Source organism: Pseudomonas sp. GW821-FHT01E05 (genome assembly GCF_059422425.1).
The window spans coordinates 317,997-431,080 of the sequence record NZ_JBWKWW010000006.1 but is presented as its reverse complement, the minus strand read 5'-3'; the positions used below and the strand labels follow the sequence as shown (position 1 = coordinate 431,080).

General features: G+C 57.2%; 104 protein-coding genes and 9 pseudogenes (2 of these 113 cut by a window edge). 44 read left to right on the top strand and 69 right to left on the bottom strand.

Features of this window, described 5'->3' with window-relative positions:
• Nucleotides 1-221: the 5' end (the start) of a LysE family translocator gene (locus AC07W5_RS16245; RefSeq protein WP_495023790.1), read on the bottom strand. Its footprint begins 409 nt before the window's first position; 221 of the gene's 630 nt are visible here — the first part of the coding sequence; its start codon is at nt 219-221; its stop codon lies off the left edge, out of view.
• Between the two features lie 158 nt (nt 222-379).
• On the opposite strand from AC07W5_RS16245, the pseudogene AC07W5_RS16240 reads away from it, so the two are divergent.
• Nucleotides 380-657 (top strand): annotated as a pseudogene (locus AC07W5_RS16240) (Lrp/AsnC family transcriptional regulator); the annotation flags it as partial.
• Between the two features lie 235 nt (nt 658-892).
• Here AC07W5_RS16240 and AC07W5_RS16235 read toward each other — a convergent pair.
• Nucleotides 893-1,816 (bottom strand): LysR family transcriptional regulator, encoded by a 924-nt coding sequence (locus AC07W5_RS16235; protein ID WP_495023838.1) that lies wholly within the window; start codon nt 1,814-1,816, stop codon nt 893-895.
• A gap of 105 nt (nt 1,817-1,921) precedes the next feature.
• On the opposite strand from AC07W5_RS16235, the gene AC07W5_RS16230 reads away from it, so the two are divergent.
• Entirely contained in the window at nt 1,922-2,674 is a 753-nt protein-coding gene (locus AC07W5_RS16230) for an SDR family NAD(P)-dependent oxidoreductase (protein WP_495012348.1), read from the top strand.
• 49 nt (nt 2,675-2,723) lie between these two features.
• Here AC07W5_RS16230 and AC07W5_RS16225 read toward each other — a convergent pair.
• From AC07W5_RS16225 to AC07W5_RS16205, 5 genes and pseudogenes are all read right to left on the bottom strand, one after another.
• Nucleotides 2,724-2,858, bottom strand: a pseudogene (locus AC07W5_RS16225) (site-specific integrase); the annotation flags it as partial.
• Nucleotides 2,859-4,483: 1,625 nt separating this feature from the next.
• Entirely contained in the window at nt 4,484-5,665 is a 1,182-nt protein-coding gene (locus AC07W5_RS16220; RefSeq protein WP_157221356.1) for an SAVED domain-containing protein, read from the bottom strand.
• Nucleotides 5,634-6,140, bottom strand: a complete 507-nt coding sequence (locus tag AC07W5_RS16215) for a Mov34/MPN/PAD-1 family protein (protein ID WP_494991616.1) — start codon at nt 6,138-6,140, stop codon at nt 5,634-5,636. Before AC07W5_RS16215 ends, AC07W5_RS16220 begins: the two co-directional genes overlap by 32 nt.
• Nucleotides 6,137-7,855 (bottom strand): ThiF family adenylyltransferase, encoded by a 1,719-nt coding sequence (locus tag AC07W5_RS16210; protein ID WP_007996115.1) that lies wholly within the window; start codon nt 7,853-7,855, stop codon nt 6,137-6,139. Before AC07W5_RS16210 ends, AC07W5_RS16215 begins: the two co-directional genes overlap by 4 nt.
• Complete coding sequence (locus AC07W5_RS16205) at nt 7,855-8,868, bottom strand: nucleotidyltransferase domain-containing protein (RefSeq protein WP_007996113.1); 1,014 nt, start codon at nt 8,866-8,868, stop codon at nt 7,855-7,857. Before AC07W5_RS16205 ends, AC07W5_RS16210 begins: the two co-directional genes overlap by 1 nt.
• 486 nt (nt 8,869-9,354) lie before the next feature.
• On the opposite strand from AC07W5_RS16205, the gene AC07W5_RS16200 reads away from it, so the two are divergent.
• The 7 genes from AC07W5_RS16200 (at nt 9,355) to AC07W5_RS16170 (ending at nt 17,476) form a co-directional block, all read left to right on the top strand.
• The gene (locus AC07W5_RS16200; protein WP_007996112.1) at nt 9,355-10,425 is read left to right on the top strand and encodes an alkene reductase; all 1,071 of its coding nucleotides are present in this window, start codon (nt 9,355-9,357) and stop codon (nt 10,423-10,425) included.
• Nucleotides 10,426-10,436: 11 nt separating this feature from the next.
• Entirely contained in the window at nt 10,437-11,273 is an 837-nt protein-coding gene (locus tag AC07W5_RS16195) for a pirin family protein (protein WP_495023789.1), read from the top strand.
• Between the two features lie 63 nt (nt 11,274-11,336).
• On the top strand, nt 11,337-11,921 hold the full coding sequence (locus AC07W5_RS16190) for an isochorismatase family protein (RefSeq protein WP_494991614.1): 585 nt from the start codon (nt 11,337-11,339) through the stop codon (nt 11,919-11,921).
• Nucleotides 11,922-12,090: 169 nt separating this feature from the next.
• Nucleotides 12,091-13,596, top strand: coding sequence for an efflux transporter outer membrane subunit (locus AC07W5_RS16185; protein WP_494991613.1), 1,506 nt, complete (start codon nt 12,091-12,093; stop codon nt 13,594-13,596).
• 4 nt (nt 13,597-13,600) lie between these two features.
• On the top strand, nt 13,601-14,788 hold the full coding sequence (locus AC07W5_RS16180; protein ID WP_494991612.1) for an HlyD family secretion protein: 1,188 nt from the start codon (nt 13,601-13,603) through the stop codon (nt 14,786-14,788).
• An 11-nt stretch (nt 14,789-14,799) separates the two neighbouring features.
• The gene (locus tag AC07W5_RS16175) at nt 14,800-16,320 is read left to right on the top strand and encodes an MFS transporter (protein ID WP_494991611.1); all 1,521 of its coding nucleotides are present in this window, start codon (nt 14,800-14,802) and stop codon (nt 16,318-16,320) included.
• Nucleotides 16,321-16,357: 37 nt separating this feature from the next.
• Nucleotides 16,358-17,476: an FAD-dependent monooxygenase gene (locus AC07W5_RS16170; RefSeq protein WP_494991610.1), complete on the top strand. Its 1,119-nt coding sequence runs from the start codon at nt 16,358-16,360 to the stop codon at nt 17,474-17,476.
• A 62-nt stretch (nt 17,477-17,538) separates the two neighbouring features.
• Here AC07W5_RS16170 and AC07W5_RS16165 read toward each other — a convergent pair whose 3' ends face one another.
• The 6 genes from AC07W5_RS16165 to AC07W5_RS16140 all read right to left on the bottom strand — a co-directional run bounded on the left by AC07W5_RS16165 (nt 17,539) and on the right by AC07W5_RS16140 (nt 23,144).
• Nucleotides 17,539-18,144 carry an isochorismatase family protein gene (locus tag AC07W5_RS16165; protein ID WP_007985637.1) on the bottom strand — a complete coding sequence of 202 codons (606 nt, stop codon included), beginning with the start codon at nt 18,142-18,144 and terminating at the stop codon, nt 17,539-17,541.
• A gap of 25 nt (nt 18,145-18,169) precedes the next feature.
• Nucleotides 18,170-18,904 (bottom strand): pirin family protein, encoded by a 735-nt coding sequence (locus AC07W5_RS16160; protein WP_007985638.1) that lies wholly within the window; start codon nt 18,902-18,904, stop codon nt 18,170-18,172.
• An 81-nt stretch (nt 18,905-18,985) separates the two neighbouring features.
• On the bottom strand, nt 18,986-19,930 hold the full coding sequence (locus tag AC07W5_RS16155; RefSeq protein ID WP_007985640.1) for an alpha/beta fold hydrolase: 945 nt from the start codon (nt 19,928-19,930) through the stop codon (nt 18,986-18,988).
• 168 nt (nt 19,931-20,098) lie between these two features.
• Nucleotides 20,099-21,046, bottom strand: a complete 948-nt coding sequence (locus AC07W5_RS16150) for a SphA family protein (RefSeq protein ID WP_494991734.1) — start codon at nt 21,044-21,046, stop codon at nt 20,099-20,101.
• Between the two features lie 186 nt (nt 21,047-21,232).
• On the bottom strand, nt 21,233-22,003 hold the full coding sequence (locus tag AC07W5_RS16145) for an SDR family NAD(P)-dependent oxidoreductase (RefSeq protein ID WP_008018079.1): 771 nt from the start codon (nt 22,001-22,003) through the stop codon (nt 21,233-21,235).
• A gap of 244 nt (nt 22,004-22,247) precedes the next feature.
• Nucleotides 22,248-23,144, bottom strand: coding sequence for a LysR family transcriptional regulator (locus tag AC07W5_RS16140; RefSeq protein WP_008018080.1), 897 nt, complete (start codon nt 23,142-23,144; stop codon nt 22,248-22,250).
• A gap of 103 nt (nt 23,145-23,247) precedes the next feature.
• Between AC07W5_RS16140 and AC07W5_RS16135 the strand changes: the two genes are divergently transcribed.
• On the top strand, nt 23,248-24,609 hold the full coding sequence (locus AC07W5_RS16135; protein WP_494991608.1) for an MFS transporter: 1,362 nt from the start codon (nt 23,248-23,250) through the stop codon (nt 24,607-24,609).
• Here AC07W5_RS16135 and AC07W5_RS16130 read toward each other — a convergent pair.
• Nucleotides 24,572-25,447 (bottom strand): LysR family transcriptional regulator, encoded by an 876-nt coding sequence (locus tag AC07W5_RS16130; RefSeq protein ID WP_494991607.1) that lies wholly within the window; start codon nt 25,445-25,447, stop codon nt 24,572-24,574. The two genes, AC07W5_RS16135 and AC07W5_RS16130, sit on opposite strands and share 38 nt — an antisense overlap.
• A 182-nt stretch (nt 25,448-25,629) precedes the next feature.
• Between AC07W5_RS16130 and AC07W5_RS16125 the strand changes: the two genes are divergently transcribed.
• Nucleotides 25,630-26,568 carry a LysR family transcriptional regulator gene (locus AC07W5_RS16125; protein WP_494991606.1) on the top strand — a complete coding sequence of 313 codons (939 nt, stop codon included), beginning with the start codon at nt 25,630-25,632 and terminating at the stop codon, nt 26,566-26,568.
• Nucleotides 26,569-26,580: 12 nt separating this feature from the next.
• On the opposite strand, the gene AC07W5_RS16120 is transcribed toward AC07W5_RS16125, so the two are convergent.
• The 3 genes from AC07W5_RS16120 to AC07W5_RS16110 are packed head-to-tail and all read right to left on the bottom strand — an operon-like array spanning nt 26,581 to nt 29,680.
• Nucleotides 26,581-28,023: an MFS transporter gene (locus AC07W5_RS16120; RefSeq protein ID WP_494991605.1), complete on the bottom strand. Its 1,443-nt coding sequence runs from the start codon at nt 28,021-28,023 to the stop codon at nt 26,581-26,583.
• Nucleotides 28,024-28,079: 56 nt separating this feature from the next.
• A complete protein-coding gene (gene aroE / locus AC07W5_RS16115) occupies nt 28,080-28,895 on the bottom strand; it encodes a shikimate dehydrogenase (RefSeq protein WP_494991604.1) in 816 nt (271 codons plus the stop codon).
• Between the two features lie 20 nt (nt 28,896-28,915).
• Nucleotides 28,916-29,680: an SDR family oxidoreductase gene (locus AC07W5_RS16110; RefSeq protein ID WP_494991603.1), complete on the bottom strand. Its 765-nt coding sequence runs from the start codon at nt 29,678-29,680 to the stop codon at nt 28,916-28,918.
• Nucleotides 29,681-29,822: 142 nt separating this feature from the next.
• On the opposite strand from AC07W5_RS16110, the gene AC07W5_RS16105 reads away from it, so the two are divergent.
• A complete protein-coding gene (locus AC07W5_RS16105; RefSeq protein ID WP_494991602.1) occupies nt 29,823-30,731 on the top strand; it encodes a LysR family transcriptional regulator in 909 nt (302 codons plus the stop codon).
• A 31-nt stretch (nt 30,732-30,762) separates the two neighbouring features.
• Here AC07W5_RS16105 and AC07W5_RS16100 read toward each other — a convergent pair whose 3' ends face one another.
• The 22 genes and pseudogenes from AC07W5_RS16100 to AC07W5_RS15995 form a co-directional block, all read right to left on the bottom strand.
• A complete protein-coding gene (locus AC07W5_RS16100) occupies nt 30,763-31,671 on the bottom strand; it encodes a LysR family transcriptional regulator (RefSeq protein ID WP_494991733.1) in 909 nt (302 codons plus the stop codon).
• Nucleotides 31,672-31,774: 103 nt separating this feature from the next.
• Nucleotides 31,775-32,167: a nuclear transport factor 2 family protein gene (locus tag AC07W5_RS16095; RefSeq protein ID WP_494991732.1), complete on the bottom strand. Its 393-nt coding sequence runs from the start codon at nt 32,165-32,167 to the stop codon at nt 31,775-31,777.
• Nucleotides 32,168-32,221: 54 nt separating this feature from the next.
• Complete coding sequence (locus AC07W5_RS16090; protein ID WP_310058270.1) at nt 32,222-32,686, bottom strand: SRPBCC family protein; 465 nt, start codon at nt 32,684-32,686, stop codon at nt 32,222-32,224.
• 74 nt (nt 32,687-32,760) lie between these two features.
• Nucleotides 32,761-33,525: an SDR family NAD(P)-dependent oxidoreductase gene (locus AC07W5_RS16085; RefSeq protein WP_216743076.1), complete on the bottom strand. Its 765-nt coding sequence runs from the start codon at nt 33,523-33,525 to the stop codon at nt 32,761-32,763.
• Between the two features lie 98 nt (nt 33,526-33,623).
• Nucleotides 33,624-34,065 (bottom strand): annotated as a pseudogene (locus tag AC07W5_RS16080) (hydroxymethylglutaryl-CoA lyase-like TIM-barrel protein); the annotation flags it as partial.
• Nucleotides 34,066-34,224: 159 nt separating this feature from the next.
• Entirely contained in the window at nt 34,225-35,667 is a 1,443-nt protein-coding gene (gene gabD, locus AC07W5_RS16075) for an NADP-dependent succinate-semialdehyde dehydrogenase (protein ID WP_494991601.1), read from the bottom strand.
• A gap of 40 nt (nt 35,668-35,707) precedes the next feature.
• Entirely contained in the window at nt 35,708-37,351 is a 1,644-nt protein-coding gene (locus AC07W5_RS16070; RefSeq protein ID WP_007938271.1) for an acetolactate synthase large subunit, read from the bottom strand.
• A 173-nt stretch (nt 37,352-37,524) separates the two neighbouring features.
• The gene (gene dmpG / locus AC07W5_RS16065; protein WP_008018097.1) at nt 37,525-38,544 is read right to left on the bottom strand and encodes a 4-hydroxy-2-oxovalerate aldolase; all 1,020 of its coding nucleotides are present in this window, start codon (nt 38,542-38,544) and stop codon (nt 37,525-37,527) included.
• 10 nt (nt 38,545-38,554) lie between these two features.
• Entirely contained in the window at nt 38,555-39,493 is a 939-nt protein-coding gene (locus AC07W5_RS16060; protein WP_494991600.1) for an acetaldehyde dehydrogenase (acetylating), read from the bottom strand.
• 35 nt (nt 39,494-39,528) lie between these two features.
• Entirely contained in the window at nt 39,529-39,729 is a 201-nt protein-coding gene (locus AC07W5_RS16055) for a 2-hydroxymuconate tautomerase family protein (RefSeq protein WP_008055305.1), read from the bottom strand.
• A 16-nt stretch (nt 39,730-39,745) separates the two neighbouring features.
• The gene (gene dmpH / locus AC07W5_RS16050) at nt 39,746-40,549 is read right to left on the bottom strand and encodes a 2-oxo-3-hexenedioate decarboxylase (RefSeq protein ID WP_495023788.1); all 804 of its coding nucleotides are present in this window, start codon (nt 40,547-40,549) and stop codon (nt 39,746-39,748) included.
• 11 nt (nt 40,550-40,560) lie between these two features.
• Nucleotides 40,561-41,343, bottom strand: coding sequence for a 2-oxopent-4-enoate hydratase (gene dmpE / locus AC07W5_RS16045; RefSeq protein WP_494991599.1), 783 nt, complete (start codon nt 41,341-41,343; stop codon nt 40,561-40,563).
• 10 nt (nt 41,344-41,353) lie between these two features.
• On the bottom strand, nt 41,354-42,814 hold the full coding sequence (locus AC07W5_RS16040; protein ID WP_494991598.1) for a 2-hydroxymuconic semialdehyde dehydrogenase: 1,461 nt from the start codon (nt 42,812-42,814) through the stop codon (nt 41,354-41,356).
• Nucleotides 42,815-42,831: 17 nt separating this feature from the next.
• Nucleotides 42,832-43,536 carry a class II aldolase/adducin family protein gene (locus tag AC07W5_RS16035; RefSeq protein WP_494991597.1) on the bottom strand — a complete coding sequence of 235 codons (705 nt, stop codon included), beginning with the start codon at nt 43,534-43,536 and terminating at the stop codon, nt 42,832-42,834.
• Nucleotides 43,533-44,396 (bottom strand): VOC family protein, encoded by an 864-nt coding sequence (locus tag AC07W5_RS16030; protein WP_008018101.1) that lies wholly within the window; start codon nt 44,394-44,396, stop codon nt 43,533-43,535. Before AC07W5_RS16030 ends, AC07W5_RS16035 begins: the two co-directional genes overlap by 4 nt.
• A 190-nt stretch (nt 44,397-44,586) precedes the next feature.
• Entirely contained in the window at nt 44,587-45,822 is a 1,236-nt protein-coding gene (locus AC07W5_RS16025) for an MFS transporter (RefSeq protein ID WP_494991596.1), read from the bottom strand.
• Between the two features lie 87 nt (nt 45,823-45,909).
• Nucleotides 45,910-46,857 (bottom strand): SphA family protein, encoded by a 948-nt coding sequence (locus AC07W5_RS16020; RefSeq protein WP_007987872.1) that lies wholly within the window; start codon nt 46,855-46,857, stop codon nt 45,910-45,912.
• A gap of 186 nt (nt 46,858-47,043) precedes the next feature.
• Nucleotides 47,044-47,997, bottom strand: coding sequence for a fumarylacetoacetate hydrolase family protein (locus AC07W5_RS16015; RefSeq protein ID WP_007987871.1), 954 nt, complete (start codon nt 47,995-47,997; stop codon nt 47,044-47,046).
• Nucleotides 47,998-48,007: 10 nt separating this feature from the next.
• Entirely contained in the window at nt 48,008-48,385 is a 378-nt protein-coding gene (locus tag AC07W5_RS16010; protein WP_008001969.1) for a YciI family protein, read from the bottom strand.
• Nucleotides 48,378-49,310: a VOC family protein gene (locus tag AC07W5_RS16005; protein WP_494991595.1), complete on the bottom strand. Its 933-nt coding sequence runs from the start codon at nt 49,308-49,310 to the stop codon at nt 48,378-48,380. The genes AC07W5_RS16010 and AC07W5_RS16005 overlap by 8 nt, the downstream gene beginning before the upstream one ends.
• A 15-nt stretch (nt 49,311-49,325) precedes the next feature.
• On the bottom strand, nt 49,326-49,640 hold the full coding sequence (locus tag AC07W5_RS16000; protein WP_494991594.1) for an NIPSNAP family protein: 315 nt from the start codon (nt 49,638-49,640) through the stop codon (nt 49,326-49,328).
• Nucleotides 49,634-50,551, bottom strand: a complete 918-nt coding sequence (locus AC07W5_RS15995) for an NAD(P)-dependent oxidoreductase (protein WP_494991593.1) — start codon at nt 50,549-50,551, stop codon at nt 49,634-49,636. Before AC07W5_RS15995 ends, AC07W5_RS16000 begins: the two co-directional genes overlap by 7 nt.
• Nucleotides 50,552-50,759: 208 nt before the next feature.
• Between AC07W5_RS15995 and AC07W5_RS15990 the strand changes: the two are divergent.
• Nucleotides 50,760-51,086 (top strand): annotated as a pseudogene (locus AC07W5_RS15990) (alanine racemase C-terminal domain-containing protein); the annotation flags it as partial.
• A 227-nt stretch (nt 51,087-51,313) separates the two neighbouring features.
• Here AC07W5_RS15990 and AC07W5_RS15985 read toward each other — a convergent pair.
• Nucleotides 51,314-52,285 carry a hypothetical protein gene (locus tag AC07W5_RS15985; protein ID WP_494991592.1) on the bottom strand — a complete coding sequence of 324 codons (972 nt, stop codon included), beginning with the start codon at nt 52,283-52,285 and terminating at the stop codon, nt 51,314-51,316.
• 605 nt (nt 52,286-52,890) lie between these two features.
• On the opposite strand from AC07W5_RS15985, the gene AC07W5_RS15980 reads away from it, so the two are divergent.
• Nucleotides 52,891-57,114 carry an NACHT domain-containing protein gene (locus AC07W5_RS15980; protein WP_494991591.1) on the top strand — a complete coding sequence of 1,408 codons (4,224 nt, stop codon included), beginning with the start codon at nt 52,891-52,893 and terminating at the stop codon, nt 57,112-57,114.
• Nucleotides 57,115-57,451: 337 nt separating this feature from the next.
• Nucleotides 57,452-57,640 (top strand): annotated as a pseudogene (locus tag AC07W5_RS15975) (transposase); the annotation flags it as partial.
• A 760-nt stretch (nt 57,641-58,400) separates the two neighbouring features.
• On the opposite strand, the gene AC07W5_RS15970 reads toward AC07W5_RS15975, so the two are convergent.
• On the bottom strand, nt 58,401-59,267 hold the full coding sequence (locus AC07W5_RS15970) for a DNA-binding protein (protein ID WP_495023787.1): 867 nt from the start codon (nt 59,265-59,267) through the stop codon (nt 58,401-58,403).
• Between the two features lie 78 nt (nt 59,268-59,345).
• On the opposite strand from AC07W5_RS15970, the gene AC07W5_RS15965 reads away from it, so the two are divergent.
• On the top strand, nt 59,346-60,494 hold the full coding sequence (locus AC07W5_RS15965; RefSeq protein ID WP_495023786.1) for a site-specific integrase: 1,149 nt from the start codon (nt 59,346-59,348) through the stop codon (nt 60,492-60,494).
• Between the two features lie 245 nt (nt 60,495-60,739).
• On the opposite strand, the gene AC07W5_RS15960 is transcribed toward AC07W5_RS15965, so the two are convergent.
• Nucleotides 60,740-61,015, bottom strand: a complete 276-nt coding sequence (locus tag AC07W5_RS15960) for a helix-turn-helix domain-containing protein (protein WP_495023785.1) — start codon at nt 61,013-61,015, stop codon at nt 60,740-60,742.
• Between the two features lie 86 nt (nt 61,016-61,101).
• Here AC07W5_RS15960 and AC07W5_RS15955 point away from each other — a divergent pair, with 86 nt between their 5' ends.
• Nucleotides 61,102-61,542 carry a hypothetical protein gene (locus AC07W5_RS15955; protein ID WP_495023784.1) on the top strand — a complete coding sequence of 147 codons (441 nt, stop codon included), beginning with the start codon at nt 61,102-61,104 and terminating at the stop codon, nt 61,540-61,542.
• A gap of 287 nt (nt 61,543-61,829) precedes the next feature.
• Here the strand turns inward: AC07W5_RS15955 and AC07W5_RS15950 are convergent, their stop codons facing one another.
• The 3 genes from AC07W5_RS15950 to AC07W5_RS15940 are packed head-to-tail and all read right to left on the bottom strand — an operon-like array spanning nt 61,830 to nt 65,607.
• Nucleotides 61,830-62,900 carry a TniQ family protein gene (locus tag AC07W5_RS15950; protein ID WP_495023783.1) on the bottom strand — a complete coding sequence of 357 codons (1,071 nt, stop codon included), beginning with the start codon at nt 62,898-62,900 and terminating at the stop codon, nt 61,830-61,832.
• Entirely contained in the window at nt 62,897-63,757 is an 861-nt protein-coding gene (locus AC07W5_RS15945) for a TniB family NTP-binding protein (RefSeq protein ID WP_495023782.1), read from the bottom strand. Before AC07W5_RS15945 ends, AC07W5_RS15950 begins: the two co-directional genes overlap by 4 nt.
• A 23-nt stretch (nt 63,758-63,780) precedes the next feature.
• On the bottom strand, nt 63,781-65,607 hold the full coding sequence (locus tag AC07W5_RS15940; protein WP_495023781.1) for a TnsB C-terminal domain-containing protein: 1,827 nt from the start codon (nt 65,605-65,607) through the stop codon (nt 63,781-63,783).
• Between the two features lie 415 nt (nt 65,608-66,022).
• On the opposite strand from AC07W5_RS15940, the gene AC07W5_RS15935 reads away from it, so the two are divergent.
• The gene (locus tag AC07W5_RS15935) at nt 66,023-67,003 is read left to right on the top strand and encodes a DNA-binding protein (RefSeq protein ID WP_495023780.1); all 981 of its coding nucleotides are present in this window, start codon (nt 66,023-66,025) and stop codon (nt 67,001-67,003) included.
• A gap of 113 nt (nt 67,004-67,116) precedes the next feature.
• Nucleotides 67,117-67,593 (top strand): hypothetical protein, encoded by a 477-nt coding sequence (locus AC07W5_RS15930; RefSeq protein ID WP_495023779.1) that lies wholly within the window; start codon nt 67,117-67,119, stop codon nt 67,591-67,593.
• 432 nt (nt 67,594-68,025) lie between these two features.
• Here the strand turns inward: AC07W5_RS15930 and AC07W5_RS15925 are convergent, their stop codons facing one another.
• Nucleotides 68,026-68,286, bottom strand: a complete 261-nt coding sequence (locus AC07W5_RS15925) for a hypothetical protein (RefSeq protein WP_495023778.1) — start codon at nt 68,284-68,286, stop codon at nt 68,026-68,028.
• Between the two features lie 716 nt (nt 68,287-69,002).
• Here AC07W5_RS15925 and AC07W5_RS15920 point away from each other — a divergent pair.
• Both AC07W5_RS15920 and AC07W5_RS15915 read left to right on the top strand, forming a co-directional pair.
• Nucleotides 69,003-69,188, top strand: a pseudogene (locus tag AC07W5_RS15920) (Rieske 2Fe-2S domain-containing protein); the annotation flags it as partial.
• A gap of 87 nt (nt 69,189-69,275) precedes the next feature.
• Nucleotides 69,276-69,752 carry a hypothetical protein gene (locus tag AC07W5_RS15915; RefSeq protein ID WP_495023837.1) on the top strand — a complete coding sequence of 159 codons (477 nt, stop codon included), beginning with the start codon at nt 69,276-69,278 and terminating at the stop codon, nt 69,750-69,752.
• Nucleotides 69,753-69,821: 69 nt separating this feature from the next.
• On the opposite strand, the gene AC07W5_RS15910 is transcribed toward AC07W5_RS15915, so the two are convergent.
• Nucleotides 69,822-70,136: a hypothetical protein gene (locus AC07W5_RS15910; protein WP_495023839.1), complete on the bottom strand. Its 315-nt coding sequence runs from the start codon at nt 70,134-70,136 to the stop codon at nt 69,822-69,824.
• Between AC07W5_RS15910 and AC07W5_RS15905 the strand changes: the two genes are divergently transcribed.
• Nucleotides 70,111-70,185, top strand: coding sequence for a hypothetical protein (locus tag AC07W5_RS15905; RefSeq protein WP_495023836.1), 75 nt, complete (start codon nt 70,111-70,113; stop codon nt 70,183-70,185). The two genes, AC07W5_RS15910 and AC07W5_RS15905, sit on opposite strands and share 26 nt — an antisense overlap.
• Before the next feature lie 366 nt (nt 70,186-70,551).
• On the opposite strand, the gene AC07W5_RS15900 is transcribed toward AC07W5_RS15905, so the two are convergent.
• A complete protein-coding gene (locus AC07W5_RS15900) occupies nt 70,552-71,478 on the bottom strand; it encodes a LysR family transcriptional regulator (RefSeq protein ID WP_494991730.1) in 927 nt (308 codons plus the stop codon).
• A 127-nt stretch (nt 71,479-71,605) separates the two neighbouring features.
• On the opposite strand from AC07W5_RS15900, the gene AC07W5_RS15895 reads away from it, so the two are divergent.
• Nucleotides 71,606-71,713, top strand: coding sequence for a tautomerase family protein (locus AC07W5_RS15895; RefSeq protein ID WP_494991582.1), 108 nt, complete (start codon nt 71,606-71,608; stop codon nt 71,711-71,713).
• 81 nt (nt 71,714-71,794) lie between these two features.
• Here AC07W5_RS15895 and AC07W5_RS15890 read toward each other — a convergent pair.
• The 3 genes and pseudogenes from AC07W5_RS15890 to AC07W5_RS15880 form a co-directional block, all read right to left on the bottom strand.
• A pseudogene (locus tag AC07W5_RS15890) lies at nt 71,795-72,211 on the bottom strand (enoyl-CoA hydratase-related protein); the annotation flags it as partial.
• A gap of 66 nt (nt 72,212-72,277) precedes the next feature.
• Nucleotides 72,278-72,700, bottom strand: a complete 423-nt coding sequence (locus AC07W5_RS15885) for a PA0061/PA0062 family lipoprotein (RefSeq protein ID WP_494991576.1) — start codon at nt 72,698-72,700, stop codon at nt 72,278-72,280.
• Between the two features lie 40 nt (nt 72,701-72,740).
• Nucleotides 72,741-72,854 (bottom strand): annotated as a pseudogene (locus tag AC07W5_RS15880) (PA0061/PA0062 family lipoprotein); the annotation flags it as partial.
• Between the two features lie 325 nt (nt 72,855-73,179).
• Between AC07W5_RS15880 and AC07W5_RS15875 the strand changes: the two are divergent.
• Together AC07W5_RS15875 and AC07W5_RS15870 are read left to right on the top strand one after the other, a co-directional pair.
• The gene (locus AC07W5_RS15875; protein ID WP_495023777.1) at nt 73,180-73,584 is read left to right on the top strand and encodes an antitoxin Xre-like helix-turn-helix domain-containing protein; all 405 of its coding nucleotides are present in this window, start codon (nt 73,180-73,182) and stop codon (nt 73,582-73,584) included.
• The gene (locus AC07W5_RS15870; protein ID WP_495023776.1) at nt 73,578-74,270 is read left to right on the top strand and encodes an RES family NAD+ phosphorylase; all 693 of its coding nucleotides are present in this window, start codon (nt 73,578-73,580) and stop codon (nt 74,268-74,270) included. The genes AC07W5_RS15875 and AC07W5_RS15870 overlap by 7 nt, the downstream gene beginning before the upstream one ends.
• Before the next feature lie 177 nt (nt 74,271-74,447).
• On the opposite strand, the gene AC07W5_RS15865 is transcribed toward AC07W5_RS15870, so the two are convergent.
• Together AC07W5_RS15865 and AC07W5_RS15860 are read right to left on the bottom strand one after the other, a co-directional pair.
• A complete protein-coding gene (locus tag AC07W5_RS15865; protein ID WP_427632182.1) occupies nt 74,448-74,648 on the bottom strand; it encodes a YbdD/YjiX family protein in 201 nt (66 codons plus the stop codon).
• A gap of 14 nt (nt 74,649-74,662) precedes the next feature.
• A complete protein-coding gene (locus AC07W5_RS15860) occupies nt 74,663-76,720 on the bottom strand; it encodes a carbon starvation CstA family protein (RefSeq protein WP_495023775.1) in 2,058 nt (685 codons plus the stop codon).
• A 300-nt stretch (nt 76,721-77,020) separates the two neighbouring features.
• Between AC07W5_RS15860 and AC07W5_RS15855 the strand changes: the two genes are divergently transcribed.
• Nucleotides 77,021-78,388 (top strand): cache domain-containing protein, encoded by a 1,368-nt coding sequence (locus AC07W5_RS15855; protein WP_494991572.1) that lies wholly within the window; start codon nt 77,021-77,023, stop codon nt 78,386-78,388.
• 33 nt (nt 78,389-78,421) lie between these two features.
• Complete coding sequence (locus AC07W5_RS15850; RefSeq protein WP_494991571.1) at nt 78,422-79,054, top strand: response regulator; 633 nt, start codon at nt 78,422-78,424, stop codon at nt 79,052-79,054.
• Between the two features lie 64 nt (nt 79,055-79,118).
• Here AC07W5_RS15850 and AC07W5_RS15845 read toward each other — a convergent pair whose 3' ends face one another.
• A complete protein-coding gene (locus tag AC07W5_RS15845) occupies nt 79,119-79,748 on the bottom strand; it encodes a Vgb family protein (protein ID WP_495023774.1) in 630 nt (209 codons plus the stop codon).
• 35 nt (nt 79,749-79,783) lie between these two features.
• Entirely contained in the window at nt 79,784-81,004 is a 1,221-nt protein-coding gene (locus AC07W5_RS15840; protein WP_495023773.1) for a helix-turn-helix domain-containing protein, read from the bottom strand.
• 119 nt (nt 81,005-81,123) lie between these two features.
• On the opposite strand from AC07W5_RS15840, the gene AC07W5_RS15835 reads away from it, so the two are divergent.
• On the top strand, nt 81,124-81,888 hold the full coding sequence (locus AC07W5_RS15835; RefSeq protein ID WP_494991729.1) for a DUF899 domain-containing protein: 765 nt from the start codon (nt 81,124-81,126) through the stop codon (nt 81,886-81,888).
• A gap of 168 nt (nt 81,889-82,056) precedes the next feature.
• On the opposite strand, the gene AC07W5_RS15830 is transcribed toward AC07W5_RS15835, so the two are convergent.
• A complete protein-coding gene (locus AC07W5_RS15830) occupies nt 82,057-82,974 on the bottom strand; it encodes a LysR substrate-binding domain-containing protein (protein WP_494991568.1) in 918 nt (305 codons plus the stop codon).
• A 210-nt stretch (nt 82,975-83,184) separates the two neighbouring features.
• Here AC07W5_RS15830 and AC07W5_RS15825 point away from each other — a divergent pair, with 210 nt between their 5' ends.
• The 4 genes from AC07W5_RS15825 to AC07W5_RS15810 all read left to right on the top strand — a co-directional run bounded on the left by AC07W5_RS15825 (nt 83,185) and on the right by AC07W5_RS15810 (nt 88,679).
• Nucleotides 83,185-84,480 (top strand): MFS transporter, encoded by a 1,296-nt coding sequence (locus AC07W5_RS15825; protein WP_495023772.1) that lies wholly within the window; start codon nt 83,185-83,187, stop codon nt 84,478-84,480.
• Between the two features lie 34 nt (nt 84,481-84,514).
• On the top strand, nt 84,515-85,771 hold the full coding sequence (locus AC07W5_RS15820; RefSeq protein ID WP_495023771.1) for a CaiB/BaiF CoA transferase family protein: 1,257 nt from the start codon (nt 84,515-84,517) through the stop codon (nt 85,769-85,771).
• Nucleotides 85,768-86,568 carry a methylmalonyl-CoA decarboxylase gene (gene scpB / locus AC07W5_RS15815; RefSeq protein WP_495023770.1) on the top strand — a complete coding sequence of 267 codons (801 nt, stop codon included), beginning with the start codon at nt 85,768-85,770 and terminating at the stop codon, nt 86,566-86,568. The genes AC07W5_RS15820 and scpB overlap by 4 nt, the downstream gene beginning before the upstream one ends.
• Nucleotides 86,569-86,915: 347 nt before the next feature.
• Complete coding sequence (locus AC07W5_RS15810) at nt 86,916-88,679, top strand: L-lactate permease (RefSeq protein WP_495011935.1); 1,764 nt, start codon at nt 86,916-86,918, stop codon at nt 88,677-88,679.
• A 50-nt stretch (nt 88,680-88,729) separates the two neighbouring features.
• Here AC07W5_RS15810 and AC07W5_RS15805 read toward each other — a convergent pair whose 3' ends face one another.
• From AC07W5_RS15805 to AC07W5_RS15790, 4 genes are all read right to left on the bottom strand, one after another.
• Nucleotides 88,730-89,254, bottom strand: a complete 525-nt coding sequence (locus AC07W5_RS15805; protein WP_495023769.1) for a cupin domain-containing protein — start codon at nt 89,252-89,254, stop codon at nt 88,730-88,732.
• 88 nt (nt 89,255-89,342) lie between these two features.
• Nucleotides 89,343-90,689 carry a glutamine synthetase family protein gene (locus AC07W5_RS15800; RefSeq protein ID WP_495023835.1) on the bottom strand — a complete coding sequence of 449 codons (1,347 nt, stop codon included), beginning with the start codon at nt 90,687-90,689 and terminating at the stop codon, nt 89,343-89,345.
• Nucleotides 90,690-90,712: 23 nt separating this feature from the next.
• Nucleotides 90,713-91,270: a helix-turn-helix domain-containing protein gene (locus AC07W5_RS15795; protein ID WP_494991562.1), complete on the bottom strand. Its 558-nt coding sequence runs from the start codon at nt 91,268-91,270 to the stop codon at nt 90,713-90,715.
• Nucleotides 91,271-91,294: 24 nt separating this feature from the next.
• Nucleotides 91,295-92,584, bottom strand: coding sequence for an NAD(P)/FAD-dependent oxidoreductase (locus tag AC07W5_RS15790; protein WP_495023768.1), 1,290 nt, complete (start codon nt 92,582-92,584; stop codon nt 91,295-91,297).
• Between the two features lie 305 nt (nt 92,585-92,889).
• On the opposite strand from AC07W5_RS15790, the gene AC07W5_RS15785 reads away from it, so the two are divergent.
• The 4 genes from AC07W5_RS15785 to AC07W5_RS15770 all read left to right on the top strand — a co-directional run bounded on the left by AC07W5_RS15785 (nt 92,890) and on the right by AC07W5_RS15770 (nt 95,589).
• Nucleotides 92,890-93,429, top strand: a complete 540-nt coding sequence (locus AC07W5_RS15785; RefSeq protein WP_494991560.1) for a cytochrome b — start codon at nt 92,890-92,892, stop codon at nt 93,427-93,429.
• 48 nt (nt 93,430-93,477) lie between these two features.
• On the top strand, nt 93,478-94,050 hold the full coding sequence (locus AC07W5_RS15780; protein ID WP_495011931.1) for a YceI family protein: 573 nt from the start codon (nt 93,478-93,480) through the stop codon (nt 94,048-94,050).
• 247 nt (nt 94,051-94,297) lie between these two features.
• Nucleotides 94,298-94,897, top strand: a complete 600-nt coding sequence (locus AC07W5_RS15775) for a phosphatase PAP2 family protein (protein WP_495023767.1) — start codon at nt 94,298-94,300, stop codon at nt 94,895-94,897.
• A 137-nt stretch (nt 94,898-95,034) separates the two neighbouring features.
• Nucleotides 95,035-95,589 (top strand): DedA family protein, encoded by a 555-nt coding sequence (locus tag AC07W5_RS15770; protein WP_495023766.1) that lies wholly within the window; start codon nt 95,035-95,037, stop codon nt 95,587-95,589.
• Between the two features lie 78 nt (nt 95,590-95,667).
• On the opposite strand, the gene AC07W5_RS15765 is transcribed toward AC07W5_RS15770, so the two are convergent.
• The 5 genes from AC07W5_RS15765 to AC07W5_RS15745 all read right to left on the bottom strand — a co-directional run bounded on the left by AC07W5_RS15765 (nt 95,668) and on the right by AC07W5_RS15745 (nt 101,157).
• Nucleotides 95,668-96,681, bottom strand: coding sequence for a M14 family metallopeptidase (locus AC07W5_RS15765; protein WP_495023765.1), 1,014 nt, complete (start codon nt 96,679-96,681; stop codon nt 95,668-95,670).
• Between the two features lie 53 nt (nt 96,682-96,734).
• Nucleotides 96,735-97,436 (bottom strand): ABC transporter permease, encoded by a 702-nt coding sequence (locus tag AC07W5_RS15760; protein WP_494991727.1) that lies wholly within the window; start codon nt 97,434-97,436, stop codon nt 96,735-96,737.
• 5 nt (nt 97,437-97,441) lie between these two features.
• Nucleotides 97,442-98,155, bottom strand: a complete 714-nt coding sequence (locus tag AC07W5_RS15755; protein ID WP_494991555.1) for an ABC transporter permease — start codon at nt 98,153-98,155, stop codon at nt 97,442-97,444.
• Between the two features lie 179 nt (nt 98,156-98,334).
• Complete coding sequence (locus AC07W5_RS15750; RefSeq protein ID WP_495011928.1) at nt 98,335-99,117, bottom strand: transporter substrate-binding domain-containing protein; 783 nt, start codon at nt 99,115-99,117, stop codon at nt 98,335-98,337.
• Nucleotides 99,118-99,150: 33 nt separating this feature from the next.
• On the bottom strand, nt 99,151-101,157 hold the full coding sequence (locus tag AC07W5_RS15745; protein ID WP_495023764.1) for an aminotransferase class I/II-fold pyridoxal phosphate-dependent enzyme: 2,007 nt from the start codon (nt 101,155-101,157) through the stop codon (nt 99,151-99,153).
• Nucleotides 101,158-101,316: 159 nt separating this feature from the next.
• On the opposite strand from AC07W5_RS15745, the pseudogene AC07W5_RS15740 reads away from it, so the two are divergent.
• Nucleotides 101,317-101,479, top strand: a pseudogene (locus AC07W5_RS15740) (Crp/Fnr family transcriptional regulator); the annotation flags it as partial.
• 89 nt (nt 101,480-101,568) lie between these two features.
• Here AC07W5_RS15740 and AC07W5_RS15735 read toward each other — a convergent pair.
• The 4 genes from AC07W5_RS15735 to AC07W5_RS15720 form a co-directional block, all read right to left on the bottom strand.
• Complete coding sequence (locus AC07W5_RS15735; RefSeq protein ID WP_495023763.1) at nt 101,569-102,432, bottom strand: hypothetical protein; 864 nt, start codon at nt 102,430-102,432, stop codon at nt 101,569-101,571.
• Between the two features lie 434 nt (nt 102,433-102,866).
• The gene (locus tag AC07W5_RS15730; RefSeq protein ID WP_495011925.1) at nt 102,867-103,640 is read right to left on the bottom strand and encodes a PAS domain-containing protein; all 774 of its coding nucleotides are present in this window, start codon (nt 103,638-103,640) and stop codon (nt 102,867-102,869) included.
• On the bottom strand, nt 103,640-104,299 hold the full coding sequence (locus tag AC07W5_RS15725) for a response regulator (protein WP_494991550.1): 660 nt from the start codon (nt 104,297-104,299) through the stop codon (nt 103,640-103,642). Before AC07W5_RS15725 ends, AC07W5_RS15730 begins: the two co-directional genes overlap by 1 nt.
• Nucleotides 104,268-105,425, bottom strand: a complete 1,158-nt coding sequence (locus AC07W5_RS15720) for a sensor histidine kinase (RefSeq protein WP_495023762.1) — start codon at nt 105,423-105,425, stop codon at nt 104,268-104,270. The genes AC07W5_RS15725 and AC07W5_RS15720 overlap by 32 nt, the downstream gene beginning before the upstream one ends.
• A 285-nt stretch (nt 105,426-105,710) precedes the next feature.
• On the opposite strand from AC07W5_RS15720, the gene AC07W5_RS15715 reads away from it, so the two are divergent.
• The 7 genes in view from AC07W5_RS15715 to AC07W5_RS15685 are tightly spaced (at most 50 nt apart) and all read left to right on the top strand, a layout consistent with a single transcriptional unit that may run on beyond the window.
• The gene (locus AC07W5_RS15715; protein WP_495023761.1) at nt 105,711-106,244 is read left to right on the top strand and encodes a dimethylamine monooxygenase subunit DmmA family protein; all 534 of its coding nucleotides are present in this window, start codon (nt 105,711-105,713) and stop codon (nt 106,242-106,244) included.
• Nucleotides 106,241-107,182: a PDR/VanB family oxidoreductase gene (locus AC07W5_RS15710; protein ID WP_495011921.1), complete on the top strand. Its 942-nt coding sequence runs from the start codon at nt 106,241-106,243 to the stop codon at nt 107,180-107,182. The genes AC07W5_RS15715 and AC07W5_RS15710 overlap by 4 nt, the downstream gene beginning before the upstream one ends.
• Before the next feature lie 9 nt (nt 107,183-107,191).
• Entirely contained in the window at nt 107,192-108,205 is a 1,014-nt protein-coding gene (locus AC07W5_RS15705; RefSeq protein ID WP_495023760.1) for a heme-dependent oxidative N-demethylase family protein, read from the top strand.
• 40 nt (nt 108,206-108,245) lie between these two features.
• Nucleotides 108,246-109,376, top strand: coding sequence for an aminomethyl transferase family protein (locus tag AC07W5_RS15700; RefSeq protein ID WP_495023759.1), 1,131 nt, complete (start codon nt 108,246-108,248; stop codon nt 109,374-109,376).
• Nucleotides 109,377-109,411: 35 nt separating this feature from the next.
• Nucleotides 109,412-110,278, top strand: a complete 867-nt coding sequence (purU, locus tag AC07W5_RS15695) for a formyltetrahydrofolate deformylase (RefSeq protein WP_494991544.1) — start codon at nt 109,412-109,414, stop codon at nt 110,276-110,278.
• Nucleotides 110,279-110,328: 50 nt separating this feature from the next.
• On the top strand, nt 110,329-111,696 hold the full coding sequence (locus AC07W5_RS15690; protein ID WP_495023758.1) for a trimethylamine monooxygenase: 1,368 nt from the start codon (nt 110,329-110,331) through the stop codon (nt 111,694-111,696).
• Nucleotides 111,697-111,741: 45 nt separating this feature from the next.
• A protein-coding gene (locus AC07W5_RS15685) for a trimethylamine N-oxide demethylase (protein ID WP_495023757.1) crosses the window boundary here: on the top strand, nt 111,742-113,084 show its 5' portion. 1,000 nt of this gene lie beyond the right edge of the window; 1,343 of the gene's 2,343 nt are visible here — the first part of the coding sequence; it begins with the start codon at nt 111,742-111,744; the stop codon falls past the right edge of the window.

Below are 113,084 nucleotides of genomic sequence, written 5' to 3'. Positions count from 1 at the left end.
TTAACGACATCAAATGTCCAAGGAAGAACTTTGAACATCGTTGCCAGCCCCAAGGCGGTCAATGTGACGTGGCAGGCACGCGCAAATGCCAAACCCAGTGCGGTTGCCAATGCGGCCGTTCTGCCTTGTTTTGCGCCGGTTTGCAGCAGCAGGATCATGTCCGGGCCGGGCATTAAAAAGATCATTGAAAGGGCTAAGAGATACAGCGCTTTATCTTCCATTCTGAAGCAGCTCAGCGAGTGGGGAGGGAGATAAATTCTAGGTCCAAGGGGGAGGGCAGGTGGTTGCGTTTTGAACTCAATACTCGGGTTGTTTTGGCAGTTTATGCCGATGAAGTTTTATAAAAGGTTTGTGTATGCCAAATTTTCGAAATCCTCAAATAAAGCTGGATAGCTACGACAGAGACATCCTAGCCGCCCTTCAACGAGACGGTCGACTGACTAACGTACAACTGGCAGAAGAGATCGGTCTCTCTCCCTCTCCTTGTTTGCGGCGCGTGCGCAATCTGGAGGAGGCAGGAGTCATCCGCGGTTATCAGGCAACGCTCGATGCAGAGTCGGTGGGGTGGGACTGACGGTGTTCGTTGGAGTAAAAGTCGAACGTCATCATGAGGTGGAGGCGGAAAAATTTCGAGTGACAGTTCTGGCGCTTCCAGAGGCTGAAGCTTCCTGGTGTCAGGGACAAAGCAGCCTTAGTAGCAGGTCATCGAAACTCCCGGCCCATAGGTGGCAAATTTTCCCAATCCAAATCGATACACTGCGCAGGCGTTTCAGCTAGGAGAGTGGTGAGGTCGAGCTTCACTCTTTCCGAATCTTGTTTGTGATTTTTGGGCGTAGAGGTATCAGGGTTGGGGCGGAAATTTCGCTACGCTCTGTAATTCGCTAGTATTCGCCTAGGATCGATTAGTCAAACGCCAAACCGGATCAGATAATTTGGCTATGAGAAAATCCGCTAGCACATCCACTTTGGCTGGCCGGGTGCGAGCGGTCGGCGTCACAAAATACAGTCCTCCCTCCTGCATGCTCCACTCTGGCAGTACCACTTGAAGTCTTCCATCGCGTAGATATTCACTTGCGACAAACTCTGGAAGCTCAGCTATCGCAATTCCTGCAAGTACGACAGGGATTAAGGCGTCCACATTTGTGACGCGCAGAGAGCCATTGGGGGAGACGCTGACCTCATCCCCTGATTTATTGAGTAAGCGCCAGACGTCACTCTGGGCTCGATAGGCGTATCCCAAGCAATTTCGACCTACCAGATCATGAGGGTGTTTTGGGTGACCATGCTGTTCAAGGTATCTAGGAGACGCCACAAGATACCGAGCAACCCGGCTAATTCGTCGTGCTACTAGAGATGAGTCGGGTAATATTGCGATCCGCATCGCAGCATCAAAGCCTTCCCCAATGAGGTCGACTGACGCGTCGGACAAATGAAGATCGACTGACACTTCGGGATAAGCGAGAAGAAATTCCGGTAGAATCGGGGCAACCCAGCGGACGCCGTAAGTCATCGGTATCGCCAATCGCACGAGCCCTCTAGGTTGTGACGAAAGTTCGCGTGCAATACCCTCCGTCTCTTCCGCCTCTCGGTACAGGCGACTAGCGCTTTCCGCTATGCTGCGGCCAAATTCTGTGAGTGCGAGCTGTCGGGAGGTCCGATTTAAAAGACGGGCACCTAGCCTTTCTTCCAAGCGACCAACTCCTCGTGAAACCGTTGCGACGGAGACACCCATCACCCTCGCAGCAGCCGCAAAGGATCGCTCCTCAGCTACCTTTGCAAACATCGCTAATCCTTCAAAATCTGGCATCTTTGACATCGACATTTCTGCAATGATGGTTTGCAATCAATTCTATTTCGAAAGGCAGGGTTCGTCGATATTCTTTGGTCATGCGCTTTCTTGCGCCAACCTGAGGAACGTCAAATGTCACGCAAACTTGAAGGTAAAATCGCCATCGTCACCGGCGGTACCAGCGGCCTTGGATTGGCAACTGCCATTCGTTTCGCTAAGGAAGGTGCTCACGTTTACATCACTGGTCGGCGCAAACCTGAGCTTGATGCTGCTGTTTTGGCTGTCGGTAATGCAACCGGTGTTCAAGTCGACTCCTCCAAGCTGGATCAATTGGACGCGTTGTACGCCCAGGTGAAAGAACAACACGGTCGTGTTGACGTTCTGTTCGTGAACGCTGGCGGCGGTGAAATGAGAAATCTGAAAGATGTCACTGAAGAGCATTTCGACGACACCTTCGGCCGAAATACCAAGGGCGTACTTTTTACGGTCCAAAAGGCGCTGCCACTGCTGTCCAAGGGAGCTTCCGTGATTCTCACGGGCTCTACCGCGGGTAGTGTTGGCACCCCAGATTTCAGTGTTTACGCCGCTTCGAAAGCAGCTGTAAGGTCCTTCGCCCGTAACTGGATCCTCGACTTGAAAGGTCAGGACATTCGCGTGAACACTCTCAGCCCTGGTCCGATCAAGACACCAGGCCTCGTAGAATTGGCAGGCCCAGACGCGGCACAGCAGCAAGGTCTGCTGGATCACTTTGCTTCATTGATTCCAATGGGCCGCGTTGGCGATCCAGATGAAGTCGCAAAGGTAGCAGTATTCCTGGCCTCTGATGATTCCAGCTTCGTGAACGGCAGCGAAGTATTTGTCGACGGCGGCATCGCCCAAATTTGATCCGGAACGTATTGGGAAAGTGTGAGCTTTCCCATTACTGATCAATCTATTGCCCACCGATGCGTTTGAACCGAGATTTGACCATGGGGCCGACCCAGTCCGCGGGCGGCTTAAGACAGAACTCCATGAATTGCTCAGCATCGGAGCGGCGCAGATCCAGGAGCGGTTTGCGAGCCACAGCTAGTGGCCAACTGCAGATATCTAGTACCTCGAATAGGTAGTTGACTGCTCTCGATGCCGAAGCGGACGGTACGCAGGTTGCAGAAAATAGGACTGCTGAAGAACAGTAATTATGGAAAACCAGGGAAGCGTTCCCGGTTTTCCATAATTACTAGCATGAATTTCTCAGAATTACTTCCGGGTCGTGCGGCTACAAAGCTGGAGGGAAGTTCCGCGCAGACACATAATTTAACATAATATACATTATGCGTACCTATGGATTCTCCTTGTGGGGCTCTGCTCGATGCTTTTCACCAGGTGATCAGGCTGGCCAGGCCGAATTTCTCGCATGCGAGAAAAACGCCGTTACGAACATGACGATGGCCGCTGTGCTTCTGCCGTTGCATCGATACGGATTTTGGCGCGTGCAACAACGGCCATCGCTTGGACAATATAAGCAGCGTCACCGGTGTTGTCGTCGTCACTTAAAAATCAGAAAAATCATCTTAAAAAAATACTCTCGAAAATTCATGGGCCTAGGAAGTCACGAAAATGATTCTTCGTAGTTTCAGCATATGAAGTAATCGGTGCTGTCCCACTCAGTACATTGGACTTAACCCATGCACTATATCGATGAGTCCCATCTGACATTTTAGCTCTTCGCGGCCTTACGTGAGCATGCCTGTCGTCGGAGCCCGCAGATCTCGGAAGAAATCGCGTGAAATTGCCCTAGATTCGCGTGATCGTACACCGTATGCGAGTTCGTCTGTTCGTCTGTTCGTCTGTTCGTTTGATATAAAGGGTCTTTTTGGTAACAGCTTGTTCGTTCACGGCATTGCTTACGCCACAGGTCCACGTGCATGCACGTCGCTGTGTGAAATCTGCGGCGTTCAGTGTGGAGTTGATGCGCAGATTTCAAGGGCTGTCATTCGTGGTAAAGACAAACGCCGGCTGATTTACATGCAGATGCTGCAGATTAGGCGGTGCCTCCTTGCGATTGAAGCCTGTGGAGCTTTCCTCCCACCAAATACCCTGGAAGCTCGCCAGAATTTGGCTGGATGAAAAGCTCAGTAAAATGCTCGTCCGGTACCGTTGTTAACTACATTTTTGACTTGTTAACTACGGTGGTTAACAAGTCAAAAAATAAGTTTACAGGGTAATACTGACCCTGCGAGTTAGCCCTTGATTCTCCTGGCGCGCCTGGGAATTCAAAGCTCCGTAATGCTGTTCGAGCTCTGGGGTTTGCCAGTCGAAATGTAAACCCCTATTATCACTTGCGGTTCACTGTCAACAGCGACCGTAATCATCGGATTCGGTAGGCGTTTTCCCGCCTTATCTACCAATATAACGTCGAGCTCAAACGTGCAAATTTCAACAGGTTTTTCCATTGCTTAGTACCCTGTTAGATTAGGTTGGAGCTCATCAGAACGTCATGTCTGACGAGTGATTTGTGCTCTTGATGATAGTCTATTCACTACCAACCGCCTGAGGTACCTTAACAGTCTTTATACGGAGAACATCAGCCAACTCAACTAAACATCTATTTAGTTGAGTTAAGTCGAGTACTTCGGGCCCTATCTCGTAATACCACTTCCTAGAGCTCTCCCCCTTCCCTCACCAACTCACTGAAATCACCGAATAGCAGTCATATCACTTTAACTGCAATGCTCGCTTCCATTCAGGCGCCTGCCATTCCCACACATGAATCTCCTCGAAAGTCTTAGGTAGCAACATACGACCAATCTCGATGCTCGCCGATAAAGGTGTCGCGGGGTAGATGTGCACTATACGAGCCCCCGCTCCTGTTAGTCGCTGAAGGAAGCCATCGAATTCGCGACGGAAGCTCAGTAGGTGCTCTTCCTTGCGGATGATGCCACGGTTTGGCAGTTCGGCACGGAACTCGACAACCTCACGATCGACAGGAAATGCGACCTTACCCGAAATGCTAACAACCACCGACACCTCGCGCGGTAGCACTTTGGGCACGTCATAGATGTAGCTGGGCTCAGGGCACGTGTCGCGCTTGTCCCATAGCCAACCGTCGTTGGGCAGGTCCATGACGTTAGCACGGGTCTTGTCGCCAATCAGCGCGCCGATTTTCATCAGCATCGGTATCGGCGCAAATCCGGCAATGGTTAAGTGCGCATTACCGTTACGGTCGACGAGGGCGGGCTGGATGAGTCGGTCATAGTGCGTGGTAAGCGCCTTCTCTGCACGAGGCCAGAAGTCCGGGTCGTTGTCTTGGAAGTCGAAGTCGCTGCGGTTGATGTGGATGTGGCTACCCTGGGGGAACAGCTTATAGTTGCTGTTCTCCAGCATCGCGAAGTGAATCTGGTCCACGTCGATGTTGGTCACATGCTGCCCAATTGGGAACGTCACCAGCAGCGGCAAACTCTCCATCACGCCCGTGGCGGAGTAAATGCGCTCGATACGGGCCTCATGCTCACGTTTCATGGCTTGGAGCTGCGGTGTGGTGAACTTGTTGTTCCTGCCATGCCGGTCGATACGCCCGTGGCAGTCAAAGCAGGCCAGCATCAGGTTGCTGACGTCTTTGGCTAAGCGCTCCGACTCGCCCTTCTCGCCCCGTGCGCCTCCAGGACTATCTGCAATGATGTGCGCATGCTCGCCTGTGAAGGCTCTTTCTTTGGTCAAAAAGTCGCGCCCCACGGGCTTGCAGCAGCCACGGAATTCGCAGCGACCCGCAGCCGCCACCCACAGGTCACGCCGTACATCGACGGGGATGCGAGCTCGGTCCTGGCTTCGAGTTTCTTTCGTCTGAGCAGGTATTTTTAACGTCGCCTTATCCTGTGGCATGGTTTTCTTCGTTGCCAATCTTCTTCTCCAGTTTCAACTCTCGAAACGTGCCCCGGCGGCTCAGTGTCCAAATGCGGATGCTTCGCGTGCCGATGATGGGAAAAAACAGGTGATCGCCTTCAAACGTGTCCCCGGACACAGCCTGCTCCCAGTCTCTTCGATCAATACTACTGGGTGTCGGGTCGAGTTCAGGGTGCGTGTGCCACAGCCCGAGGTAGGCCGAAGTGTGCCCCTGCTCTAGCCAGCGCTGGCGCGCGATGTGCTCGTGTGAGGACGATCGAAAGAAACTGAACCTGCTGCGGCGGTCGCTGCTCTGGGGAGTGGACACTTCGTCGACGACCACATCGTGTGAATCCAGTAGGTGGCGACCTAGTAGTACTCCTCCGGCCTCGCGGTGCCAGCAGCGTCGCTGCGCGAACGCTTGCATCTGCTGCCAAGCGTGTTCGACAATGATGAGCCGCTGGGTCGGCGTGACACGATAAACCAGCCTCATGCCATCTCCTCAGGCGCACGACAGTGGCGGCACGCGCGACCGAAAATCTTCCTCGTCGCATCTTCGGGGAGTGTTGTTCTTGCACTCTGGAACCAAGGCGTTGTGCGTAGACCATGCTGGGCAGCTGCCCGGCCTTCTCCTACCCAGAAGTGATAGGAGGGATCTCGCTCCTGCTTGCCAACTGCTACCGCCGTCATCGCCGAAAGAATATGCTCAGCTGCCAGCAAACCCGTGCGTCTGGCCTGTATTGGGCCAAACGGGACAAATGCACCAGCACAACCCGTGAGATTGCGGGTGACAGGCTGGTTTGGCTCCAGAAAGGACGTTCGCGACGCCAAGGATGGTTGGCCCTCATCGTCGCGATAGGCGCAGTCGAGGCAACCTTCACCTTTAGTCCACATCAGCACCGAGTGCCCACCCAAGTCCAGGGCCTCCAGCCAGGTAAAGACGATAGGCAAGTCAACCCGCTTGTCTTTGAGTACCCGCGAGAATGATCGCTCGATTGACGGTGCGCCAAACGCGAGAACGATACCGTCATATTTGCTGATGTTGGCAGTTTTGTGCCAGTTTTGGGCTGTAGTGCAGACTGGAGTTATCTTTAATCCCGGGTAACGCCGCTCCAGCGCTAGTTGTAGGCCCGCTGGCTTGCCAATGTCGATGTACAGGGGCTCCAGAAGGTGCCGAAAGACGTTGTCCTCCGAATACTCATCGTGGTCTACCACCGTGATTTTCCCCACTCCCGCTGCCGCCAAAGTATCGACTACAACACAGCCGATAGCACCTGCCCCTAGTACGACCACATGCTTCCCGAGTAAGTCCAGAGACGCGCCGCCACGCTCGCGCATATAGTTAGGAGTATGTCGGCGCATGGTTAGCGGCGAGACCGGTGACTTCTTGTCAACTACCCCGCGGTGCGCACCAAAGGCAATACCGACCAGCGACCGACCGCCGGCTTGTCGAGGTACCGACACCAGCAGGGCCAGCTGCTTGGGCGAGTTCTTAGATGGGCCGAACAATTCGCCCCAAAGCTTTAGCTGGTCAAATGACAGACGCTGGTGAACACCCTCGATGAACGCTGTTGTCAGCATGTCCGGCAGTGTGGGCGGCAACGCCAGCGCGTCTAAGTGAACGTACAAGACCCGTTGCCCCGCGAGCTTGTTACTACGGACCTCCCAAGGCAACTCGGCGTCTCGCTCCGTGAAATACCACTTCGACTTACCAAGTTTCGAGTTCACGAATCCCTTGACCATACGCGAGTTGCCGTCGACCTCGAAGTAGGCGCGAGAGCGCAGTGAGTCCGGTAGGTGCAGCCAGTACCCCTCAAGCTCGTTGAAGAACTCAGCGTGGCCAGTGGTTGCATCCTCTGCTGAGTTCTCGAGCAATTCATATGCTTTGAGGACTGTGTACGCCACGATGTCGGCGTGACGGCCAGGGTCGAGCGACAGTCCCTGTCCGTCGTCGATGCACACCACGCCGGTGTAGCTAACATGTGCGAGCGGCTCCTCCGGGGGTAGAGTCCAAACCTTTGGCAAGCGCAACTGTGCCTCGTCGCAATCGACGTACACAGGCCAAGTGCGCATTGCGCCTTTGAGCTCAACTCCCAGGTAATTCTGTGCTGGGTTGTCTAGGCGATCAACCTCGATGCCATGCAAACCACAAGCAGTCCTGACAGCCTCAAATGCGGCATCGACCTTTGTGGGGGCGGCCGACGACATCAGGCGGAGTTCCCGGTGCTGATGACGGCGGCCGAAACCGCCTTGGCAGTCTCAGACTTCGTGGGCACCTTGAAGTCGTCGCCGAACTGCTTCTTCAGGTATCCACAGGCGTCCTCGGGCAGGTCCTCGTCATACGCCTTCTGCAGGGCGTCGCGAAGCGACTCGAGTTTCTCTTTGAGTTTTTTCATCTGCGCGGCGGTTCGAGTGGCCATAAGATCGTAATACGGCTCCACCGGCATGGTGACCTTCAAACGCAGGTGCAGGCCATCGTCCTGACTGAGTTCGTAGGTGAATTGGTCCAGCATCGTATTAACCCAGTCCAGCATTGCCAGCAGGTCTACCGGCTTGCCGGACGTCCCGAAGTTTGGTTTGAACCAGTGAAGTGCAGCCACAGTGAGGGCAATGCTCAGCGGTGCGCCGGTGCCCTGGAACTGAACCTGCCGCCAGCGTTTAAGGTAGCGGATGCAGCGGCGGTACTGGGCCAACTTGTCGGAGTCCTCAAACGCACCGCAGACTCGTTTGGTCAGTTCCTTCGGGTCGGAGATCTCCCAAATGGAGTGCTCCTCGGCCGAATTCTCCTTGCCCTTGGCCAAGTAGAGCTTGCCGTCAACGCCCTTGGTGTAGATGGCCAAGTCGACGTGGTATGCAATATCACCACCGCTCATGTAGTTGACGGTCACGCACGGCCGACGGATGACCACTGTGCGAAAGTTTGAGTTCACCGCATCGCGCACCAACTTCTTAAGTACCACCGGGTCGGGGTATTCATCCTTTGTGCAGTCGAAGATGAGGCCAACGTCAATGTCGAAGTTGCCATCCAGCGGCACTACACCGGTGTGCATGGAGTAACTGCCCTGATTGAAGTTGACGAACGATGGCACGTCGTCGCCTAGCTTCTCCCTCAGTGTGGTAACGATAGTATCGCGCTTCTCGCGGAGGGTCGCCTTCTCATCGTCCTCGTCGAAACAGATGGCGCTGTGAAAATCTTCGAACTGTTTTTGCACTGATGGCATGCGTCCTCCTTGATCGACGGTTTGTGGCAGCCATTGGACAATGGCTTCTGTGGTTTACCTGTATGTGAAGGCTAGTTCAAGTATTTCAAGGGCTACTGCTTGAGCGTCTGCTTACAGGTTCCGAGTGCGTCAATGGCTATGTCCGCTTAGGGTTTTCAGCCCTTTGTGGCAGACCTCAATCGGCAAAGACATACGTTCGGAACCGGTTAATTTCGGCCAATGAATGTCTGGGTCATAAATGGATCTGTGAACATGGGCCTCCCTCCCCCCCTTCTCAAACTCCTTTTCGAGACATCGGAGACCAGCGCCAATCGGTCGATACCTGACGAGTTTGCCAGAATGCTCAAATTCATTTTTGTCTGAACGTAATCGCGGAGTCCTCTAAAGATATTGCTCCATCAGTGGATCAGTCATTTCAATTTTGCCCAGTTTATCCCGGGTCAGGATTGATCAATGATGGCTCCATCACTACTGAGGAGCCCCACAATGAATTCTCTCTTTTCTCAAGTCCAGGTCAGTCGCTACACCCTCTCCAATCGTATGGTCATGGCCCCTATGACGCGTTCGCGTGCCGACGATGCCGGTGTGCCGAGCGAACTGGTTGCGACTTACTATGCACAGCGTGCCAGTGCCGGCCTGATCATCAGTGAAGGCGTGTTCCCCACTGCAATGGGCAAGGGTTATGTCCGTACCCCTGGTATCGAAACCGCCGAGCAGGTCGCTGCATGGAAGCACGTCACTGAGGCCGTGCATGCTCGTGGCGGACGGATTTTCATGCAGTTGATGCACAGCGGGCGCATTTCGCACCCTTCGTTGCTGCCGAATGGCGCCCTGCCACAGGCACCTTCCGCGATCAACCCCGCTGGCCAGACCTGGACCGCGACGGGCCTTCAGGATTTTGTTACCCCCCATGCACTGAGCGTGGTTGAGATTGCCGCGGTCATTGAAGGCTATCGCCAAGCGGCGCGCCTGGCCATGGAAGCAGGCTTCGACGGTGTCGAGTTGCATGCCGCGTCGGGCTACCTGCCAGAACAGTTTCTCTCAACTGGCAGCAATCAGCGCACGGATGAGTACGGTGGATCGGTTGAAAACCGTGTGCGTTTTGTATTGGACGTGCTGTCCGCTATCGCGACGGAAATCGGTGGTGACCGGGTGGGTCTCAAGATCTCGCCTGAAATGAATTTCAACGACATCGTCGATGCCAACCCGCAAGAAACCTACACCTATCTGGTCGAGCACCTGCATGGGCTGAATCTCGCCTATCTACATGTCGCCCTGTTCGGCGCCAATGTCGACTACCACGCCTTGTTACGTCCACTGTTTGACGGCAGCTACTTGATCGGTGGCGGACTCGATCATCACTCCGCCGAATCCCTGATCGCTGACGGCCGCGCCGATGCTGCCGTATTTGGCAGCGCATTCCTCGCCAACCCGGATCTGCCTGAGCGTTTTCGCACAGGCGCTGAGCTCAATGTTCCGGATAAAAATTCGTTCTACGCACCGGGTGCGCAAGGGTACATCGACTACCCGACTTTGCCCGCAGCGCAAGGCGTCTGAGGAGCACAGTCATGTCACCCATTGCACGTCTGCAACGCATGAATCACGGCAGTCAGTTCCGGGCTTTCAGTCTGCGTGGAAATCAGTTCGCCAAGCCTATCGACCCCTTCCTTGCTGTCGATCATGCCTGGATCAGCGGGCCAACTTTTCCACCACACCCGCATGCCGGTTTCTCAGCTGTGTCCTATCTGTTTCTAGATTCCGAGACCGGAATTGAAAACCGGGACGCGCTGGGTAATCGCAACCTGATTAAACCCGGTGGGCTGCATTGGACGGCGGCGGGTAAAGGTGTGGTGCATGAGGAGGTACCGGCCGAACCGGGTAAGACGGTGCACATGCTGCAAATTTTTATCAACTTGCCGCAGGAGCGCCAAGCAGACGCGCCGTTTGCGCTCACTCTCGAAGCGCAGGAAGTGCCCGTGGTGCGATTGCCTGGGGTCAAGGTGCGCGTGCCACTGGGCAGTTTCGCTCAGGTGTCGTCGCCCTTGTCGGTACCCACCGAAGTCAGCGTGCTGGACATCTCTCTTGAAGGCGGCGCTGAAGTCAGCGTCCCGATCCCGGAAGGTCACGTGGCGTTCGTGATGCCGATTGACGGCGAAGTGCTGGTCGACGGGCTTCCCTTCAATCTCAGCGAACTCACGCTGCCGGTGAGTCTACCGCTGCGTGACGATCGCGTGGTTGGGTTGAGCGCTCCTAGGGGCAACGCCAAGGCCGTGTTGTTTTCTGGTGTCCCGTTGAACCAACCCGTGTTTTGGCAAGGACCACTGGCGCTCGCCTCTCAGCATGCGCTGGCTGAAGCCATTGACGGCTATCAGCGTGGTGCATTCGGAAAGCTACAACCTCGTTGATTGATTGAAACAACCCCAATCCGGGGCGTTAGGTGCCCCGACTTTACTGCCAGGAGAATCATCATGACGTACGAAAAATTCAGTGCTGAAAATGCCGCCTTGCTGTTGATCGACCACCAGGTGGGGACCATGGGCTGGGTAAAATCCATTCCCTTCGAAGAGCTCAAACGCAACGCGCTGATGCTCGCCAAAGCGGCGGCCATTCTGAAGCTTCCGGTGGTCCTGACCTCTAGCATGGAAGAGTACGCTCAGGGACCGCTGCTGAGTGAATTGGAGCAAATCCTCCCGGCCCAATTCGCTTCCCGCATTAAACGCTTGGGTATCGTCAACGCCATGGACGATGAACACTTCGCCGCCGCCGTCAAAGCCACAGGGCGTAAAAAACTCATCATTGCCGGTGTCACCAATGACGTGTGCACGGTCTATCCGGCGCTGAGTCTGGTGCGCGAAGGGTATGACGTTCAGGTGGTGGCCGACGGTGGTGGCTCACCAAGTGTGATGGCCGATGACATCGCGCTGCGGCGGATGGATAAGGGCGGCGTGACGCTCACAAGCACCAACCAACTGATTGCGGAACTCGCCGGAAGCTGGGCAACCCCAGAAGGCGGGCAATTGGTGCAGGTACTCATGGAAGCGCTGCAAGGTTAAGGACGTTTCTGGCTGGCAGAATCTCCAATTCCGGTTCTGCCACCCTGAAACGCCGCACAACCTTTGATCAAAGCAGCCCCGCCACACATCCCGGAGATGGGCCATCTGCGTTCCGTGTCATGGCACACATCGCACTGCCCCCACCTTGCTGAGTCGGAGAATATCGCTCATGAACAGCCCCAATGCACAGGGTCCAACGGATGTTCGATCCACTAATCGGCTCGCCCCACGAGCGTCGTTGGCGATGATGTTGCTCCTGCTCGCCGGATGCTCCTTCAGTGACCTGAAGCCGCAGTCACATCTGCTCGCGCCCACCGATGTCAGCCAGACACTTGCCGACAGTGCAATCACGCTGTCCCCGGCGGCATGGCCCTCTGAAAACTGGTGGATCAGTTTCAAGGATCCGCAACTCGATGCTTTGATCATGGAGGCTTTGGCGAACAGCCCTTCCCTGCGATCAGCGGCGGCGAAAGTGCGTCAGGCCAACGCTCTGGAAGCTATTGAAGGCGCCGGGTTACTGCCTCATGTCGATGCTGCGATGAGCTCGACACGCGAGCGTTTCAGCTCCAACGGCACCACACCTGTGCCGGTAAGGGGCACTTGGCAGAATGTCAATCAGGCCACCCTGAATGTGGGTTATGAGCTGGACTTTTGGGGCAAAAATCGTGCGGCCGTTGAAGCCGCCGTAGGCCGTCGACATGCACTTGAAGTCGATGAGCGTGCGGCGGTGCTTTTGCTATCGGCATCGATCGTGCAAACCTACATTGCGTTGCAGAACAGCTATGAACAAATGGATGTGGCTCAAACACTGTTGGCACAGCAGGAGCAAATCGAGAAACTGACTCGGCAGCGTTTCGCAGCTGAACTGGATACGCAGATCGACATCAAGCAGTCCCAGGCTTCCCTGCCTGCCAGTAAAGCCAATATTGCCGCACTGAAAGAATTGATCGAACTCAACCGGAACAAACTTGCTTCCTTACTGGGCAAGGGGCCTGACCGGGGACGGACAATCACGAGACCCCAGCTTCAGTCCAGCAATAGCGTGGTGCTGCCGACCAATCTACCCGCCGAGTTGATCGGTCATCGTCCTGATGTTGTTGCGCAGCGTTGGCGCGTCGAAGCCTCGGGCCATGAAATCGATGTGGCAAAAGCTCGTTTCTATCCTGACGTTAACCTGACGTCATTCATCGGTCTGCAAAGTCTTGGTTTTGATACTTTCAGCGAGCGCAGCAGCCGAATAGTCGGATTCGCCCCAGCGATCAGCCTTCCGATCTTCGAAGGCGGTCGATTGCGCGGGAACCTGGACGCCCAGGACGCTGCATACGATCTGGCGGTCGAGAACTACAACCAGACAGTCATCGATGCCCTCCGCGATATCGCCGACCAGTTGTCTTCACTGCGTTGGTTAAAAGAACGCCTGACTCAGCAAAATGACGCCGTAGCCACTGCACAGGCAGCTGCCGACCTGGTGAACAAACGGTACGCAGCAGGACTGGCAACCTATCTGCAGGTACTAGCAACTGAGAACTCAACGTTGACCGAAACACGTCAACTGGTTGATCTGAAATCCAGAGCACTTTCCCTTCAGGCCAATCTGAGCCGGGCGTTGGGGGGCGGCTATATGCCTGAAATCCCTGCCCCCGAAAACGCCTCTCCTTCCTTGGCAGGTAATTGATGTTATGACTACAGAATCGCCCTCCCCAGCCGCCACCCAACAGCGAACATTGTACCGCCCCACACTGCTGCTGATTGTGGCCATAGCCTTTCTGGTCGCCGCCTTGTGCGTTGCCTACCTGCTGAGACTGGATTCCGAATCCACGGACGATGCCTATGTCGACGGCAATGTTGTTCAGGTGACTTCACAAGTCAGCGGTACGGTGACGGCAATCAGCGCCGACAACACCGATCATGTCGACACCAACTCGCCACTGGTGACATTGAACGCCGTGGATGCCGAAATCCACTACGAGCGCGCCACGTCGAACCTGGCTCGTGCAGTTCGTCAGGCACGCACCCAGTACTATCAGGTCCAGCAACTTCAGGCTGAAGTCGACCAGCGTCAAACCGACGTACGCAAGGCCCAGGAGGATGTACGTCGACGCAGTCAACTCGCCGCTAGTGGTGCCGTATCTCGTGAAGAGATCAGTCACACCGCAGATGTACTCAAAAACGCTGTCGCGGGGCTTGAGGGCACCAAACACGCCCTCGCCGTTCGGCTCGCAATGGTCGATGGCACCACACTTCCTACTCACCCGGATGTGCTGGTGGCGGCAAGCAACCTGCGTGATGCTTACATCGCCTTGCATCGCACCCAAATCTATTCGCCGGTTACAGGTGTAATCACCAAACGCACTGTGCAGGTCGGACAAAAAATCACTCCGGGCGTAGCGCTGATGTCGGTGGTGCCTGTTGATCAAGTCTGGGTCAATGCCAACTTCAAGGAATCGCAGATTGAAGACTTGCGTATTGGTCAACCCGTTGAACTGCGCGCGGATGCCTACAGCCGCAGCGTCATATTCCACGGGACCATTATCGGCCTGGATGCCGGTACCGGCAGTGCTTTCTCCTTGCTGCCAGCTCAGAACGCTACTGGCAATTGGATCAAGGTGACTCAACGGGTGCCGGTACGGATCGCGTTACGGCCACAGGAAATCTCACAGAACCCCTTGCGTCTGGGGTTGTCCATGCGCGTCGTGGTCGACACCACCGATCGCAATGGCCCCGTCCTGAACAAGACAGCTTCACAGCAACCGATTTACAGCACCGAGATTTTCAAGAACGAACTTCAGGACGCCAATGAAGTTGTGGAACGCGTGATCAGTGCCAATGAGGGTAGTGACCATGACCCCAAAAATCTGAAGTTTTGACGGGGGGGATCATGTACAGAAAACACGCCGCCTTATTGTTCACTGTGGGCCTGCTCTGTGCGTTGGAATATTTGCAGGCAGGCATGATCGCTTTTGCCTCTGCACCGATTCGCGGCGAAATCGAGGCCAGCCCTGAAGAATTCAGCTTAGTGGCCGCCCTCTATGCCTGTATCGCGGTGGTGGTGATCTCGAAACAGCATTGGTTGACGGAGCGCCTGGGCTGGCGCAACTTCATGCTCGGCTCAATCAGCGTTTTCGTACTGGGCGCTTTCGTGTGCGGTGTAAGCGTTGATTTGACCAGTTTTACCGTAGGCCGAGTCGTCATGGCTCTGGGTGGAGCCTCGTTCATGACTTCAGCGCGCCTCATGATCAACCTGCTTCCCCCTGGTCCGGGCCGATTCACGGGTATCAAAGTGTTTGCCACCGGACTCGCCGGCGGGACGGCTGCGGCACCTTTTGTCTCGTCATTGGTGGTGGCCGAAAATACCTGGCACGCGATCTTCTGGATATTGATCGTCGGCGCCTTGGTTGCAGCAACCCTTTGCGTACGTTTTCTGCCTACCAGCCCTATCCCTAAGGAAGACCGAACCCCCACGAGTCTCGCAAGCATTCTCTTGTTGTCGGTCAGTAGTTTCTTTCTGCTCTACATTTTACAGCGGTCCTACTACGACTTTTATAACGACACCTTCATCCTCGTCGGTTGCGCATTTTTGGCAGCACTGGGCGTGTACACCTTTTTCCACGCCGAACACATCAAGGCAAAGCCCTTCCTGAAGATCAGAGACTTGATGCGGCCACGATACCTCCAGGGCGTGGCGCTGTTTTGCTACGCCTACGTTGTACTGGGCGCGAATAACTACATCTTGCCGTATTTCCTGCAAACGGGGCTTGGCTACTCCTGGGACACCATCGGTACATTCCAGGCCATCGGACTGACCGGCACCCTGGCCACCTGGGTCATCATGGCGACTCTCCTTCCAAAGTACCCTGCCCCTAAGAAGTTCTTCATTCTGGGATTCATTGCGCTGGGTGGCTTTGGCTGGCTGCTGTCCTCGCTGACGCCCAGCGCCAATCTGTGGTCGAACATTCTGCCAGCATTGATTCTCAATGGATGCTTTGTGATGTTGGTGATGTCGACCGCGGCCATGCAAACCTTTCGGGACGTGATGCAAGAGGAGAAGCTCTTCGCGCACGCCTATCAGGTCAAAAACATGATGGGACAGATCGCCATGGCGATTGGCACCACGGCCGCCACACTGTTCCTGCAATGGCGTACGACCCTGCAATACAACAACCTCAACGTGCATTTCAGCGCCAGCGACCCTCTCTATGTGGAGCAAACTCAACAACTGGCGCAAGTACTGTCATCCGAAGTGGGCGCAACGACAGCGAACCAAATCTCGGTGGCGATGCACGCACAAATGCTGCAGCAGCAATCGACCCTGGTCGCCAGTCTGGAATATTTCTGGGTCGTGATCGGCGTGGCGGTGATCGCGCTGATCATTTCAGTCACGCAGAAGACTTTCAGATGAACCAGAATACCTTCACGAATGCGGGTGCATACACGCGATGAACACTACACCCCCGGAAATCATTATTGTCGGCGGATCCCTTGCCGGCCTCACGCTGGCGCTTGCTTGTGCGACCAGGGGCGTGCCCGTTCGTGTCGTTGAGCGTTCTGTGGGGCGCGTGCACGGTGGAGACAGCCTGAGTATTGATCTGGAACTGCTCGCGACGACGGCTGGTCATGATCCGCGGGCTGCGCCCATTTTGCCCGTGGTCCCCGCCTATCGCGAATTGACGACCTGGCCCGCGCTTTACAGCTGGCTACGGGACCGGGCTGTCGCAACGCCAGGCATCGTCCTCGAAGAAGGCAACGCCGTCACCTTGGTCACAGACCTTGGCGATCGGGCACAACTCTCCTTAGCCGACGGAACCCGGAGGGTTGCCGCCGCGGTGATCGGTGCGGACGGATATCGCAGCATCGTTCGCCAGGCGGTCACGCCCGACGCACCGCTTGCCTGCTACGCCGGTTATCTCGTGTGGCGTGGACTGGTCGAGGAGCGAACGCTGACGCGTCCCGTCCCCTGGCCATCGGATGGCGGCCTATGGATTGAGTTTGTGGGTGGATACCGTCTGGTTGCTGCAGTCCTTCCTGGTCGCGACGGCTCGATGGAGCCAGGTCAGCGTCAAGTCACATTCGCATGGTTCGATGTGCATCAGGAAGCATTGCTCCGTCGCACCGGCTGCCTGACTGCCAATGGCCATATCATGGGCACACTTGGGCGCGGCACGATCGGCGAAGACGTGAGGTCTGAACTAGTCGCCCTGATCCCACAGGTCTGGCCTGAGATGTGGGCGGAGGCAGTGACTGTCGGTGTGCGCTCAGCGAATGTATTGAGCGGCGCTCCGATTGCGGAATACAAGCCGCAGCGGTTGGCTCGTGGCGCACTGGCAATCATCGGGGATGCTGCTCACGTCGTTTCTCCGATGACCGGGCGCGGCTTTTTGACCGGAGTGGAAGATGCGGCGTTGCTGGCCCGAATGCTCGCAGACCGAGGCGCAGACGAACCCTTTGCCGCGGTGTTGGCCCGCTATGAGCAAGCACGATTACCCTTCGTCCGCGGGCTGGTTACTCATTCAAACCGGATCAGCGCCGAATATGTTCGTTATGCGGCAGCCAACTGATCGGTGAACTCTCGCATTGCCCGAAGCGTCACGCGCTTCGGGCAATGCGACGGGCTCGTGCTTTATTGGATGCCAGCCCCCAAAGCCGGGAATACATCAGTGAACAACAAGCCAATCAGTTGCTGTCCGTTAGGTGTGGACCAATCCTGTCCGATCTCCGCCATGAGTGTATTGGTGGCGGTGAGCACGACGCCAGCATCGTGCATTCGTTGACGGGCGAACTCTTCGGAAAGATCGCTGGGCGAGCCCGAAGCATCCAGCACGGCCTGCACGGCGAAGCCTTCGAGCGCAGCATCGATTGCCGGAAAGATAAGACAAACGTCGGTGGTCACACCGGCCATGATCAGATGCTTGCGCCCAGTGGCAAGCACCGCATCGCGGAAGTCGGCGTATTCCCAGGCGTTGACCACACCTGGGCGCTTGATCCGTGCCGCGTGCGCTTCTGGAAGCACCTTGGCGATTTCCGGGAGAATCGGGCCCTGGGCATGATCTTCCTGGCTGGACGTAATCACGACCGGCATGTTGAGTATCTTCGCCATCTTGGCCAGCGCAATCGACTGTTTCGCGGCAAACTCACGGTCTATGTTTTTGATCAGTTGCATCGTGCCGACCTGATGGTCGATCAGCAACAACGCGGCGTTCTCTGCAGTGAATCGTACGTCGGCCATAGTACAAATCCTCGTTTCGTTGGGTTCAAACAAAGGGTAGCGGAGGTCCGCTGAACAGAACTACGTTGGCACTTCCCTGCGGGGCTCTTAACTTGACCTCGCGTGGAACATCTTGCGCCGGGAACACCGGAAGTTTCAGATCCTCACGATCGAAGCGCTGGGCCGCCACCTCCACCGTGCCCTCAATTGGCATGATGAACATGCTGTGGCCTGCGGCAATCGGCACACTCAGTTCAGCCCCCGCCTCCAGCGTGATGTCGAGCATCGTAACTTCGGTCGGTGGACTCAGCGGGGAGCTCATTTCACGATAGCTCCCCAACGGTACCCGCACCTTGGCACCTGGTACGTGCATGACCGGCACATCCTGCGCTTCGAGTATCAGCGGGAACGGCGCGATGTCCCTGCGTGAGGGGGCAAGAGCGACGAAGATCTGCAGTCCGTGCACCGTTTTTCCGGTTTCAGCCGGGACCTCCTCATGCGCCACGCCACGACCGGCGGTCGTCCAGTGCAAACCGCCTGGTTGAATCACATTCTGGGTTCCGATCGAGTCACGATTGGCCATCCCGGTCTCGGAATCGAGAAGCAGATAGGACAGCGCCGAAATTCCGGCGTGCCGGTGTGGCGCAAAGGTCGGTGCATTCATCCAGTAGTGGTCGACCCCGATGAAGGGGGAGATCAACTCTGGTTCGGTACGCAGACCGTAACCGTGGAAATGGCTGCCTAGATTGGCGCGATTAAGCTGGGCGATAACGACAGACATGACGGCAGTCTCTGGTACGAATGGTATCGTTCAGCGAGCCAATGAGTATGGACTCACCATTTCTCACCAAACGGCAGTGGATCATTGTGCATAGGGCGCGAAAAACGCCTCAAACGCGGCCAGCAATGCCTCCGGGTGCTCTTCCGCCGGATAGTGACCGCAATTTGCAATGACCACGGATTCGACATTTGAAGCGACTGTGCGCAACTCGGCTTCGACGCTGTCACCACAGGCCAGCGCCCCCGAAAACGCCAAAACCGGTAACGTCAAACGCGTGGCTTTACGCTGTTGATTCTGTGGAATCGACTGATCTATTGCACGGTAGTAGTCGAAGCTGGCCCGCAGCGCTTGTGGATCGCGCTTGAGTTGTTCGATGTAGAAATCAACCGCGTAACGAGGCACTGCCTCTGGCGAACCTGCTTTGGTTGCGAACTGGTGACCGAAGTAAAGTTCTTCGCGGCCACTGACCAGTTGTTCGTTGATGCCCAGCGCCCGATTGAAGTTGAAATGCCAGAGAAAATCACTGAGCCAGCGGTGCTCGGGCAGCAATGGCGGAGAGTCCGACACACCAGGAATAAGCGCTTCGCCCAGCGCAATGCGTTCGATTCGGGCGGGTTGATCGTGCGCCATGGCGTAACCGGTCCACATGCCGATGTCATGGCCGGCCATGGCGAATGACTCATGCCCCAAGGCGTCCATCAGCGCAAACATGTCCTGGGCCAGGGTCCGTGAGTCATAACCCTCCTGGGCTTTTTCCGAGAGCCCGACGCCCCTCGGATCGACGGCGATCACGGTGAACGTGCGAGCGAGCGGTAGCATCAGGTAGCGCCACGCAAACCAGTTTTGTGGCCATCCCCCAAGCAGTAACAATGGCTTGCCCTGCCCGCCAATGACAGCGTGCAGTTTCACACCGTTGGCAGCGATCTCGTAGCTATCAAAGACGTCAGCAAAACCCGTTGGCAGCTTTGGTACGCCATGCACGGAGCCAAAGCCGCTCAGAGTTTTGAAGTGTTCCTTTTGCAGCATCCCAAAGCCCACCTGATTGATCAATTAACCAGACCATAAATGAGGTGTCAGGTACTGACTAGGCAAGTAATCACCAAGGACTGTTGCGCTTGCGCACCAATTTCGACGCAGGTATGTAAGGGCCATGACTGGCGCCTCTGCTCAGCGGATGACGCCAGTGTGCCAGGCCTAAAATCGCATGACCGCCTGGAGCCAGAGACGTTCGCCGCGAGCCCTGTTTTCGACAAGCGTTTCATGTTGCCATTTTATCAGTACGCCAAACTCGGGGGTTTGATATTTCACAACAGGGCCATAAGCAACGATTTGACCTCGGTTCCCGTCCTCCCCCACCGACTCTCCGTGACTTTCATCATCGCTCACCTGCTTGTACAAATACCCACTGACTCCAACCTGCCAATTCTTGTTCAAGCTGTAACCAAGATGGTAGTCAGCATTCAGTTCGCGCCCAGACCGGTAATCAGTCGCACGATTATTGTCGTTTATCATGTAGAGAATCTTGGCGCTTATCTCCACCTCCTCTATCGGGTTCGCCGTGAAGGAGTACCACGGGGAATAGGACCACACATTGGTTCCCACGTTGAAGAGGCGATCCTTGTCATACGATGCCGTGGGCGCGTAAAAATCCACGCCCAACATCTGATGAAAACGTGGAGAGCTCCAACCGAGAAACAGTGGTGTAAACGCCAAATCGGCGAAACCTTCATCCTTACCACTGTTTCGGACACGTCCTTGGGGCGTTTCTGTATAAAAACTCACCTGCCCTTTGATATAGGGCAACGCTGCACGACTGGCCAATGTTGCGCCCAGTAAGGTGTAGTCGGAATAGACGTAGTCCAGGCATACTGCGAGCGATTGGTAACTGAGTTTGAAGTCTTCAATCCCGGCCATGCTGTGTCCATCCGCCCCCTTTAGTTCATTCGAGTCGTAAGCGGAGCTGTAAAAAAAAGTAGTCAGTCCTGGTGGTGGCATTCGCCCAGCCAATACGGTATCAAGACCGAGTGGGTAAGCGGTTCCGTTATTTTCGGTAGCGTGAGTTTGGGCACAGGTCAGCAGTATGGCTACCGTGCAAAGCAAGGGAGAACTTTTGCTGAGCAGCAAGGTTTTTACGCGCAACATAAGGATGATCTCGTATGGATTATTATTTTGATTACGAAGATTCATGCGGGCAAACAGAACAACATGTAACGCTTTACAAAAACAATAAGGCCGGCCTGTTAGAGGTGTTTATTATTTGTGAGGCAATAGAGCCCACCTTGTTTTAGGCAGGCCCAATTGAATAGTTAGGTTTCGTGTCAGGTAGAGTTACCAGGCAGTGGTACCACCATCGACCCGAATATCAGTACCCGTGATAAAAGAGCTTTCATCAGAAGCCAGGAACAAAGCGGTGGCTGCGACTTCTTCGGGCTTACCCAAACGCCCCAGCATCACCTTGCCCACCATCGTTTCAGCCCACTCGGGATCCTTCAGCAACGGGATTGTTTGCTTGGACTCAATCAATCCCGGGGAAATGCTATTGGCGCGCAAGCCATGGAGCCGGCCCTCCAGCGCCAGTTGGCGGGTCATGGAAAGCACTGCCCCTTTGGCCGCGCTATGCGCGATTCCGGGGAGCATGCGGTAGGTCGACCATGCGGAAACTGACGCGGTGTTAATAATTGAGGCGCCCGGGGACTTGATTAGCTCCGGCCAAGCGGCACGTACAAGATGGAACACCAGATTCAGTTCCTGATTGATTGTTCGATGCCAGTCATCGTCTGATATCTGATCGATCCAACCAAAGTAAGCCATCGCCGCATTATTGAATAACACGTCGACGCGTCCGAATTCCGAAACAGCCAATTCGACTAGGCGTGCGCAGTTGGCAGGGTCAGTCAAGTCGCAATTGCTCAGGGAAACCATATCCCCACCCATGGACTTCACTGCATCAACTGTCTCTTGAGCCGCCTCATGAGAGATATCACACCCCACTACTTTGGCGCCTTGTTGTGCGAACATTAACGCCGAAGCTCGCCCCATCGATCCGCCTGTGCCTGTAATAATGCAAACTTTACCCTGCAGACGATTACTTTTAAGCATCCCATTTCTCCTGCTTGTTTTTATAAGAACAGCTTGCAGTAACACACCCGATCAATCGTGGCGGTTAATGAGTTGGGCGAACTGTAGGTAGACCACTACTTATTGACTAGGCACGGAAATCACCAAGGACTGTTGCTCTCAAGCAACAATCACGGTGCAGGGGCTGTAAGGGCGATGACAGGCAAGGGTAAAAATTCAAGAGGCGGTTTATTCCGAATCTAACCACATCGGATATCCAGGTATGTCACCCATTGAAAACTGACATGATCAGACGCCGCAACCAAACACTTCTGGGGGCCTCGTGAAAACGAGCATGCCAGTACTGCTTGAGGTCGTAGCGTGGAATGTCCAAGGGAGGCTCAACCATTCGCACATTCAGATTATGCGTGCACATGTTCGCGACGGTACGTGGCAACACCACGATCAGATCAGAGCGTTCGATGATCGATGGCACACTCATGTAGTGAGACGTCTGCAGCACGATGTTCCGGTGGATACCTGCTTTGGTCAGGTGGGCTTCGAACATTTCCTGGCGACGACTGCCATCACGTACCTGCAGATGTTCCAGTGTGGTGAAATCCTCCAGGGACAGTTGTTCCCCTGCCAGCGGATGATCGAGGCGGATCAGGCAGACCAGGTCATGAGAGAACAATCGTTGCTGATATATGTTGGGGGTAGTGAGGTCGGGAAAATAGCCAAGCACCGCATCGACCCGGCCTTCATGCAGGTTCTCCACAAGCTCATCCGGTGCCAGGCTGACGGTTCGTATGCGCGTATTCGGTGCCGCGCTGCGCAGGCTTTGGAATAGCGCAGGTAGAAAGACCACTTCACCCACTTCGCTCAGACAAAAGACGAACTCCTGCTCGCTGGTGGCAGGGTCGAAAGTCGGGCCGCTGAGGATATCCCGGTCAATGATTTCGATCACCTCGCGGGTGCGTTCAATGATGCCTTGCGCACGTGGCGTCGCCTCCATCAGGTTGCCCGAGCGAATGAACAGCGGGTCGCCCAGTGAGTGACGCAGGCGGGCCAGTGCAGCACTGGTTGCGGGTTGGCTCATGCCTAGCCGCTTCGCCGCCGCGGTGACATTGCCGGTTTCATAAACGGCCAGCAGGACACGGAGCAAGTTGAGGTCGGTGCGCATAGATATAACAAAACCAGATAGTTTGAATAATTAGAATTGGCTTCCTTTATTTAATGCGCTTGGCGACGATCCCGTCCAGATAAAAAAAATAAAAGGTAGCCGCATGAATCCTGACAACGCCCGAATTGGCGAGATCATCGATAACGCGAAGATCTCGCCGTACCAGATCGTCATCCTTGCCTTGTGCTTCCTCATCGTCCTGGTGGATGGTTTCGATACCGCAGCCATTGGCTATATCGCTCCGTCACTGCGCGAAGAATGGGGTCTGTTGCCTGCCCAGTTGTCACCTGTTTTCGGGACTGGATTGTTCGGCCTGATGGTCGGCAGCCTGATACTGGGACCGGTTGCCGATGCCTTCGGGCGTAAACGCGTTTTACTGATTTCAGTGCTGGTGTTTGGTCTCGCCACCCTGGCCAGCGCCTTTACCCATTCGATCGAGTCACTTACGGTTTTGCGTTTCATCACTGGCATCGGCCTGGGTGGAGCGATGCCGGCGTGCATTGCCTTGAGCGCCGAATATTCACCTGCACGCCGACGCATGATCATGGTGACCTTGAGCTGGAGTGGCTTCACGGCTGGCCTTGCCTTGGGCGGCATGCTCGCCGCACAGATGATTCCGGCATTCGGCTGGCGTTCCGTTCTGGTGCTGGGTGGCGTCATGCCGCTAGCGTTACTGCCAGTGTTGGCCTGGCTAATGCCCGAGTCGGTTCGGTTCATGGCGTCCTCGACCAGGCACGCCGACGCCTTGCGGCGTGTGGTCGAACGCATCACCAGAAGGAACTGGTGCGGCGTAACTATCCTCGATGACGAGCGCCCGGCCCAGGTCAGGTCGCCGATCTCGCACCTGTTCATCGACGGTCGGTTGGTTCGAACACTGCTGCTGTGGATGACCTTCTTCTGCTCGCTCTTTGTGTTTTATCTGCTGACCAGTTGGCTGCCTACCCTGCTCAAAGAGGCCGGCTACGATATCGCTTACGCTTCGCGTATTGGCGCCATGGTGCCGCTGGGCGGTACCGTCGGCGCCATTCTCATGGCCCTGCTGATGGATCGCGTCGGTCCCTACCCTGTGCTGACGCTATCGTACTCGGTGACGGCTGTGGTAATTGCCGTCACGGGCTATCTGATGGGTGACCCCTATCAGTTGGCGGCAATTGTATTTCTCGTTGGTTTCGGTGTAGCCGGTGCTCAAAACGGACTCAACCTGGTCTCCGCCACCCTGTACCCCACGGCCGCTCGTGTGACCGGGGTGAGTTGGTCAATGGCCGTGGGCCGTTGCGGTTCGATAGTCGGCTCGACGCTAGGCGCCTGGTTTATTTCCGCCGCGGGCACATCACAGGTCTTCTTCCATTGGCTGGCACTCCCCGTACTGGTCGGCGCGACAGCCGTAGGTGGTCTTTATTGGCTCAGCCCCCATCGGAATCAGACAGTCAAGCCTGCACAAGATGCTCACGCAGAAACTCAATGAAACGTTGAGTTTTTGCGGGCAAAAGACGGGTTTCCGTGAGGGCATACACCTGGATCGAATTGGCGTGCCATTGGGGCAGTACCGGTTGCAGCAAGCCGTTGCGCAGATCCTCCGCTGCAATGCCTTCCGGCAGCACGGCGATCCCCAGATCCAGCGTTGCCAATCGACGAAGCATCCCGACGCTATTGAGTTGAAACCTTCCCCCCACTTCGATCTCCATCACTTCACCTGAATGAGAGAGCTGCCATTTACCGGCCTTTCGCAGTCGCAGGCATTCGTGATTTACCAGCTCAGACGGATCGCTGGGTGCTCCATTGAGTTCCAGATAACGAGGCGATGCGTACAAACGACGAGAGAGGCTAGCCAGCTTGCGTGCGATCAGATTCGAATCTGCCGGTTCGCCCATGCGGATGACCACATCGACGGGTTCGCTTACCAGATCGACCTGGCGTGGCGTGAGGTCGAATTCAAAGCTGATGCCGGGGTACCGTCGGGCGAACTCGGCGATGAGGGGGGCCAGGTAAATGTTGGCGAAATCCACAGGCAGTGACGCGCGCAAAAGGCCGCTTGGATGCGCGAGCATTTCACCCAACTGCTCGTGCGCCAGCCGCGCCTCGTCAACGATTCGCTTGCATCGGTCGAAGTACAACTGCCCTGCTTCGGTCAATTCGATCTTGCGCGTAGTGCGATTTAACAACCTCAAGCCAATGGCCTTTTCAAGCCCGCTGATGCGTCGCGACAAGGTTGAGTTCGGCATCGCCATCGCTTCTGCGGCCTTGCGAAAACTGTGGGCTTTGACGACCTCAACGAACAACGCCATGTCGTTCAGCAGTTCCATGTTGATTGCTCCAATGGTGGATCAGTCATTTCAATTATAGCTAGTTTATCCCGAATCAAGTTTGATCAATGATTGCTACATCAGCCTTCGAAGCCATTCCACACGCCTCGAACTCAATCAGTACAGCGCCAGGTTTCGTTGACGATTGCTCAACGGAGCACCCGTAGGAGAGCCTCAACTTCATGAAAGACCTTAATGACCTTTATTACTTCGTGCTGGTGGTCAAACATGGAGGGTTCTCGGCGGCGGCACGGGCAACGGGCATTGAAAAAACGTTGCTCAGTCGTCATGTCGCGGATCTGGAATTGCGAATGGGGGCCAGACTGTTACATCGCACAACGCGCCAGGTTTCACTGACCGAAGCCGGCCATCATTTCTTCACGCTCAGCCAACCCGTTGTAGAGGGGGCGCATACCGCCTATGAAAGTGTGGAGCATCTGCGACGAGAACCCGTCGGTTTGGTACGGTTGAGCTGCCCTCAGGTAATGGCGCAAAGTTATTTGGCCCCCCTGCTGCCTGGGTATATGGAAAAATATCCGAAGGTACGGCTCGAATTGAATGCGGTAGATCGAGAGGTCGACCTTTTTGAAGAGCGCTTCGATGTGGCCTTGCGATCGCGCGCCCGGATAGAAGAAACGGCCGGGTTGGTCGCAAAGGAATTAGGGGCAGCCAAACAGATTCTGGTAGCAAGCCCCCGCTTTCTCGATCGCGTCGGGCGGCCCGCCACCATCAAAGCCATTTCAGAAATCGAAACGCTTTCTCGTCCCGGTGACATCCATGATGGCGTCGGTCGCTGGTTCCTGCGCAATTCATCAGGTGAAGAGCTGCTGGTCAGCCATCAACCACGTCTCATCTGCGATGACTTGCGTATGCAGTTGGAGGCCGCTGTCAATGGTTTGGGTGTAGCTCTATTGCCGGAACCCATAGCCGCAGCCTCCGTGCGCGCAAAGGCTCTGGAAGTCGTCATTCCTTCCTGGACCGGTGCAACGCACATTATCCATCTGCTCTACCCCAAACCGAAAGGAATGTTGCCTTCCGTTCGCAGCCTGATCGACTATCTGAGCCTCCATTTACCCCAAAGCATCCAGCAACGAAGTATCACTGTTGAGCGGGTCGCTTGATGAGGGCAAAGGTCACGCTGGACGTGTGAGTGTGTTGGTTCTGGACTGGATAGGTATCGCCGTTCCGGCTCTGGCTAATTCCCAGGCATCACGAGGTTCGTCCAGGTCGCGGTTGAGGGTTTCCGGGGTCTTGAACGTGGTGTACAGGGTGATCAATGTGAGCAGGGTCAGGTAGCAGGCAATCGGCAGCCAGGATTTCACACCGGCGCTGGCGTCGCCATTGTGGCTCGCCACGACCAGGGCGATGATGCCGGCACCGATCATCGGCGCAATGCCACCCGCGATCACTGCCGACGCTTCCCGGGCGATCGACACACCCATGTAACGGTGACGCGAGCCGAACAGCTCAGGCATTAGCGCTGCCTGGGTGCCGAACATGCCCCAGGTACCGATGCCCAGCGCGATGGAAATGGCAATGATGCTCGCCACCACATTACCCTGACTCAGTATCCACCACACCGGGAAGGCCAGTGCCAGTTGCAACAGCGCGAAGGCGCGATAGACCACCACGCGACCAAAGCGATCACTGAGTTTGCCAGCCATCGGCACGGTCATCGCTCCAAGGCTGGCTGCACAGATCAGTGTCAGCACGCCCACTGGCCCCTTCAGACCTACCACGCCTACGATGTAGCTCACAGCCAGGGCCTGGTAAATCGATGAACCTCCGTTTTCCGCCAGGCGCAGTCCGATGCCGATCAGCAAGGTGGGTTTGGAGTGTTCCATGGCACTTTTCAGCGGGTTAACGCATACGCGTTTGAGCGCCTTGAGGCGGATAAAGGTCGGCGATTCCTTGAGTGACAGACGCATGTACAAGCCCAGTGCAACGATCACCACGCTGCTGAAAAACGGCATACGCCACAGCCCGCTGTCGATAACGTTGTCATTGCCGCTGACCACCAGGAAATACACCAGCGCCGCGAGGATGGTGCCCAATTGGATGCCGAGGAACGGCAAGGCGGCATAGAAGCCGCGCCGCCCCTCAGGGGCGTACTCGGTCATCATCACTGCAGCTCCAGCCTGCTCTGCACCAGCGCCCAGTCCCTGCAAAAGACGCAGGATCACCAGCAGTACCGGTGCCAGATAGCCGACCTGATGGAAGGTGGGCAGTGCACCAATCAAGGTGCTGGAAATGCCCATCAGTAACACCGTCGACGCCAGCACGAACTTACGTCCTACACGGTCACCGACCATGCCGAACAGTACCCCGCCCAACGGCCGTATCGCAAAGCCCAGGAAGTAGGTGCCGAAACTGGCGATCAGGCTCATGGCGCGGGTCTGTTCCGGAAAGAACAGCGGTCCGAAGATCAGCGCCGAGGCCAAGGTGTAAAGCGCGAAGTCGTAGTATTCCAGGGCACTGCCCAGAGAGCAGGACCAGGCTGCACGGTGCAAGTCTTTCTTGCGCTCGCACGCGTCGGGGATCAAAGCGATGTCGGATGGAGAATGATCGTGAGTCATCGTCGTGCCTCCAGGTGCCTTTATGGCATCTTGTTATTGACAGGTAGTTGGGATGCTTACAATTTCAACCGCTGTATTTCCTGGAGCATGGCCTGCTCCATGATGTCAATAGGCGCATCTTTCCCGGTGTACAACTCGATTTGCCGACAAGCCTGGTGCACCAACATGCGGGTGCCGGCCACGGTGCTGCAACCCAGCGCTTTGGCTTGCAGCAGCAGAGCGGTCTGCACCGGCATGAACGCCACATCCATGACAATCAGGTGGCTGGACAGGCGGCCGTCCAATGGGTTGCTGTCCGGCTGTTTGAAGCCCACCGAGGTAGCGTTGATGACGATATCGAAGGTCTTGGCCGTGAACGTCTCGACGCTGCCGCCCCACCGGGCACCCAGATCCTCCGCCAGGGCGGCACCGCGCTCGAGACTGCGGTTGAACACCGTGACCTCGGCCGCCTCTTGCAGGCAACCGTAGACAACCGCACGAGCAGCACCGCCAGCACCGATCACGGCGATACGCTTGTCGCTCAGCTCGGTGACTTCCTGCAGGGCGCGGACAGCGCCTAGGTAGTCGGTGTTGTAGCCGGTCAGTACACCGTCGACGTTGTTGATGGTGTTGACCGCGCCAATCACATGGGCCGATTCGTCGATCCTGTCCAGATGAGGCATCACTACAGTTTTGTAAGGCATGGAAACGTTCATGCCGCGCACGCCGAGCGCGCGAATCGCCGCCACGGCGGCAACCGGATCTTCGACGCCAAAACAGACAAAGGTGTAGTCCAGGCCCAGGGCCGCGTAGGCGGCGTTATGGATCTTTGCCGAGAGTGAAAAAGGCGAACCCATGATTGAGCCGCAGAGGATGGGCAGGGATTGAGGCATGTGGGTGTCCTTCACGAGAGTTAGACGACGCTGGTCAAGCCACCATCGACGAAAAGTGTCTGGCCATTAACGAAGTCGGAGGCTGACGACGCGAGGAAAACTGCCGCGCCGCACAGCTCCTCTGCCCTGCCCCAGCGCCCGGCGGGAGTACGCTGCACCAGCCAGTCGGAGAAAGCCGGGTCGTCGACCAGCGCCTGGTTAAGCTCAGTCCGAAAATATCCGGGGGCCAGGGCGTTGATATGCAGGCCATGACCGGCCCAGTCGGCACACATGCCACGGGTTAGCATGCGCACGGCGCCCTTGCTGGCGGCATAGGGGGCGATGGAGCGGCGGGCCAGTTCGCTTTGCACCGAGCCGATATTGATAATCTTGCCGCGCCGGCGAGCGATCATGTGGCGAGCCACCGCCTTGGACACATTAAATACGCCATCGAGGTTGGTGCTCATCAGTCGATGCCAGTCTTTCGCACTGACATCTTCAAGTGCCTGGCGATGCTGCAACCCGGCGTTGTTGATCAGAATGTCTATCGGACCCAGGCGGTTTTCCAGCACATCGATGGCGGTTGCGACGGCCTGGTGGTCGGTCACGTCGAACACCGAGTATTGGGCGTCCAGGCCTTCATCGCGTAACAGCGCGCAGGCGCTTTGCGCGCGTTCGGCATCGCGGCCATTGAGCACCACCTGAGCGCCCGCCTGTGCCAGTCCACGGGCCAAGGCCAAGCCGATGCCGCGCACTGAGCCGGTGATCAGCGCCCGACGCCGGTTCAGGCGAAAGTTATCGATCATGTGTGTCTCCCTGTCCTGGATTTACGAATGGGCCATAACGCCACTTTCAACCGCTACCGCTGCGGCATGCCAATCGTTTATGGTGATGCCGTGATCACGGTATGTGATCACCAAACAGGCTGTAGCGAATCGGGAGCGTCAAGTGGAACTCAAACATCTGCGCGCTTTTGCGGTCTTGGCCGAAGAGCTGCACTTTGGCCGCGCGGCGGCGCGCCTGCATATTGTCCAGCCGGCCTTGAGTGCGCAAATACGTGCTCTGGAAGAAGATGTCGGGGCGCAGTTGTTCGAGCGTGACCGGCACCGGGTCGAATTGACCGAAGAGGGGGCGCTGTTTCTGCCCGAGGCCCTGGCGACCCTACGCCAGGTCGGACGCGCGCGTGAGGTGTTGCAGCAGGCCGCGGCCGGAGAAGTCGGGGTGTTGCGTCTGGCATTTGTGTCTTCAACGTTATCGCACTTGTTGCCGGTGCTCGTGCGTACATTGGAGGAGCGCTACCCGCGTATCGAACTGGACCTCAAGGACATGCCTTCACTGCCGCAGGCCCGGGCCTTGCTGGACAATGCCCTGGATTTTGGCTTGGTACGCCTGCCCTTGAGTCTGCCTGGTGTGCACACGCGCCTGCTTTTCGAGGAATCGCTGGTGGTGGCGCTGCCGCAAGATCATCCGCTGTGCACCCTACGTCGTATCAAGCCTCAGGATCTGGTCGGATGTCCGACGCTGGTGCTGGCGCGCAAGTTCGCTCCCGGTTTGTATGACCAGATGCTGACGGGTTTCCACCGACGCAAGATCACCCTAACGATTGCCCGGGAGATGGGCGAGTTCACCACCCAGTTGGCCTTGGTGGCCGCCGGCTTGGGCGTCGGCATCCTGCCAAGCGGTGCCGCATCGGCACTACCAATCGGCGTCGTGACCCGGCCACTGACACTGGCTATGAGCGGTGCGGGCATCGGCGTGGCCTGGACCGGCCTGGAAAATCCACGCAAGCGCGCGCTGATGCAGGTGCTCGACGAACTCTATCCCGCGCCGAGCCCTGAACTTACTCAGGGGTTGTAGGGAAGATGGCCGAGGTTTCCTCTGAAAGCGACTATCGCCAGGCTGATTGTTGACTGCGCAGGACCTGGCCGACCATTTCCCTCAACCACTTGTTCTGAGGGTCTCGGTGAAATCGGTCATGCCAATACAGATCAATCTCGAACGAGGGTATTTGCAGTGGCAGAGGGTGTATGACTAGAGGATAAAAGCGCGCCAGGGTTTTACCCAAGGCAATAGGCAGCGTCCATATCATGTCGGTATCGAGCAGCAAGTGCGGACCAGACAAGAACTGAGGGGTGCGCATTTTAATGCAGTCTCTGCCGCCCGCATCGATCAAGGCACGCTCCAGTGCCTGGTGGCCGCTACCCCCGGATTCCACCAACAAATGCTCACTGGTGACAAACGCTTCAAGGCTCAAACCGCGATGGGCCAAGGGGTGGTCTTTGCGCATGGCACAGACGTAATGCTGAGAAATAACCGGGGTTCGGTGAATGTCAGTCTGAAGGGTCGGCATAAAGCCGAGCGCCAGGTCTATCCTGCCAGTGGACAGGCCATTAAGCGTCTCATCCATCCCACCCACAACGGTGTGTATCCGCGCTTTAGGTGCAACCCTGGACAATTCGCTCAAGATGGGTGGCAAACAAACGACCTCGCCAATGTCGCGCATTCTAAAAATGAATGATTTTTCACAAACTTTCGGATCAAACACCGGCATTTGGCATCCAGCCTCCCTGACCATCGCAAGGGATGCCAACAGTCGCGGCGCGATATGGACACAAAACGGTGTGGGCTCCATTCGGCGACCGACCAGCGTAAACAACCTGTCTCCATAGTCGTTTCGCAACCGTTTTAGCGAACCGCTGACGGCTGCCTGCGTAACCCCCAGATTCTGCGCCGCAATGGAAGCTGAGTGGTCTCGCCACAATGCCTCAAAGGTATAGAGCAGATTCAAATCCTTCATCGAAATGCCTTGACTGAAATTCGCAAACCAAAACACTGCACTCGCCAGCAAAGCGGCGTGGGCTTCGACTGGCAAGTGCAGCTCAACTGGCACTCATAAGTGGTTATGCAGAAGCTTGGATAACATTACCCGCAGATGCGCCGCTGTACAGGGGCGAAATATCAATGTGTATTCGATAATCATTGATCAATCGGGAAGCATTGAAGTGAACAACGACACAACAAGGAACATTGATAATCGTGCCGTCATGCTGGGTGTAATAGGTATCAAAACGCATGATTGTCGTGTTGGCTTCGCTCCACACGCCTTGAAGAATGTGTTCCAGCGAGGCTATTTGGGTAAAAAATGACTCAATCGCCGCCCTGACACCCTCTTTCCCCACTACTTCCGGGGAATTGCCAAACCGAAACACGACGTCATCGGTCAGATAACTCAAAAAGCCTTCGACCGACATCCGATCGACACTTTCAAACATACCTGTCAATTCATGGTTCATTGCACGCCTCATTTCTTGTTTTTGTTTTTTCATTTCTGGTCGCTGCGGTGAATCTTATGCCGCTTTGCTGACCTTGTTACGGATGGCTTGCAGGGTGGATCGCACGGCGCTCAGGTAGGACGTCTGCATACCGGTTGAGAACTCGACTTCTTTCTCGCTGCCTGCCGATACGCCCGGCAGGGAGAAATCGAAGGAGAAGCGCAGGTACAGTTCGCCATCCTCTTCCTCGATGACGTTCTTGATCACACCACGGGCATTACCGGAGAGGCGCACGAACTCGACTTGCTGCTCTTCAGTAAGAAGGACCATTTCCTGAAGGCGCTCACCGTAAAGCACCACTTCGCGGATAAAGGTATTGCCCTGGTCCTCAACGACATTACATTCGGTAATGGCATCAACGAACGGCACCGCATTGCGAGCCTTGCTCACCAACCCTTCCCATACCTGGCTGCGGTTCAGGTTCACACCGTCCGACTCCTCAGGGGCATTAACTTTCAAGCGACGACTTACATTGATCATGGGGTACTCCGGGGTTTCAGGTTCAAAAGTGACCGACTCCCTGTCGAGTGTCAGGGACAGTCTGTCAGGGGGTCTCAAACGGTGAGATAACCACCGTCTACGGCCATTGCCGTTCCGGTCACAAAACTGGCGTCATCGGACAGCAGCCATAGCGCAGCCTTGGCGATTTCTTCCGGTTTTCCGAAACGACCGATAGGGTGTCGTTCGCGCAATGCAGCGAACTGTTTGGCAAAATTCGGCTCTTCACTCGCACGCACGATCATCGGCGTTTCGATGATGCCTGGCATGATTGCGTTGACCCGGATATTGAGGGTGCCGTAGTCGACGGCGGCGGCCTTGGTCAAACCGACCACCCCATGCTTGGCAGCGATATAGTCCGACGCAGCGGCAATCGCTACCGAGCCCAGAGACGAAGCGGTATTCACGATGGCGCCACCGCCACTGTTCAACATGGCGCGGATCTGGTGCTTCATGCAGTAGAAAACACCGGTCAGGTCGATGCGGATAATGCGATCCCACGCCGCAGACGAGATTTCATGCAGAGGCAAATTGCTTTGCTCGACCCCTGCATTGTTGAACGCGCCATGCAGACGGCCAAATCGAGTGACGACATCATCGACTGCTGCGGCCACAGCATCTTCGTCGGTAACGTCGCAGGGGATTGAATAAACCTTGCCGCCGGCAGCCGTGACAGCACTGGCGGTTTCTTCGATGCCTGCGGTATCGCGATCAAGCAGCACAACCCTCGCGCCCGCTTTGGCAAAAGCCAGTGCCGAAGCACGGCCAATTCCGCCCGAGGCGCCAGTGATAATGATGTTCCGGTCGTCAAGGTTGCTCATATCCACACTCTCGTTTTGTAATGCCACTTACTGTATTTACCGGGGCAACGATCGAGAATCCCGTAAAACCACCAAAGACTGTTGCGCTGTTGCACCAATCAGCGGCGGGTCAAATCCAGCGCCACATCGACGATCATGTCCTCTTGCCCACAGACCATTTTTCGCCGACTCAATTCGACCAGGATGTCGACGGTACGCAACCCGTAGCGCTGGGCAGCCGCTTCGGCATGGCGAAGGAAGCTTGAGTAAACGCCGGCACAACCCATTGCCAGCGTTTCGCGATCAACGCGCACTGGACGGTCCTGCAGGGACGGATGATGTCATCGGCGGCATCCATCAGGGTGTACAGACCGGTGCTATGGTTCCAGCCCAGGCGCTCGGCTGCGGCGATGAACACCTCCAATGGTGTGTTGCCTGCACCGGCCCCCATTCCAGCCAGACTGGCGTCAACGCGATCACAACCCTGACCACCGCGACGATGGAGTTGGCAACGGCCAAGCTCAGGTTGTGGTGGGCATGGATACCCGTCTTCGCATGGGGGGCGTGGTTCAAGGATTAAGCGGCGCGGAAGCAACTGCGGCAGCATGCGATGATCGACTGCTACAGCGTTCCCGGCCACAAAGGATAGGTCCGTTTGAAGCGGCGCAAAGGGACAGCGCTCTCGTGCCCTTTGCGCTTGAAGCAATGCCTTTACCGAGCTTAGATGCCCAGGCAGAGGTATTTGATTTCCAAATAATCTTCGATGCCGTACTTGGAGCCTTCACGGCCCAGACCCGAGGCCTTGATGCCACCGAACGGCGCGACCTCGTTGGAGATCAACCCGGTGTTGACGCCGACCATGCCGTATTCCAGGGCTTCAGCTACACGGAACACACGGCCCAGGTCACGAGCGTAGAAGTACGAGGCCAGACCGAACTCGGTGTCGTTGGACATCGCGATCACGTCGGCTTCATCTTTGAAGCGGAACAGTGGCGCCAATGGACCGAAGGTTTCTTCCTTGGCCACGGCCGCGTTATTCGGCACGTTGGTCAGAATGGTCGGCTCGAAGAAGTTGCCTTCGATGGTGTTGCCACCGGCCAGTACCTGGGCGCCTTTGCTCAAGGCGTCGGCGATGTGTTCTTTGACCTTGGCCACGGCTTTTTCGTCGATCAGCGGACCAGTGGTGGTACCGGCTTCCAGACCGTTGCCGATCTTCAGTTTGGCCACAGCCACTTTCAGCTTCTCGGCGAATGCGTCGTAGACGCCGTCCTGAATGTACAGACGGTTGGCGCAGACGCAAGTCTGGCCGTTGTTGCGGTACTTGGAAATGATCGCGCCTTCGACGGCCTTATCCAGGTCTGCGTCGTCGAACACGATGAACGGCGCGTTGCCGCCCAGTTCCAGGGAAACTTTCTTGATGTCCTTGGCGCATTCGGCCATCAGTTGACGACCGATTTCGGTCGAACCGGTGAAGGACAGCTTGCGTACGATCGGGTTGCTGGTCAGTTCGCTGCCGATGTCGCCGGCGCTGCCGGATACAACGCTGAACACGCCAGCCGGGATACCGGCACGCTGGGCCAGTTCAGCCAGGGCGAAAGCGGAGAACGGAGTTTGCGAAGCAGGCTTGAGCACCATGGTGCAACCGGCAGCCAGAGCCGGGCCGGCTTTACGGGTGATCATTGCAGCCGGGAAGTTCCACGGGGTGATGGCAGCGGTCACGCCGATTGGCTGCTTGATCACGATCAGGCGCTTGTCTGGCTGGTGGCCCGGAATCACGTCACCGTAGATGCGCTTGGCTTCTTCGGCGAACCATTCGATGAAGGAAGCGGCGTAAACGATTTCGCCCTTGGCTTCGGCCAATGGCTTGCCTTGTTCCAGGGTCATCAGACGAGCCAGGTCATCCTGGTTCTCGATTATCAGTTCGAACCAGCGACGCAGTTTGGTCGCACGTTCTTTGGCGGTCAGTGCACGCCAGGCCGGCAGCGCTTTGTCAGCGGCTTCGATGGCTCGGCGGGTTTCGGCAGCGCCCATTTTCGGCACGGTGCCCAGAATTTCGCCCGTTGCCGGGTTGTTGACCTTGATCGTCTGACCATTGTCCGCATCGACCCAAGCGCCATCGATGAAGGCTTGCTGGCGGAACAACTGAGTGTCTTTAAGCTGCATGACGTTTCCTTTTCTGAATGAGGGGTTGGCGAGCGTTGGCTTAAACCAAAGCGCTACGTCTTTTCAGCTCATGGTTCAGAATGAAATCGTTCTCGGAGTAATCCACCGGGCAATCGATAACGTGCACACCTGGCTCACTGATGCAGCGCTGCAGTAGCGGCAAAAAGCCTTCGGCGCTTTCTACCCGGTGGCCCTTGGCACCATAGCTTCGCGCATACATGACGAAATCCGGGTTGCCGTAGTCCAGCCCAAAATCAGTGAACCCCATGTTGGACTGCTTCCAACGGATCATGCCGTAGCCATCATCGCGTAGGATAATGACCGTCAGGTTCATCTTCAAACGTACGGCGGTTTCCAGCTCCTGGCTGTTCATCATGAAGCCGCCGTCACCGCACACAGCTACCACAGGACGATCCGGATAGACCAAATGTGAAGCCATCGCCGAAGGCAGGCCCGCACCCATCGTTGCCAAGGCATTGTCTAACAGTACGGTGTTGGGTTTATGTGCCTTGTAGTTGCGCGCGAACCAGATTTTGTAGATGCCGTTATCCAGAGCCACGATGCCTTCGGAGGGCATGGCACGACGCACGTCGGCGACAAAGCGCTGCGGGTAGATCGGGAAACGGTTGTCGTCCGCGCCTTCGATCACTTGGGCCTCGTTGGATTCACGGATCGTCATAAGGCGGGTGAAGTCCCAGTGTGAAGTGTCATTCAAGGACTCGCCGATCTGCCAAACAGCATTGGCGATATCGCCGATCACTTCGACCTGTGGGAAGTACACCGGATCGACCTCGGCGGAGCGGAAGTTGATGTGGATGACTTCGGTGCCGCCACGGACCATGAAAAATGGCGGTTTCTCAATCACGTCGTGGCCAATGTTTACGATCAGATCAGCCGCCTCGACGGCACGGTGCACGAAGTCGCCGGAAGACAGTGCGGCATTGCCAAGGAAGCGTGGATGACGCTCATCTACCACGCCTTTGCCCATCTGAGTGGTGACAAAAGGGATGCCGGTCTTGTCGATCAGTTGCTTGAGTACCTTGGCAGTCATCTTGCGATTGGCGCCGGCACCAATCACCAGGATCGGGCTACGGGCTGTCTGCAATTTCTCGACTGCGGCCTCGATGGCCTTGTGTTCGGCCAGTGGGCGACGATGCAGGCTCGGAGGAATTGGCCGGCTTTCGGTCTGCTCCGCGGCGATGTCCTCGGGAAGTTCAAGATGAACCGCTCCGGGCTTTTCTTCCTCAGCAAGGCGAAAGGCTTCACGCACACGCGAGGGAATGTTGTCAGCGGACGCCAACTGGTGGGTGTACTTGGTCAGCGGTTGCATCATCCCAACAACATCAAGAATCTGGAAACGGCCCTGCTTGGACTTTTTGATTGGCTTCTGCCCGGTAATCATGAGCATTGGCATTCCACCCAAGTAGGCATAGGCGCCAGCAGTGACCAGGTTCGTAGCGCCAGGGCCAAGGGTCGATAAGCTGACTCCCGTTTTGCCGGTTAACCGGCCATAGGTTGCCGCCATGAAACCAGCCGATTGCTCATGTCGAGTGAGAACGAGCCGGATGTTGGAGCGCCTGAGTGATTCAAGTAAATCCAGGTTCTCTTCACCAGGAATCCCGAACACGAACTCTACGCCCTCATTCTCGAGGCACTGCACTACGACGTCTGAAGCCTTGAGCATTTCACTCTCCTCTAAAATCATGTATCCGCGCTTGAGATGCAACCTTGGACAATTCGCTTACGATGGATATTCAGAAACCAAAACACTGCACTTGCCAGCAAAGCGACGTGGGCTTCGACCGGCAGGTGCAGTAAAACTGGAATTCTTTAGTGTTATGCGGACGCGTGGATAACTCAACGTCTTGTCAGGTCCAGTGCCACATCGACGATCATGTCCTCTTGCCCACCGACCATTTTTCGCCGTCCCAATTCGACCAGGATGTCGACGGTACGCAACCCGTAGCGCTGGGCCGCCGCTTCGGCATGACGCAGGAAGCTGGAGTAAACGCCTGCATAACCCAGCGCCAGCGTCTCGCGATCTACCCGCACCGGACGGTCCTGCAGCGGACGGATGATGTCATCGGCGGCATCCATCAAGGTGTAGAGGTCGGTGCCATGATTCCAGCCCAGTCGCTCGGCGGCAGCGATGAACACCTCCAATGGCGCGTTGCCCGCCCCCGCCCCCATGCCAGCCAGGCTGGCGTCAATGCGGTCACAGCCCTCTTCCACCGCGACGATGGAGTTGGCCACGCCCAGGCTTAAGTTGTGGTGGGCGTGCATGCCGGTTTCGGTTTCCGGCTTGAGCACCGCCTTGAACGCACGGAAACGCTCGCGGATGTCCTGCATGTTCATCGCCCCACCGGAGTCGGCCATGTACACGCAGGTCGCGCCGTAGCTCTCCATCAACTTGGCTTGGGCAGCCAACTGCTCGGCCGGAATCATGTGGCTCATCATCAGGAAACCGACGGTGTCCATGCCCAGCTCGCGGGCATATTCGATGTGCTGTTTCGACACATCGGCCTCGGTGCAATGAGTGGCGATGCGCACCACCCGGGCACCGGCGTTGTAGGCTGCTTTCAAGTCATGCACGGTGCCGATGCCAGGCAACAACAAGGTAGTGATCTTGGCGTGGCTGATCACATCGGCGGCGGCTTCGATCCATTCCAGGTCGGTGTGCGCCGCGAAGCCGTAGTTGAAGCTCGACCCTTGCAGGCCATCACCATGCGCCACTTCGATCGAATCGACCTTGGCTTTGTCCAAGGCGCGGGCAATGTCCTGCACGTTTTGCAGCGAATACTGGTGACGAATCGCGTGGCTGCCGTCGCGCAGGGTTACGTCGGAGATATAAATTTTTTTGCCGGGATTGAAAGTCATGACGGTCTCCTCAGGCGTTGAGCATCGACTGCGCCATGCGCTCGGCGGTGGCCAAGGCAGCGGAAGTCATGATGTCGAGGTTGCCGGCATAGGCTGGCAGGTAGTGGGCGGCGCCTTCGACTTCAAGGAACACTGAGGTCTTGAGGCCGGAGAACTTACCAAGACCCGGTATGTTCAGTGGTGCGTCTTCAGGGATGACGTCGAACTGGACTTTTTGCTTGAGGCGATAGCCCGGCACATAGGCCTGTACGGCGGCCGCCATCTCTTCGATGGAGGCCTCGACCAGTGTCTGATCAGCGGCTTCGGACAGCACAAACACCGTGTCACGCATCATCAGCGGCGGTTCGGCCGGGTTCATCACGATGATCGCCTTGCCCTTGGATGCGCCGCCGATCGCTTCGATAGCCTTGGAGGTGGTTTCGGTGAATTCGTCGATGTTGGCACGAGTGCCAGGACCCGCGGACTTGCTGGCGATCGAGGCGACAATTTCGGCATAGTGCACCTTGGCCACACGTGATACCGCTGCGACCATGGGGATGGTCGCCTGGCCACCGCAGGTAACCATGTTGACGTTGAGTTGGCCGAGATTCTGTTCCAGATTGACCACCGGCACGCAATACGGGCCGATGGCTGCAGGTGTCAGGTCGATCAGACGGATGCCGGGTTTGATCGAGCGCAGGAAGGCATCGTTTTTCACGTGGGCGCCGGCCGAGGTGGCATCGAAGACGAAATCGATGTCCTTGAATACGTCCATGCGGGTCAGGCCTTCAACCCCTTCATGGGTCACCGCCACACCCATGCGTTGAGCGCGGGCCAAACCATCAGAGGTCGGGTCGATGCCGACCATGGCGGCCATTTTCAGGTGCTTGCCGTGACGCAAAATCTTGATCATCAGGTCAGTGCCGATGTTGCCCGAGCCGATGATGGCGACGCTTATTGGATTGCTCATTGTTATTGTGTCCTGTCGTTGCACACAGCCTGGGATCAGGCGTTACCACGCCGGCGTTCGGCAAGGGTCTTGCCACCCGCAGCCCACTGGGTTTCGGGAATCTCTTGAAGCAGCACACGGACGCTATCTACGGGCACATCGAGGCTTTGCGCGATGGCCTGGGTGACATTGACCAACAGCGCATGCTTCTTCTCTTCACTGCGTCCTTCGGCGAGGTGGATCATTGCGATAGGCATGGTCGATAGCTCCGGATCAACGCTGGCTGGACGAAGTGAAGCGCATGGAGACGCTGCCCAAATGCTGGTAGCGGACGGTGATGTTGTCCCCGGCAGCAACGGCAATGGCCTCGGTGATGCCGCCGGTCATGATGAAGCAGCCCGCCGGTAGTTCACGCCCCTTGGCACCGAGCATGTTGGCCAGCATGGCGACGCTCTGCGCCGGGTGCCCGAGCACCGCGGCGCCGGCACCGGTGGCGACTACTTCGCCGTTCTTCTCCAGCACCACACCCAGGCATTTAAGGTCAATGCCCTGCACGCCGCTCATTTGTCCGCCGGTGACAAAACGTGCCGAAGACGTGTTGTCGGCAATGACGCTCTTGAGATCGAAGCGGAAGTTCTCGTAGCGCGAGTCGATCACTTCGACTGCCGGCAAAATAAAATCGGTGGCCGCCAATACATCGCCAACATGCACGCCCGGTCCCTTGAGCGGATGCTTGAGGACAAAGGCGATTTCTGCTTCGACCTTGGGATGGATCAACCCGTCAACATCGATAGCCGCGCCGTCCAGGCAAGAGCCGTAGTCCGTAAGGAAGCCGTGGATCGGGTCAGTGACCCCCATTTGCTTCATTTTTGTGAAAGACGTCAGGCCCATTTTCAGGCCGGCGATACGTACACCGCGTGACTCTTTGCGTTGGCGAATGGTGTCCTGAATGGCGTAGGCGTCTTCCCAGTCCATGTCCGGGTGGGCGTCGGTAATCTTGGCCACCGCCTCACGGTTGAGCTCGGCGTTTTCCAGGTGTTCGGCCAGTTGGGCGATAGTGCTTGCAGAGAGATTCATAAAGGTTTCCTTCAAACGAAACGAACAGAAGCCGAGCCGATGCCGCCCAGGCTGATGCGCAATTGATCACCGGCCTTGACCAGTACCATGGCTGCCAGTGAACCAGAGAGAATGACTTCGCCCTTATTCAGGCCAATGCCAAGTTCACCGAGCTTGTTAGCCAGCCAGGCCACGGCATTCGCCGGATGGCCGAGGGCCGCAGCACCGGCGCCGGTGGCAACCACTTCACCGTTCTTTTCCAGGGTCATGCCGACACAGGCCAGGTCAACGTCACGCGGGGACACGCCCTGCCCGCCCAGGACGAAAGCCCCGGCGGAGGCGTTGTCGGCGACGGTGTCCTGGATGCGGATCTTCCAGTCACGGATGCGCGAATCGACGATCTCGAAGCACGGCATCACATAGTCAGTGGCCCGTAAAACATCAGCCACGGTGATACCGGGGCCATGCAGGTCTTCCTTGAGCACGAACGCGATTTCGCCTTCGGCCTTGGGTGCGATCAAACCGTCGATGGCGATGGCGGCGCCGTCGGCATAGAGCATGTCCGAGAGCAGATGACCGAAGTCCGGCTGATCGACGCCGAGCATGTCCATCACTACTTTGCTCGTGACGCCGATCTTTTTTCCGATGACCCGCTGGCCGTCATCAAGGCGTCGCTGGACCATCGCCAGCTGTACCTCATAGGCCTGCTCCAGGGTCATGTCCGGGTAGGTGTCGGTCAGCGGCGCCAAAGCCTGGCCGTTGCTGAGGGCCTGGTGTAGTTGCTGGCCGAGTACGTGGATCTCTTGTTTATTCATGAATGGCTCCTTACAGCCGCACGCAGACGTTGCGCAGTTCGGTGTAGAATTCAAGCGAATGCACGCCCCCCTCACGGCCGATACCCGACTGCTTGGCACCGCCGAAAGCGGTACGCAGGTCGCGCAGAAACCACGAGTTAATCCAGCAAACACCCACGTCCAGTGCACTGCCCAGACGATGGGCGACCTGCAGGTTGCTAGTCCACACACTGGCAGCCAGGCCATAGGGTGTGTCGTTAGCCAGGCGGACGACTTCTTCTTCGGTATCAAAGGGGGCGATGTGGCAAACCGGACCGAAAATTTCCTCGCGCACCACGGCCGAAGTTTCCGAGAGGTCGGTCCAGATCGTCGGCTCGAACCAAGCCCCTTCGGCCAAGTGCTCCGGTACCTGGGCGATGCCACCGCCGTGGACCACCGTGGCACCGTCGGCGACTGCCTGACGGCAATAAGAGAGAATTTTTTCGCGGTGACCGAGTGAGATCACCGGTCCCATGGTGCTGTCGTGTTGGTTCGGGTCACCAACTTTGATGCCTTCGGCGTGGGCCTTGAACGCTGCGACAAAACGCTCGAACAGCGGACGTTGCACGTAGATGCGCTCGGTCCCCAGGCAAACCTGACCACTGTTCTCGAACACGGCGCGTCCCAATCCTTTGACGGCTTTTTCCAGGTCCGCATCGGCGAAAACGATGCCGGCGTTCTTACCGCCCAGTTCCAGCGATACCGGGCGGATACCCTTGGCTGCGGCCTTCATGATGATCTCGCCCGTGCCGGTTTCACCGGTGAAGGTGACACCATTGACCTCTGGGTGAGCGGTGAGGAAGGCACCGGCCGAGTCACCGCCAAAACCATGTACCACGTTGTACACACCCGGTGGCACGCCTGCTTCATTCATGACTTCGGCGAGCAGCGTGGCCGTGGCTGGGGTCTCTTCCGAAGGTTTGACCACCACAGTATTGCCACAGGCCAGGGCCGGCCCAACCTTCCAGGTCATCAGCAACAGCGGCAGATTCCAGGGACAAACAACAGCGATGACGCCACGTGGTGCTCGCACGCTGTAGTTCACCGCCTTGCCACCGTCAGGGGTGTCCATCACGAAGCTTTCAGTCGGCACATTCTTGATCAGGTCGGCGAACACCTTGAAGTTGGCCGCGCCACGGGGAATGTCCAAGTGCCCGGCGAGTGCGCGGGGTTTTCCGGTGTCGGCCACTTCCGCAGCCACAAACTCTTCATGGCGACGTTCGATGCCCTCCGCCACTTTGTGCAACAGGGCCGTTCGCTGGGCGACAGTCATGCTGCCCCAAGGGCCTTTCAATGCAGCTTGCGCAGCTCGCACAGCGGCGTCTACCTCAGCTTTGCCGGCCTCGTGCACCAAGCCGATCAGGCTGTTATCGGCCGGGTTGCGGTTTTCGAAGGTACGGGTGCTACTCACCCATTCACCATTGATGAAATGGCGGAATTCTTTAGCAGGCATAAGGTGTTCCTTCTTTTCTAGTTGGCTGGAGCGCTGGCTTCGGGATCACCCGCCGTCAGGTATTCCCACATACGTTCGTAAATTCGGCCGCTGGTGACAGCCCGTCGCGCGCAGGCCTGTGGGTCGAGTACCGGCCCTTGGGTGGCAAGACCTGCGCTGTGCAGTTGCAACTCAATCCGCGCGGCGTCTTCCAGATACCAGGTCAGCGTCAACGCTTCGATCAGTGACGCGCCAACGACGATGGCGCCGTTGCCACGCATGACCAGCGCATTCCCCTGCCCTAATTGATTGGCCAAGGCGCTGGCTTGCTCGTCGCTGCGCAGCAGTTGCGGGTCGTCCCACAGCGGGATTGGCTGCTGAAAGTAGCTGCCCATGCCATGGCGCGGTTGAGGTGTGAGCCTTGCGCATGACAGGGTCATGACCTGGGCAGGCATGCTTCGGATCACTGCGTGGACGTCTGGGCGCCGACGATATATTTGCTGGTGGATACGAACCTCACCCAGCACGCCGTCGGGCAACTCACCTTTGACCGGTACCACGATTCCTGGCTCGCCCGGCTGGATCAAACCCATCGGTTGCGCGGCGCAGACCAGAAAGTGCTCGTCATCCAGACGCAGGCTGCAGTGCCCGTAGGCATGCACCAGACCCGCACGGGCCAAAGCGCGCGCCGCCACGCGCACCTGCGACTGCTCCTCGCGGCCGGGTATTGGCAAGCGACTCACGATTTGAATTCCGGAATGTCAGGCTTCGCACCCCAGGCGCAGAATCCCGCACCCTCCGCCGGAAACTGCCGAGGCTGGTGGGTTGCATCATTCTCTGGAGAGATTAGGCTGACCCCTGTCGAGTATTCGTAGGTCATGCCGTCAGGTCCCTCGAAATAGAGGAACATCGCGCCCGAGGTAGGGTGGCGTCCCGGACCAAAGAGAATCCGAATGCCCCGTTCAACCAGGAAGTAGTAGGCGCGCATCAAGTCATCGACGGTTTCCACCTGGTGGTTGATGTGTTGCACGCCGGGATGGGAGGAAGGGAACAAGGCGATCTTGTGATGGATCTCGTCGATACGCAGCAGCGGCGCCTCGCCAATTCGGTCACTGACCCTGGCGTTTGCCAGCTGAGTCCAGAACAGTTCGTCACGCCGGGCATTCATGGTGCGCAAGCCAATATGGCTGAAACCGGTGATGCCTGCATCGCGACTCGGGAAATAGCGTCGCCCGCTTGCCTGGGGACGCAAGACCAGCTCGATGTTGTTGCCGCTGGGATCTTTGAAGCGAATGAAGTCGTCGACATAGCGCACTTCAGCGTCTGCACGTGAGCCATGCTGTACGTTGAATTCATTACGCTCCAGCAAGACCGCTGCGTCTTCCAGGTCCTGCGCTGTTCTGACTTCGAACGCTGTTGTGGTTTCTTGCGGATCGCCCTCGTAATAGCAAAGCGTATGGTCTCGGCTGTCCGATCGGAAGTACACCGCTCCATTGGCTTCTCTCGCGATCTGCAAGCCGAGAACCTGTGTGGCGTAGCGACGTGCCTCGTCCAGATTCGCGGTGCCAAGCCGTATGTACCGAATGTCATGCAGGTTAATCATGAGGCATGTCCTCTTATTTATTGTTGTCTGGGAACCATCTTCCCGCTGGCCAATAAATAAAAGAAGCAAATATTAGTTATTTGCGGTATCTGATTTATTTATACGTGTATCACCCTCTACATCCAGTTTTTCGGGGTAAAAAAAATGCCCCGTATCTACAGATACGAGGCATTTTCACCAACAAATCAGGTCACCCGATTGCCTCCTTGGCAATGTCTGAAGCGCCTGCCTGCGTACTGACCTCATTCACTGTTTTACTCCTTGGCATGGAGAACACAAACAATGCGGAAATGACGTAGAAGCCGGCGCAGACGATCAATCCCGCTGCCAGGCTATAGAAGCTGGCAATGCCACTGAGCAGCACGGGTGCGAAAGCCGCCAGTCCGCGACCCGCATTGAAACAGAAGCCCGCTCCAAGCGTTCGCACCCGGATGGGGTACATCTCGCTGAAGTAAGAACCGAACAACCCAGCGAACACCATGAAAAATGCGTACCCCGCCCCTATCCAGATCAGCGATTGGGTCTGGGTGGTATAGACATAGACCAGCGCCATCATGGATGTCAGCAACAGCGATATAACAATCGTAAGCCGCTTGCCAATGCGATCGGCGATGAAGCCGAATACGTTCAGGCCAAAGAAATTCCCGAGATGGAGTACCGCCATAAAGCTGGTCATCGACGCCAGATTCAAGCCACGGTCCTGTATCAGGTAGGTGGGCAGCCACGTGCTGACGCCCCAGGAACCAAGCAACGCAAAGCTGGCTGCAAGAGACCCCAGCAGGGTGTAACGAAGTAGTTCAGGCGAAAAAATCTCCCTGACCGATATCCGCTGCGCAGTAGTGCCCTGTGTATTGCGCTGAGCCTCCCAGGCCGGCGATTCCGGAATCAGAAAAAATACATAAATGATCGGCAGTATCACCGAGGCACCGGACACGAAAAACATCAAACGCCATTCCGGCAGCATGAACTTTGCAGCCAGCGCAGCCACGATGGCGCCAACTGGGAAGGCACTGATCACGAAGGATATGGCTCTAGCGCGTTGCTTGGGCGGCCACGTTTCTACGATATAAGCTGAGAGGATCGTCCATACCCCGCCAAGGCCAAGACCAGAGACAAACCTCAGGCCCGCCATTACGTAGAGATCATGAGCGAATGCAAAGAAACAGGTCAGTGCGCCGAAGATCGCCAGCGATGCAATCAATGCCTTGCGCCGACCGAAGTTGTCGGAGTACCAACCTGTGGCAACGCCGCTCACACCAATACCCAGCAATGTAGCGCTAGCCAGCGCACCCACCTCATGGAGGCTGAAACCCAGGTCCTGGCGGATAACCGGCAGAGCGAGCGTTAGCAGAATGATCTCCATCGCATCAAAAAGGTAGGCGATGAATCCGCCGATCAGTACATGCCACTTGGATATTCCAGTCACGATTTCACCTGCTTTTAATTATTGGACAGTGATGTTCGTTCCGCGGGCCGCCATGTTGTTTATGGCGGCCCTGGAAAGAGGCAAAGTTCAGAATCGGTAAACGGCCTGCAGCCAGAATTTATTACCTTCGGCACGGTTCTCGACCAGCATTTCGTGCTGCACTTTCATGACAAACCCGATTGCCGGGGTTTGGTATTTGATCGAGGGGCCGATTGCAACGACCCGACCACGGTTACCATCCAGGTACGTCTGACCATTCTTCTCATCATCGCTGAGCTGCTTATACGCATAGCCGTTCACGCCCACTTGCCATTCGGGAGTGATGTTGTAGCCAATGTTGTAGTCGGCGTTGAACTCACGGCCGGAGCGATAGTGGGTAGCGGAGTTCTCACCATTGAACATATAAATGAGCTTGGCGCTGACCTCCAGTTTCTCCAATGGATAGGCGGTAAACGAGTACCATGGCCCGTAAGCCCAGTAGTTTCGACCTGGATTGAAAAGGCGGTCCTTGTCATAGGACCCGATGGGCGCAAATATATCCAGCGCGAATAATTGGCTGTACCGTGGAGAGCTCCACCCCAATACAAATGGAGTTACCGTCAAATCGCCGACGCCTTCTTGGTGATCGCTGCGATGAACTCGACCAGCAGGTGTATCGACATCGAACTTGACGTCGCCCTTGACCAAGGGCAAGGCAATGCGACTGGCCAGCTTGGCACCCAAAATCGAGTAATCTTGGTAGACGTAATCCACTCGCATCGACAGTGCTTGAACATCAAGGTCAAAGTTGTGAATACCTTGCTTTTGATTGCCATCACCATCCAGAGTTTTATTCGCGCTGTAGTCGGACAAGTAGAAAAACTCGGTAAAGCCTGGTGGTGGCATCTTTCCCGCGAGGACCGTATTCACACCCAGTGGGTATGAGGTGCCGCCGCCTTCTGTTGCCTGGGCAAGCGGAACGAAAAAAAGACCTATACAGAGAGTACTGATCCAAGCGTTTGGCGCGCGATGGTTTTTTGATTTTAGTGTGTTCATCTCATGTTCCATTTTTATTTTTGTATTGCGGAGGAGAATTTTTTTTTGAAACTTTCAGCCCTAGCGTTACTTAAAAACGACAGGCAAATTTCAGGCGCAGCGATACGCACCGTCATTTGTCAGGACGCTGCAAACAGTTGAGTTATTCAACGGCCGGGCATTGATTGCCCGGCCTTCAGCAAGGTGTTACCGAATAGTGGTTTCCAGCTCGCCGAGCCCTTCGATGCAGACTTTCAATACATCGCCGCGGTCCAGGAATGTGTGGCTTTCCATGCCCACGCCCGCCGGTGTTCCCGTCAACAGAACATCACCGGGAAACAGATCGATGGTCTGGCTCAGATAGGAAATCTGCTCTGCAATGCCGTACATATGGTTGCGGGTATTGGAATCCTGTACCCACACACCATTCCTCGACAGCTTGATATCCAGGTTCTCGGGATCTTTGACAAATTGTGCCGGCGTCAGGTACGGGCCCAGCGGGCAAGAACCCGTGAAGCATTTGTGGCCAATCCAGTCGAAGCGAAACGGCGAGCTGGGGTCGACTTGCTCGCGACGCAGTCGATCACGCGCGGACAGGTCATTGGCGCAGGTGTAACCCGCCACATAATCGAGCGCCTCTTCAATGGAGACACGCGACGCTCGTTTACCGATCACCACCGCCAACTCGGCTTCCCAATCGAGCATGCGGACCCCTGTCGGAAAGTCTACCGCTTGCTTGTGTGCGACCAGACTGCCGCGGCCGGGCTTGATGAAATGCCAGGGAGCAATGCCCTCGCTGCGCGGATCCAGCGACAGTTTCATGTTGAACGCACGAGCCATGGCTTCGACATGGTCTCGATAGTTTGCGCCCGCGCAATAGATCGTGCCTGGACGTTCCAGAAACGGAGCAAAGTGCAACGTGGCAAGATCAAGCCGCTGCGACTCATACTGCGCTGGCGCTTCAAACACTGCCATTGCAAGCTTTTGCAGCTGCGGATTGGACGCTTCCCAGCACTCGAGCAATGCATCGACGGAAGCTGCCGGTAACTCAAGGCCGGTCCTGGCCACAAGCTGACCAAGATCATAGGCGTATTCGCCAACCAGCAGGCCGGTAGCGTTTGACTGGACATCCGTCCGATAGGTGAAAAGCTGATACTTCATGGGGTCACCATCACAGGAGCGAAAAGCGTTGGTTGGAAAAGCTGACGTGGAGCGTGAGGCCGCCTTCCATGAGCAGCCACTTGCGTACATCTACGTCATAAACGCCGTGGGCGATAAAGGGATCTGACTGGACAATGCGCAGAGCTTCGGCATGATCCGCCGCACGCAAAATGCTCATACCCCCCAGCTCACCGGGAAGGGTTTGATCCGAGACAAAGGGCCCGGAAGCGAACAACTCGCCGCGTTGCTGCGCCAGAATCGCCCACTTCAAGTGGGCGTCCAGCAGCTCTGGTACGCGGGTCAGGTCCCGTGGCGTACGCATGACCACGAACAGTGGCTTGTTCAACATCCCTGCCAGCAGTTCCTTGGTCGTAGAGCTATCACTCATCACGCGCCGCCTCGAAATTCTGAATGAAGGCTTCAGGAGGTGGATTGGTTGCCCACACGGCGATCAGGTCTGGTGGTGCCCCGTCGATAGCCAGCCATTCGCTGTCATCTTCGGGAATGACATCGATGTCCCAGAAGTATTCGACCATGCTGTCCCAAGGGTCGCGGATGTAATGAAAGTAATTGGAACCGGCCACATGTCGTCCAAGGCCAAAAGCGCTTTCGTAGCCCAGGCTCATCAGGTGTTGAGCGCCCAATTCGATCTCATCAATACCCATCACCTCAAAACTGAGATGATGCAGACCGCTATGGCTGCTCTTAGCCAGGCCCATTACGTGGTGATCGCCGCCACAGCCACAACGCAGAAAGGCGATCTTGTCCCCTGCGCGATCAGAGACTTTCATCCCTAGCACCCGGGTATAGAAATCAATGGAACGGTCCACATCGGGGGTGAATTTGATCAAGTGGCCCAAGCGTAACGGCGTCACTCGACGCAACTTCGAGGCTGGTGTGCACCCGCGCTGACCGATGCGGCGGTAACGGCCCGGGGTGTTCAACTCTGGCGTGGACAAAGGAGCTACCGGCATGGAATCTGCGTCGGTGACATGAACCCAATCGCCGGATGGATCACGAAACCACAATCCGTCTTGCCCGATATCAAACGGTGCCGGATGGATGACCACACCGTGGTAGCTGAGGCTTTCTCGAATAGTCTGCAGGCCCTCAATATCGGTACCAAACGAGACATAGCTAAGGCGCTTTGTGGTGCCGGGCATCAGTCGCACTTGATCCTGGGCGCGGCCTTTGCAGCGCAACACCAAATGCTCACCTGCCATGCGGGCTTCGAGCCCGACAGCTTCGTAGAAAGAACGACCCACTTCCAGATCTGGGACTGTCACGCCTACGTGTTGTAGAGAACGAATCATCTTGGATGCTCCTTCTTAACGAATAGGGGAAAAGGGCGCGGCGCTCAACAGTTCAACCTGCTGGGCAACCACCAGATGACCGTTCTTACCAAGGAACGTACGCCATCTTGGATCGCTGGACAGCGCCGCGCGACGTTGGGCACGGTCCTCGAAGCTGGAATATCCCCACAACTGAATGACTCGGTTGATGTCCCCCGTTTCCGGCTTGAAATAACCGATCAAGTTGCCCAGTGCCTCGCCCTGAAGTGGTAGCCCCTCCTCCTCGTAAGCACGCAGGAATTCGTGCAGGGCGCCAGGCTTGAGTTGATAGGTACGTTGTTCAATCAGCATGTTGTTTTCTCTTTTTTGGAAGGTGCCTGGGACTCGGCCTTGGAGTCGGCTTCGATCAACTTGATCACTGCCGAGATATCTTCTTCACCGATGCCTTCTTCGATAGCCCTTAGAAAGTAGGGCTTGGCGGCATTGAACAAAGGCGCGGCGCTACCGAATTCCTCGGACAGTTCACTGGCCATGTCGATGTACTTTTCCAGTGTGGCAAAAGGTCCTGGCGCCGGCAGGAAAGAACGATCAGCCATCATCGGTGCTCTTGCGCTGAACATCGTTGAGCCACCCGCGCTTTGGCGAATCACCTCAACCACCTGCTGTGCGCTGAACCCCGCTTTGACGCCAAGATTTAGCGCCTCGGCTGCGGCTAGGGTGTGAATGGTCACGAGATAGTTGGCGATCAATTTCATCGCGACTGCGCACCCGAACTCACCGATGTGGAACTGGATGTCGGCGATTGCATCAAGCACTGGTTTGCAGTGCTCCACCAACTCAGGGCCACCGCCCAGAAACAAAGAAGCCTTGCGCTGGGAAACCATGGATGGAGTACCACTGACCTCCGCTTCCAGTACCCGCGCACCACGTTGTTCGATGCGCTGAGCCATGCGTTGCTTGAAGGCTTTGTGGTAGGTACCGATTTCGATGAGCGTGTGCTGCGGCCCTATGGACTGAAGCAGACCATCAGGCCCCTCCATGATTTCCATGTGGGCCACTTCGCTGGGCAGGCAAGTGAGGATGAAGTTTGATTGCGCCGCTACGGCGGCTGGGCTTTCGAGCGCGATGCCACCCTGACGGATGAAGGCCTCGCGATCTCGACGTCGGTAACCGACAACGCGAAATCCGGCCGCAAGCAGGTTGGTTGCGATAGGAAGGCCAAGCTGGCCGATTCCCACCATACCGATGGTTATCACAGGCATTATTCGCCTCTCTTGTTGTTGTTCTTTTACGCAAAGCTTGAAGCTCGGCTAGGCGCTAACCTAGGCGCAGCCGGGTTCTGGAGCAAATAGCTCGGATTATGAATAACTAGAAGCAAGCGTTATACGAAGGAACTGGAGTGGACTCGAAGCCTCAGCCAGCAGACTGGAAATCGATGATGAGTACGAGGAGACAGCAATCGACCTGAGGCGGTCGATTACCCTGAGCAAGGACTCCTTGATCGCCAACATACCGGCCGGCTACTCCGACGGTTATCGACTGGCGTTCTCCAACAAAGCCTCAGTGCTGATCCACGGCCAACGCGCGCCGGTGATCGGCAAGGTCACCATGAACACCCTGATGGTTGACGTCAGTGACATCAAGGGCGTGCAGGCAGGCGATGAGGTCGTTCTATACGGCAGGCAAGGTGATGAAGAAATTACCCAAGCGGAGCTTGAGTCCATCAATGGCGCGCTATTGGCTGACTTGTACACGATCTGGGGCAACTCCAATCCCAAAGTCTTGAAGTCCAAGTAACCGGTTCAACAAACGTCATCAATGGCGATAGTTAGCTGTCGAGATCGCGAATCGCCCCCGCAGGGCGCCAGCTCGAAAAGGAGCGACAGCCCTGCGGAGGAACAGCAGGTCTCCTATGACTAGGAAGCGGAAAAGTCGCTTCTGAACGCGGCTTGCTCAAGTGCATGAGCAACTGAGTGAGATCCCCTGTGCAATTATTCTCGCGGGCGTCGCTCGCCAAGCTGAACTCAGGCCTCCCAGCGAAGCCTTTCCAAGCGTTGCCAGATCGACTGCAGCTCAGTGTCGGGGTGGCGAAGACTTGACCAGACCTCTGCCAATCGTGACACCGTAATCTCTCGCACATCAACCACCAAGCCTGCCTCAAGTAGCTTTTCACGGTTAGCGAAGAGCGCTTGCCCCAGATCCTCATCAATCTCTTTTTGCTCGAAGGTTACATCGAAGAAGCGTTCGTGCATGTCCTGGAACTTGTCCTTGTAACGAACCCTCACCAGAAGCGCCAGACTGTTATTCAACGCTTGGGTTCCGGGGATAGCATTGTCATGCGCGAACCGCGTCACCACGTCATCCATGCCATGTGGTGCTTCATCGACCGAGTAGAGCTCGCCCTTATAGGCCCCAACCCAAGTGACAGAGGAGTAATAATTGGCAAGGGGAATATATGCAATGGGTAAATCAGCACACTTTTTTCCGTCGCCTTTCTTTGCCTGACCAACAGGGCACCTTTCGCTCACAACAAGAAAAGGCGCTTTGGTCACCTGCAGTTCAGTCAGCTCCTCACCTGTGTTTTCGATTACCAAACGTCGAATGTAACTGGTCTCACCTTGGTACCCTTGGCGCCAGACCTTCAGCGCAGGCTGTTGCAGGCGCTGTAGCAAACTCAGCGTCTGTGTGGCACCACGTCGCTTATTTAGCTCGAGGATGCACTTCACATAGGTTTCGTAATTGTCATTTGCTGACAAAATCCCTGCATCGACCGCAGCCGCCTGAATTTTGGAGCGCTGAGAAGCCGAAAGCTCACCCCCTGACTTGTTGGCTTCAGAACGAATGATCAGTCCCACCCGATTGTCGATATCAACTCCAGCCCCGCACAGACTAATGTCTCGGCTGTCCGACTTAGCGTCAGACAGTGTGTCGACTGCGTTGTATTTTCCGCAGCCCCCCAGCACGGCAGCAGTCAGAAACAAACAGATATATTTCATGCACCCTCAATTTGGTCAGCAGGTAGGCACCACAACCCCGCGTCGTGGGAATGCCTAGTCTGCATCGAATAGCAGTCGAGATCAAAATGCCACCACCTTCGATACTCGCACCCTGCTCCGATGTGCCGACTTCGCTTAAGTCGATAGCGACGATATGGAGGACATTAGCGAAAGCGCGTTCAAGGGAACCGGCAACTCGAAGCTCAATATCGACCCGACCATAAACCAGAGTACGGGGCGCAACCGCGAACTGGGTAGCTTCTACCTGAACGTAGCGGATCAACGATAGTGAGACCGCGGCGGCTCTCAAAATTTTTCCGGCGGTTACAGCAATGACTGGGCGATGTCAGCTACAACATCAGTGTGAGCCGCGACTAGGACGTGGGTAATCGACCTTTCTTGCCGAGCCCGAGAATTGGACCCCATGCAGCTTACATCACCGTGCCGGCCCGTTCCGGCGCAAACGTGAGCATCACACATATGTCATGGAGTGCACCCGCAGGCTTGCAGATGTAATTTCATATCAGGCAAGCCTTTGATCGGGAGCTTTCAACTCCGGGCCCGGGAGGCTAACGTATCGCACCGTTTTCATGGAGCGCCTCCCTATGCCGTACCTCAACCTAGACCGACGCTTCGTGCAACGGAGGAAATACGATCAGGAGGAATTACTGCGGTCAGACCTAAACGGTCGTAAATTGTCATGGGGTGAGGTACTGAAAAGCCGCTACGCGATTATCGTCGCGCCGGCTAACTTCGGGAAAACCACTGAACTCAAGGAACAGGCAAAGCGTGAACGCATGGCGGGGAAATACGCGGTGTTTATCGAGCTGCGCAAAGTGCTTGATCGGGGTGCCTTTGAGGACTCACTGATCCCGTCTGAGGTTGATGCCTTCCAGGCTTGGCAGCAAGCTCCTGATGCGGCAGTCACCCTGTTCATCGATTCCTTGGATGAGGCTTCACCCAAGCAGCGGGCTGATCTGCATCATGCCCTGAAGCAGGTCCTCAAGGCGGTCCAATGGCCAAACAGTAACACCCAGTGGATCATCTCGACGCGCCCGGCCGTACTCTCTCAGGATGTTTTGAGCCAGCTCTCGGAGATTCTGGATGTTCCCCTTGAGGTCACTTCCACGGAGGAGACCGATTTCGGGGGGCTGCTTGGTGATGAGACGGACAAGGCCACAACCACCCGGTTAAGCAGCAGCCACACCGCGTTGTCCATTTTCTCGCTGGCTTCGCTAACCTCAAGCCAGGCCAAAACCTATCTGCAGCGTGCACAAGGGGTTGATGATGCGGCCACACTCCTCGAGGTAGCCCACAACAAGGGCCTGCCTGGGTTCACGAAGAGCCCCGGCGGACTTGCGATCCTTGCCCACCTCGATCTGGTAAACCGCCAACCGGAGTGTCTAACCGATGTTTACAAGGGGGTGGTCCAGGCTGTCGAACTCCAACAAGGGCGTGACGATCGCCTTTCAACTGCTGGCACTCCCTCTGCACAGGTGGCGGTTGTCAGCAGAATTGCGGCAGCCTCAATGGTTTGTCAGCTGATGAACATCGAGATGCCTTCGGAACAGTTCGGCGTGGATGACGCTGTGCTTTCCGTGCGACTGATTGCGGGTACCCAGCTCCCGGAGTCGGCCTTGCAGCAATTGCTGACATCGCAACTATTCATTGATGCTGGCCACCACCAGGTCAAGCTCTACCCTGAGGAACTTGTTCCGTTTCTTGCCGCGCAACATTTCGCCTCGCGGGTTCAATCACCCGAAGATGCCAAACGCCTGGTCGATGCGTTTTCCTGGGACGCCCCTACGGGCGAGCGTGGTGTACAGCGTCGGCTGCTGACGATTTTGGGTTGGCTGGCGACCTTGAGCGCCTACTGCCGGGAAGAACTTTTGCCGCGAGACCCGCAAGTGGTCGCCTTTTTTGGTGACTTACGTAACCGGGATATCCCTAAGGCTGACGCCCACGAGGCAATCAAGCGAAGTATTCAACTTGTGGCGACACAAGGGGATCGCCTTGGGCGCAAACATTACGATCTCACACCCGAAAACTACTGGCAGGTTGGCGCGGACTACAACCTGCCATTGATCAGCGAGCTGTTCGAGCAATATGGTTCAAATCATCGCGCCCGAAGTGCGCTGATCAATATTGCAACCCACAGCCGCTCAGACATTCTGCGCCAGCAGGTGCTGAAGGCGTGTCAGGGTGACCTGGCACTGCTCATGAAACAACGACAGAGCCTCGACCTGTATTACCTGCTGGACCTTGGCGTCAACGAGGACCTTCAAGGCATTGCAACCGCGCTGATGGAGGAAGCTGCTCTCCATGAAAGCCTGATCTCCGCATCGATTACCCGCCTGGCCTGGTCGCACCTGACGGCGGCCCAAATCGTTACCTTGGTCGAACGGCAGTTTGACCGGGGTCAAGGGGCTTTCCGCCTGACCTCCACCATCGTTGGTCCGGTTCTCGACGCTGCGGATGAGCAACAGGCCTATCAGCTGGCGCGATCGCTGGTAATTCGCTTGGTCCGGGACCGTCATCTGCCCGACGCACGAAGGAAAGTCTATTCGGACTTCTCCGATCGGCGGATCAGTTTTGTGATCGATGTGCTGGCCTCACTAATCACTCGATCAGGGAACCGCAATGAATCGCGCGTGGTTCTCCTTTGTCTCATCATTCGCCGGTTTTTCCGCGAATGCTTTTATGGTTCGAGTGATTTTTCAGCTCTGCGCACAGCGCTTGGCCAGAACCCGGCGGTACGCCTGGAACTCCTTCGGAAAATCCTACAGCTGACCGCCCCAGATACTGAAGTGCTCAGGGACGCCATTTTTGGCTTTGGCTTTATCTGTGAGCCCGCCTTGGAGGACGCCACGACGCTCATGTCGGACCCGCTGCGATCCGCGATTCTGGCATTTCAGGCGCCCATTGCCACTGGCAGGAAGCCCCGGGCAACGGCCAAGGAAAATCGTCAGAATCGCATGACCATGGACGCAGCATCACTGGCAACTCTGCACGAGGAAATTGACCTGATAAGTAACGGCTCTGGGCGTCAGGCAATTGCTTGGTTGGTTGGCTGGCTTTTGCAGGCAAACACGTCGTCCCGCTATGGCGACGTCAGCATCGAGCCAGTGGCGGCGGTCGCTGGCGCTGACCTGGCAGCCGCATTCAAGACCGGGCTGTCCACGCTTTGGCGCGATCAACTGCCAATGTTTAAGGAGGATGAACCAAGGTCCACGTACCACATCACCGTGGCTGGCTTGCTGGGCCTAAGCCAAGAGCTTCGCGACGGCACCGATTTGCCGACCTTGTCGGCGAGCCAGGTAGGACAGGCCATTCAATACGCTTGCTTTGAAATCAACGGATTTCCTAAATGGTTCTGGCCATTGGTCGACGCACACCAGACTGTGGCGATTGTCGAGTTACAGCAGCTGATCGCGCGCGCGGATCGGGGACCAACCTCCTTCGAACACGCAGAAGAATTGCTTGTTGAATTAAACAACGCGCCGGAGAGCATTCAGAAAGCGTTGGCGCCGGCGGCCTGGTCCTTTCTTCTTAAACAGCCACGGTGCAGAAATCACACGACCGAGTCGCTCCTCAATCTGGTAAGCAATGTTCCAGGCACAACAACTCAAGACGTGTTTGAGGCGCAGGCGTCGAGTCGACTTCAGGCGACATTCAGCACGGCCATGCTTACTGAATCAGGCGAGAGCGTCATTCAGCCCGCTCTACTGGAAACAGTGGCGCAAAGTGTCATGTGGGGGGCTTTCTGGCTTACTACCCACCCAGATTCCTTCAAATCCCATCTTGAGCGGTGGCTGGTTGACGCCAGTCCCCAAGCACAGAGTTTTGTTTTCGAACTGGCGGCCTACCTCGGAAAGGACTATGGGTCGAAAGTGATCGGGCTCGCCAAACAGAGTGACGACGGGGTTGACACACTGGCCGCCCTTTATAGATGGACCTTCGGTATCGTCCGACCTGAGAACGACATCGAGCATCCTGAAGGAAGTGTGTATACGCCAGGTAATCGGGATGCTGCCGAGCAACTGCGTGATGCGCTCATACCCGCCATTGCTGCAGCAGGGTCGACAAGAGCCTATGAAGCCCTCGAGGCAATTCGCAAGGTTGCGGGCGACGAGCAAGCACAGTACCTGAGCAGTGTTTTATTCGACATGCAGGAAGCACGCTTCAGTCGTTCGCCAGTATTGCAACGGGATTTTGACAAGTTCGATGACGACTTCAGGCAGCCAGTCGCCGGCACACTTTCGCTGGCGCTGGCGGTCCAGGAAGACCTTCTGGCCGTGAAGTACAGCATTGAAAAAGGTGAGTTCAGTCTTCGTCGGGTCTTCAGCGCCGTGAACTTTTCTCGTATCAGTACCGACAAGGAAGGCCTCGCGTTGGAAGCCGATTTTCAGGCCTTGCTTGGGAGTGAAATGAATCACCTCGCGGGGTCTCGTTATACCGTTACGCGGGAGTCCGAGACAGCAGAGGCCACGCGACGGGATGTGCTTTGTCGGAAAGGTTCAGACTACGCCTCCATCGAACTCAAGATGTCCATGCGCTGGACCGTGCCCCAGTATTTGGAAGCACTCGAGCACCAGTTGGTGGGGCAGTACATGCGCAACCGCAATGCAACGACAGGCTTCCTAGTCATTGTGCTGCAGGAGCAAGATCGAAAATGGCATTACCCTACAGCTTCCGATCGAATGACATTCAGTGAGCTCATTAAATTGCTTCAGGCCCGGGCTCTTGAATTAGAAGGGCAGGATCGCAGGCGATTTATTCGAGTGATCGGGATCGACTCGACACCGCCGAGAAGCTTTCGGGACGTCTGAGGGTCCAGAGGGCCGGCCCGGTATCGTGGCCGCCACTCCTATGGTCGGCTGATCTCCTATGCGTGCAGTCTTCCTTCGCCCATGAAGGGTTCATCGACACGCCATCCTTCGATGATTTCGCCAGCGAGCGGCAGCTCACCCCGGAGAATTGGCATGGCCCTCAAGGTCGTGAATTACTGGAAAGGTCGTAAGCGTCCGGCCAAGTCACCTACCGAACTCCAGCATTAAGGGCGATGGTGTCCGCGTATTTTTTGCGGACGCAATTGCCCTTATCGCTAGGATTTTGCGCCAACGAAGCTCTTACCCTAATCCGTTCAAAGCCTAGGTCGTCCAAGAATGCCTGCAACCCGGAGCGACGATTTCCAGCGTAGCCATCCATCACGGTATCAACGCCAACGTTATCCGCAAGTGGCTACCGACCTACCGGGATCAATCACCTGCAACCTTGCCGGCTTTCGTTCCCGTAAAAACGGCAATAAAGCGCGCAACAGAAGAGACGGTGATTAGAGGCTGGCGGGGATATTGAGCGAGGAGTACAAGCATGGACTTGCTCAGGAAAGTCGGTGTGCCATGGCATGGCCAGTGACTTAATTACAAAACTGTCAGGCCTCCAAGCCTCTAGGAAGGGTCGGTGTGTCTGCCGGACGCTTATGCAGTTTTCACACAGCGACGTGTTGGAAGTAAATATCCAAAACCGGAAGGGGTTACACGGTTTTGGACATTTACATGCCAGAAATTTCGATATTTACTTCCGGGTAGTTGAAGGGCCAGAAACGACGAATCCCGCTCTAGGCGGGATTCTCAGCCGTCGATTGCATGCGTTCGACGGGGCAGGACGCTGTTACCTGGCACTGGGCCATCTGACTTTCATCAGAAGAGGGGTGCGATCCGAAGATCCCTGTAACCACCCTGTGGTTCACGCCTAGGCGCAGATGAACAATAGTCAATCCATAATCGCTATGTCAATCCTGCTGTCACCTCCTGGATCACCTAGATTCACCCCCGATCATCCCTCAACCCCCGGTTCAGAGGGCTCTTAACCGCAGAACTGGCTCTTCGCCGGATCGCTACGAAGCGGAAAACGGGCTGCGGCGATCATGAGCTTGATCCAGTCGGCGCGGCTCAACGGGCATAATCCGTATGCCTATCCAATAAGGCATGAGGCCATTAAGGCAATTCAGTCGCTCATGGACTGAAGCTGAACCTCAGGTTCAGTTCAGCTGATTGCTGCATCGGGATCGCAGGCTGCAAGCCGGAGTGTGGAATGGCCGCTGATGGCTGTGGATTCAACCGGTCGAAGCAACGGATTTGCCGGATTTTGGTTTACGCTTGACGGCGGGAACCTGGCGTAACTGCGTCAGTTGTTGCTCCAGCGTATCAGCACGGGCCTGCTGTGCCGCGGCATGTTGCTGGGTTTGACTCAGCTCGTTTTGAGTCGACTCCAGCCGCCGTTGCAGCTGCTCGACGTGCCGCCCAGCCTCCTTGAATTGGGCCGCCATGGCCTTGCCCTCCTCCCGCGCGCGGTCAACCTCACGGTGCGCACGATCTTCAACGCCACGTACGTAGCCCTCCTGCGTCACACGCTCCTGCTCGGCCTTGAGCCGTAACGCCTGCAGATCATGCTGTAACGTGTGGTTGTGCTGCTGCGCTTCACGGCGCTCGTGCAACAAACCTTCACGCTGCTGCTGCAAATCCTCGATCTGCGTCTGGCGCTGGGTCAGCAGTAGCTCCAGATCCGCCAGGCGCAACTCAACTGCCTGGCGCCCCGCTACTGCGTCCGTCGCCTGTTGGCGAAACTGTGCCGCGTCCTGACGCGCCTGATCCTCGACAGCAGCAACTCGCTCGCGCTCGGCAGCCAAGACCTGACGTTGATCGGACAACGCCTGTTCGGCGACGCCCTGGGCCAGGTGGATGGCCTGCTGCCACACCGCGACGAAGGCCTGCGAGACCTCGCCGGGCAGCGCGGGTAGACGGGTCTCGCCGCTGAGCCGTTCGGCCAACCGCGCCCACCATTGATCGAGCAGGCCGCCAACCCGCGCCGGACTGCCGCGCCCCAACTCCAGACGCACGCGCTCCACGGTCGGCCGTTCGCCGCGGGCCAACACCGCGTCTGCGGCGGCAAACACCTCGGTTTCCGGCACCCCTACTGCCATGGCTCATCTCCGGCTATATTAGGTCTGATAATGAAAGATTATCCGACGTTATTTTCTGACTACTGGAATTATCATACGTTGAACGTATTAAATATTACATACCAACTGGCCTTGGTCGAGGAAACCCCGCTGAACCCGCATTTTCTGGCGCTTAACGCCCAGGAAGCTGCCGCGGCTTTTATTGCCGCCGGCACAGCGGTGAATACCGTGCGCAGCTACCGCAGCGCCCTCGCCTACTGGTCGGCCTGGTTGCAGTTGCGCTATGGCCAGGCTCTGGGCGATGCGCCACTCCCCGTTACCGTGGCCGTGCAATTCGTCCTCGATCACCTGGCCCGGCCGTTGGCCGACGGCAGCTGGGCGCATCTGCTGCCGTCGTCGATCGATGCCGCGCTGGTCGCCGCCCGGGTCAAGAGCCGGCTGGGACCGCTGGCGTTTAACACGGTCAGTCACCGTCTGGCGGTGCTCGGCAAATGGCACCGGATCAACGAGTGGGACAGCCCGACCGAAGCGTCGGCGTTGAAGATCCTGCTGCGCGAAGCGCGCAAGGCGCAGTCACGCCAAGGTGTGAACGTGCGTAAGAAAACCGCGATCGTGCTCGAGCCGTTGCAGGCCCTGCTCGCCACTTGTACGGATGGTGTGCGCGGCGTTCGTGACCGCGCCCTGTTGCTGTTGGCCTGGAGCGGTGGCGGCCGGCGCCGTTCGGAAGTGGTCGGCCTGCAAGTGGGCGATGTGCGCCAATTGGATGCTGACACCTGGTTGTATGTGCTCGGTGCCACCAAAACCGACACCGCAGGTGTGCGTCGGGAGAAGCCGCTGCGTGGCCCGGCCGCAACTGCGCTGGCGGCCTGGCTGGCGGCGGCACCGGCCGAATCCGGCCCGCTGTTTCGCCGCATGTATAAAGGTGGCAAGGTCAGCGCGGATGGCCTGTCGAGCGATCAGGTGGCGCGCATCGTGCAGCGCCGCGCCCAGCTCGCGGGGCTGGAGGGCGATTGGGCGGCGCACAGTTTGCGCTCGGGGTATGTCACAGAAGCAGGGCGTCAAGGGGTGGCGCTCGGAGAGGTGATGGCCATGACCGAACACCGCAGCGTGACCACGGTGATGGGTTACTTCCAGGCGGGTTCGTTGCTCAGCAGCCGTGCCACGTCATTACTGGTGGATAGCGAAGCGCTCACGCAAGGCGGTCCGCCGAAGGCTGAAACTACCGAAACCGACTTAGGCGAAGAATGACACTCCTGGGATTCGTCGGTATTACCGGACAGATGATTTGTTACGCGTACTCCGCCCGGGCGGCTTTGCCATCAACGGGCACTGACGCTAGCAACGCCGCACTGGGCCGTGCGAGTCATTAAGCCGCCTCTCGTTAGAGCGGCTTGGTCTGGCCCCACGCCCCATGGCCCATCTGACTTAGTGCGGCTTCACCCTCGAGGGCGGCGGCTCCCGAATCCGCCACTCACATTGGAACGCGGGAGAACTCAGGCCTGCTGCGCTTCGCGCTGGACGACATCCAGCAATGCCTCAAGCGTCTGACCTGGCTCAAGGGCCAGGAAACTCTCAGCAATCAACGTCAGCGGGTGAATCTGCAGTACGGAGGCCAGCTCCACGACCTTCTCGAGTGTGGGGCATTTCTGTCCCCGCTCTAAGGTGCTGAGGTAGGTCCTGCTGCTCACGTCGGAAAAATCCTCTTGCGTCAACTTGCGCTCCAGGCGACGCGCTTTTAAAGCCGTTCCAAAGGCCTGTTTCAGTTCCATTTGCATCGCTCACAAAAGGAACGATGAAGCCTTTTTGAATACTTTAGGGCTACAATCTATAGGGTTCGTTTTGTGAGGGCATCATCATGTTTTTTACCCAGCCAGCTGCGGAACTCCTCTCTCCCGTGCCGTTTGACCTGAAAATCAAACGCTGGAGCGTCATTGAACGGGATCTCAACGACCCGTGGTTTCATGTGTGCATCAAGATGACGGAAGGAGAAATGGAGTTCGGTCGCACCCTGCTGGTCTCCGATGTGGGGTACCTGGAGCGAGTGCTCAATGAAGTTTCTCCCTTGGGCTCCGTGTGTTCGGTGATGGTCATGACCCCACCTCGAATGAATGCTTCAGCACACTGGTGCCTGGAGCACGTGCTAGCCATCAACACCGTGCCTGATGAACCGTCAGGGCAGTCCCATGTTCGCCTAACCGTGGAACATGGGAAGACCTACGACCTATTTCGTGGCAAGACCGTCGAAAAGACAGGTGCAATACCACAATGCATCTATTCAGCCCCACAGTTAGGATAGCTCCACATTGCATACCACTGATGAGGCACCCTAAAGCGTCCATCTCACCAACTTCGTCTGATCGGTTGCATAGGGGCGGTGCTAGAAGCAAACTCACAAAACAACGCTGCAGCCCAACGCCAGCAGGCGTCGATAGCTAAACGACCAATCAAAGGTAAGGACGACCCAAACGAGAGCAATCCAGCACTTGTGCTATTTGTCCGCGAGGGAGTGAAAGTCCACCGCTGTAGCAATTTGCATCGAAAGCATCCACGCAATCAAACTACCGCAGCCTGATTGCAAGACCGTCACGATTCGCCGTACAGACGATCCCCGAACAGTGCACGAAACCCTGGCCCCGCGCCGTGTCGCACTTCAAACCATGCGCGAAGCCCCCAATAACTGCCGCTCAACAAATTCCGATAAACTTGCTCTGGACTATCAGGGAGGTTATGACCAAGCTCTCGGGAACTCTGCACCATCTGTGCCCACCAGTAGTTCGCGTGTTCCAGTTTCAATACATAGCAAGTGATAGCCATCGCAATCAGGCGCATCCAAACCGACGAATACCCGTCGGCGCGTTCTAAAAACTCATCTATTCCAATGTCTGTCCATTTGATTTTTCCATACTTTATAAATCCAAAGTGCTGCGAAAGTACGTGTCCAATGGGGAAGGCGTCGCAAAATTCGGTGGTGGGGCGCATCGCCAACCTCATGAGATCTTGTATAATGGGCAAACAACCGAACCTAACTTTTTCACCACTCAAATGGTTTGTCACCAGTCGCTGTAGGGTGAGTGCCAAGCTGCTTATGGCCAACTTGAAAGTCATGATTGGTTGCAACACACCAGGTTTTAGCGATGCGTGATGTCTGGGCGACAGCGGTAGTTCGCCATGCCTGGCATGGAAAAACAGGTACTGGTCAATTGAAGTGCGCTTTAAGGCGTCAGCAAAAGCATCACCAAACCTATTGCCAAAAGTTTCAAAAGCATAAGCAGAATTCGGAATATCCACCAAGCGCACTCCGTGACGCAGACAAATTACGCACCAATAATGCTCCCAGTCAGATCGCCAGTAACATTCATGCAAGGTTTGCATATCATCTATAATGCAATGTGGGCAGTAACTGATTCTATTGTAAAACGGTAAGACTGGCCAGAACGACTCGTACTGATTACGATACAATTCGCTCGGCATCACTAAATATCTTCGTAATTTAGCTGGTTCTAGCTCATAAAGTTTTGCTCCAATAGCGCCCCGCTCAAATGAAGCTTCGACGATTTTTTGTATGGCTCGAATTTGTTCGTCGGAAAAACTTTTGCTGTTCAGTTGACGAAATATACACGACAGCATTGATTCATTACGGTAAAGTTTGCTCATGATCTCACCAAAGGAGGCATGGCGCCGCTTCCGAGTTTTAGCATTTTAAGATTAACAGCCTCTCCCCCTTCAATGATCGACCAGATAGCCGCCCGTTGAATTAGCTTAATGATTCCGTCGGTGACTCCGTGGGTGCACTCTAAAATAAACTTAAGCTCTTTTGATGCAGTCAAGTTCGATGGGTTTTTGAGTGGGAGAGTTGTCTGAAGTCCGGATAGCCACGACCTAAACTCTGCATTTTCCGCCCAGCGGTTTAATATGAAATTTTCGAATCGGCGCTGCAGTTGCTTATCCGACGCCAGAGCATTTGCTGCCCGATCATTACCGAGTGCTATTACCGAAATATGAAAAGGACTGCCACCTAATGCCCGTAAAAGCGCCAAATTTTTACTAACGTCTGGGCGAGTAGTTAGGGTCAGGTTGTTTATCTCATCAATTACAATGGCGCGAATATTAAGAGCCCTTATCGCTCCCAGCATCAGTTCGTCAGTGATGTTGCTCTCAGAGAACTTCATGTCCCCCGTCAGTGCTGCAAACAACAGCATTTTGAATTTTTTGTACTCGACATCTGCACGAAGTTTCAAGATGACTATACAGGGCTCATTGACACCCTCTTTCAGACCAAAATGACGACCCAATCGATCGACCATGGCGGTCTTCCCCATTCCGGACTCACCTGCAACCAACAAACACAGCGCTTGATTCTTAGGTGGCATTCTTAAAACAGTTTCTACCGCGTTGCGAATGCGATTCCACTGTTCATGGGGCACCCATACATCTTCGTACACCGCAATCGTACGATCGACATCCGACAGTGACATCAGCCCTTTACGGTACTCGGCAATATGGTCATACATAGCTTATCTCCAAAACGACCAAGTCATTCTTCTGGTTCATAAGGTGTAATCGGCAGGGTATAGTCGAGGCCTTTCTTGGAATGCGGGCTTTGTGTTGGCTTGTCCAACATCTGTTCAATGACAAGACCAGATGCCAGTTTTGACGTCTCCACGGCCTTTCTGAGTCTTATAGTTGCGTTCGTAGCGCTATTGACCAGGTTTCGATTAGCCAAAATCTTCTCGAAAATTTCCGCTTCATTCTTGGGCGGGGTCTTTCCTTTTTCTCTTATTAGTTTAAGTTCTTGCAGAGTTATATCCGGCAAACCCACATCAGAATAAGGCGCCTGTATGTATCGATTTTCGCTGTCCCGCACCCACACCTGACGCAGCGACAGGGGGTTGTATTTGACGACAAACTTTATTTTACTGCCTACTAGAGGTTTGAAGTCGTCTGACCAATACCAAATTTTGTTCAGCACAAGCCCGGAACGGGAAATGGTACGAGTTTCCTCCGGAAGAAAATCAACAAAAAACTCGAAGGCATCACTGAGTAATGGCGGGTGGCTCAACACGCCAGTAGAGTCCGTGTAAGACTCAAGCCATTTGTCATGCGGGCTCATGCCCAGCATACGATGCTCCTCTAAGTGGTAAATATTTATCGCGCGCGCGAACCAAACATTGAACTCCGAAAATGTCAAGGCCGCCTCCTTTTCGCTATCGTAGTCACCTCGCATCACCACGTTAGACAAAGTTGCGCCTGGTAAGTATTTAACATAGCCCATCTGAAACGTTCCGTTTAGGCGTTCAATATGCCCTCCCCAATGCGGGGTTCTGACTGGCCTAAAGCGCAAATCGATACGGTGTTTTTTTGCCGCATAACGAAAGCACTTAGCCTTAAACTCTTTGGCGTTATCCAAGCCTATGGTGTTAGGTTTTCCATAATAAGGAAAATCAATATCGTCCACACCAAGACTTTTAAGCCATTCACGCTTGGGCATCACCGCGTGCATAATGGCCATGGCGACACTCACCGAACTGGGGGCATGAATAGATAAATAATATCCCATAACCACTCTTGTATGGACGTCGATAATTAACGTCACCCAAGGACGACACAAAGCCTTTCTACTCTGCTCATCAACGATAATACAATCGATTACCGTATGGTCCATCTGCCAATACTCGAGTGGTTCTTTTAGCTTAATTTTTTTTGGTCTGCCATCGTATTTATCGGCTGCAACCTTTTTACCTGACTTTAGGCGCGCTAGGTCTTTTGCAGATTTTCTACTATTGATTCTCTTTCCGATCGTATTAATGCACGGCACCGGGAGTTTAGAGGCTTTACACATTCCCTTTACTGACTCGTGCACTTTGTTTCTATCAGCCCCTGGCCCTGCCCATTCAGTTTCTATACAGTTACTGATGATTGACTCTATGACCGGACTGAGTCTGTGTGCTCCCTTCCTCTGCCCGCGCTTGTAACGCATCAAAGATCCCGGACCTGCATTGACGTCATATGCGCCTACTAACTTGTAACAGTAGGGCCTACTTAAATTCAAGCACCCACTCACCTTTATCACTATGTCTTTTAAACTTCCTTCTTCTGCAATGCACCTTCTTATCACATCAAACCTTCGCGCTGCCTCGGCCATTTCCGCAGACAACTCGGATAGATCCCTATCGATTTCTTTTTTATTTATTTCGGGAATCATCGAAGCAATTGAAATGGATTGCAGGTCAGCGATCTCTACGACCACGTAGGACCTGTTCGTTATGTCGTAAATCTGGACTTTATCGATTGAAACAGACCGAGCGTATTCGCATATTCGCCCTTGGTATAAAACCTTCTCGCGGCTGATTATTTTCTCCATCGTCACACCTCGGAGAGCGCTAGACACTATGACCATCAATATAGACGAACTTTCTGATCTTGCTCTAACATGCACTGCCATCGAAAAGAAATTTTTGGGAATTGCGCTCATTAGTGCGTTTAACGCACCCCCACTTGGTGCGTTTAACGCACCTTTAATGAGAGGGCGCACCCATCCATTATTCATACTTCGGCCCGCCCCGTCACTTACCCTGTGGTATCTACCACCTTGGTTCATTCTTGAGCAAACGCTCTGGGTGTGCGCATCAGCGGAACATTTACTAATCAAACAAACAATCCGATAGACTAGTGTTATTCTTATAGTTCAACTCAGAAACTGCGTTATTTCATCGGGCAGGCCTTCCGGTACATTCAACGCATTTACTCCGCACCACCATGAAAGAGGACTGAGATCCATGCCAAAACAGTCTCCAAGCGCACAACTCAAGAGCACTCGTCAATGGGTGCATGATTACGCAGCGCGTCTGCTCGAGCACGGAGAAGAGGTTCGTCAGTCGGCCATTCGTGAGTTGATAGCAGCCGAACATGGCATCACCGCATCACCCAATTTAGTTGCCGATGAGATCAAGAAATTCTGGGCAAAGGCCGGCCCGACATTAAGTGCACGACTACGCCGTCCTGGCATCCCCGACGATGTAAGTGAAAGCTTCGATAACATCTGGGACGTTGCCCTAAATGCCGCTGTCGCCGGGCACGAGGCCGAGCGGTTTCAGCTTCAACAGCAGGTGGATTTGGCGCTGGCATCGGCGGTTACAGCTCGGGCCAATGAAGAGGCGGCCATCGATAGGTTCTTTGGCCAAACCAGAGAGATTGAAGGGCTCAGGTCGGACAAGGCCTCTCTTATAGAACAATTACAAGCAAAAGACGCCGAACGAAAAAATCTGACATCTAGACTCAAGGAGACAAGTGACAACGCAGCGGCACAGCAAGCTGTGCAGCTACGGTTACAAGGGCTCATCGATAGGTTACAGGACCAGCTCACTGACCTCAGGACCAGTTCGCAGCGGGAGTTGACAGCGCTCGCGGAAAGTCACCAGAACGAACTGGTCAAGACGCAAGACTTCCTGATGCGAGAAACGGCCAGGGTTCGCGATGAAGAGAGGACCAAAACCGAGAAGCTGAGCAAAGAGCTAGAGCGGGAGCGGAACGAGAAGGATCAGTTGCGGCAATTGCGATCGAAAGCCAGCGATGAGACTTCGCAACTTCGCGGGAGACTTGAGGCGACTGACCGCAGTCTGGAGAAGCTGGAACAGCAGAACACCCAGCTTAGCGAGCAGATTGACAAGCTGCAAACGGCCCTGTTCGAAAGCGTCAGAGCCCAGGTAGCGCGTGATCAGAAGAAACAAACCGCACTGACACCGCCGATCAACACGTAAAGGTGCCGGCACCTTTTGACGTTGAAAAATTTAGGGATCTGCGCCTTGATCTGGTTATTTATACAGTGTTACGTTGGAGTGGCTGTAACCTTCATCCACCGAGGAAATGATCCATGAATGCTACTCGCTCCAACATTAATGCTTCGCACAATCAGAAGGCTAACGCCTTGATCGAAGCTCTTAAGAGCCGCGGTCTGAAACAGGTTCTGTTTTTTTGGTCGCCAAAGGAAGGCGGCTCGCAAACTGATGGCGCGGATACGAACTTTCCGCTGCTCTCGGCTTTGGTTGAACTGGAAGGGTCAAGCGGAGCGTCTGAATACAAGGTTTTTGATGGGAGCTTTTTGAGCGTAAGTGGTGGGGGCAGCGGCTACTACGATGTTGAGCGGGTGCTCGACGTCGCAGAACGGCTGTCCAACGTGTCGTATGGCATTTCGGTATTGCCGTTTACCTCTCACCTGAAACCGGAAGAAGCTGTAACCAAGATGTTGGATCCGAAACTCATCCTCCACCCCCTTACTTCCACATCCAGGCCTCATTTCTTCGAGGTGCGGAAGGATCTCGTAACTGAACAAGAGCTGGCTAACTACTGATCATGATTCCCTGGTCTGCAACGCAAGGCCAGGGAATTATGGTCAGAGTAACTTCCTCCTAATCTGCTGTTTACCCCTCCTTTCAACAACTGGAAATCCAACTTTTGTGTACCAAGGTTTTGGGTTCACTGTGGGCAGTTTCTCCGCCTTGATCAGGGCTTTGAGGTTCAAATCCGCGTCAAAGGTAACAATGTCCGATCCCAGCAAATAATCGACCCCTTTCCTACTCCCGCACAAAAGTATCACTTGATTTTGGATGGCCTCGCGAATGCGGGTCATGTGGTTCAAAACCGACTTCTTCTTTTTTGCGTGGCCGAACGAACGCGGTGAAATCAGAGGTGGCCTCTCCCAGGGTTTTGAGCTCCGCGGCCTCAACGGCCGGGCTGGGTTTTCGCCTGGATGACTGCGCATCAGGATCGGGTACCACTACGGCTAACTATCCTGGATCGGGTCGATGCTCACGTTCAGATCTTCCGCTTCGTCGTGCGCTTCGCCGATCACCGCCTTCGCCCGTTCGACCCGCGCTGCTAGTGCTTCCCCCAGGAGCGCGGCGCGTAACACTATGACGCTACGATTAGCGACTTTCATCTCGACGGGCTCTTCAATCGGTTTTACCGCGTCTTCAGACCAAAGCAGCGTTGACCAAAACACGCTGAAAACGACCATCAATATCGCAGGCAACCTGCTCCGCATGTGTCAGTTCCTTACGTCACATGGGTGAGGATGGGGGTTACAGAACGCAGCGTAGTTCAGTGATGAGTGGTTGTCAGATTTCGGGACGATCCCTATCGGAAACGAGTTGTGTGGTGTGCAATCCGTTTCTGCGGTAACAGCGGCTGATGGGGCCGTCCTTCAGTCTGTGTACATATTCGTTTTTAAGGTAATGGTTACTTGGGATTCCGCCCTGACGTACGGTCATTCGCTGGCATTGCAGGTTCCCTCGAGAGGGTTCATTCCGATTCGGCGCAGTGGCTACCGTGACAAGGATGCCGCGGTAACCACCCCAAAATGAATATTCACCCAACCCAACCCAACCACACCACACCACACCACCAAACAACTTTGATTGCCTCAAAACCGGTGCACCCAAAAATCGAAAACCAGTACACGTTGCGCCACGCCAGCCCCCGATTCGAGCGCGTAGTGTTGTGCCGTGGCATTCGATAACAACAAGATTTCTGGTGCCCCATGAGCACAGTAGATCCGATCACCCTGCTGTATGTACAAGCCGGTGCCCCCACTGCTTGTCCTGGATATCTGAGCAATAGAACTTCAGCGCGACCGCTATGAACGCCACCGTTTGTAGCCAGAAGGCGAACAATAATAAAGGGACCTATCGTGAAATCAGCGGCTATTCAGCAGTTCGATCCACATAACGATTCCAAACCTGCAAGCTTTCCACAGGATCAGTGGTATGTGGCAGGTTTTTCCTGGGGCCTGACAAGCCCGTCGCCCGGACGCGCCTTAACCAGCCCCTCGTACTCTTTCATGACAAGGATGGCAAAGCTTCTGTACTCGAAGACCACTGCTGCCACCGTGCTGTGCCGCTATCTCTTGGAACACTGGAAGATGGAGCGATCTGCTGCGGTTACCACGGCCTGCTCTTCAACGGGCAAGGCCAATGTCTGGAATTTCCTGGCCAGGTGAAAGTACCCGGGCAAGCCCGTATACGCGCCTTTCACGTGGTCGAACGCGACCAGATCATTTGGCTATGGCATGGGAAAAACCCGGCTGAGCCACCCGAAAGCGAATCTCCAGAGTATCCGCATCACTCCAGCGGAAAATACCTCTTTGACGGCGACGTGTACCACTACGAAGCACCTTGGCAGCTCATTCACGACAACCTGCTGGATCTCAGCCATCTGGGTTACGTGCATCTGCGCGCGATCGGCGGGAACGCGAAAATTCATATGAACGCGCAGATGCAGGTCACCGGAGATAACAGCATTGTCCGGATCGTGCGGCATATGCCTGGCTCCGAACCACCACCCACTTACACGGTTGCTTATCCATTCAAAGGTCGAATCGATCGGTGGCAGGAAATCGAATTCCGCCTGTCACATCTATTCTATCACTTGATTTGCGATGGCCTCGAGAATGCGGGTCATATGGTTAAAAACCGACTTCCTCTTTTGACTTTCCCCTCCAAATCACTTTAAAAAGATAAAGATTGTGATATGCCGTTAAAAAAAATAAAACCCCTGAAAAACAGTCGATGAAGCTCCTCACTATTCAATGTGGCTCATATAAAACAACAGGTTAGCATTTATCTTTTTTAAGTGATTACGACAGGTGTCGTAAGCATCAGCCAAAAAGACAGCTACGGTCTCTGAATCAATCAGCGAGTCCGCAGGATCATAATCATGAATCGGCTCTGTCATTTGATCACCAGGGGAAAATATGAACCCAACATCAAGCTCTGAAAATAGACGCTGGATTGTCACCTGCCAAGACGCTGATGATGGAACTAGCGACCTGATCATACCTTTGCCTGACGATCTTCTGGCGGCCCTCGGGTTGACCAGCGGTGACAAGCTGGACATGGAAAAACAACCTGACGGCACGATAACCCTGACGCCAGTTCGTTCTTAGGATTCATTAAGCCATTCAAAGACGACGGTCTACATGATCCCAGAGGAGAAAACCGTGAGTGAACAAAAGAAGCACGATGCCGAAACCTTGATCAACATATTGATAGACCTGTATCTGGTATGTTGCGATATAGATGCTGATGTAGAGTTTTTGGATTAGATAATGGCTGCTATTCACGGAGAGCCTTTGCCGCATGAGTCGCTGATTGCCCTACGAAAAATTAGCGATGAAAGCTGAGAATTTTGCACCCTGCCCTAATGTCATATCATGTAAAGTTATAACTCAACTAAATGACTGTTTAGTTGAGCTAGTTCAAAGCGCTCCACGACCAGGAAGATCAGCTGTTACGCATACCCTCCTTTACTGTCAGTTAAAACCGGCCGCGAATCGCCCTCGCAGGTATTCGACAAAAACGGTTACGGCCCTCGGCACATGTGTGGAATAAGGACGCACCAGATAAATGTCCTCAGGAAAGGCGCCTACTATTTTCCACGTTGGCAGCACCTGCACCAATGTTCCGCTCTTCAGCCCGGCCTGAGCGCTGAAATCGGGCAAAAGCGCGATACCCAGATCCGTCAAAGCTGCATCACGCAACGCTTCGCTATTGTTGGTTGCGAATGTGCCTTTGATAGGAACAGTCAGTCGTTTCTCCGCCACTTGCGATTCAAATGCCCAGGCAGGCATGTCGTTGCCTCGCGGGTAATAGAGACAGTTGTGTTCTACGAGATCCTCTGGACGTTGAGGTTCGCCGAATTTCTCCAGATAGCTGCGGGTCGCAACAAGCACCGAATGTGTCGCGCACAATTTCCAGGCGACATGGGTATCCGGTATCTGATTGCTGTGCCGAATAGCCAGATCAAAACCCTCCGAAGCGATGGCGGAAATCTGATCGGAAACGTCGAGCTGCACTCTGACTTCGGGATATTCGTTGAAGAAACCGGCCAGTACCGGAACCAGTTGCTGGCGGGCAAATGCCACCGGAGCAGTCAGCCGTAGAAGTCCCCGTGCAACACCTGCAGAATCTCGAACATCGGAAAAACTGCGGGCAATTTGCTCATAAGCACTGCGCACGTCACGTACCAGAGCGTTGCCTGCATCGGTCAATCGCACACTGCGAGTCGTGCGTAACACCAGACTCAATCCCGTGGCCTTCTCCAGTTCAGCAATTCGCTGGCTCACCGCTGACTTACTCACCCCGAGCCTGATCGCTGCCGCGGTATACGTGCCCTGCTCTGCCAGGATCGCCAGCCAGTGCACATGGGTCCAGAGTCTTTCGACTTCCACTTTAGGCATGATTTGATTGTTCTCGTATGGAAACAATGAATTCGATTTCTGCATCTCATCATGAACAAAGCAAAAGCCTAGTGTGGGCCTCAAGACCTGCGATGAAGGCATCCCGTCACTACTCGAGATTACCCACATGCCTCTGATGAATTTCGATGTTGTAGAAGGTCGTGATGACGCACAGCTCAAAGCATTACTGGATGCTGCGCATCGTGCGATGGCAGCCACTGATTTTCTGATTTGATCAGAGAATAGAGGACTGCCAAGCCTGCTCCCCTGCTCCCCTGCTCCCCTGCTCCACAAAACCCTCTATCACAAGCTCCCTTCAACGATGCCGAAAAACCGGCGCCCGCTTGGCGAGAAACGCTTGCATGCCTTCCTTCTGGCCATCGGTCGCGAATGCGGCCTGGAACAGTCTCCGCTCATGCAGCATGCCTTCGGCCAGGCTCACTTCCTGCGCGCGATTGACCGCTTCTTTGGCCATTCGCACCGCAGGGGCGTTGTAGCCGGCGATGGTGTGTGCTGCCTCCAGCGCAGTTTGCAGCAGGTCAGCTGAAGGCACGACTCGGGCAACCAGCCCGGCAGCTTTGGCTTCGGTGGCGTTGATGGTGCGACCGGTGAGGATCATGTCCATCGCCAGTGCCTTGCCAACCGATCGGGTGAGGCGTTGCAAGCCGCCGATCCCGGGCAGGATGCCCAGCTTGATTTCCGGTTGGCCGAACTGCGCGTCTTCCGCCGGTAGATTTGTCCATCGAGCGAAACCGGCACCAAGAAAATCATCTACCAGAAAAACGACCGCTGATTCGCCTCACATCAGGCAATAGGACTCACGGTCTTCAGCGACGATCTCGCGCTTGGCGTTGTACAACCGGGCCTCGGGGGTGAAGGCTATCGAGCGGCCCTCGAGCACATAGCGTTGGCCAGCTTCGAAATGATCGTAGTTGATGGTCAGGTAGCATACGCGTTCGGAGGGGCCGTCCATCATGCTCGAGCCCCCGGAACCGGGTACTTCGAAGTCGAAGCGGACGATCAACTCATGGTTTCCGGGCGCGACCTCAAAAAAACGCCCGTCGACCAAGCGCTGCTTGTCCAGGCGCTCGGCCATCAGCAGTCTGTCGTTGGGGAATGGCGTAGAGAAGTCGACCCAGGCCATCTGAGGATTCGCCGCCGGCATCGGGGTCTGACAACCAGCAACAACACTGGCGGCGAGTAACAGCATCAACGTGCGCATGATGAATGTCCCAAGGATTATGCATTCAGCATAACGCCGATCAGGTACGTTGGCAGCTAGCTGGTGTGCCTTGGCCAATGACTTTTCGCTGTTGATCGTAGAGTTTCGCCCAGGGCCGAAAACCGATGTTCCCCGCTTTGGCGATGCTGTAACGAAGTCAACTTCTCAACTGCTCAGCGCAGCGCCAATGCAGATACTGCAGGCGAAGCAAATCCCCCCAAACGCCCAATAAGTTGCTACGCAAAATCTGATCCGGTTAACGTCTGCTCCACGTCCATATTTCAATCTCAGAGGGGCATTTTTCGCTCGCCGGAACATAGGCGACTTTTTCAACAGAATCGACCGTCTCCAGTCGTTCACTTTGGCTAGTCAACCTGGATAGGTTCGATCTGCACGATCTCCACTGGTCGAGGCAGCATTGATCTGTAGACGCTATTTGTCTATATTTGAGTCTATGGATTGGTGATGAGGTATTGGACATGACAGTAGTCCCCCAAGCACAAGGATTTACCAAGAGCCAGTGTGTTACTGGTCTGCGAGCAGCTGTAGGCATACTCGAAAAATGGGGTGCGTCCAGCGATCAGGCCTGCCGTATCCTGCGCATTTCTCGCAGCACGTACACACGTGCCAAGCAGCGCGATCCCGGCTGGTCCGTGGGCCTGGATTCAGACCAGATGCAGCGCATCAGTTTTGTTCTCAATATCCACGCCGCTCTGCGCCTCGTCTTTGATAACCCGGAAAACGTCTATGGTTTCCCGACGATGGCGAACGAAAACGAGTTTTTCAACGGGCGTACCCCGCTCGATATTATGTCTCAGGGGGATATGATTTCTCTGTACGAGACGTTTCGGCGGATTGACGTGCTACGAGACGCGCAATGGTGATGGTGAGCCAGCTGGCAGAGCTGGCCGGTGAGCCGTTGCAGGCCTACCGTCTGGTCAATTCAAAGTTTCCGCCTATTTTATTGTTTGATGACGTAGCGGACGCGGACGAGTTTGAGGTTCTGTATCAAATACAGGCTTTCACTAATCCGAGGCTGCAAAATGAGGTTGGACACCTTGAGTTGATTCCGCGAGGGGAGATCCCGTTCGGTATTCCTGGATGCTCTTACGCGACAGCGCCTTTTACCCACGTCAACCCGGCTGGTTCGCGATTCAGCGATGGTAGCTTTGGTGTGTTGTACCTGGCTGGCTCAATGGAAACGGCGCTGGCAGAGGTGCAGCATCACCAGAGTCTGTATTGGTCGAAAGTCCAGAGCCTCAACTATGAGCGGTTTGTTTTCCGGGGGTTATCCTGCTCCTTCGTGGACATAGCGATGAAGGATGCCGCATCCATCCCGATGACTGATCCTATCTACGCTCCTGACGATTACACGCATTCCCATCGCTTGGGGAAGTCTGTCAAGGATGCAGGGTGTCCCGGTCTTCGTTACAACTCCGTGCGTACGCCTGGCAACTACTGCTGGGCGCTGATGACCCCGAGACCCGTCTCATCAATTATTCAAACAGCCCATTACGAGATGATCTGGAGCGGTCAGATCACCAGCGTCAATAAAATCAGCGAAGCCTGACCGCGTTTTTGGGGGCGATATCAATTCAACGATGGGCTAGCGCCAGCTCAGGCCGAGAAAAACTAGTCGATTCCTCATAGCGGTATTCAATGAAAAAACCCGGCCTTATCAGCCGGGTTTTTTATGAGCGCGATTTGAGTGTTGCAGCGACTTCAGGATTGAACCCGGCGTCGACAATCAACAGCAGCGAGTCTGTCCATTGCCGCCTCCGTAACGGGCTTCCTGACGTTCGCGGAAGAACGCCTCGTAGCTCATCACCGGCTTGTCCGGGTGTTTGGTTTGCATATGCTCGACGTAGGTGTCGTAGTCGGGCATGCCGACCATCAGGCGTGCGGCCTGACCGAGGTATTTACCGAGGCGACTCAGGTCATTGAACATGGTGCACTCCTTGATCAAGCGTCCGGCAAAGCTTGAAATGGCGCTTCTTTATCCGTCCGTTCTTTGCTGCCCCAGGCGGCGACACCGACCTTGAGCGCAAAGAACAGGATGCTGAATACCACGAGCAGGAACAGCGCCGTCAGTGTTGCATTGGTGTAGGCGTTGTAGATCACATGTTGCATCTGGGTGATGTCCTTGGCCGGGGCGAGGATCTGACCGTTGGCCAGCGCATCGCTGTACTTCCTGGCCAGCGCCAGGAAACCGATCGCCGGGTTGGCGTCGAACAGCTTGATGAAGCCTGCGGTGGTGGTGCAGATCAGCAGCCAGACGGCCGGCAGCAAGGTCACCCAGATGTAGCGCTGGCGTTTCATCTTGATCAGTACGACAGTCGCCAGCATCAGCGCGATACCGGCCAGCATCTGGTTGGAGATACCGAACAGCGGCCACAAGGTGTTGATGCCGCCCAGTGGATCGATCACGCCTTGGTACAGCAGGTAACCCCACATCGCCACGCACCCGGCGGTCGCGATCAGGTTGGCGGTCCAGGATTCAGTGCGCCGAAGAGCCGGAACGAAAGAGCCGAGCAAGTCCTGCAGCATGAAACGACCGGCACGGGTACCGGCGTCGACGGCGGTCAGGATGAATAGCGCTTCGAACAGGATCGCGAAGTGGTACCAGAACGCCATGGTGTTTTCACCCGGCAGTACGTGGTGCAGGATCTGTGCGATACCGACCGCCAGGGTTGGAGCGCCGCCAGCGCGGGCCAGAACCGTGGTTTCACCGATGTCCTTGGCCACCGTTTGCAGGGCTTCGGGGGTAATCGCAAAACCCCAGCTGCTGACGGTCTGCGCCACTTGCATCACGTCACCGCCGACAAGCGCCGCCGGACTGTTCATTGCGAAGTAGACGCCCGGCTCAATCACCGAAGCAGCCACCATGGCCATGATGGCCACGAAGGACTCCATCAGCATGCCGCCGTAACCGATGTAACGGGCATGGCCTTCACTTGCCAGTAGCTTGGGCGTAGTCCCGGAGGCAATCAGCGCGTGGAAACCAGACACCGCACCGCAAGCAATGGTGATAAACAGGAACGGGAACAGCCCGCCCTTCCATACCGGCCCGGTACCGTCGGTGAACTGGGTCAGTGCCGGCATTTTCAGCTCGGGCATGGTGATCAGAATGCCAATCGCCAGGGCCATGATGGTGCCGATCTTGAGGAACGTAGAGAGGTAGTCACGCGGCGCCAGAATCAGCCAGACCGGCAGTACCGCCGCGACGAAACCGTAGCCAATCAGCATCCAGGTGATCTGGATGCCGGTGAAGCTGAAGGCTTTGGCCCACACGGGATCGGCGGCAATCTGCCCGCCCAGCCAGATCGAACCCAACAACAGCAACACGCCGACGATGGAGATTTCACCGATGCGACCCGGGCGGATGTAGCGCATGTAGATGCCCATGAGCATCGCAATCGGGATGGTCGCCATCACCGTGAAAATGCCCCACGGGCTCTCGGCCAAAGCCTTGACCACGATCAGCGCCAGCACCGCGAGGATGATGATCATGATCAGGAAGCAGCCAAACAGCGCGATGATGCCGGGAATGCGGCCCATTTCTTCACGGACCATGTCGCCCAGGGAGCGGCCGTTGCGGCGGGTGGACATGAACAGAACCATGAAGTCCTGAACGGCACCGGCCAGCACCACGCCGGCGATCAGCCACAGCGTACCGGGCAGGTAGCCCATCTGCGCCGCCAATACCGGACCGACCAGCGGCCCCGCGCCAGCGATAGCCGCGAAGTGGTGACCGAAGAGCACGTGTTTGTTGGTCGGCACGTAGTCCAGACCATCGTTATTGACTACCGCGGGGGTGGCTCGACCGGGGTCCAGTTGCATCACCTTATTGGCGATGAACAGGCTGTAATAGCGGTAAGCGACGAGATAGATAGCGACTGCTGCGACTACGATCCAGAGGGCGTTGATGGCTTCGCCGCGGCGCAGGGCCACGACACTCAGCGCAAAAGCTCCCAGGACAGCCACGGCAAACCAGGCGAGGTGTTTAGCCAGTCGGGTCATTGCGAGTCTCCTGCCGACAGTCAGTGGACTGCGGCGGTAATTTTTATAATTGTGTCCGCTGTGCGGAGCTGGCCCAATATCCGCGCATGCCGTCTACAAATAAATCCGCAGAACTACGTACGCAGCGTCTACGTAGTTCTACTGAGTTCGCTCGTGCAATACCTGAAATCCACCGGTCATTACGTCCAACCGACTACTGAACGAGCGTATCTTTGGCATATGATGCCGAGCCTTCGCCGCACCTCGGGCGGCATGAGTCTATGACCGCTGGTCATCCGTTCGGTCTGGACAGGAGCAAAGATGCAGCTCAAACACAAAATCGTCGCGCTCGGGATTCTGCCGCTGGTGTTGGCGATCGCCGTCATCTGCGCGCTGGTGATTTCCCTGAACCGCCAACTGGGTGATCAACAGGCGCAACTGATCGAAGACAGCATTCTGGCCAGCAAGCGCGCAGAACTTAAAAACTACGTCGAAATGGCGCAAAGCCTGATTGCGCCGCTGTACGACAACGGCCAGGGTGACGAGCACGCACAGCAACAAGTGCTGGAAGAACTGCGCAAGCTCAGCTTCGGCATCAATGGCTACTTCTTCGTCTACGACCACCAGGGCCGTAGTCTGATGCACTCGCGGCAGTCGGAACTGGTGGGCAAAGATCTGTGGGACATGAAAGACCCTCACGGCCTGCCGGTGATCCAGGCGTTGCTCAAAAGTGCGGAATCAGGAGAAGGCTTTCAGCGCTACGCCTGGAACAAACCCTCTTCCGGTCAAGTGACCGACAAGCTCGCCTATGTGGTGATGCTGGATCGTTGGGGGTGGATGCTCGGTACCGGCATCTACCTTGAGGACGTTGAACGCGCCACACAGCAGGCGCGTGACGAGGTAGCTCAGGGCATCCGCAAAACGATGCTTGCGATTGCCGTGGTGGCCCTGGTAGCGGTGCTGTTTGTCTTCGCCAGCGGCATGACGCTGAACGTCAGCGAACACCGTCTGGCCGACAAAAAACTTCAACGCCTGACCCAGCGTATCGTCAGCTTGCAGGAGGAAGAGCGATCACGGGTTTCCCGTGAGCTGCACGACGGTATCAGCCAGGTACTCGTCTCCATCAAGTTTCAGTTCGAACTGGCCAGCCATGTGCTGGAGAATGGACAAGGACAAGACAAGGGTTTGAGCATTTTAAGAGAAGCCACGGAACGCCTGGGGGAAGCAATTGGCGAAGTTCGCAGCCTCTCCCACGACCTGCGCTCGTCGCTGCTCGACACCCTGGGCCTGCCTGCGGCGATCGGTCAATTGGCAACAGAATTCGAGCAACGCAGCGGGCTCGTGGTGACCTACAACAACAACGAGTGCGACTGCCATTTGGCCGATGGTGCACCGGTCTCGTTGTTTCGCATTGTGCAAGAAGGCCTGACCAACATCGAACGACATGCACAGGCTAAAAACGTCTCCATTACCCTGCACGGGTCTGAGGACGCTGTACGTCTGAGCGTGGTCGATGACGGTATCGGTTTCAACGTCGCCCAGGTCGAACGTCGTCACGCCGGCATTGGCTTGCGCAATATCCGTGAACGTGTCGAGCATTTTGGTGGTCAATTCGCCCTGATATCGACGCCTGGAAGGAGTGAGCTGGACGTTCTGCTGCCGGTGAAAATGCCCGGTACGAAATGCTGACTCCCCCCATAACAACAAGAGTGAATGCCCGCGATGAACCTGCCCTACCCGATCCGCGTCGCCTTGGTCGACGATCACTCCCTGGTCCGCGATGGGATCAAAGCGCTGCTGGCGGTAATGGCCCCCCTGGAAGTGGTGGGAGAAGCCGAAAATGGCGCGGATGCGCTTGAGATGGTCGGGCGCTGCCAGCCGGATCTGTTGCTGGTCGACATCAGCCTGAAGGACATGAACGGGCTTGAGCTGACCCGAGTGTTACGCGGCCAGTACCCGTCGCTCAAGGTGCTCGTGCTCAGCATGTACGATAACTATGAATATGTGAGTGAATCCGTTCGCTCGGGTGCCAGCGGCTACGTGCTGAAGAACGCGCCTTCACGGGAGATCATTGCTGCGATCGAAGCCATTGCCAGTGGCGGGACGTTCTACAGTGCCGAAATCGCGCAGAGGCTGATTGCCGATAAGAGTACCGACAATGAGCTGACACCGCGCGAGAGCCAGGTGTTGTACAAGATGGCTCAGGGCCTGAACAACAAGGAAATGGCCCGCGAGCTGGATATCAGTGTCCGGACTGTAGAGACCCATCGTCTGAGCATCCGGCGCAAACTTAACATCGACAAGCCCGCGGCCCTGGTAAAGTACGCGATTGAACACGGGATAATTTCGCATTAGGCCAGTCAATCACGACTCAAACGTCGCAAAATCGCCTGTCGCAAGCGCAGCCAGCGGCGAAGCCTCATTCAGGCCGGCGAACAACCCTCACCTTCCCGCTCCCACCGCCGCCGCAGAAAAACTGATCGCGCCCATCGGACTCAAGCCCCGACACCCCTACCCCAGCCGGCATCTTGAGGCTTTCCAGGACCTCTCCCGTTCCCGGATCGACTCGCCGCAGTTCACTCTCCTCGCCTTCCCACGTACCGTGCCAGAGTTCTCCGTCGACCCAGGTGACGCCGGTGACGAAGCGGTTGGACTCTATGGTGCGAAGAATCGCCCCGGTCTGGGGATCGATTTGATGAATCTTGCGGTCCCGATACTGGCCCACCCAGAGCGTCCCTTCGGCCCACGTGAGCCCCGAGTCACTGCCACCGGGCGCCGGGATCGTGGCGAGTACACGGCCGGTCTGCGGATCGATCTTCTGGATGCGATCCTCGGCGATCTGAAACAGGTGCTGGCCGTCGAAGGCCGTTCCTGCATGGGCGGTGACCTCGATCGAGCGCAGCGTCTTGCCGCTCGCCGGGTCGAGGGCGTTCAGTTTGTCTCCGGTAGCAAACCAGACGTGCTGGCCGTCATAGGTGACGCCATGCACGGCGTCGACACCCGCAAAGGGGCCATACTCACGGAGGATTTCAGCGGCTGAGTGTTTCATGTTTGTTTCCTCTTCACGGGCTGGTGAAGTGAATCCTAGTCACTGGGCAGTGGAACGGGGAGTAACAAGGTCGTCGCGAATCCCGGCACCGGCGGGGTCATCCAGCGACGTGCTCGCCCGCGACCGAACGACTGCACCTTGCCGGCTACCGCCAGCGAGTCGAGTGCTCGCTGCACGGTGCGCTGGCTGGCGCCAAGGGCAAGCGCCAGGGCCGAGCTCGACCACGACTCACCGTCGGTGAGGAAGGCAAGCACCGCCGCCTGCTTCTCTTCGACGGGCCGCGCCAGCACGACGACCTCGGCCGCGCCGCGGGGCACCAGCGCAAACCCGCGCCTGGTCGCGGTCACGCCGGCCAATGCCCGAAGCGCCGTGCGAAGCCGCCCGACTTCGACTCGCAACCGCGCGCGATGGGACTCATCGGTGAGCTTCAATCGAAAGGCTCGCGCGATGAGCGTTTCCCTCGGCACGTCTGCGGGCCACGCTTCGCCGAGCGCCCGCGCCAGCGCGAACAACACCGGCCGCCTGGCGAGCGAGACCGAGGTGCCGGCGTCACGCACCACATGCCGACACGCGTCCACGACGAACACCTTTGACGCCAGCAACGCTTCAACTTCGTCGAGCACCAGGAGCCGTTCTTCGCCACCGGCAATCAGGCGCGCTGCGGGGGTATTGAGGATGAGCGCAGCGCTTTCGACCTCGGCGGTCAGCGCAGGGATGCCGGCATGGCGCGCGGCGTGCCCGGCCCGATCAAGCGCAGTGCGGGCCGTCTGCGTGCGCAGGCGTCGCATCGCAATCCCCGCCACGACCAACTCATGGGCGGCCCTCAACGCAGGCGGTAATGGCGTGGGATCGAGCTCGGCGAGCCGAGCCTCGGCCTCGTCGAGGCGCCCGATCAGCAGCAAGCGGCGGATCTCGAGATAGCGAGCATGGGCGGCGTTCACCCGGTCGCCGTGAGCCTCAAGCGTCGCCCGCGCGGCGTCGAGCGCCTTCACTGGCCAGCCCAGGTCGCGCGACGCCAGCGCGATCTCGGCCTCGGCGACGACACACCGCGCCCGCGCCAGCGCCTCTTTCGGGCCGAAGGCACGCGCCGCACTTCGCACCAGCGCCTTGGCTCGAACCAGATCGCCGAGCTGCGCCATCGCGATGCCTCGCAACGCGAGCGCCGGCGCATCGTCGCGCAAGGCGACCCGGTTCAGTGCACCAAGGGGATCACCCGCCGCCAGCGCACGCGCCGCGGCCGTGATCAGCGAGTCCATATCAATCGCGCCACACTTGTCACTCCCACCGTCCGATGCCCGCTGTTTAGTCTATCTCACGACCACCCACCAGCACGTCGTATCGAGAATTGAACGAACGACAAAGGGAGCGAAGAATGATGACCAGACACATGACCGGGACACGTGAACAATGGCTGGCAGCGCGACTCGAGCTGCTCCAGGCGGAGAAGGCGCTGACGCGTCGCAGCGACGAACTGGCGCGGCAACGTCAAGCGCTGCCGTGGGTTCGGGTCGACAAGGCGTACCGATTCGACACCGATGAAGGCAGTGCCTCGCTGGCCGACCTCTTCAGAGGGCGCTCGCAGCTTCTCATCTACCACTTCATGTTCGGGCCCGACTACAAGGCCGGCTGCCCGTCCTGCTCGGCGATCGCGGACGGGTTCGACGGCTTCGTCGTCCACCTGGCGAACCACGACGTCACACTGGCGGCGGTATCGCGGGCGCCGCTCGCAAAGTTGCAGGCGTACAAGCGGCGGATGGGCTGGACCTTTCCCTGGGCGTCCGCGCCCGACAGCGACTTCACCTTTGACTTCAACGTCTCGTTCAGCGAGGCGCAACAGCGCGAAGGGCTCATCGAATACAACTACCAGCGCGGCGGCCACGCCATGGACGCCACACAAGTCCCGGAACCCGTCGCCCGGTTCGCCGCCACCTGCGGAACCGATGCCTCCACCTACTCGCGCGACAGACCGGGCATGAGCGCGTTTGTGCTCGAGGACGGCGTGGTTTACCACACCTATTCAACCTATGCGCGCGGACTGGATGGCCTGTGGGGCATGTACCAGTGGCTCGACCGTGCACCCAAGGGGCGCAATGAGACGGGGCCTTGGTGGCTCAGGCATGATGAGTACGACAATGGCTGATCTGAAGTTTTCGGCGTTTGTACTGCCGCCATCGCGGGCAAGCCTCGCTCCTACAAAATTGTGTCGGATCAGCACTTTATGAACGCCTCAAATTCCGTAGGAGCGAGCAGTGCGGCGATCCGACTTGCCCGCGAAATTATCCGTACTTCACCCACGCCACTGGCCGCGTCATTGTCCGTCAGCCCACCCCGGATGCCGTCCAAACGCCTCGAACAGTTCAAAAATGGTCGCCTTGACCTTTTGCACTGCATTGCTCTGCACGGCCGTGTCAGGCCAGCACAGAGATAGATCACGAGTGAACAGCCTGTGATCGATCCTGGCCAGCTTGAGCTTATGCTGATCAAGTTCAACATGGGCGGCCGCCCAAGGCAGGATCGTGACACCCAGCTTTGCCAGAACGGCTGCGAACAACAAGTCCGTGGAGTTGGCTTCGAACTCAACCTCACAGTGCAGACCAGCCTGCTGCAGTGCCGATTCGACTCGACTGCGAATCGTGTTCGGTGCACAGGGCAGAACCAGCGGCATCTTCGCCAAGGCATCGATCGTCACAGGCTCGTCCGGTATCGAAAACTCCGGCCACGCAACCAGATACAGCGTTTCGGTCAGCAGCCGCCGCGAGGCCACACCACGGGTCTGGACCGCATCGACAATCACCGCGAGAGCAACCCGCCCAACCGTGATCAGGCCTCCCAGGTCAGCGCTCGGTGCATCGATCAATTCCAGCTTGATACCCGGATAGCGACTGCGGATCGTGCGAGCCAGCGGAATCGCCAACATCCGGGCCGTACTCGACGGCATGCCGACCGACACCTTTCCTTGCGGAAATTCGGCGTCCTGACGGAGCAGTTCACGGGTGCCGTCGGCCTGGCGCAGCAGCTCGATGGCGTGCCGGTACAGCGTCTGGCCAGCCGCAGTGGGCACCACGCCCTGCACGCTGCGCTCGAGCAATTGCATGTCCATATCCCGTTCCAGATTGCGCATCTGCTGGCTGATCGCGGGCTGCGCGATATGCAGCGCTTCACTGGCGCGGGTGATATTGCCGCACTCAACCACCTTGACGAAATACCGCAACTGGCGAAGGTCCATGGGAGAGCGTCCAAAGAATCTGACTCTATATAAAAATCCGATGGGACCAAAGAAATTTCATATTTGATACTTATGATATGCGCTGCCTAGACTGATTTCACAATAAACGAAGCGCTGACGGTCGCAACGGCCTCGCAACGCTTCTATAGGCCTGATCAAGGTCAATGGGAGATCTTAATGTTTAGAGCATTAACAGCATCGGCAACTAGCGTGAAGCCCATCAAAACGCCTCTGACCCGCGAGCAGATTCGCGGTTTCTGGGCGGTCTACCTGGGATGGGTTCTGGATGGCGTGGATTCGGTGATCTTCGCCCTGGTTTTGATTCCCGCCCTGACCGAGCTGCTGCCCAACTCGGGCATTACCCCAACCCCCGCCAACATCGCCATGTACGGCTCTGTGATGTTCGGGCTATTTCTGATCGGTTGGGGCCTGTCGTTCATCTGGGGCCCCCTCGCCGACCGCTTCGGCCGGGTCAAGACGCTGGCCGCAAGCATTCTGGTCTACTCGCTCTTTACCGGAGCGGCGGCTTTCTCGGACAACATTTGGCAGTTGGCCATTTTTCGGCTGATTGCCGGGATCGGTGTCGGTGGCGAGTGGGCACTGGCCGGTACCTATGTGGCGGAGAGCTGGCCGGAAGACCGGCGCAAGATGGGTGCGGGCTATCTGCAAACCGGCTACTACCTGGGCTTTTTCATTGCCGCGTTGCTGAACTACACCGTTGGCGCAACCTATGGCTGGCGCGTAATGTTCCTGTGCGGCCTCGCCCCGGCGGTCGTTGCGATCTATACCGCGTTGAAGGTCAAAGAACCCGACCAGATACGCAATGCTGCGCATAACGTCGCACGTCCCCACTCGCCCACTGCTTCGGCGCGTGCGCCCTGGTGGGAAATCTTCGCACCGGCGTTTCGGCGCCGCACGCTGACCAGCTCTGCCCTGGTCGGGGTCGCCATTGTCGGTTTGTGGGCTGGCTCGGTTTACGAAGCGACGGCCGTCGTGACACTGGCGACGCGCGCCGGTATCGACCACGTCGGGGCGGTGCATCTGGCGTCGATTGGCGCGGCGGTGCTGTCGCTCAGCACGATCCTGGGGTGCCTGGTGGCGCCATGGCTGGCCGAACGACTGGGGCGACGGGTTGCGCTGGGCACTTACTTTGCCGGTATGGCCGCGTCGATCGTCTTCGCGTTCGGCTGGGTGTTCTACATGGACGATGGCCTGCATCTGTTCATGGTGTCGTTGGTGTTCCTCGGTTTCTTCGGCGGCAACTTCGCGATTTTCTCGCTCTGGCTGCCCGAGCAGTATCCGACCCGGATACGCGCTACGGCATTCGCCTTCAACGCATCGGTCGGCCGCTTCATCGGCGCCGGCGTCAACTTCCTGCTGGCCGCTGCAATCCACTGGTATGGCTCGATAGGCGCCCCGATCGCCTGGACGGCCGCCGCCTTCGCGCTGGGTGTGCTGATCCTGCCGTTTGCCGTTGAAACCCGGGATCAGACGTTGCCGCAATAAAACAGCGCCGCTCAAACATTGACTGGAGAACCGTATGCAAGCTTTGCAAGGCGTGAAGATCATCGACCTGAGCCGTGCGCTGTCGGGGCCGTTCTGCACCATGGTGCTGGCGGACCTGGGTGCCGATGTGATCAAGATCGAGCCCGGCCCGACCGGCGACATGAGCCGGACCTGGGGCCCGTTCGACCGGGGCGTGAGCACCTACTATCTATCGTGCAATCGCAATAAGCGCGGTCTGTGCATCGACTTCCGCAATCCCCAGGGGCTGGCCACGATCCAGCGGCTGATCGATGATGCCGACGTGGTGATCGAGAACTTCAAACCCGGTACCCTCGAGAGCATGGGGCTCAGCTATGACGTGCTCAGCGCAGGCAATCCGCGGCTGGTCATGGGCAGCATCAACGCCTTCGGCACCGATGGGCCGATGAGCAGCTGGCCGGGTTTCGACCAGATCGCTCAGGGCTACTCGGGGCTGATGAGCCTGACTGGTTTCGTCGATGGCGACCCGACCCGCACCGGCACGGCCATCGGCGACCTGACCTCGGGCATGTGGCTGGTGACGGCGGTATTGGCCGCCCTGCTGGAGCGCGAACGCACCGGGCACGGCCAGCACGTCAGCACCTCGTTGCTGGCCAGCCTGGTCGGCTTGTTAAGTGTGCACGGTCAACGCTACCTCAGCCTGGGCGATGTCCCCCGCCGCACGGGCAACGCCCATTCAGTCATTGCGCCTTACGGCGTGTTCCAGACGCAGGACGGACCGCTCAATCTGGCGCCGATTACCTCGGCCATGTGGGGACGTTTATGTGTGCTGCTCGATTTACCCACGCTGCCGGACGACCCGCGCTTCGCGACCAATGAAGCCCGGGTCGCGCGGCGTGACGAATTGAAAGCGATCCTGGAAAGCCGTTTAAAAACCCGCAGCAAACGAGCGTGGACCGAACTGTTCATCGAGGCAGGCTTACCCGCAGGCCCGATCAACACACTCGACGAAGTGTTCGACGATCCGCAGGTGCTGCATAGCCAACTGACCAAAACACTCATGCATCCAGAACTTGGCGCATTGCGTCAGGTGGTGACACCCGTATTCAGCGCCAATGACGCAGCAGAACCTGCGCCTGGCGTCAGCCAGCGCCCACCGCCCCTCCTTGGCGAGCACACCGTCGAGGTGCTGCGCGAGGCGGGTTTCGATACAGCGTCGATCAATGCGCTTCTGAGCGCGAAGGTTGTGTACCAGGACTCAAACGATTCGCCAGTAATGGCTTCCGGACAATCAACAGGAACAGCACAATGACCCCGACGCAAACCTCTTCCGCCACCGTGACTGTCAACATTGTCGATGAACAAATCGGGCGATTGGTCTTCAGTAACCCCACACACCGCAACGCACTCAGCGCGCAACTACTGGCGGCCTTCGACGAAGGTCTTGCCGCACTGGCCTCACAACGCATACCGGTCGTTGTTCTGGGCAGCGATGTGGGGCAGGCAGTCTGGAGCGCCGGCCATGACATTCGCGAACTGGAACATGACCGCGACCCGATTGCCTACGGCAAGCCACTCGAACACCTGTTGCGCCGCATACGCGCCTACCCCGGCGTGGTGATTGCCATGGTATCCGGCTCGGTGTGGGGAGGCGCGGTCGACCTGGTGATGAGTTGCGACCTGGTCGTCGCCGATCGCAGCGCGAGCTTTGCGATGACCCCGGCAAACATCGGCTTGCCTTACACCACCAGCGGGCTGCTGCGCTTCTTCAACAACCTGCCGATTCACGTGTTGAAGGAAATGTTTTTCTGCGCGCAGAAGCTCGATGCAGAGCGCGCCGAACGCTTCGGTGTGGTGAACAGGCTGGTCGACAGCGACGCGCTGGAGGCGACTGCGCTTGAACTGGCACGCACGATTGCTGGCAAAGCGCCGCTGGCGATTGCGGCGGTCAAGGAGCAGTTGCGCATCCTCGAAGACCTGCAACCGATGCCCGTCCAGGCAATGGAGCAGATCGCCGAACTGCGCCGACAGGCGTGCCAAAGCGGCGACTTTGATGAGGGCCTGGCAGCATTTGCGGCGCGCCGACCAGCAGTATTTAGCGGTAGGTAGGACGCGATAGGGTAGACGATCAGTCTGGTGAAAGGCGCACCTCCCACGGTTGATTCCTGATAAAAACCGCAAAACCCACAGCCACAAAATCCCGCTGACCATTACCGGCTCAGCGGGATTTTTAATGGGCAATTCCAATGGATCGGGCTCCTGTAAAGCTCGCGGTCACCGAGATCACAGGACGTAATCGCGTGATGTGCTCCGCCACGCTTTTGCCCAACCTGTTGTGATCTTGCTAAAAAACGAGCCCTGCCCAGACAGCGGCGTAATGCCACCTATACTAGAAGCACTACAAGCGACCGACCCTTGGTGCCTGCACTACCGACAAGAACAAGCAGAGGTGGAAAATGGTCTGGCAGCAAATCTACGATCCCTTCGGTAACCCGGCGCTATCGACCATCATGGCGGCAGTGCCGGTGGTGGTGATGCTGACATCCCTGGCGTTTTTCCATATCAAGGCACATCTGGCGGCATTGCTTGCCCTTGGCTCGGCCTTGCTGATCGCGATCTTCGCCTTCGGCATGCCAGCAGGCATGGCCGGCTCGGCCGCGCTCTTCGGTGCCGCCAACGGCCTGCTGCCGATTGGCTGGATCGTGCTCAACATCATCTTCCTGCATCGGCTTACCACCGAGAACGGCTCGTTCAAGGTGCTGCAAGATTCCCTGGCGCGCATCACCGACGATCGCCGCCTGCAATTGCTGCTGATTGCCTTCTGCTTCGGTGCTTTTTTCGAAGGGGCTGCCGGTTTCGGCACGCCAGTGGCGGTAACCGGGGCCATTCTGATCGGGCTGGGCTTCTCTCCCCTGGCCGCGTCTGGTCTGGCGTTGATCGCCAATACCGCGCCCGTGGCTTTCGGCGCCCTGGGCACGCCCATCATCACCCTGGCCAAGGTGACCGGGCTGGATGAAATGGAGCTGTCGATGATGGTCGGCAGGCAATTGCCGTTTTTCTCGGTGATCGTGCCGTTCTGGTTGATCTGGGCCTTCGCCGGCTGGCGCAAGATGCTGGAAATCTGGCCGGCGATCCTGGTCGCCGGGGTGAGCTTCGCTGTGCCGCAGTTCATCGTTTCCAACTACCACGGCCCCATGCTGGTGGACGTGGTCGCCGCACTGATTTCCATGGCCTGCCTGACGGCTTTCCTCAAGGTCTGGAAGCCAGCCCATGTGCACACCTCCGCGGCCCTGTCGGGGCGAACCGACAACTCCCGAATCGATGCCGCCGAGGACGAAAAACCCGTGGCCAGCGCGACCTTTGCCAGCGATGCCCGGCCCGCCGTCATGCGTGCGTGGATGCCCTGGATCATCCTCACGATCTTCGTCTTCGCCTGGGGCACCCAGGGCTTCAAAAACATGTTCGATACCCGTCCGGCCATGGACCCGCAAACCAACGCGGCCAGGCTCGATCCCCAGGGCAAGCCGATGCGCGAGGCGAACCCGATCTTCGCGCCAGCCCTGACCTTCACCACCCTGCATCTGCAGATCGAGAAGGTTCCGCCCGTGGTGCCCCAGCCTAAAACCGAGGAAGCGATCTACAAATTCACCTGGTTCACCAGCACCGGCAGCGGCATCTTGCTGGCGGCAGTCCTCGGCGGGCTGCTGATGGGCTACTCCATCCCCCAACTGCTGCGCCATTACCTGCGAACCCTGTGGGTGGTGCGCTATTCGCTCACTACGATAGTGGCCATGCTTGCCCTGGGTTTCCTCACCCGCTACTCAGGCCTGGATGCCACCATGGGCCTGGCCTTTGCCGCAACCGGCACCTTCTACCCCATGTTCGGCACCCTCCTGGGCTGGCTGGGCGTTGCCTTGACCGGCTCAGACACTGCATCCAATGTGCTGTTCGGCGGCTTGCAACGGGTGACCTCCGAGCAATTGGGGTTCAACCCGGTGTTGATGGCCGCCGCCAACAGTTCCGGTGGGGTCATGGGCAAGATGGTCGACGCCCAGTCGATCGTGGTGGCGTCCACCGCGACCCGCTGGTACGGCCATGAAGGGGAAATCCTGCGTTACGTCTTTTTCCACTCCATCGTTCTGGCCATGCTGGTCGGCGGCCTGGTCACCTTGCAGGCGTATGTGGCGCCCTTCAGCCATATGGTCGTGGGCGGCCATTGATCGACGCGGCCCGGGTTTGCGTTGGCGGCACCTTGACCGCCAAATGGAGCCTACTCTCGCGTCAGCTTTTCAAACCACAGCGAATGTTCGGGGAACAGCTCGCTGAGCTTTTGCTGAGTGCCCAACTCCATATCCGCAAAATCAAACCCTGGTAAAACCGCTTCACTGATCAAGCCGTAGGCAGCCGCCCCGGCCATAAGCTGCGAAGCTTTCCAGACGCCGCCAGGCACGTGCAGTTGCAAGCACTGCCCGGCTGTCACGTCGCTGCCCATCACCACGGTTTTCAATGTGCCGTCCGGGAAGATGAGGATGTACTGAATCGCGTCTCCCAGATGGTAGTAGTGCACGATGTCGGATTGGTTCAGGTGAAAATGACCAATGGGGGAGCCCTTGGTCAGCAGGTAGTAGATGGAGGTCATCAAGTAACGCCGGCCACCATCGGTCTCGATCATGGCGTGCCGATCAGCCTGAAAGGTTCTGCGGTAGTAACCACCTTCCACGTGTGGTTCCAGGTCGAGTGCCGCGACCACTTCTTCAGCGCTGGGAGTGTGTCTATCAAGTACGCCATCAGTCATGCTGCGGGCCATCAGTCATTGGAGTGCTGTCCACAATAGCATCCAGCATTCTGTGCGGCGCCAACGCACAAGAACAATGCATGCCCGTTTACAGATACCAGCGGTATTCGCGCGCACTGATCTCCTGCATAAAGGCCAGATGGTCCTGGCGCTTGTTCTCGCAGTAGACATCAATAAACTCCGCCCCCAAACCCTCGCGCAGCTGTGCCTGGTGCTGCATGGCGCGCACTGCTTCGAGCATTTCCAGGGGGAATGCGATACCACTGCTGCGGTCTTCATTGAGTGATGTGATCGGCTCCCGACCGGCTTCCAGGCCCTGCTCCAGACCAACCAGAATCGCCGCCAGAACGAGATAAGGGTTGGCATCAGCACCGGCCAGGCGATGCTCGATCCGCAGGTTTTTCGAATCCGAGTCAGGAATCCGCACACAGGCATCGCGATCCTCAAAACCCCAGCTGGCCGTTGTCGCCGCGTTCACCGTGCCGCCCAGACGGCGAAAGGCATTCTGGTTCGGCGCGAAGATCGGCATGCAATGCGGTAGCAGCTCCAGACAACCGGCGACCGCATGACGCAGCGCCTGCTGTTGGTTAGCCGCCAGCAGGTTTTTACCTGCCGCGTCGTAGAGGCTGACATGGACGTGCATGCCGCTGCCCGGGTGCTGCAAGTAAGGCTTGGCCATGAAGCTGGCGCGGTAACCGTGCTTGAGAGCGACGCCACGAGTGCTGCGGCAAAACAGGGCTGCCCAGTCGGCGGCACGCAGGCCGTCATCGAGGTGAGCAAAATTGATCTCGAACTGTCCCGGCCCGAGTTCGGCAGTGATCACCGTGGTATCGATGCCTTGGGCCCGCGCCGCCTCGACCATTTCATCGAGCACCGGGGAAAAGCGCGACAGCCGCTCGATGTGCATATTCGGCTGGTCATCGGCATCGTCCGTCAGCAGATCGCGGGGGAACTGTGGCTGGCCATCGCGCAGCTGTTTATCGAACAGATAGAACTCCAGCTCGAACGCCACCACCGGATGAATACCTTTATTCCCTAACCGCTCCAACACCCGCGCCAGGACTTCGCGTGGCTCGAAGACGATCGGCTTTTGAGTACCATCCGAGGTAATCAGCATCTGCCCCAACGGCTGCGTTTCCCAGCTCACCGGTTTGAGCGTACCGGGCACCAGGCGACGCAGTGCGTCCGGGTCGCCATCGTTAAAGCAGTAGTCGCCGATTTTGAACAGTCCACCCTGAACGCCCAGTAACACACAGTTCTGCGGCAGTTTCAGCGCGCTACCAGCTGCAACCTTCTCGAGCATCTCTAGCGGATAGCGCTTGCCGTAAAAATGCCCGGGAATATCCAGGGAAATCAGGTCGACATAACGCACCTTGGGATAGCAATGGCGAAAAGCGCGAACCTCAGCCAGCAGATCAGAGCAGGTAGCATCCATCATTGTTGTTCCTTTTATTTATATCAGGTGTAAACCCAAAGCACTCGCGTGAGCTGGTCTGTGAGGTTGCCGTAGCGACACCGGGTGTGGCTGGCCAGTTGAAAACTGTCTCCGGCATACAAGGTCACCGGCGCGTCGTCATCGTCCAGCCACAGCGTCAACTCCCCCTCCAGGACATAGCCACCCTGCTCCGAGCTGTCGCTCAAGTGCCGCTCGCCACTGCTGGCACCGGCCTCCAGTTGGCTTTCGAGCATGGAGAAGGAGGCCCTCATCTTCGGCGAGACCAAAATATCGGTAATCCCGTTGGCGTAATACAGCGTGCGTCGCTCATCCGGCCGGGTAACCCAAGGCAACTCCTTGGGTTTTGGCAAACTGTAAAAATAGGTGGTCGGTACCCCAAGGGTTTCGCTGATCGCCGTCAAGTCCGCCACGGTGGGCCGTGACAAGCCACGCTCGACTTGCGAGAGAAAACCGACGGAGCGGCCGATTTTGTCTGCCAGCTCCTTGAGGGTGTATTTCTTGTGCTTGCGTAGATCGTGAATAAGGATCGCTAAGGCGGCGATTTCTTCTTGCTTGTTCATGCCAGAGCTCCAAAAGATTGCTCATCAAATACTGTCGCGCAGTCGATACCAGGCCTTGCCGATGGCCTCCAATGGTGCTGCCAGGTATTTACCGCCGGGAAAGCTGCCATTACTCAGACCTTGGTACAAGGCCAGGTCATCCGGCTGACCGAGAATCGCTTCGGACACCGCGCGAGCACCGGCCAGCGTCGGGAGTACACCATGCCCGGAGTAGCCCTGTAGCCAGTAGAGGTCACCACGCCGGCCGATGTGGGGGGTGCGCTTGAGGGTAAGGTCGATGTGCCCTCCCCAGGCAAACTCCAACTTGACGTCCTTAAGCTGCGGGAATACCCGCTGCAGATAAGGCCGGGTCGCTGCGGCGATGTCCTTTGGCATCCCTCCCAGATAAGTGCAGCCACCACCGAACAGCAGGCGGTTATCCGGCGTGCGACGGAAATAGTCGAGGACGAACTGGTTATCGGTGACGCAGACATTACTCGGTAGCAGCGCCGTAGCCTGCTCCGCGGTCAGCGGCGCGGTGGCTACCTGGTAGGTACCTACCGGCAACACGCAACTGGCCAGCTTCGGATCAAGTCGATCGAGATAGGCATTGCACGCCAGCACCAGCACATTCGCCCGAATGCGTCCGCGTTCGGTGGTCACCACATACTGATTGCCTTCTTCGCGGTAGCTCAACGCTTTGCTCTGCTCGTGGATGCAGCCGCCCGCACGCTCTATGGCCGCGGCCAGACCGAGGGCCAGTTTGAGCGGATTCAGATGCCCGCCTTCAGGGTCGAACAGGCCTGCCTGATAACGCTCGCTGGCCACCCATTGCGACAGCTGCGCACGGGGAATGAATCGCAAGCCATTGTGCCCCCACTTGTGGCTGGCCTCGCGCTGCCACTCGGTCAGGATGCTTACCCGCCGCGGCATGACCGACGTCCACAGATGGCCGGCCCGGTAATCGCAATCGAAGTCATGGCGCGCGGGTAACTCACGCAACTCCTGCGCAGCCCAGCGCATGCTGTCCCACAACCGCCGTGCTCGTTCGTAGCCAAGCGCAGCCTCCAACGGCGGCATATCACACGACCACCCGAGTATCGCTTGACCTCCATTGCGCCCCGAAGCCGCCCAGGCAACCCGGCTGGCTTCCAACAACGTCACACGCTTGCCCGCCAAGGCCAGGCGCAAGGCTGTATGCAGACCACTGAAGCCGGCACCGATGATCAGCACCTCGGTGTTTTGTTCGCCTTCCAGGGCGGCTCGAGTCAATAGGCGATCCGCGCAACTGTGGGCGTAATAGCTGGCAACGTGCTGTGTGGATTGCTGAAACATAGGGACGCCAATGAAATTATGTCTTTATAATTTCATGAAAAATTACATCATAAATTTCACCAACGCAACACGCCATCATCGGTTCAAGCATTGACTCTGCACCCGAAACACCAAATATCCGGGGCGGGACTTTCGCCTCGAGCCCCGTGGCCAGTGGCAAAGTCCGGTGATCATTTGATGCAGAACCACTATTGAACTCATCTACACTTAAAAACCCGTGGGAACGCAAATCCCGGTCAAGGCCTTTGCAGACGTTCAGACGTCTGCACCGCCCAGCCACTCCAGCCAGCCGAGGCGCAGCATTCATGAATCATCGTTACACCCGCACGGCGATTGCTCTCCACTGGCTGATGGCTCTGGGGCTGATCGGCACCTTCGCGCTCGGTTTCTACATGCCGGAACTGCCGATTTCACCGATCAAGCTGAAACTGTACTCATGGCACAAATGGGCTGGTATAACCCTGTTCCTCCTGGTATGGATACGGCTCGCCTGGCGCCTGACCCATCCGGCACCGCCCCTACCGACGACGATACCGGCCGTGTCGCGTCTTGCCTCCCATGCCATGCATTGGCTGCTGTATGCACTGATGCTCGCGATTCCGCTCAGCGGCTGGTTGATGGACTCGGCGAAAGGCTTCCAGACCGTGTGGTTTGGCCTACTGCCACTGCCCGATCTGCTGCCCAGGGACGCCGCGCTGGGTGACCGCCTGAAGGATGTGCATGAGGCGCTGAACTTCATTTTGCTTGGCCTGGTGATTGCCCATACGGTCGCCGCGCTGAAGCACCACTTCATTGATCGCGACGATGTGCTCACGCGCATACTGCCGCTCAGGAACAAAGGCTGACCCACGGCACTTCAATCCATTACGCTCACGCCCCGGCCGGAGAGTCCCATGAGTTATCGATTCCTGCGTTCTGCCGCGCTGACCGTCGCACTCTCGCTCAGCGCCTTGACCTGCGCCCACGCGGTTCAATACAAGCAGGTGAACGCGGCTGCCAGCCAGATTGCCTTCACCTACATCCAGATGGGCGCAAGGGTGTACGGCAGTTTCGGCAAGTTCGACGCCAAGATCGATTTTGATTCGGCGAACCCCGCAGCGGCCCACGCCGAGCTCACCATCCAGCTCGCCAGCATCGACGCCGGCACCCGCGACGCCAACACCGAACTGCAAAAACCCGCCTGGTTCAACACCGCCGCGTTTCCCGTGGCCAGGTTTGAATCGAACGCAGTGAAGGCGCTCGACAACAACCGCTACGAGGTCACCGGCAAGCTCGCGATCAAGGGCCGCACTCGCGACGTCAGCGCGCTGATCATTTTGAAGCCGCAGAACGCCATCGGCGTATTCGATGGCGAATTCATCCTCAAGCGCGCCGATTTCAATATCGGTGAAGGCGAATGGGCCAATTTCGGAATCATTTCCAATGATATCCATATCAAATTCCGCGTGGTCGCTCCCGCGCAGTAACTGCAAAAGGTCCAGCATTCGATGGGTCAGTCAACTGAAGCACCGTCGAGCCAGCGTTAACACCGACTTATTGATTTGCCACGTCCAAAATAACGGTTTCTTCACGGCCCCTCGGGCAAGCTTTATGCGCCTTGAAAAACCACCAGAGTGCAAAGCACCTTGCCCGCTCAGAGCCAAAGGCAGGGGGCGATCGAGGTGACAAGGCTTTCGCCGCCATCAATATTTTGTCTATAAGTGAAATCGCCTAATGGAAGAACTGAATCGTTCACTGTTTCTGATCATCAATGCCAGTGCACACCCCTCGCCAGGCGCACTGATCATGGCGAATGTCCTGGCACAATGGCTGATCTATGGTGTTCCCCTGTTACTGGCCGGGCTCTGGCTTTGGGGCGGGCGAGAGAGCAGAACCGTCGCATTGGCTGGCGTACTGAGTACCGTGTTCGCACTGGGGTGCAACGTGTCGATCGGCGTCTTCTGGACACACCCACGACCCTTCATGATTGAGTTGGGTCACACATTCCTGACACATCAAGCGGAAACCTCCTTTCCCAGCGATCATGCCGTTGTGTTCTTCGCCTTGGGGCTAGCCTTCATGCGGGGCTCCTTGCGCAAGGCCGGGGCTCTGCTCGTGCTGTTCGGCATAGCGGTTGGATGGGCTCGTGTTTACCTGGGTGTGCATTTCCCGTTCGACATCGTCGGAGCCCTCGCGGTGGCATTCGTCAGCAACTGGATCGTAGCGCTGGCACTGAGCTTCGAAACCTTGCGCGCGCGTCTGCTCGATGGGCTGGAAAATCTGTACCGGCGCCTGTTCGCATTGCCGATCTCCAAGGGATGGGTTCATGCGTGACATTCATCTGTGCCTCCCGGGCTTTCGACCTCATAGGGCCAGAAGTCTCTGTGGGCCAGGGAATGGAGCTGTGTCCAGCCTGTCGTTGTGTGAGTGCTGGTTGACGAACACCTGATGATCCTGCCGGGAGATGCCGCATGACGCTGACACAAGCAGTCGCCGAATATGGTTACCTGGCGGTATTTATCGGTGCAGTCATGGAAGGTGAAACTATTCTGATTCTGGCGGGTTTCGCCGCACACCAAGGGTATTTATCTTTCCTTTTGGTGGCTGTTATTGCCATGTGCGCCGGGGCATTGACCGATCAGGTTCTGTTTTTTATTGGTCGCCGGTATGGCGGGTTATTGTTGCAACGCTTCCCGCAATTTGATCCAAACGCACAGCGGGTCTATCGCTTGCTGCTGCGCTATCAAACCGGACTGATCATCGGCGTGCGTTTCATGTATGGATTGCGCATTGCAGGCCCCTTGGCCATTGGCATGAGTGGAGTACCCGCCTGGCGTTTCATGCTGTTGAACTGGATAGGGGCTGCGATTTGGGCACCACTGATTGCCGGAGTCGGTTACCTGTTTGGCCAGTCGCTGGAATGGCTGTTCGCCGATATCAAGCGTTATGAGGAAGCCACACTACTGCTGATCATCGGCGTGGCATTGGTACTTGGCCTGATACGTCACCTGCGTCGACATCATTGAGCATTCTGATACCCAAGCTGCGATATGAAAACCGGCCACGGCAACCTCCGCACCATCGACCACAGCCTGTCGCGAATTTTAAGGGTCCAGTAACCCACCGGCCCAGTTCTGCGACTGCCGACTCCCCGTGAACTTGGCGACCACCGCGCCTTGGGGGATCAATCGATCGCGATAGCGAGTCACCATCCGCCCTGACTGGGCAGCCTGCAGCACCACCTCCGACGCCGGGTCGCCTGGCCTGCCGAGGATCCTGGCGAAGCGTTCACCTTCTTCAAGGTAATCGCCCAGCGCCCTCTCGAAAATCAGTACGCCGGCCTGCGGAGCGAAGATCGACTCCATGCAGCCGATATCCACCGCCTCGCCCTGCCACTCCTCCAGCGGCACATGCTCATCAATGACGCCGCAAGCACAGAGCCAGGCGTAGAGCCCGGCGGCGTCTTGCTCTGCCAACAGATCGTTGACGTCGGCCTGCCCCCGCAGCTCGATGGTCGCGGCCAGCCGCTGAGCGCCTCCGGCCCCTCGCAGCCAGGGCGAGATAATGGTTTCTTCGAAGGAGCCGTCGCCACCTTCGTCCCAGAGAATTGCCACGTCGACCTTCAGCGCTGCCGCCAGCTCACGACCTCGGGGCCAGAAACTGCGGTGGATATAGAGGTAAGGCAGCGCTTCATCATCGGTGTGCAGGTCGAGCATCAGGTCGGCATCGGCCGCCAATTGCGCCAGGCATTTTTGCCAATGCCCCAGATTGGTCACGGGTCGAGTCAGGGCCAGCGATTGATCAAACAACCGATTGAAATTCTGCCCGGTGGCCTCATGAATACGGCCGAGAATCCGGCCCTGACGAAATTGCCCGATGCCGAACGGATTGGCCTGCGGCACCACCGTCACGCTGCCCTTGAGCAGCCCCTGATCCTGGGCCGACTGTAGCCGGGGCAACAACAGGTGCAGCACCAGCATGCCGGCGATTTCGTCGGCATGCACCCCGGCCTGGAGGTGTACCTTCGGCCCGCTGCCATCACCGTCGAAACGCCATGCGCCAATGCGCAGCGTTTCACCGGAATCACCCTGAACGCTCAAGGAAACATCTTGCGCCATACACTCCCCTCCTTTGCTGATGCCTTGCAGCGAACGGTCGACCTTCGACGAACTCATCCCATTGACCTGCGCAATGGTGTGCCCCGCCGCTCGGCGATGGTGAACACGGCCTCGATCAGGAAGGTCAGGCAGACATAAACACCCGCCACCAACAGTAATGGCTGAAATACCTGAAAGGTCTGGGCCCGGACCACATTGGCCGCGCCCAATAAATCGACCACTGCAATGGTCGAGGCCAATGCGGTCGACTTCATCAACATCACGCTTTCACCCGCCAGGGTTGGCAATAACAGGCGCATCGCGCGCGGCAGGCGGACCCGAAGCAACGCCTGACGCGCGGTCATACCGAACGCCGAAGCCGCTTCCATTTCCCCCTTGGGCACCGCCATCAGCCCGCCGCGAATGACTTCACCGACATAAGCGCCGACCGACAGCACCAACGCAAACACGATGTACCAGTAACCCTCCCGCAGAAACGGCCAGAGAACGCTACCGCGCAGCGCCGGAAACTGTGCGAAAAGACTGCCCAGCCCGTAGTAGAAGATGTAAATCTGGATCAGCAACGGCGTACCGCGAATCACACTGGTGTAGGCCAGGCTGCATCTGGCAATCAGTTTGCGCCGCGACAATCGGGCCAGCGCCGTAAGCACCGCCAGCCCAAAACCCAACACGCTGGAAATCAACAAAATCGAGATTGTCGTCTGCAAGCCTCGGCCTATCAATGCCGCATAATCGAACATCCACACTGGAATCATCGCGTTCACTCAGCCAAAGGCATCCAGCGACGGATTCGTCGCTCGAGGCGTCCCGATAGGTAGTTGGAGGTCAGTGTCACCACGTAATACAGCGCGGCCGCCGTGAGGTAGAACAGCAGGTAGTGACGGGTCGAACCGGCCGCCTGCTTGGCGGTGTACAGCAGCTCGTTGGTCCCGACCACGCTGATCAATGCGCTGTCCTTGATCAGGTTGATCCACAAGTTGGCCATGCCGGCCAACGCATACGGCGCCATGATCGGCAACGTGACCCGACGAAACAGCCCGAAGCCGTGCAAACCGAAAGCACGCGCCGCTTCGATCTGCCCATGGGGAATGGCCAGAATCGCTGCGCGGAAAATTTCCGAGGCGTAAGCACCCTGCACCAGGCCCAATACCAGAATCGCCACCAGCGGCCCACTGACGTTCACTTCGGCGTAGCCGGCCCACACCATCAGCGCGTTGAGGCCCATGGAGCCGACGTAATACAGGAGTAAAATCAGCAACAGTTCCGGGATCGCCCGAAACAATGTGGTGTAACCACGCATCAGTGTCGCCACCGGTCGCGGTGCGCCGAGTTTGGCGCAGGCCACCACCAGGCCGATAAACAGGCCAACTACAAAGGCCCCGGCCGAAATTTGCAGGGTCATCCATAACCCTTGCAACAGTGCACTTCCCCATCCCTGCTCACTGAAATCGATCAAATCGAATATCGCTGGCATTTCAGCCCTCCACGGATCGTCCACGTTTTTTATCGGCGGTATCACGATCTAATGTGGGAGCGGGCTTGCTCGCGATGAGGGAATAACATTCAGCAATGATGTCGACTGTCAGTCCGCTATCGCGAGCAAGCCCGCTCCCACCCTGGATTCGCTTAACCTACGGGATCGGGTTTCTTCCGTTATTGAGCGGGCTTGACGCTGATATCGAAATATTTCCGGGAGATGGCGTCGTAGTCCTTGCTCGCCAATAGGGACTGGATGGCTGAATCCAGATGGGTTTTAAGATCCGTGTCGTCCTTGCGCAGACCCGCGCCGACACCGCGACCGAACACCGGGTCGTATGGCACGGTGCCGAGGTTGTCCAGTCCATTGGCGTCGGGGGATTTGACGAAGCTGGAAACCGCGGTGCCATCGGCCATCATCATGTCGATGCGTCCGGCGATGAGGTCGGCATTGGCTGAATCCTGAGTATCGTAATAACGCAGGTCAGCGATGTTTTCGTAGTATTTCTTCAGGTAGTTGGCGCTGACCGTGGAGATCTGCACACCGATAACCTTGCCCTTGAGCCCGGCCGGGGAAATGTCCACTTTGGTCCCTTTGGGGCCGGCAATCGCTACTGGCGTATCGTAATAGGCCTTGCTGAAGGCAATCTGTTTTTCACGCTCTTCAGTGATCGACATCGACGAGAAAATCACATCGATCTTCTTCGCCAGCAGCGATGGGATGATCCCGTCCCAGGCCACTTCCTTGATTTCACATTGTGCCTTTATTTCATCGCACAGCTTGTGAATCAGGTCGACCTCAAACCCGGACCATTGCCCATTGGCCTGTTTCAACGTGAACGGCGGATAGGGTTCCGCCGCGACCGCAAATACAATGGGTTTTGCCTGAGCCAGGCCAGAGCTTGCCGCAAGCATAAGCACTGCACTGCCCAACCAGTTTGCCAAACGCTTTTGTCCCATGATGTTGCCCCGTCTTTTTATTGTGTGTTGGAGTTAGCGAGTTTGATGTGCGTTGACGAATTGACGACAACGTTCACTGCGTGGATCTACAAACACCTCATCCGGCGAACCGGTTTCCTCGATCAGCCCTTGATGGAGAAAGGCCACTTTGGAAGAGACATCGCGGGCGAAGGCCATTTCATGAGTCACCAGGATCATGGTCCGGCCTTCTTCGGCGAGTGAGCGGATCACCCTCAGCACTTCCCCGACCAGCTCCGGGTCCAGCGCCGAGGTGGGTTCATCGAACAGCATGACCTTGGGCCGCATGGCCAAAGCGCGGGCGATGGCCACCCGCTGTTGCTGTCCACCGGACAAAAAGGCCGGGTATTCATTACGCTTGGCCGCCAACCCGACCCGTTCAAGCAGCGCTTCGGCGCGCTCGATGGATTCGGCCCGGCTTTCGCGCAGCACCTGGATCGGTGCTTCGATGAGGTTTTCCAGCACCGTGCGATGGGGCCACAGATTGAAATTCTGGAAGACCATGCCGAGGCTGGAGCGGATGCGCACCAATTGTTTCGCGTCGGCCACCAGCGGGCTGCCGGGGCGGTCGTAATTGAGTTTGATGCTTTCACCGTCGACATGAATGCTGCCCTGGTCCGGCACTTCGAGCATGTTGATGCAGCGCAGCAGTGTGCTTTTACCCGAGCCACTGGCACCGATCAGGGAGATCACCTCGCCTTCGTGAGCGGTCAGGGAAATACCCTTGAGCACCTCGATATTGCCGAAGCGTTTGTGCAGTGTGTCGATCTCGATCATCTTTTTTGCCGCTGCGGGCTCAGCGGGTGTTTTAGCCGCAGCGGCAGTGATTCTGACTCTGGTCGGCACTTGGGCCTGCAGGGCCCGGACAAAGGCCGTGATTCGTTCACAGGCCTGCAACAGGCGTTCTTCAGCCAACGTCAACGACAACCGAACGAAGCCCTCGGCGGGTTTGCCGAACACCGCCGCGTCGAGCACCGACACGCCGGCTTCACGAAACAGGCGCCAGGCGAAATCCAGCGAGCTGAGCCCGGTATCGCGCACATCCACTAATACGAACATTCCCGCTTGCGGTTTGAGCACGCCAATACCCGGGCAATGACTCAGGCCATCTACCAGCAGATCGCGCCGACGGCGGTAGGATTCGCGCAGGCTCCGGGAGACCTCGTCATGGGCCAATACCGCGGCCAGCGCCGCCTCCATGACAAAACCGGGCAAACTGTAACGCATGCTCAGAACCAGGGTTTCGGCGTGGGCGATCAGGGTCGGCTCGGCGATGATCCAGCCGATGCGCCGACCCGTCACAGCGTGGGATTTCGCCAGGCTGCCAATCACCACGCAGCGTTCAGCCATGCCGGGCAAGGCCGCGAGGCTGATGTATTCGCACTCGAACACCAGGCTTTCATACGCTTGGTCCACCACCACCCACAGGTCATGGGCAATCGCCAGGTCGGCGATGCCCTGCAGCTCTTCGCGACTGAGCACGACGCCGGTGGGGTTGTTCGGACTGGAGAAAAAAATCGCCCGGGTCCGCGGGGTGATGGCCTTTGCCAACAGCGCGGCGTCGAGGCGAAAACCCGAGTCTGCCGCGCACGGCACCCGTACCGGGGTCGCGCCGCTCTCCTTGAGCGTCGCCTCATAGGCGACATACATCGGATCGAGAACGACGACCTCATCGCCGGCCTGCAACAGACACATCGAGGTGACGAACAAGGCGTTCTGCGCACCGGCCACGGCGAGGACATTCTGTGTTTGCAAGGGACGGCCGAGGGATTGGCTGTAACGGGCGACGATGGCCTCGCACAACGCTGTGCAGTCGACGATTTCAGTGTGGGAGGTGTCGTCTTGCCGCAAGGCGTCGATGGCGGTGCCGGTAATCAAATTCGGTGGGGGGAAATCCGGATCACCCACGCTGAGGATAATCACATCTTCGCCCTTGCGCTGAGCGTTGAACGCAGCCTGGTGGATGTCCCAGGCAGCAACACCCTGCCCTGAAATTCGCTCAACAAAGGGTGAAAACCGCATGCCAGAGCCTCTCGTTCAGATAGAAAAAGCGCAAGCCCGCATGTAACCAGCCGGGGGGTGCAGCCAACATAAATGAAACTGAACAGTCGTTCAACGTGAAATTTCAACGAATGTCGTTCAAGGCTCAAACAGTCGCGAATTGAGGTATCCATGTTCATGGAAGTCGTTAGCGATGCTGCGGGCAAGTTGCAGATGCTCGGCGTGATCGAGTACAGCCGTGGGCATATTACGATGTTGGACCGATAGGCTTGAAAGGCTTTGTTGCGAGTGTTACTCGGTGACCAGGAAAAAAAACGATCGTTTGCTACCTTACATTCCTTAGCACGTTGCCAGTTGACAGCGTCCAGTTACGGGTTGCCCTGCCTGGTGGAATCAGTATTGTCTTTGTTGAAAGACCGGGTGGCGCAGCACCTATTTCACCGGTGATGCAGAGTCGGCGGCGCGCTGGCGCTGGACCTCCAGGCGCTTCATGTTCAGATACTCGCTTCTCTCCAACTCATGAAGCTGCCGCGGATAACGCTCGGTCCCCGCGTACCAATCGCTCAGGCGTTTTTCGAGCTGCTCCGGCGCAGGCGTCGACAGCGCACCCAGGTAGGCTTCGATCGCCAGGTAGTAGCGCATCGCATTGCGCTCGACGATACCGCGCATGCCGCCAATATAGGCTGGCTGTCCGTCGACCTTTGTGCCAACGATACTGAAACCTGCCTTGTTGCGCCCCGTCGTTGCCAGGTAGCTCTGCATGGTCAGGCGGGCCGCAATGCCATAGCCGTATGAATACGACAAATGAAGGAAGCTGTGTTGGGAGTCGAGCATCACCACCTCGAGTTCGACACGGTAGCGATTCGTTCCAAGCGGTCCTTGCGCAGCGTTCAGTGTGATCTGCAGATAGTCGGGACCGGCCACCACTACCTGATAGAGAAAGTCGAACCGGTAGGCATCAGCCAGCGGCTGATCGAACTTGCGCCCAATATAGACGGTCAATGTGTCGCCGCCGGATGAGGAACGACAACTCTTTACGTTCAGATGCAGGATCAGGATGTCACACCAGCGGTCGATGCCCTGCAATGCCGGACTGAGCACCGCATAGGGCTGCTCAACCAAGGAATAGATGTCGCCTTTCAGGCTCCCTGAGGTTTCACTGGATTCAAGGTAGAGCGGACGGTGAAACGAGTTGCTGAGCATTTGTTCATGCAAGGCAACGTAGCGTGCCTTAAGCGTTTGTGCATCCTGCGCATGTACCAGCGGCATGCCGACCAGCGTACAGAGCAAGACCATCCAAAGCAGCCTGGTACATCCGTAGAAGCTGATCTTCGCCCTGCTGCCGCGCCTTGCAGGCATCACCTGTGCATGAGTCACAGCCAGTACTCCCAGAGGTGAGCGAACATTGCTGGCATGAGCAGTGTCAGGCTCAGCACTGCCGAGGCTCGCACCAGATTCCACATTGAAAGCGGGCTCATTGAGCATCCTCCTGGGGCTGGAGGGGACACCTGGATCATCGCAGTGAATGAACACAGCTTCGGTACGATAGCGCGCTTAACAGAACACTTTCCGAGTTTAGTACTTCAAGCATCGCCTGAGATAGCAGCGTTCGTTGCAGCAGGCCAGGTCCTGATCCGGGCTGTACCTGAATGTCTGGTTTGCCAAAGCGCTTAACCAATCAACGGCGGCTGCGCCGCGGGATGAGCATCACACTTTCTATCGCGGCTCTGTCATATGCGCCCCGCAGGCAGATTGACGATTTCAAAAATCGCGCCCTCGATACCCAGCACTTCGCGGCTGTCCGAATAGATGCCGACGCCCTTTTCCCAGACGTTCTTGATGGTGTTGTCCGCACAGCGAATCCGGTAGCGAAGTTCGTAAGGCTGGTGTCGGGACAAAGCGTGCTGAACCTCGCGCCAGACGTAATCGGCATCGTCCGGATGGATCAGGCTGTTATAGGTGCAGTCGTGACTGTCCATCAGCCTTTCGGCGGCATAGCCCGTCAGTTGCAGGCAGCCGGCGCTGACGAATTCCATGGTCCAGTCGTGGTTGTTGCGCCCACGATAGATCAGCCCGGGCATGCTATCGAGCAGGCTCAGGGCGCTGCGTTGACTGGCCTGCAAAGCGATTTCGCGACGCTTGTGCTGGGTGATGTCGTTGACCACCAGATAGAACCGTAAGTCCCGGCGCTTGAGGCTGATATCGAACCAGCGCAGATCTCCCTGAGGATGGACGAAACGCAGGCGCTGACTGAAGGAAATATCCGGCCGATGGCGCAATTCATACAGCGCCTGACGCCACAGGGAACGGTCTTCCTGATGCACATACTCAACGATGTTGCGCTCATCGCCAGGCGACTCCATCAAGTCCGCCCAGGCCGTATTGAAATGGGCAATCTCGCCGTTGTCCTTGAGTTCAAGCAAGGCGATAGGAAACACGTCCAGGGGTTGCGACGCCGGCCGGCCAAACACCGACTCAACGGGTGAAGCACATTCGTCCGCCATCAATGACGCTCCTTTGTTCTCAATGACCCGACCTTGTGGACCCAGGCTGCCAGCTCCAGTCGCGAACGCAAATTGAGCTTTTGCAGCAGGTTCTTCACGTAGATCTTCACCGTGCCGTCGCTGATGCCCAGCTCCCGGCCTATCTGTTTGTTGCTCATGCCCGAAGCGATCAGCGCCAGGGTTTGCCCTTCACGATCAGTCAGGCTGCCGTCTTCGATTTTTTCTTGCGGCGCCTCGGTTTCGCCATGCCCGGCCAGCAGCGACACCAGGCAATCATCCAGAACAATCGCGCCTTTGCTGCAATTGCGCATGTACGACAGCAGCGCTTCGGGCTCGGTCTCCTTCAGGACATAACCACTGGCTCCCAGGCGTAAGGCCGTCAGCAACTCGCCGCGATCCATCGAAGCGGTCAATACGACAATCTGGCATTCGAGCCCCAACTGTTTCATCTCGTCGAGTACCTGCAAGCCGCTCAAACCCGGCATGTGCAAGTCCAGCAACACCTGCCTGGGCATCAGCTGCACCGCCAGGTTGATCCCTTCCCTGCCGCTGGCCGCCTGGCCAACCACATCGAAGTCATCGCTGGCGGCAAACAGTTGCGCCAGACCTTTGCGGAACAAGGGATGATCATCGATCAACAATAAGGTCGTGCTGTTCATCGAAGTGTCTCTGCGGGTCGTCATTGTTCTGGATAAGGCTCAGGTGCACGCGAGCGCCATGGGGGCGAATGGTTTCGATGGACAGCTGCGCACCGATGGTCGATGCACGTTCACGAATGATCGCCAGCCCATAGTGGTTCTCCTCAACCGAGGCCGGACTCAGACCGATGCCGTCATCTTCGACGGTCACCGTAATCTCGCCATGCCGGGTCTGGCGCAGTTCGATCCGCACGTGCCGGGCGTGGGAATGTCGCACCACATTGGCCAGCGCCTCGCGGATGATCTGCAGAATCTGCAGTTCGGTTTCCGGGTACAGCGCATCCTCGGCCAGACGGTTGTCCAGCTCGAAAACGATGATGCAGCGTCGGGAAAACTCGGCCACCGAGTCCGCCAGCGCCTGGCGCAGTGAACGCCCGTCCATGGTCAACCGTGCGCTGGTGATCAATTCGCGTACCTGGCGCTGCAAATGACTCAACCCGCCGCGCAACTCGGCCAGCAAGGGGGCGGCCTGCTCCGGCTCACGCAGCTTGGCCTGCATCAGGCTGGCCTGAAACGACAGATAGCCCAATTGCTGTGCCACCGAATCGTGAAGTTCACGGGCCAGTGCACCATTCTGGAACGTTGCCTCCCTGCATTGCTGTTCACGCTTGTGCCGCAGTAGCTGCACCGTTACTCCCAGCACCCGCGCCGTTTCCCCAAGCAACCCATGAAACCCGCGACTGGCCGCGCGCGGCGTGTCCAGCAGCAATACCCCGCGCCTATCGGGCGCGATGCCGGGCAGAACACTCAGCAGGCGATAACGACCCCGATGCCGGCAGGCCATGCACTGCTGCGGTACAGCTGTCGCGGCACCGGTGCGCCACGGGCAGCCCGGCGTCTCATCGCAGGAGCTGAGCATGGCCCGACGGCCGGGGCCGAAGTCCTCGCCAGTCAACAACAACCCCAATTTGCTGCCAGGGTTCAGTGCTTCGAATCGATCGAGAAAATGTGGCAAGGCATCGTCCGCGTCGACCAAGCGCAGCGGCAATTGGGCGAGCAATTCCCGCACGCTGTCCACCTGACGCGCCCGCGAACGCAAGAACCATTGCGCCCACCCGCCAGGTCGCATTCGAGCTTTCAATGACATCCGCCTGCCCTTTGGAAAACCGTGACGATTAGTCGAGCAACTTCCATGCCTGCCCGCTATCGCCGACGGACTACCCCCAAAGAGATATCTCTTTTTCCGGATTGAACGGTAATTCCTTTCGGGAAACTATCTTCCCCACCAAGAAACAACAACGCCGATTCTGAGCACGGCCAAACGCCGAAAGACAGCGCACCAGACCGAGGCTTTGACGCCTGGCTTGCGCACCAGATCGGGACATTTATTCGCCAGGCGCTGTTGAAACGCTGGACAGCCAGGAGGGTTGCAATGACTGAGACACAAAGCGCTGCGCCGTACAGACCCCAGAGTGTGCCGGTGTACCGTGAACCGACTCTTCGCTCTCACGCGCTGCATCACATTCTGGTGACGCAAACGGCGACAGCCGAAGCGCTTGGGCGTCTGCTCAAGAACTTCGATCAGCCGGCGCTGCCCACTCCCCGCGTACTTTGCGCCGCGGTAGACGGGTTCGAGCGACAGTTGAAAGCGTTGCTCGACGCCACTGCGGTCGGCACCCAGCTGTACGTTCTCGGCGACGAAGCCTTTCTTTGGCGCATCCACGGCGTGGCGTGCACTGCCGGAATGCACAGCGAAGAGATCGACCTGATCGAATCCGGGCCGGTGCTGCGCAGGGTGTTTTGCGTGCACTGCAGCCATGTTCAGGACAGCGGCCCACAGGCACAAGTGTGCTGTTCCAATTGCCAGCTCCGCCTGGGCGTGCGCGAGCACTTTTCCCAGCGCCTGGGTGCTTATCTGGGCGTCTGCGAAAACCCCGATCAGCCTTATGCGCAGGCTCAATCATGAGCACGGCGCTGGAGGTACAGGTCGCCGACGCAAAAATGCTGACACCGGTGATTCGCGAATTCACCTTCGTCAGTCGCTCTGGCCGGTTGCCGGGGTTTTCCTCGGGCAGTCATGTACAGGTCCATTTGTCATTGGCCGAGCGCAGCGTGCGCAACGCTTATTCATTGATCAGCGATCCGGCTGACACTCGCCACTATCGCATCGCCGTACGCTTGCAGGACGACTCCCGCGGTGGTTCGCGCCACCTGCATCAACGGGTGAATGTCGGCGATACCTTGCACCTGTCGCCCCCGGCGAATCTGTTCGCCCTGCATTCGACCGCTCGCCAGCACATCCTGATTGCCGGCGGCATCGGTATCACGCCGTTCATGGCGTACATCAGTGCGCTGGAACTGCGCAACGCCGACTTCGAATTGCATTACGCCTACCGCAAAAACCTGACCGATGCCTATGCCGACGAACTGCAGCAACGCCTGGGATCACGCCTGCATCGCTATGACGCCAGCACTGGCGCAGCCCTGGACCTAACGGCGATTCTCAGCGACCGGCCCTTGGGCAGTCATGTCTACGTCTGCGGCCCGCAGCGACTGTTGATGGGCGTTCGGGAACAGGCCAAAGCCCTCGGCTGGCCACCCGGCCGGGTCCATTGGGAAGCCTTCAGCGGCGCAGAACCGGGCTTGCCGTTCAGCCTGGAACTGGCGCGCAGCGGACGGCGGATTCAGGTGAGCGCAGAGCAAAGCCTGCTCGAAGCACTGGAATCGGCCGGTCTGGAAGTCCCCAGCCTGTGCCGCGGAGGGGTCTGCGGGCAGTGCGTCACGCGCCATCTCAAAGGCGATATCGATCACCGCGACAGCATTCTGAGCAGCACCGAGCAGGCCGAATTTCTCATGCCCTGCGTATCACGCGGCTGCGGCTCTTGCGTTTTGCTGGACCTTTAGGAGTCGACCATGACCGTTCAATTCAGCCCCCTGGAAAGCTACCGGGACACCTTCAGCTTCCACAACAGTGCATCGGCCATCGAGCGTTTTCCGTTTCCGTTCACCGAAGACAGCTACATGTACTCGGTGAACATCGAGCCGGCGCGCGCCAAAGAACCGGGCTCGGTGTACCAGCACTGGTTCGATATCGACGAGCATTACCTGTCGGAAATGGCCGAGCGTGCACTGGTACTGGACAAGGACCCGCGCCGCTACCTGGTGATGCCGCATATGCAGGAAGCGTCGTGGGATGCCTTGCAGATGTTCATGGAACATCTGGCCGCCGACTATCCGCAGTGGTTCGAGCTGAGCTGCGACGCTAACCGCTGGCACTGGCGCAACAAGGCGCTGGGCATCGATCAGGCGTTTGTCTTCGGCGATGCCTCGACCCTGCCCTGCGAACCGCTGGAGTTCATCACCCGTCAGGTCCAGGGCGACATCGCGCTGCTCGACCAGCGCGATGGCGATCTGTTCATGGACGCCGGGATGGTCACCAGCCCCGCCGACTGGTCACTGGCCTTCGATGCCGGGATGAGCTTCAAGCAATGGCATTCGCCGGTGCCCATGGCCAACCAGATGGGCGTGTTCGACCGGGCACTGAAGTACCTGCTCAACGTCCAGGTCGATCAACCGGTGCGCAGGCTCAACTGGACGCTGACAATCAATCCGCGCCTGGATTCGTCCCCCGAGACTTACCACGAATGGGGTGCCGAGCGCGGCAGCGTCACCGACGAAAACGTCGGCCAGCTCGTCCACCTGCGCGTGGAGCTGCAATTCATGGCCCGCCTGCCCCGCAGCAATGGCCTGATGTTCAGCATCCGCACCTACCTGATCAGCATGAACGAACTGGTCAGCCATCCCGGCTGGGGCCGTCGCCTGCACCGGGTGCTGCGTGACTTGCCCGACCCGATCGCCGAATACAAAGGCATGACCCGTTATCGGCAGACGCTGGTGGACTGGCTGAGCCAGTTCGACCAGGCCTGAAACACCTTGACCCAACCCCATTCAGACAAGGAATCACGATATGGCCAACTCCTGGCGCATTTCCGCACTGGCCGAACGTCACCGTGCGCTCGGCTCACAGCTTGAAGACTGGAACGGCATGGGCACTGCCTGGACCTACAGCTCGGACCTGGCCGAGCATCATCAGGCGATCCGTACCCGCGCCGGTTTGATGGATGTCTCGGGGCTGAAAAAAGTCCACTACGTCGGGCCCCACGCCGAAAGCCTGCTGCAATGGGCGACCACCCGTGACATCGCCAAGCTCTATCCCGGCAAGTCGGTCTATGCCTCGATGCTCGATGAGGACGGCAAGTTCATCGATGACTGCATCGTCTACCGCACCGGCCCCAATGCCTTCATGGTGGTGCACGGCGCGGGCACTGGTTACGAGATGCTGGTGCGCTCGGCTCAGGGCCGTCAGGTTGCGGTGCTGTTCGATGACGACCTGCACGACCTGTCGTTACAAGGGCCGTTGGCGGTGGACTTTCTCGCCGAACACGTTCCGGGCATTCGTCAGCTGCCGTACTTCCATCACCTGCAAACCAAACTGTTCGGCCGTCCGGTGATGATCTCCCGCACCGGCTACACCGGCGAGCGCGGTTACGAAATCTTCTGCAAGGCCGCCGACGCCCCGACCCTGTGGGACGAAATCCTCGAACAGGGTGCGGGCATGGGCATCATCCCGTGCGCCTTCACCGCCCTGGACTGGTTGCGGGTCGAAAGCTCGCTGATGTTCTTCCCCTACGACAACTCGCAGATGTACCCCTTCGCCGATCAAAAAGCCGGCGACACCCTGTGGGAGCTCGGCCTGGATTTCACCGTATCGCCGGAAAAACAGGACTTTCGCGGTGCCGACGAGCACTGGCGCCTGCGCGGTAAAGAACGCTTCAAGATCGCCGGCGTGTTGCTCGAAGGCGCCCGCGCCGCTGAAGCCGGAGACACTCTGTGGCAGGCCGGCAAGAAAGTCGGCGTCATCACCTGCGGCATGTATTCGCGCCTGAGCAAACGCTCCATGGCCATCGCCCGCATGGACGCCGACTGCGCCGCACCAGGATTTGCCATGCAGGTACACGGCAGCCTCGAGGTCGCGGCCATCACCCACGCCTTGCCGTTCGATGATCCGGAAAAAACCAAACGCACCGCCAAAGGCTGATCGAACGCCAACCACGCATTCCAAGGGAGACCTCGATGGACACGCCACACGAACATTACATCCTCAAGATCAGCTGCCCCGCCGCTTCCGGCATTGTTGCCGCAGTCACCTCCTGGCTGGCCGGGCAAGCGTGCTACATCAGCGAGCTGTCGCAATTCGACGATGAATTCACCGGGCGCTTTTTCATGCGCGCGGTGTTTCGTTTCAACAAAGGTGTGGTCGGCGACATCGCCCCGCTGCGCCTGGGCTTGAGCGAGTTGGCCGGCGGTTTCGACATGCAATGGCAGCTGTTCAGTTCGGCTCAGCCGACCCGCGTGCTGCTGATGGTCAGCAAGTTCGACCACTGCCTGACCGACCTGCTGTATCGCCATCGCAAAGGCGAAATGGACATGCAGATCACCGCCATCGTCTCCAACCACCTGGACCTGCGGCCGATGGCCGAACGTGAAGGGATCCGCTTCATTTACCTGCCGGTGAGCAAAGAGAGCAAGTCCCGACAGGAAGCCGAACTGCTGCGCATCGTCGAAGAGACCGAGACCGATCTGGTGGTGCTCGCCCGCTACATGCAGATCCTCTCCGATGACCTGTGCAAACAGCTGTCCGGACGAGCGATCAACATCCATCACTCGTTTCTCCCCGGTTTCAAGGGTGCCAAGCCCTATCACCAAGCCTACGAGCGCGGCGTGAAACTGATCGGCGCCACCGCCCACTACGTCACCTCGGACCTCGACGAAGGCCCGATCATCGAACAGGAAATCCAGCGCGTCGATCACACCTACCTGCCCGATGCGCTGGTCGCCATCGGCCGCGACACCGAAACCGTCGCACTTTCCAAAGCCCTGAAATACCACCTGGAACACCGGGTGTTCATCAACCAGGACAAGACGGTGATCTTTCGCTGAGCGAGCCACCACCTCGAACCCATTCCGACCGACAGGCACGAGACACGACCATGACCACACGCGTTGCAATCATCGGCGCCGGCCCTTGCGGCATGGCTCAACTGCGGGCATTTCAATCGGCCAGGGACAAGGGAACCCCCATCCCGGAACTGGTCTGCTACGAAAAACAGCAAGACTGGGGTGGCATGTGGAATTACACCTGGCGCACCGGCCTGGATGAAAACGGTGAACCGGTCCACGGCAGCATGTACCGCTATTTGTGGTCCAACGGCCCGAAAGAGTGCCTGGAGTTCGCCGACTACACCTTCGAGGAGCACTTCGGTCGCCCCATCGGCTCCTATCCGCCCCGGGAAGTACTGTGGGATTACATCAAGGGCCGCGTCGAAAAAGCCGGGGTTCGTGACTACATCCGTTTCAACAACGTAGTGCGCCAGGTCACCTATGACCAACAGACCCGGCGCTTCACCGTGGTCGCACACGACCATGGCAGCGATACCCAGACCCGGGAAGAGTTCGACTACGTGATCAATGCCTGCGGGCACTTTTCGACGCCGAAGATGCCGTATTTCCCCGGGTTCGAACATTTCGGCGGGCGCATTCTGCATGCCCATGATTTTCGCGAAGCGCTGGAGTTCAAGGGCAAGGATTTGTTGATCGTCGGCAGCAGTTACTCCGCCGAAGACATCGGTTCGCAGTGCTACAAGTACGGCGCCCGCAGCATCACCAGTTGCTACCGCACCGCGCCCATGGGCTATGACTGGCCCGCCAACTGGGAAGAAAAACCGCTGCTGCAGCGCCTGGAAAAGAACCGCGCGTATTTTATCGACGGCACTCACAAACACATCGACGCGGTGATTCTGTGCACCGGCTACAAGCATCACTTCCCGTTCCTGCCGGACGAACTGTGCCTCAAGACCGACAACCGGCTGTGGCCGATGAACCTGTACAAGGGGATTTTCTGGGAGCCCAACCCACAGCTGATCTACCTCGGCATGCAGGACCAGTGGTACTCGTTCAACATGTTCGATGCCCAGGCCTGGTACGCCCGCGACGTGATCCTGCAACGCATCGCCCTGCCCGATCAGGCGCAAATGATCGCCGACAGCCTGGAGTGGCAAGCCCGCGAACAGCAGCTTGAAACCAACCAGCAAATGTTCGAATACCAGGGCGCCTACATCCAGCAATTGGTGGACGCCACCGACTACCCGAACTTCGATATCGCCGCGGTCAACGACACCTTCCTGCACTGGAAGCACGACAAGGCGCACAACATCATGGGTTACCGCGACAAGTCCTACCGCTCGCTGATGACCGGCACCCAGTCGCCGCCCCATCACACGCCGTGGCTCAACGCGCTGGACGACTCCATGGCGGCCTATCTGAGTGAAGAGCCCGATGCCATCAAGTCGGTCGGTTGAGCCTGTGCCGATGACCACAGCACTTAAAAGCACAGGAGCCTGCACATGAACGCACCGCGCGTTTCGACCCCCTGGGAACCGGGGCTGTTTGCCCGGGCACCGGCTCTGGAGCGTTATCGGGTGGCCGCGGGCGGGCTGACGCTGATCGCTCTGGAAGCCGGCGATACCCTGCAAGTGATCGACGTCGAAGGGCTGCAAACCTGCGAGCTGCTGGCCTTCGACGCCCTTGGGCGCTCAGCGCTGGCGGCGCTGGGTCTGGCTGCGAGACCCGATTGCAGTTTCATCGCCACGCGGATGTCCGAGCTCGACATGCAGGCACGCCGCATCGCACAAGGCTTGAGCAAGCGCGGCATCGCCTCTCATCCACTCCCCGGCGCGGCCACACTGTGGGATGAGCAATCACCCGCCGGCTACAGCCGCAACTTCGTGGCCGGCGAAGCGTTACTGATCATCGTCGCCGCGCCCAGCGGACCGAGTGCGGTTGACCTGCAATACACCGCCAGCGAATTGCGCGTCGTGGTCCAGCGGGCCAATCCATCGCCACTGCTGGTCCCGCCGCTGCCCGAACCGCTGGGCGAGCTGCTGGATGAATTCACCATCCGCGCCGGAACCGCCCACAGCTACACCGTGGGCAAAGGTCAGTACCTGCAGGTGCTGGACGTCGCCGGACGCCAGTGTTCGGATTTCGTCGCCCTGAATCGCCGGGCGCTGGATCGCGGGCAAGAACTGGACCTGGACCAGACGGTCACCCGCACCCTCAATGGCAACGCCTATCCGGCACCGGGGCTGTTCTCGAAGTTCTTCGACCGGCAGATGCAACCGATGCTCGAGGTGGTGCGTGACACCGTCGGCCGCCATGATTCCTTCGCGTTGGCCTGCGCTGCCCGTTACTACGAAAGCCAGGGCTATTTCGGGCACGACAACTGCAGTGACAACCTCAGTCGGGCGCTGGAACCGTTTGGGGTCCAGGCCCGCAGCGGTTGGCCGGCGATCAATTTTTTCTACAACACCGGGATCGATGCCCACCAGCAGATGACCCTGGATGAACCCTGGTCCCGGCCGGGGGATTACGTGTTGCTGCGGGCCATGACCGATCTGGTCTGCGCCAGCTCGTCGTGCCCGGACGACATCGACCCGGCCAACGGCTGGAACCCGACCGACATCCATATTCGTGTGTATTCCGACAAGGAGCGCTTTTCCATCGCCATGGCCACTCGAAAAACCGCCGATGCCGATCCGACGCTGACCCGCGAATCGGGCTTTCACTCCCGCACCAGCGCCCTGACCGGCAGCTTCACCGACTACCGCAACTGGTGGTTGCCGCTGCGCTACGACGGTTTCGGCGCCATCGATGAATATTACGGCTGCCGCGAACGAGTGGCGGTGAT

Excerpts from the sequence above, each read along its gene's own strand:
- AC07W5_RS16235 (WP_495023838.1), bottom strand. The coding sequence starts at position 1,816 with ATGTCAAAGATGCCAGATTTTGAAGGATTAGCGATGTTTGCAAAGGTA.
- AC07W5_RS16230 (WP_495012348.1), top strand. The coding sequence starts at position 1,922 with ATGTCACGCAAACTTGAAGGTAAAATCGCCATCGTCACCGGCGGTACC.
- AC07W5_RS16215 (WP_494991616.1), bottom strand. The coding sequence starts at position 6,140 with ATGAGGCTGGTTTATCGTGTCACGCCGACCCAGCGGCTCATCATTGTC.
- AC07W5_RS16210 (WP_007996115.1), bottom strand. The coding sequence starts at position 7,855 with ATGTCGTCGGCCGCCCCCACAAAGGTCGATGCCGCATTTGAGGCTGTC.
- AC07W5_RS16205 (WP_007996113.1), bottom strand. The coding sequence starts at position 8,868 with ATGCCATCAGTGCAAAAACAGTTCGAAGATTTTCACAGCGCCATCTGT.
- AC07W5_RS16200 (WP_007996112.1), top strand. The coding sequence starts at position 9,355 with ATGAATTCTCTCTTTTCTCAAGTCCAGGTCAGTCGCTACACCCTCTCC.
- AC07W5_RS16195 (WP_495023789.1), top strand. The coding sequence starts at position 10,437 with ATGTCACCCATTGCACGTCTGCAACGCATGAATCACGGCAGTCAGTTC.
- AC07W5_RS16190 (WP_494991614.1), top strand. The coding sequence starts at position 11,337 with ATGACGTACGAAAAATTCAGTGCTGAAAATGCCGCCTTGCTGTTGATC.
- AC07W5_RS16185 (WP_494991613.1), top strand. The coding sequence starts at position 12,091 with ATGAACAGCCCCAATGCACAGGGTCCAACGGATGTTCGATCCACTAAT.
- AC07W5_RS16180 (WP_494991612.1), top strand. The coding sequence starts at position 13,601 with ATGACTACAGAATCGCCCTCCCCAGCCGCCACCCAACAGCGAACATTG.
- AC07W5_RS16175 (WP_494991611.1), top strand. The coding sequence starts at position 14,800 with ATGTACAGAAAACACGCCGCCTTATTGTTCACTGTGGGCCTGCTCTGT.
- AC07W5_RS16170 (WP_494991610.1), top strand. The coding sequence starts at position 16,358 with ATGAACACTACACCCCCGGAAATCATTATTGTCGGCGGATCCCTTGCC.
- AC07W5_RS16165 (WP_007985637.1), bottom strand. The coding sequence starts at position 18,144 with ATGGCCGACGTACGATTCACTGCAGAGAACGCCGCGTTGTTGCTGATC.
- AC07W5_RS16160 (WP_007985638.1), bottom strand. The coding sequence starts at position 18,904 with ATGTCTGTCGTTATCGCCCAGCTTAATCGCGCCAATCTAGGCAGCCAT.
- AC07W5_RS16155 (WP_007985640.1), bottom strand. The coding sequence starts at position 19,930 with ATGCTGCAAAAGGAACACTTCAAAACTCTGAGCGGCTTTGGCTCCGTG.
- AC07W5_RS16150 (WP_494991734.1), bottom strand. The coding sequence starts at position 21,046 with ATGTTGCGCGTAAAAACCTTGCTGCTCAGCAAAAGTTCTCCCTTGCTT.
- AC07W5_RS16145 (WP_008018079.1), bottom strand. The coding sequence starts at position 22,003 with ATGCTTAAAAGTAATCGTCTGCAGGGTAAAGTTTGCATTATTACAGGC.
- AC07W5_RS16140 (WP_008018080.1), bottom strand. The coding sequence starts at position 23,144 with ATGCGCACCGACCTCAACTTGCTCCGTGTCCTGCTGGCCGTTTATGAA.
- AC07W5_RS16135 (WP_494991608.1), top strand. The coding sequence starts at position 23,248 with ATGAATCCTGACAACGCCCGAATTGGCGAGATCATCGATAACGCGAAG.
- AC07W5_RS16130 (WP_494991607.1), bottom strand. The coding sequence starts at position 25,447 with ATGGAACTGCTGAACGACATGGCGTTGTTCGTTGAGGTCGTCAAAGCC.
- AC07W5_RS16125 (WP_494991606.1), top strand. The coding sequence starts at position 25,630 with ATGAAAGACCTTAATGACCTTTATTACTTCGTGCTGGTGGTCAAACAT.
- AC07W5_RS16120 (WP_494991605.1), bottom strand. The coding sequence starts at position 28,023 with ATGACTCACGATCATTCTCCATCCGACATCGCTTTGATCCCCGACGCG.
- aroE (WP_494991604.1), bottom strand. The coding sequence starts at position 28,895 with ATGCCTCAATCCCTGCCCATCCTCTGCGGCTCAATCATGGGTTCGCCT.
- AC07W5_RS16110 (WP_494991603.1), bottom strand. The coding sequence starts at position 29,680 with ATGATCGATAACTTTCGCCTGAACCGGCGTCGGGCGCTGATCACCGGC.
- AC07W5_RS16100 (WP_494991733.1), bottom strand. The coding sequence starts at position 31,671 with ATGAAGGATTTGAATCTGCTCTATACCTTTGAGGCATTGTGGCGAGAC.
- AC07W5_RS16095 (WP_494991732.1), bottom strand. The coding sequence starts at position 32,167 with ATGAACCATGAATTGACAGGTATGTTTGAAAGTGTCGATCGGATGTCG.
- AC07W5_RS16090 (WP_310058270.1), bottom strand. The coding sequence starts at position 32,686 with ATGATCAATGTAAGTCGTCGCTTGAAAGTTAATGCCCCTGAGGAGTCG.
- AC07W5_RS16085 (WP_216743076.1), bottom strand. The coding sequence starts at position 33,525 with ATGAGCAACCTTGACGACCGGAACATCATTATCACTGGCGCCTCGGGC.
- gabD (WP_494991601.1), bottom strand. The coding sequence starts at position 35,667 with ATGCAGCTTAAAGACACTCAGTTGTTCCGCCAGCAAGCCTTCATCGAT.
- AC07W5_RS16070 (WP_007938271.1), bottom strand. The coding sequence starts at position 37,351 with ATGCTCAAGGCTTCAGACGTCGTAGTGCAGTGCCTCGAGAATGAGGGC.
- dmpG (WP_008018097.1), bottom strand. The coding sequence starts at position 38,544 with ATGACTTTCAATCCCGGCAAAAAAATTTATATCTCCGACGTAACCCTG.
- AC07W5_RS16060 (WP_494991600.1), bottom strand. The coding sequence starts at position 39,493 with ATGAGCAATCCAATAAGCGTCGCCATCATCGGCTCGGGCAACATCGGC.
- AC07W5_RS16055 (WP_008055305.1), bottom strand. The coding sequence starts at position 39,729 with ATGCCTATCGCAATGATCCACCTCGCCGAAGGACGCAGTGAAGAGAAG.
- dmpH (WP_495023788.1), bottom strand. The coding sequence starts at position 40,549 with ATGAATCTCTCTGCAAGCACTATCGCCCAACTGGCCGAACACCTGGAA.
- dmpE (WP_494991599.1), bottom strand. The coding sequence starts at position 41,343 with ATGAATAAACAAGAGATCCACGTACTCGGCCAGCAACTACACCAGGCC.
- AC07W5_RS16040 (WP_494991598.1), bottom strand. The coding sequence starts at position 42,814 with ATGCCTGCTAAAGAATTCCGCCATTTCATCAATGGTGAATGGGTGAGT.
- AC07W5_RS16030 (WP_008018101.1), bottom strand. The coding sequence starts at position 44,396 with ATGATTAACCTGCATGACATTCGGTACATACGGCTTGGCACCGCGAAT.
- AC07W5_RS16020 (WP_007987872.1), bottom strand. The coding sequence starts at position 46,857 with ATGAACACACTAAAATCAAAAAACCATCGCGCGCCAAACGCTTGGATC.
- AC07W5_RS16015 (WP_007987871.1), bottom strand. The coding sequence starts at position 47,997 with ATGAAGTATCAGCTTTTCACCTATCGGACGGATGTCCAGTCAAACGCT.
- AC07W5_RS16010 (WP_008001969.1), bottom strand. The coding sequence starts at position 48,385 with ATGAGTGATAGCTCTACGACCAAGGAACTGCTGGCAGGGATGTTGAAC.
- AC07W5_RS16005 (WP_494991595.1), bottom strand. The coding sequence starts at position 49,310 with ATGATTCGTTCTCTACAACACGTAGGCGTGACAGTCCCAGATCTGGAA.
- AC07W5_RS16000 (WP_494991594.1), bottom strand. The coding sequence starts at position 49,640 with ATGCTGATTGAACAACGTACCTATCAACTCAAGCCTGGCGCCCTGCAC.
- AC07W5_RS15995 (WP_494991593.1), bottom strand. The coding sequence starts at position 50,551 with ATGCCTGTGATAACCATCGGTATGGTGGGAATCGGCCAGCTTGGCCTT.
- AC07W5_RS15985 (WP_494991592.1), bottom strand. The coding sequence starts at position 52,285 with ATGAAATATATCTGTTTGTTTCTGACTGCTGCCGTGCTGGGGGGCTGC.
- AC07W5_RS15980 (WP_494991591.1), top strand. The coding sequence starts at position 52,891 with ATGCCGTACCTCAACCTAGACCGACGCTTCGTGCAACGGAGGAAATAC.
- AC07W5_RS15970 (WP_495023787.1), bottom strand. The coding sequence starts at position 59,267 with ATGGCAGTAGGGGTGCCGGAAACCGAGGTGTTTGCCGCCGCAGACGCG.
- AC07W5_RS15960 (WP_495023785.1), bottom strand. The coding sequence starts at position 61,015 with ATGGAACTGAAACAGGCCTTTGGAACGGCTTTAAAAGCGCGTCGCCTG.
- AC07W5_RS15955 (WP_495023784.1), top strand. The coding sequence starts at position 61,102 with ATGTTTTTTACCCAGCCAGCTGCGGAACTCCTCTCTCCCGTGCCGTTT.
- AC07W5_RS15950 (WP_495023783.1), bottom strand. The coding sequence starts at position 62,900 with ATGAGCAAACTTTACCGTAATGAATCAATGCTGTCGTGTATATTTCGT.
- AC07W5_RS15945 (WP_495023782.1), bottom strand. The coding sequence starts at position 63,757 with ATGTATGACCATATTGCCGAGTACCGTAAAGGGCTGATGTCACTGTCG.
- AC07W5_RS15940 (WP_495023781.1), bottom strand. The coding sequence starts at position 65,607 with ATGGAGAAAATAATCAGCCGCGAGAAGGTTTTATACCAAGGGCGAATA.
- AC07W5_RS15935 (WP_495023780.1), top strand. The coding sequence starts at position 66,023 with ATGCCAAAACAGTCTCCAAGCGCACAACTCAAGAGCACTCGTCAATGG.
- AC07W5_RS15930 (WP_495023779.1), top strand. The coding sequence starts at position 67,117 with ATGAATGCTACTCGCTCCAACATTAATGCTTCGCACAATCAGAAGGCT.
- AC07W5_RS15925 (WP_495023778.1), bottom strand. The coding sequence starts at position 68,286 with ATGCGGAGCAGGTTGCCTGCGATATTGATGGTCGTTTTCAGCGTGTTT.
- AC07W5_RS15910 (WP_495023839.1), bottom strand. The coding sequence starts at position 70,136 with ATGTCCAGCTTGTCACCGCTGGTCAACCCGAGGGCCGCCAGAAGATCG.
- AC07W5_RS15900 (WP_494991730.1), bottom strand. The coding sequence starts at position 71,478 with ATGCCTAAAGTGGAAGTCGAAAGACTCTGGACCCATGTGCACTGGCTG.
- AC07W5_RS15895 (WP_494991582.1), top strand. The coding sequence starts at position 71,606 with ATGCCTCTGATGAATTTCGATGTTGTAGAAGGTCGTGATGACGCACAG.
- AC07W5_RS15885 (WP_494991576.1), bottom strand. The coding sequence starts at position 72,700 with ATGCGCACGTTGATGCTGTTACTCGCCGCCAGTGTTGTTGCTGGTTGT.
- AC07W5_RS15875 (WP_495023777.1), top strand. The coding sequence starts at position 73,180 with ATGACAGTAGTCCCCCAAGCACAAGGATTTACCAAGAGCCAGTGTGTT.
- AC07W5_RS15870 (WP_495023776.1), top strand. The coding sequence starts at position 73,578 with ATGGTGATGGTGAGCCAGCTGGCAGAGCTGGCCGGTGAGCCGTTGCAG.
- AC07W5_RS15865 (WP_427632182.1), bottom strand. The coding sequence starts at position 74,648 with ATGTTCAATGACCTGAGTCGCCTCGGTAAATACCTCGGTCAGGCCGCA.
- AC07W5_RS15860 (WP_495023775.1), bottom strand. The coding sequence starts at position 76,720 with ATGACCCGACTGGCTAAACACCTCGCCTGGTTTGCCGTGGCTGTCCTG.
- AC07W5_RS15855 (WP_494991572.1), top strand. The coding sequence starts at position 77,021 with ATGCAGCTCAAACACAAAATCGTCGCGCTCGGGATTCTGCCGCTGGTG.
- AC07W5_RS15850 (WP_494991571.1), top strand. The coding sequence starts at position 78,422 with ATGAACCTGCCCTACCCGATCCGCGTCGCCTTGGTCGACGATCACTCC.
- AC07W5_RS15845 (WP_495023774.1), bottom strand. The coding sequence starts at position 79,748 with ATGAAACACTCAGCCGCTGAAATCCTCCGTGAGTATGGCCCCTTTGCG.
- AC07W5_RS15840 (WP_495023773.1), bottom strand. The coding sequence starts at position 81,004 with ATGGACTCGCTGATCACGGCCGCGGCGCGTGCGCTGGCGGCGGGTGAT.
- AC07W5_RS15835 (WP_494991729.1), top strand. The coding sequence starts at position 81,124 with ATGACCAGACACATGACCGGGACACGTGAACAATGGCTGGCAGCGCGA.
- AC07W5_RS15830 (WP_494991568.1), bottom strand. The coding sequence starts at position 82,974 with ATGGACCTTCGCCAGTTGCGGTATTTCGTCAAGGTGGTTGAGTGCGGC.
- AC07W5_RS15820 (WP_495023771.1), top strand. The coding sequence starts at position 84,515 with ATGCAAGCTTTGCAAGGCGTGAAGATCATCGACCTGAGCCGTGCGCTG.
- scpB (WP_495023770.1), top strand. The coding sequence starts at position 85,768 with ATGACCCCGACGCAAACCTCTTCCGCCACCGTGACTGTCAACATTGTC.
- AC07W5_RS15810 (WP_495011935.1), top strand. The coding sequence starts at position 86,916 with ATGGTCTGGCAGCAAATCTACGATCCCTTCGGTAACCCGGCGCTATCG.
- AC07W5_RS15805 (WP_495023769.1), bottom strand. The coding sequence starts at position 89,254 with ATGACTGATGGCGTACTTGATAGACACACTCCCAGCGCTGAAGAAGTG.
- AC07W5_RS15800 (WP_495023835.1), bottom strand. The coding sequence starts at position 90,689 with ATGGATGCTACCTGCTCTGATCTGCTGGCTGAGGTTCGCGCTTTTCGC.
- AC07W5_RS15795 (WP_494991562.1), bottom strand. The coding sequence starts at position 91,270 with ATGAACAAGCAAGAAGAAATCGCCGCCTTAGCGATCCTTATTCACGAT.
- AC07W5_RS15790 (WP_495023768.1), bottom strand. The coding sequence starts at position 92,584 with ATGTTTCAGCAATCCACACAGCACGTTGCCAGCTATTACGCCCACAGT.
- AC07W5_RS15785 (WP_494991560.1), top strand. The coding sequence starts at position 92,890 with ATGAATCATCGTTACACCCGCACGGCGATTGCTCTCCACTGGCTGATG.
- AC07W5_RS15780 (WP_495011931.1), top strand. The coding sequence starts at position 93,478 with ATGAGTTATCGATTCCTGCGTTCTGCCGCGCTGACCGTCGCACTCTCG.
- AC07W5_RS15775 (WP_495023767.1), top strand. The coding sequence starts at position 94,298 with ATGGAAGAACTGAATCGTTCACTGTTTCTGATCATCAATGCCAGTGCA.
- AC07W5_RS15770 (WP_495023766.1), top strand. The coding sequence starts at position 95,035 with ATGACGCTGACACAAGCAGTCGCCGAATATGGTTACCTGGCGGTATTT.
- AC07W5_RS15765 (WP_495023765.1), bottom strand. The coding sequence starts at position 96,681 with ATGGCGCAAGATGTTTCCTTGAGCGTTCAGGGTGATTCCGGTGAAACG.
- AC07W5_RS15760 (WP_494991727.1), bottom strand. The coding sequence starts at position 97,436 with ATGATTCCAGTGTGGATGTTCGATTATGCGGCATTGATAGGCCGAGGC.
- AC07W5_RS15755 (WP_494991555.1), bottom strand. The coding sequence starts at position 98,155 with ATGCCAGCGATATTCGATTTGATCGATTTCAGTGAGCAGGGATGGGGA.
- AC07W5_RS15750 (WP_495011928.1), bottom strand. The coding sequence starts at position 99,117 with ATGGGACAAAAGCGTTTGGCAAACTGGTTGGGCAGTGCAGTGCTTATG.
- AC07W5_RS15745 (WP_495023764.1), bottom strand. The coding sequence starts at position 101,157 with ATGCGGTTTTCACCCTTTGTTGAGCGAATTTCAGGGCAGGGTGTTGCT.
- AC07W5_RS15735 (WP_495023763.1), bottom strand. The coding sequence starts at position 102,432 with ATGGTCTTGCTCTGTACGCTGGTCGGCATGCCGCTGGTACATGCGCAG.
- AC07W5_RS15730 (WP_495011925.1), bottom strand. The coding sequence starts at position 103,640 with ATGGCGGACGAATGTGCTTCACCCGTTGAGTCGGTGTTTGGCCGGCCG.
- AC07W5_RS15725 (WP_494991550.1), bottom strand. The coding sequence starts at position 104,299 with ATGAACAGCACGACCTTATTGTTGATCGATGATCATCCCTTGTTCCGC.
- AC07W5_RS15720 (WP_495023762.1), bottom strand. The coding sequence starts at position 105,425 with ATGTCATTGAAAGCTCGAATGCGACCTGGCGGGTGGGCGCAATGGTTC.
- AC07W5_RS15715 (WP_495023761.1), top strand. The coding sequence starts at position 105,711 with ATGACTGAGACACAAAGCGCTGCGCCGTACAGACCCCAGAGTGTGCCG.
- AC07W5_RS15710 (WP_495011921.1), top strand. The coding sequence starts at position 106,241 with ATGAGCACGGCGCTGGAGGTACAGGTCGCCGACGCAAAAATGCTGACA.
- AC07W5_RS15705 (WP_495023760.1), top strand. The coding sequence starts at position 107,192 with ATGACCGTTCAATTCAGCCCCCTGGAAAGCTACCGGGACACCTTCAGC.
- AC07W5_RS15700 (WP_495023759.1), top strand. The coding sequence starts at position 108,246 with ATGGCCAACTCCTGGCGCATTTCCGCACTGGCCGAACGTCACCGTGCG.
- purU (WP_494991544.1), top strand. The coding sequence starts at position 109,412 with ATGGACACGCCACACGAACATTACATCCTCAAGATCAGCTGCCCCGCC.
- AC07W5_RS15690 (WP_495023758.1), top strand. The coding sequence starts at position 110,329 with ATGACCACACGCGTTGCAATCATCGGCGCCGGCCCTTGCGGCATGGCT.